The following is a 110516-nucleotide window of genomic DNA, read 5'->3' as shown; positions in this document are numbered from 1 at the left end:
AGACGGTGGCGGGCAGCGTGGCCACGGTCAGCGGAAGCGCGAGCAGACCCGCGCGAAGGAACGTCATCATTGGAAACCTCGGAACGGACAGGTCACGGCGCCGGATCGAGCCAGATGCGCCACGTTTCGGAGCCGCTGATTTGCAGAGAGTAAGTACCGGGCGTCTCGATGGTGTAGACGGCACTGCCGCCGCCACCGATGTGCAGGTTCTGAACGATGCCGCCCTGCGCATCCTTCAGGTACATCACGAAGATCGGGCCATCGCTTTCGTAGCGCAGCACGGTCGGGGCGGTGATGACGAAGGGCTCGGTCTGCATCGTCAACCGTCCCCGGAAGCGGGGCGGCACGAGGATCGCGGCGAGGCGATCGTAGCAGCGCAGGCGCTCCCCCTCGTCCGGCAAAGCACGGCACGCGGCGAAGGCCGTGCGGACATCCGCCGACGCCTCCGCCGCCGCCGCGCCGGACAAGCCGGGCAGCAGCAGGACGAGCCACGGCGCGGCCAGCCACTCCCATCTCACTGATCCGTCTCGGCGGCGGGCGGCGCGGAGGCCTCGGGATAGGTTTCCCACACCGGCTTGCCGTGCTGCCAATGGTCCGGGCAGCCCTTGCAGCCCTTCATCCAGGCATCCTGGAAAATCGCAAAGCGGATCTGGACGCCCTGCATCACCGCATCGGTGAAGTTGGCCTCGTAGAACTTGGTCTCCTGAAGATCCGTGTCGATGAACTTCGCACCGACGAACTGCGCGCGCTTGGCCTGCACCATCTCCAGATCGGCCACCGTGAAGTCGGCTCCGCTGAAATCGGCTCCCGAGGCGCGGGCATGATCGAGGTTGGCCCCGACGAAGGAGGCACCCCGGGCCTTCAGCCCCTGCATGAAGGAGATCTGCAGGCGCGCGCCGCTGAGGTTGGCTCGGTCGAGCTGGGCGCCGCGAAGGTTCGCACCGCGCAGGTCTGCACGGGCGAGCTGGGCGCCGGTGAGATCGGCCCCGCCGAGATCCGCGTTCTTCAGGTCCGCATGGCGCAGGTCCGCGCCGGGACATTTGGTCTTGGGTGCGATCGTGCAGCCGTTGACGATCCAAGGATCGGGCCGTTCCTCGCGGTTGACGATCTGGGTCTGAGCCGACACGGGACAGGCGAGCGCCGATGCGATCAGCCCGGACAGAAGTAGCGTGCGGCCGAGGGAAGCCTGCATCGGATGACACTCGGTGACGGGGTGGGCGGTAGCGAATGAGACGGGGGCCGGGCCGAGGCTTGCGCCCCGACCCAGTCTCCGGCGGCGACCGGCTACTGCGCGGAGGCCGTGTCGGTCGGCACCTCGAACACCCAGAACGAGCCGCCCTGGCTGACGAGCTTGGTCTGATCGGCCATGTCGCCGCCCCAGAGCGGCACAGCGCCGCCGTAGCCCGAGGCGATGCCGATATACTGTTTGCCGCCATCCTCCCAAGTCATCGGCACCGAGACGACGCCGGAGCCGGTCTGGAAGGCCCAGAGCTCCTTGCCGTTCTTGGCGTCGAAGGCCTTCACATAGCCGTCCGAGGTGCCCTGGAAGACGAGGCCGCCCTTGGTGGTCATGCTGCCGCCCCAGAGCGGCATATTCTCAAGATGCTCCCACACGATCTTGCCGGTCTTCGGATCGATCGCCCGTAGGGCACCGACATGGGTGTCGAACTTGCGGTGAATGCGGAAGCCCTGGCCGAGATAGGCGGAACCCGCCTTGTAGGTGACGTTCTCGGTCCAGTAATCCTCGCTCCAGTCGTTCGACGGAATGTAGAACAGGCCTGTCTGCTGCGAGTAGGACATCGGGCTCCAATTCTTGCCGCCGAGAAAGTTCGGCGTGACCTGGATCGACTTGCCCTTGCTCTGCCCGGCCTCGGGAGCCGGCGGGCGCTGACCCTCGTTCTCGATCGGACGACCGGTCTTGAGATCGTAGCCCTTGGCCCAGGTGATGTCCTTGACGAAGGGATAGGCCGCGATTAGTGCCTCCGGCTTGTTGATCTTGCCGTCGCGGGCCGTCAGCTTGTCGATATCGGTAAGGATGAAGAAGCCGTTGCGGTCAGCATGGGCGCCGGCGCGGATCTTCTTGCCGTCCTTGTCGAGGTCGAACAGGATGATCTCGTTGTTGCCGGAATAGTCCCAGGCATCGTTCGGCGTATGCTGGAAGAAGCCGACCGGCTCGCCGTTCGACGGGTCGATATAGACTTGGCCCGAGGTGAAGAGGCTGTCGCCGGGCGAGCGGTAATGGTGGTTCCAGGGGGCCGGGTTGCCGGTGCCGATGATGAAGGTGTTGGTCTTCTCGTCGTACACGCCCGTCTGCCAGGGCGCGCCGCCGCCGTGGTTCCAGGCCTCGACCTTCTTGCCATCCTTGTCTGGCCAGGACGGCGCCTTCGCGTCGCCAGTCGGCGTCGAATCCTTGCCGTTGAGGCGTCCCATATGGCCCTCGACCATGGGCCGCATCCAAATCTCTTCGCCCGTCTCCGGGTCGCGGGCATAGAGCTTGCCCAGCGCGCCGAACTCGTCACCGGAATTCCCATGGATCAGCAGCACCCTACCGGACTTCTGATCCTTGATGATGTTGGGAGCGCCGGTATAGGCGTAGCCCGATCCGTGATCGTCGAACTTCTTGTTCCAGACGACCTTCCCGGTCTTCGCGTCGAGCGCCACCATGGAAGCGTCGAGGGTGCCGAAGAAGATCTTGTTGCCGTAGATCGCGGCGCCACGACTCACGACATCGCAGCAGGGGCGGATGTCGTCGGGCAGTCGGGCGGCGTAGGACCAGAGCTTTTTGCCGGTCTTGGCGTCGAGGGCGAAGATGCGCGAGTAGGAGGCGGTGATGTAGATGATTCCATCGTGAACGAGGGCTTGTCCCTCCTGGCCACGCTGCTTCTCGTCGCCGAAGGAGAAGGACCACTTCGGCTTCATCCGGCCAACGTTCTCGGTGTTGATCTTGTCGAGGGATGAATAGCGCTGAGCTTTCACGCCCATGCCGTACATCAGCACATCGTTGTTGGTTTGCTGATCGTTGAGGATGTCTTCCCAGGCGACGGGCTTCATCTCGTCCTTCGCGGCTGCAGGCGCGGCCATCGCCCACGAGAGAACAAGCAGGGACGAAGCAGTCAGGAAGACATTCTGGCGCGGTGATCCCGTCGCAGTCTTATTAGCCATGTCTCTCTCCCTCACGATCCAGTCTTTGAGCAGGATCGCGCTCTATTGAAAGGCAGCAGCCGGAAGCGGGCAGCCTCTCTTTCGCGACTATAGACAGCAATCGGGGGCGTGCCGACATGGACCTTGGTATAATAACGCCACATTATTTTCTTATTAAGAGGGAAAATAGGCCACGATTTTTGCGTCTTGCTCTATATCAATCTCGACGAAAACCATAAGTACAATATTTGTACTTTTTTGATTGACGACATCCGGGCGGGCTGCCGATCATGATCACACCGTCGTGCCCTTCTCCGAGGCGGCTGTGCATCTCGTTCTCGTGGACGATCATACCCTGTTCCGGGATGCGCTCCGGCGCGTCCTGCAACTCGGCTTCCCCGAAGCGACGATACGGGAGACATCCTCAATCGAGGGGGCCATCGACGATCTCTCGCAGCATCCCGAGCCGGATCTCGTCATCCTCGACCTGACGATGCGGGGCGTGCGGGGGTTCGAGGGCTTTCTAACGGTCCGATCCCGCTTTCCACGGATCCCGATCCTGATTTGCTCGGGTGTCGATGAGCCGCGCATCATTCGCGAGGCGCTGGCTCTCGGAGCAGCCGGCTTCGTCGCCAAGACGGCTCGGCAGGCAACCTACCACGCTGCCGTCAAGCAGGCTCTCGAAGGGCAGGCCTTCGTGCCGGAGGGCGTCGTGCCGCTGCCCCCCGAGGCTGGGCAACGCTCCGCCTCCGCTCGAATCTCCACCCTGTCGCAGGGGCAACTCAACGTGCTGATCCTCATCAAGAAGGGCCTGACCAATCAGGAAATTGCGGCTCGCCTCGGGATCGGCATGTCCATGGTCAAGACCCACGCCACCGAGATCATGCGCAAGCTTGGCGTACGGACCCGAACTCAAGCGGTGATCTTCGTGTCCGAGCTCGATTTTGAGCATGCCGGACTACGTCGGTAAGGCCATGACATGCAACGCGCAGCGTCATCTAAGTCGAATCGTCCCTGCGATGATCATTTTGCTGACGATTTTTGTGAACTCCACGTTGAGCCAAACCGTAGAGGACGGATCTCAAGCGTCGATAGGGCCAGAAGATACAAAAATTGTCCTCGATCTCATCCGGCGTGAACTCGAAAGTCCTGATGCGAAGGTCACAAATTTGCGCCGAAGCGGGCCCGTCCACATTTGTGGTTCCGTGAACGTCAAGAACCGCGAGGGCCTCTATACGGGCGAGCGCGGATTCGTCGTCGATCTACAAAATGTCAAGTTCGGCCGCGTCCCGGATGGACCAGAACTTCTTAATCCTCGCGTGGCTGGATTCACTCTGAAGGAGGCGATCCGCCAAGACTATTTTCGCTTGTGCTTAGAGAGCTGATTGTAACGAATCCACCGCCTGCTACCAGGGATCCGTCGCCTTCACCGAAGCGGCTGTGAGAGGCGCATCACCGCCGTAGCAACGGCCTGGGGAGGTCTGCTTTCGGGAACATCACGGCCGCGCGTGAACGACTGCGCTGGGTCGCAACCGGACGGTCGAGCGGCCGGTTCTGCCCGTCAGAACGCGGCCTCGGGCGTCGGCACGAACGGGAAGCCGCGGAAGTTCGCCTCGTTGGCGAACTTGGACCGGCACGTCGCGAGGGTATGGTCACAGCCCTGGTAGGCTGTGAAGGTATCTTTGGCGGCTGGGAGCGCCGGGAGCGGGTAGGTCAGCGTTAGGCCGGTCGTCTCCGCCAGCTTGATCGTGGCCGAGATCCCGGTGTTGCCGCCAGAGGTGAACGTCACCGTCCCCTGCGTGAGCGCCTCGCTCGCGCCGGCCCAGGGGATGAACGTCGCGCTCGCCCCGTCGCCGACGGCCCCGGCCGAGGCGTAGGCCTGCCGCACGAGCCGGCAGCCGGTGTCGTAGAGCGTGTGGTTGCAGGTCGGCTGCCAGACGTTGCGTGGCAGGTCGATGTCGAGCAGCGTCAGCTCGCTCGCAACCGTCAGGGTCGCGGCGGTGCGCCCGACCTGATCGACGCTCGCCAGGCGCCCTGTGAACAGCGTCACGCCGCCGATCGGCGGCGCGTCCCAGGCGCTGAGGAAGGCCCGGTCGCGCCGGATCGTGCAGCCGTCGAACACGCCCTCGCGCAGGGCCACGAGGAACGGCACGCCGCCGACGGTGTCGGTCGGGCGGGCCGAGACCGTGATCCGCTGCTGATCGACGTCGAGGCCGGTGGTGCAGCGGTAGCGCAGCCCGTCCACCAGCACGGAATCGGCACGGTAGGTGGTTCCGTTCAGCGCGATCGGCACGTCGGCATCGGTGTAGGCCAGGATCAGGCCGGACAGCAGCGTGAAGGTGAAGCAGTCGGCCATCAGCAGCCGCTTGTCGGCCCGCGCACGCATCTCGGCGAGGTAGGCCAGGAGTGCGGGATCGGCGGGCCTCACGTGCGCACGCTCCGGAACTTGACGCCTTCCGCCTTCCACAGCCCGGCCATGACGTTCTCGAAGTCCTGCACGTCGTCGAGGAAGCGGCACAGGTAGGCGAAGCTGAACGCGGCGCCGATCACTGCGCCCGCGGCCGGCGCGGCCGGCAGCACGATCCGGTTCGGCGCGGCGAGGCTCCAGCCGTCGGCTGGCGCGCCGTCGACGGTGACGGCGCGCAGCGCGGTGACCCAGCCGACCGGCTCGGAGAAGCCGCCGAGCATCCGGTATGCCGGGAAGGCCAGCGACCGGCCGTCGCCGACGCCGATCGCGCCGGCCGTGACCGCGCTGTCGGTCGGATCCGTGTACAGGAACGTCCCGAAGCGGCCCTGGCAGCGCAGGAACAGGCCGAGCAGCGCCTGCAGTGAGTTCGCGCCGAGACCGGGGAAGGCCGAGCCCGAGGCGAGCCCGTCGAAGGTCACCTCGAACTCCCACAGCGGCGCCGCGTACAGGCTGGCGCGCACCTCCCGGCCCGAGACGTGCGGGGCGAGCCGCGTCGCGAAGGTCGGGCGCTTGTGCACGGACCAGCCCTGGCCCGGCAGCGCGGGGAAGGCGGGCGGGACCTCGCTCACCCGCGCACGCTCACGAGCCGGAAGGCTTGGGTGGCGAACAGCAGCGCCATGAACTGCTCCAGATCGAGGTCGTCGTCGGCGAAGCGGCAGAGCAGGGTGGATCCCGCCCCGAGCTCGGGCGGCACGGCGACGTGGAACGGCAGGGCGCGTCCAGAGACGGCGCCGTAGAAGCCCGCAAGGCGCTCGAAGTCACCGGCGAGCCCGCCCATCGCGAAGCCGCCAGTGGCCAGGACGTCGTAGGCCAGTTCGATCTCCCAGGACGGCGACCGTACGCGCGCCGCCCGCGCCTCCCGGCCGGAGACGTGCGCGGCCGCTCCGGTGCGGAAGGTCGGGGCGTAGCGCACCGACCATGCGCGTCCGGACAGCGCCGGGAAGCTCGGGTACGGCCCCGGTACCGGTGGGGGATCGGGCAGCGGCGGCGGCAGCGCCGGGCCCTTGCCGCTGACCCACAGGCCCGCCGGCCAGTTGAGGGTATCGCCCCAGACGTCGGAGCGCAGCGGGAAGGTCGGGAACGGCCGCGCGTCCCAGTTCCAGACCGCGAAGAAGGCGGTCTGCAGCATCGGCAGCCCGGCGGCCGAGACCTCGTTGTGGCCGTCGCGGTACCAGTACTCGTGGACCGCCCGCAGGGCCATCGCGCAGAGCGTGTCGTCCCGCCGGGGCGTGTAGGTCGCCCCGTCGGCGCTGTCCCACACGGACCAGAACGCGGTGAAGCTCTCCGTGCTCTTCGGGTCGTAGAACACGTTCGGCTGGTTGGTCGCGCGGTCGATCGAGCCGAAGCCGTACTCGACCGTGGTGATCGACTTCGATTGCGGCACCCAGCGGGTGGCGGGCCCGCGCGGGGCCCAGCCGCGGCCGTCGCCGTCGTCGTAGACGGCGCGGTGCGGGTTCTTCCACCACCAGCGCAGCTGCTTGTTCGCCAGGATCTCCTGGCCCGGATAGTACCGGCTGCGGGTCTGGGTCGCGCGGTCGCCGGTCGGCCGGGACACCTGCTGATCCGAGCCGAGCGGGTCGAAACCGATCCCGAGATTGTCCGAGTCGGCGTAGAACCAGTCGTACTTCTCGCCGCCCTCGATGTTCCGCTTCAGGTAGGCGATCGAATAGAGCGTCGGCTCGCCCGAGAGCCCGAGGCCGCTCATCGTGTCCGGCCCGGGCGGCCAGCGGCTCCGATCGGGCGCGGGCGCCGTCCAGTTCGCCGCGTCGAGCCCACCCTCGGTGGTCCAGTCCGACAGCGGCAGGTAGTTGTCGAAGGCCACGAGGTCGATGCTGTCCCGGCCGTAGAGCTGGTCGAGATGCGGCCACTGCCCGGCCTCGCCGGGGTGCTGCACGCCCATCCACACCGACCAGTCCGGCGAGTAGGTGATCAGGTTGTGCAGGCCCGCGGTGTCCCGCGTCAGCCCGGCCGCGTCGAAGATCCCGCGCACGTCGTCGGCGAGCCGCCCGAGCCCATCGACGAAGGGGTAGTCCCAGGTGACGGTGCCGTCGGCGCCGGTCGTGCCGGCCCGGGTCCAGCCGGGCCCGCGGATCGCCTCCAGGCCGCGCAGCTCGGAGCCGAGCAGGAACAGGTCGACGCCGCCGGCCAGCACGCACAGGTTGGCGCAGTGCAGGATCATCCGGCGCAACGTGTAATCTTCGGCCGGGCCGGCATAGTCGACGGTCAGCCGGTCGGGGTGGCGGGTGAAGTGCGACGGCTGCGCCGGCCCGAGGATCCGGGCCACCGTCGCGGCCGCGGCCGTATTCCCGTCCGCGTCGAGCCCGATGCGCCCGCGCCACGGGAAGCCGGGGCAGTCCATCAGCAGGAACGGGTAGAACACGACGCGGTAGCCGCGCGCCTTGAGGTCGCGCAGGCAGCGCACCACGCTCTGGTCGGACGGCGTGCCGCCGTAGACCGCGTGGCCGTCGACGGTGGTGATCGGGATCAGGATCGGGGCGCCATCCGGGCCCCGCGAGAGCTGGTTCAGGCCGGAGACCTGCCAATTCTCCTCGACGGGAGTGGGTCCATCCATGCGCTGGAACGAGCCGTCGATGTAGATCGTCGACGGGTAGATCCTGCAGACGCGCGCGTCGACCGAGGAGCCGAACCACGCCACGAGCAGGTTGACCGTGGTGCAGCCGGGCACCTGCTCGGCCAGGGCGTCGAGGGCGAGGCTGCAATCCGTGCGCCCCGAACCCGGCGCCGCGTAGGTGTTGATCGGCTTGAACGGGCGCTCGGTCGCCGAGGGCGGCCAGCGCGAGGCCCGGTAGGGCAGCGGGTCGTAGCCGAACTCCCCGGTCGCGGGCAGCAGGTTGAAGCCGGTGATGGTGTCGATCACGGCGCAGCCCGGCTCGATCAGCCCGGTCCCAGCCGCGACAGGCCGAGATGCGCGCCCTGCCGGACCGCTTGGTTGATCGCCCGCATCAGCGGGCGCGAGTGGTTCTGGAAGAAGTCCGCCACCGAGGCGCCATCCATGGCCGAGACGTTGATCTGGGTGGTGTGGTTGAGCGCGAGGCTCGGGGCCGGGCTGCCGCCCATGGCCGCTCGCAGGGCGCCGGCCGGCCCGGCCGGCACGATCATCTCGCCCTTGTGCACCTGCGCGACCATGTCGTTGGGCAGCGACCACGCCCCGACCGCGAAGGACGGGATCGCCGCGGCGGCCGCCGCCACGGTCGCCTCGCCGGCGGCCGCGGGGCCAACCGCGGCCGGGCCGAGCACCGGCGACAGGAAGCCGAAGATGCCCGCGAAGGTCTCGGAGGCCGAGGCCATGATCGACTTCACCATCGCGCCCGCCTGCGTGGCGAAGGCGGAGGTCGCGCCCGTCTCCTCGGCGCCGGTCCGGGCAGCGACGCCCGCGGTGGTGGCCGCGGTCTTGGTGACCTCGCCGGCCTGATGGGCCGAGACGCCGGCGAGCCAGTCGGCGATCAGCTTCACCCGTGCCTGGACGTAGCTCTGGACGATCGACAGCGCCGTGCTGCGCGCCGCCTGGGCGATCGTGGTCTGCCCCTGGACCACGCTGAAGACGTTGCCGGTGAGCGTCGAGCCGATCTGCTCGTAGGTGCGCTTGGTGTCCTGGTACTCGGCCTTCTGCATCTCGCGCTCGGCCTGCGCGCGGCGGCTCGCCGATTCGGACGCGAGCCGGTCGAGCTGCGCCATCGCCTGCCGGTACTGACTCGTGCCCTGGCCCCAGATCTCGGCGAGCTTGCGCTGGTGGTCGCGCTCCAGGTCCTCGATCTGCCCCAGCACCGCGCCGGTCTCGGCCTGGCGCTCCGCGAAGCCGAGGCCGCGCTCCTGCGCCTCCTGCCGGAGGTCGCGCATGCGATCCTCCAGGACGCGCTTGGCGTTCTGGTAGGCCGTGTCCTCGGCGGTGGCGCGCTCCTGCGCCTCGGCCTGCTCCACCGCCCGGGTGTTGGCGATCTTCTGGGCCTCGAGCTGGTTCCACGCCGCCGTGCCGCGGGCGTGCAGCCCCTGCTCGACGGTGAGCGCGTCGTTGAGGATGCGCAGCCGCTCGCGCGAGCCGGTCTCCATCTCGGCGGTCTGGAGGCTGGCCTCGGATCGGGTGAGCGCGACGCGCTTCTCGGCCAGCGCGGCCTCGCCCTGCGCGAGCCGGGTCTGGAGCGCCGTGCGCGCCGAGAGGTCGGTGGTCGCGTCGAGCTGCCGGCGCAGGGCGTCGTTCGCCCGCTCCTGCGCGGCGACCTCGTCGCGCCGCCCCGCCGCGTTGGCCTGGGCCGTGGCCAGCGCCTCGCGGTCGAGCGCGTTGCCCCCGGCCTGGCGGTCCGCGAGCTGCTGGCGCAGGTCGAGCTGCGCGCGCAGCGCCTCGGCGGTGGCGCCGCCCGTGATGTTGTCGGCCTCCTGATTGCGCCGCCCGGCATTGATCCCGCCGTTGTCGCCCGAACGCCCGCGGATCGTGGCGGCCAGCGCGCCCTCGTCGCCGCCGCGCGCCGCCGCCGCCACGTCCCGCGGCAGCGAGCCGTAATTGTAGGCCACGGAGGTGAGCGAGGCCTTCGCCCGGTCGGACAGGCCCTGCCAGGCCGCGCCCACCTGCGCGGCCGCCTCGGTCTGGAACGCCACGAGGCGGCGGGCGAGATCGCGCTCGGCATCCTCGCGCGTCGTGACGGTGTCGGCGGTGACCGCGCTGACGCGGCCGTCGGCGCCGGTGGTCGTGTCCGAGCCGAAGCCGACGCGGAAGCGGCCGTCGTTGTCGCGGTAGGCCGCGCTGCTGAACCCCTCGAATTTGCGGATCAGCGCCGCGGCGTCGCCGGTGGCGCCCTGGAGGCGCTGGCGCAGCAGGTCGATCCGGCCGCTCGCCTGATCGATCCCGGCCTGCGCGGTGTTGCCGAGGAGGTTGGCGGTGGCGTCGGTGAGCTGATTGGTGTCGAGCGGCGTCCGCGCCAGGGTGGCGTTGCGGCGCTCGATCGTCTCCAGCTGCTTCTCCAGCGCCTCGGTGACCCGGTTCGCCTCGTCAACCTGCCCGCGCAGGCGCGAGGCGAACAGGCCGGCGAGCGGGCCCAGGGCCGAATAGCTCTTGAGCTGCTCCTGCAGCGACCGGGTCATCTCGTTGCCGTAGGCGCGGGCGCGCTCGACCAGGGCCGATAGGATGGCGGCCTGCATCTGGTTGGCGTTGCCGTTCTGGCGGGCGAGGTCGAACTGCGCGCGCAGCTCGCGCGAGACGCCGCCGAGCGCGGCGAGATACGGCCCGCCGGCGGCGGCGGGGTCGCGCAGCGCCCCGGTCAGCGCGGAGGCCATCTGCTTCGCCTCGTCCTCGGAGGAGGCCATCATGGCGATCAGCGAGACGATCGAGGCGTTGGCCGAGCCGGTGTAGCTCGGAACCGAGGCGAGCATGGCCTCGATCGAGGCCGCGCCCTGGTCGGTCATGCCTGGAACCTTGGTCAACTCCAGCGTGAAGGCCTGGAGCATACGGGTGGCGTTCTCGAAGCCGCGCGCCTGCGCGGCGGCCTGGAGCCGGTCCATGTTGCCGGCGGCCGCGATGGTGCGGCCCTCGACCTCGAGCAGGCCGGAGCCGTAGATCTGCGAGCCGCGGCGCCACTCCTGAAAGGCACTGCGCTGCCGCTCGATCGCGCCGGTGAGCCCCTGCGTGGATAGAGCCGTGACGTCGAGGGCGCGCGAGGCCGAGAGCGCGTTGAAGGCGTATTCCACCAGCGCGGTGGCGCCGGACCGGGCCGCGGTCGCGGTGGCCGAAATGGCGGTGCCGACTGCCGCGTAGGTCCGCCCGGTCGCGCCGGACACGGCCTCGTCGGCCGCGCGAAGACCCTCGTAGGCGGCGACCAGCGCCGCCACGGCGCGGGCCTGCGTGGCGAGCGCGGACGTGTTCTCGGCGCTAACCTGGATCTGCCGCAGCGACGCGTTGGCCGCGTCGATGGCGGCCTTCAGCTCGTCGTAGCTCTGGCGCGCGGTGGCGTTCTGGCCGCGGGCCGCCGTGGCGAAGCCCTGGATCGTGCCCTTGGCCTGATCGGCGGCCGCGCGGATGCCGCCGGCGTCGCCGCCGAAGCGGATCTGGATGTCGTCGGCCATGGTCGGGCTCAAACGCGATCGGGTTGACCGAGCGGGCGGCTGCTAGGGGTGGCTTTGCGAGGTTCCACTTGGGGCGACCACGCGCGGAAGCGGACGCTGCTGATCAGACAGATGCGACCGCTGCCCGACCCGCGAAACCAGCATGATCTTTAAGCGCTGAGGCCGGCCCTGCTGGAGATCATCATGTTTGCCAAGGTCTTCGTTGCTGCCGTTATCGGCGCCGCCGGGTCGGGCCTTGCGCATGCAGAGACAGGCGCACCCAACGCGGCAGGCACGGCAACCACGACAACCCGCCAAATCCCTGACACCGGGGCTGGAGCCTCCGGCGAGAGCGTACCGGCCTCCTCCGTGGGTGGGGGTATCATCGGCAGCGAGGCCGTACACGGCACGGGCGCTCACGAGGCGAAAGGCCTGTCACCTGAGTCGTCACGCCCCCCGTCCGGGAAGAAGTGACGGACGCCTGCGCTCAGGCGGATGTCGGCACGCGCGTCCCGCGGGAGTTGAGCGTGCCGATGCTCTCGGCCAGCGTTTCGGCTGCGGCCCGGATTGCCTCGGCGGCATCAGGCTCACCCCTGCCCGCTAAGCTTCGCCGGCAGCGGCTCAGCTCCTCCTCGAGATCTCGTGTCAGCACGTGGTCTCCGAGGCTCGATAGCAGCCGCTGCACCGTGTCGGTCAACGCCGGCAGCTGTGCGGTCGGCACGTCATCGATTAACGTCGCGAGGGTCCGCCAGACTTCGGCGGCCAGCGTGTTCTGCATGCTCTCGGAAGCGACGACGCCGATCGCCGCGATAGCCAGGATCGCATCATCCACCCCCCGATCGGCATAGACGATCCGGGACGCGCTGTTTTCCGGGATCGCATCGGCGCTGCTCCAGCGCGCGATGATGTCCCGCAGGCAATGGCACACCAAGATCGCCGGTTGCGGGTTTTGCTTCGATGTCGAGGCGGTCGTCCAAGCAATCGAGTAAAGCTGCTCGATCCCGAAGCCGGCATCGCTGTCGATCGTCCGGCGTGGTTCAATCTTGATAGCGGCAGTGATCGACCGATCGAGTGCCAGCAGCGCGTCGCCCAGCAGGGATCGGGCAGCGTGAATGCAAAAAAGCGGGTCGCGGAAGGCGAGGTTGGTGCCGACGCGGGCGATGATCTCGATCTCGGCGTCATGCTCCGCTGCGGACCGCTCGATCGTCGCGAGGTCGATACCGCACACCACGCCGTAAGCGTCCGTTCGGACGGTCTGCGACCACGACAGACCGGCGCGGGGTGTACGCCGGGTGCCCGCGATCATGCCCCCGTCCACGGCGCGGGCCTTGATCGTATGATCGTGGATCGCGGTGATGACGGAATGCGGCCGCATTTGATCGATGGTGCTGTAGATCAGGATCACCACCATGCACAGCGCCGCGCCCGTCATCAGGAGCGACAGTAGTGCCCCGATGATCGGTTTGTGGTCGGGATTGGCGCTGCCAAGCGTCAACAGCACGAAGACGCTAAGACCTACGAAGAAGCCGAAACTCAGCTTGTTCGAGCGTCGCTGGATGAATTGGTCGTAGACGTGGGTGGAGAGGGTCGAGGCGGTTTGCTGTACGGCAATCAGCAGAAGGGAAAACGTGATCGACGTGACCGTGATCATACCCGACGCGACGGTACCGAGCAGGCTTGCGATTGCGCCCGTGTCCCCAAGCAGATGGGCGAGCCAGGGGAGCGGTGTAGGGCCAGGGCGACCCCACAGCGCGTCATCGAGCAGATAGCTCAGCGCGAACAGGCCCAGGAACGCCGCAACGACGATCAGTGGAAGGCCGATGAACTCCCGTAAAGACCGCCGAATAAGCGCCAGAATTTGGTCACGGGCCCGATTTACGATTTTCATTCGGCTTTATTGAGCATACTTCTAGATCGTTTCATTGTGTCGAATTCTGAAATCGGATTGATTTTAGATCAGCGGAAAACCATCATCCGCTGACCGTTGATTGCACAGCTCGTCTGATCGATCAGCGCTTCATGTTCTCGGGCAGATGCTCGATAGGATCGACTCTTCCGCTGCTTCCGCCCCCCTGGACCGGTCCCCCCTTCATCACATCAGTGGACGAGCTGATGGCGCTCGGCGCAGAGACGCGGCCGGTCGGCTGATTAGCCGGCGCGGTGGAGCTGTCCGCATTGTGTGTCCCGGAAGGCAGGGTTCCTGGAGTTGGCTGATCAATCCTGCTGCCAACCGACTGCGCTTGTGCCGCGAAACCGACACCCGCAAGCGTGAGACCCGCTGCCATACCCAGGAACCGAACTGCCATACCGCCATCCCCCAGGTTTGCAGAAACAACACAGAAACACTGCGCCAACACAAACTCACGAGCTTGGTTCCTCAGGGCGTTAGGCCGTTCGGGCCAATAGCTGTTTGGGTCAGCCTCGCTTCAGACGTTTCGAGATGCGATGATACAGGCGGGCACAGCCCGTCGGGTTGGCGACCGTCTGTCTTGGATTTGTATCTATCGCTCATGCAGCGCAGGTGACGGGCGTCTGCTTTCGAGAAGCGCCGCGGCACGCTCGAATGGCTCATATGGGTCCCCAGCGGAATGACCGCGTAGGGTGGATTTCCGCCAGTCCGCTATCGGGTGGCCATGCAATAAGAGCGGACATTACCACCGCGCCTGTTCAAGACCCATTGCCGAAGGGGGATGGACCGCTTCTGACAATCCTTCCTTACCATCCGGGAGTAATCCCGGTTTCTTCGGCGAGTCGGTGTAGGTCGGCGAGGGTGTCGTCGGGCAAGGCCAAGCCCTCGGCGCGGTTTCGCGTCGCGTTGCGGGCCTCGATCTCGCCTGGATAGAAGACCTCATCGAACCCCTGCGCCAGCGGCACGGACTTCAAGTCAGCGATCAGTTGGTCCATGCGCGTGTTGAACTCCGTCAGCGGCTGGATCTGGGCGATGTCGATCGCGATCATCAACTGCCCCGCCCCACTGCGGTGCTCGGTCTGATAGGGGCCGGTCACCCGCGGCCCGAAGGCGCTGCCGGTGAGCACGCCCGAGAGCATGTCCATCATCAGCGCGATGGCGTAGCCCTTGTGCTGGGCCATCGGCAGGATGATCCCGTCGATGGCCGCCGCCGGGTCGGTGGTCGGGGCGCCGGACGCGTCGAGGGCCCACCCTTCCGGGATCAGCTGTCCCTTCTGCTTGGCGAGGTAGACCTTGCCCCGGGCCACCCCGGTATTGGCGATGTCGAGCGCCATCGGCGCGTGCGAGCCGGCCGGGCAGGCCCAGGACCACGGGTTGGTGCCCACCGTCTTCTGGCGGCCGCCCCATGGCGCCATCGCCGGGCTGGCATTGGTCGACAGGAACGCCACGCAGCCTTCCCGCGCGGCCATCAGCGTGAAGTACAGGGCGGTGCCGAAATGGCCGGAATTGCGCAGGGCTACGGCGCTGACCCCGTGCGCCTTCGCCCGCCGGATCGCCTCTCGCATCGCGTGGGCGGTGAGCACTTGGCCCATGCCGTCGTGACCGTCGATCACGGCGAGGCCGCCGGCATCAACGACCGTTTCGGGCTGCGCGATCGGGGCGCAGACCCCCGCCTTCAATCGGGCGGTGTACCAAGACAGCCGCATGACCCCATGCGATTGGTGCCCCCATAGGTCGGCATGGACGAGTGTGTCGGCGGCGAGCCGCGCATCGGGCTCCGGCATGCCGGCCGCAGTATAGACCGCGCTGGCGAAGTCCAGCAGCTTGTCGGCGGGAATGCGTGTGGCGCTTGCCATAAGTCGCTCCTGAAATCTCGGCGAGAGAAGCGAGTGTAAATGTCGGCTTTGGGGCAGCGGCCCGATGACGGCTTACCAACCCGAGCCGAAGTTGCCGGAGGGCTGACGAACGGCCGCTTCTGGGAAGTTGCGATGGCGGGCCAGGCGGCTGGATTGGGTCGGATGCGGGAAGACCGCTTGGGGTGGTCTGGAGACGGTCCGCTTCTGCCGCACAACACGGCAGAAGCGCTCATCAGGCTACCCGTCGTTGAGTTCGAGCCATGATACTTTGTCAGACGGCGGCGATGTCTCTGCGCCGGAGTTGGGTCTGAGTTGCAACCTCGATGAAATAGCCACCCTTGGCCTTGAAGTAGAATGTCCAAGCGCCGTGGTAGTCACGCGGTTCAGGCACGTCCCAGCCATCGGCTTTCAGGCGAGCATTCAGCGCATCGACCTGCTCTCGGCTATCTTGGATGAAGCCAATATGATGAATATCGCTATCCTCAGGATAAGTGAAGGTACCTCGCTTTTTCGCGAAGTCATTGAGGACTAGCACCATACCATCATCGTCTTGTATGACGGCGATTGCCTTCCCGCGCATCACTAACGTGCGTAATCCAAAATAGGTCTCGAACATCGAGACATCCGCCGGAATATCGATGCTCGTGAGATTGATGTGATTGAGCTTCACTGGACGCACCTTTCCCATTCACCGGAAAGGACGCGCTGGTAGTCGGCTGCTGATGGCGGCCGCCATGCACGAGCGCTAGGCCACCCGGACTACCGACCGGGCTGTGGCTTCTACACGTCCGAGAATGGGCTTAGCAGCGTGCAGACGACCGTCAAGAACCGCGTTTGATCATGGGGTTCAAACGATCGTGCGCGTCCGCTTCGGGAATGCAGGTGGGTCGATCTGGGCAGCTGACTTGGGTCGCAAGCAGCCGGACCAAGAACGGGGCTGGTCGACCTTTAGCTCTAGCGCGCCTTCACCTGCCCGTCTGGGAAGCGCAGGATCATCGCGCCGATGCCGCTCGGGTCGTCAGCCTCGGCTACAGTCGCTGCAGCGGGGGGCGGCAGTTCGGCCTGAGCCTTTAGGCCCATGAACGCCGCCACCAGCTCGTGAACTGGGGGATGGGCCGACCAGTAGCGGTAGAGCCGCCGCACATCCCAGAGCGTCAGTTCGCCGACGACGTCAAAGGACCATCCGGTGACGGTGCAGATCCGTCCGTAGACGGCGTCGAGGTCGAGGCGGCGCCCTGCGCCGCCCGCGCTTCCCCCGGGTCGGCACCCGCGGAGGAACTGGGAAGGTAGCCCGCGAGGATCAGGACGGCGCGGGTCGCCTCCGCGAGATCGGCGCTCGTGGCCTCGAGGTCGCGCAAGCTCGCGATGTCCGGCTCGTGGTCGCGGGCAAGTGCCGCGCTCACCACCGCGAGGCCGTAGGCGAACGGGCTCTCGCCCGAGCCGCGCGCCACCAGCGGCTCCAGGGCCTCGACCTGACGCAGGGTGAGCGGCCGGACGGTCCAGGTCTTCGAGCCGAGCGTGATGATGGCCGGAAGCGGCCGCGGATCGGCACTCATCCAACATCCCCGAACGACCAGGTCGCGACGTTGCCGGCTGCGTCCGCGAACACGCTGAAATCGAACTCCGGCATGACGAAGTCCTCGAGCTTGGTGCCGAACCCGAGCTTCGAGGACGTGCAGTTGTTGAAGCGCACGTTGACCGCGTTGCCCTGGAAGGTCGTGTAGAACTGCGCCGCGAAGGTCGGCGTGGTGCCGAGCAGCTGGTTGGTCACGGAGAAGCGCTGGCCGGCGCCGGCGAGCGCGTAGGTGTAGTTGATCAGCAGCATCTTGCCCTGATCGGCGGCGGCGAAGGTGTAGACGCCGCCGGCCACGCTGTACTGGCCGGCGGCCGGCGCGCTGGCCACCTTCGTGAAGGGCAGCCCGGTGAGCGCGTTCAGCACGCCGAGATCGTCGGCCGCGATCGCGGCGTTGGCGACCGTCACCGTGTAGGGCGACCCGGCCGGGATCGTGCCGGACTCGCCGAACGCGGTCATGAGCTGCCCGGGCACGGGCGTGACGCCGTAGAACAGCGAGGCCATCGCCAGACCGGAGATCCGGGCGACCTTGGCCTTGCCGGTGGTCTTGATCGTGCCGCGGGCGATGGCCAGCGGGTGCTGCTGCTGGCCGTAGAGTTCCTTGATCGTGGCGGTCTCGTCCATGGTGACCTCCTGGACGAGGCCGAAGTTCACCGGGGTCGCGTTGGCGATGTCGGTGCGGGTGCCGATCAGGACCCCGGAGCCGAAGGAATACATGCGGGTCTCCTCTCAGGAGGGGCGGGGCGGCGTGGTCAGGGCGCGGCGTGCTCGAGCTCGGCGACCAGTGCCTTCACGCGCTCCTTGAAGGCGTGGACGAGGTTCCACAGCGCGGTGTGGTTGCCGAGCGCGGTGCCGCCGAGCATGTCGGCGTGCAGGTTGTCGATGCGCGCCGCCAGCGTGTCGCCGCGGGTCGGCGGGCCGTACCCGCGCACGGGCGTGGGCTCGGGCGCCTCGGCGGCACCCGGATCGAGCTCGGATTCCATAGGGATCTCCTTTGTCAGGGAAGCTCGATCGCGACGGGCACGACGAGGAGGCCGTCGCCGTCGAGGTCGCCCGGCACCTTCACCGGCCGGCCGGTGATGCGGGCCATGTACGGGGTGCCGGCGAGCGTCGTGCGGCCCAGCGCCAGGTCGGCGCCGGCGGGCGCCAGAGCCTGGTCCAGGGCGTCCATGATGTCGTTGAGCTGCGCCGCGCCGATCACGCGCGGGTCGCGGGCGTCGATATAGACGAAGATCTTCACCTCGATCGTCCGCCGCGGCACCGCGCCCGACGACCACGCGTAGCTCTCGTCGCCGCCCTCGTGCAGGAACACGGCCGGGCGCTGCGCGGCCGGCACGTCGGCGAACAGCTTCAGGCGCCGGGTCGGGCCGGATTTCCAGCGGTAGGCACCGGCCACGACGGTCTGGAGCGCGACGACCGCCGCGTTGCGCGGCCCGAGCGGGGCGGTCACCTCGCGATCCCCCGGGCCACGGCACCCTTCAGCGCCGCCACGATCGCCTCGGCCCGGTCGGCGAGCGAGGAGCGCATGAACGACCGCTCCGGCGTGTTGGCGGTGCGGGTGAAGCTGCGCACGTCGACCGCGCGCGGGGCGATGGCCTGCCCGAAGGCCTGCGTGATCGTGCGGACATGGGCCGCGACGGTCTCCTCGCCGGTGAAGCCGAACTCGTGGCGGGCGCCGTACTTCACGTCGCCGGACTGGCTCACTGAGCCGGTCACGGCATCGCCGCTCTGCTCGACATCCGAGACAATCGAGCGGCGCAGGCGGCCGGTGACCACGTTCAGCACCTCGCCGGAGAGCTTGCGCTTGATCAGCGCCTCCAACACCAGCCGCTCGACCTGGACCGCCTTCACCATCTCGGCGCGGACGGCGTCGGGCATCCGGTCGAACCGGGCGACCACCCGAGTCTCCGCAACCTGGATCTCGGTCAGCACGGCGGCACCACCGCGCGGTAGGGCTGCAGCGCCGCCGAGACGAAGTCGGGCACGGCCGCGATCCGGTACGAAACGGTCTCCTGGCCGCCGAGCGACTTCGACTGCATGCCGACCCGCTCGGCGTAGGCTAGGCGGTCGCGGATCCAGTCCAGGGCGGCGTTGGCGAGATCGGCCGGGACGTAGCCGTAGGTGATCGCCACTGCCTCGCCCACGTCCTCGGCCGAGAACAGGTAGCCGCCGTCATCGCCCACGGCGTACTGCCCTTGCGCGGGGTTCCGATCGACCTGGGTGAGCGCCGCGCCGGTGCCGAAGGCCACGCCGAGATCGCAGGCCCAGGGACCGTAGGGCTGGTCCGGATACACCGTGCACGGCGCGCCGCCCGGGAGCGGCACGGGCCCCTCCGCGATCTGGTAGCCGGCCGTGTACGTCACCGAGACGGCCGCACAGCCGGGACGCCCCGGAAGGGTGAGCACCTGCGGCCGGCCGGGCGGGGCGTCATCGGCGGGCTGGAGAGTGTACCCGCCTCGCGATCCGGCATCCTCGGCCGCCGCGATCGCGGTCGAACCGACGGTGACCGCCTCGATCTCCGTGACCGGCCAGTTGGCGAGGAGGATGCGACCCGCACCCCCGGTCCGGACCTCGGTGTAGCGCCGCGGCAGGATCGCGGGGCGGTTCAGCGCGGTCAGGATCATGCGGCTCACCGCCGTGATCAGGCGCTGCACCGAGCCGTCGGGATCCTCGCTCACGCCGAGGTCGGCGAGCCGCACGAGGTCGTGGGAACTCGGCCAGATCATGGTTCAGGCGGCGGGCGCCAGGGCGTCCCGGGCCCTGGCGCGCAGCGTGTCGTTGTCGACCGGCGGCACGACGCGGATGCCGCGCTTCCTCAGGAACGCGAACAGCTCGTGGCGCTTCATCACGTCGATGTCCGCGGCCGTGACCTTGGCCGGATCGATCCGCTCGGCGTCCTCCTGCTCCAGGCGCCGGCGCTGATCCGCCTCGGCGATCATGCGCGCCACGTCCTCGTCGGGCGTCGCCGCGACCGTCTCGGTGAACAGTGCCACCAGCCGGCCGCGATCCCCGTCCAGGGCCCCGAGCGTGGCCGACACCGGGGCCGCTACGGCATCGTCCCACGGCGTGAAGCCGTGGGCCTCCAAATCGAGCCGATGGCGCGGGTCGACATGCACCGCGCCGTCCTCGTCCGGCTCTAACGAATGGCCCTGGTGCGAGAAGCCGGTCAGCCCGGCGGGGGCGCGCATCTTGATCATGTCGGGGTTCCTGAAGCGAAGGGCGGGCGTCAGGCCGGGGCGCCGGTCCAGACGTTGCGCCAGACCTTGGCCAGCGCATCCCAGACGACGGGCAGCGACAGCGTGGTGTCGAAGTAGAGCTGGTCGGTGAGGGGCGCGCTCGGCCGCCCCGCGGTCGGGCCGGATAGCGCGTGCGCGCCGGCGCGGATCCAGCCGTTGGCCTCCAGCACCTGCGCGTCGAAGACCGGCACGTCGAGGACGGTGCCGGCCGTGCCCCGGTAGGGGCGGCCGTTGGCGACCGTGGTGTGCGGGCGCCCGTCCCCGGGCGGGAACATGCGGGCGAGCGGCGCGGTCATGTCCGCTCAGCCGTTGGCGATGTTGGTGATCACCGCCAGGGACGGCGGGAAGTAGTGCTGCAGCACCTCGTCGGCGTAGACGCCGTACTCGTACTTTCGCGAGCGCAGCGGCCACTCGATCTGGTAGTAGTCCTGCCGCGTCCGCACCTGCATGACGTTGCCAACGTTGTTGATCGGGTACGGCAGGGTGCCGGTGGTGAACAGGATCGTGCCCGCCGGCAGGTTCGGGTGGACCTTGATGTTGAGGGTCGAGCCGCCCGCCATCGAGAAGCGGTTCAGGTAGGTGCGGGCCATGAAGCCGCCGCCGAGCTGGTCGCGGGTCACCGCGATCTCGTACTTGTAGGCCGAGCTCGCGTTGCCGGTGAGGATCTTCCGGGAGATGCTCAGCGCCTCCTGGCTGTTCACCCACATCGTGTCGGGCGAGAGCCGGTAGACGTCCCACATGGACTTCAGCACCGCGTCGACCTCGACGATGCCGCCCGCGCCGTCGGCGGTGAGCGGCGTGCCGATCCCGGCGCTGCCCGGCGGCAGGGTGAGGATGGTGGCGCCGGAGCCGGGCCGGAATGCCTGCGTCAGGAGCCCGTCGAAGGACAGGGTCGAGGTCGAGCGGTCGACGGTCCCGAGCGAGGCGGCTGTCTGGCTGCCCGCGGCCGCGGTGGTGATCAGGACCGAGTTGATCGTGGTGATCGCGCCCAGCACCTCGGCGCCGGCCGCGCCCCAGAACCACGCGTAGCCGAGCGCACCGGGCACCGGGTCGACCGAGGCCGCGATCGAGCCGGTGGCGCCGGTGGTCGCCACGGTGGCGGCGGCCGAGCGGGCCGCCGCGCCGCCGCCGAACACGTCGGTCGAGCCGTCCGCGTTGGTGCGGGTGATGGTCGACTGGATGCCGCCGGCGACGGTGCCGTTGATGACGCCGTCGAGCGCCAGCGCCACGGCGATCACCGACCAGTTCTGGGCGGCGAGCGCGCCGCCGGTGGCAGAACCGGAGAGGGTCGGCGTCGGCGTGGTCCCGAGCGCCAGGGACGTGTTGCCGCCGAGCAGCATGGCCTCCTCGCCGAGCATCAGGCTCTGGAGCCCGGTGCGGGCGGCGATGGCGCGCACGTCGTCGAAGCCCTGGGCGGCGTACTGGGCCTCGAACTCGACGTTCGACTCGATGCCGATGCCCTTGTAGCTGGCGGTGTAGTCGGCGGTTGCGACGACCTGCACGCCGCCGCGGTTGCCGCCGGAGACGCCGATGCGCATCCCGGAGACGTTGATGCCGGTGATCGCCCGCCACGCGGCCTGGATGCCGCCCTTGCCGGAGACGCGCGGGATCGCGTTCCGCAGTGGCGTGAGCACCGGGTAGAGCGACTTCGCCCCGAGCTCGAGGTCGTAGAAGGTCAGGCCGGAGGTGGGCGAGCTGCCCTGTGCGAAGGTTGACTTCTGCAGGTCGATACCGAGCTGCGCCAGGATCGGATCGGTGAGCGGCTTGGACTGCGCCTCCTTGAGGAGCGCGAGGACGTCGACGTGCTGGGTCATGGGGCGTGATCCGGTTCGGATGCACGGCCGCGCCGGCGCTGACCCGTCCCCGGGGCGCGCGACATCGGACGTAAGGGGGGGTGGTGGGCCTTGCGGCCCGTCGGGGGACGCGCGCGATCCGTCCCCGGACCCGCGGTGCGTCGTGAATGGTCAGTCCAAAGCCGGACGGTCTACGTCAGGCTGTCGGTCTCCAGATCGACAATCTGCCTCGGGTGGATCGCTGCCGGTCCGCTTCCGAGCAGCGGATGGATCGAACTGAACACAGCCCTAGGAGCCACTCTGACCTCGATGCGTGCCGATAGGCACCGACTGGAACTCCAAGCCTCTGTCAAATCTGCTCGCAAGCACAACCCGTTATCGAGTCTTCGCAGTGACTGCCACTTAAGGTCTATCCACAAGAGGGCAGTCGAAAGCGCAGCCATCTCACCGCTTGGAGTTCAAAATTTAAGGACATTGAGGGCATCGGATCTGAAGAAGGAATGTCGAAGAGACGCGATCGAACTTGACCGATCAGACCAGTCGAAAATGCTCGTCGTTGGTCAGGCTCACGGGGTTACGAAAAAACATTCTGAAGCAAGGCGGCAGAAAGGTTACGAGGTTGTGATGGGCGGCTTTTTTCGAGTCGAGTTCCAGGCGCGCACTGACCAAGCGTCCGGCTCTCTAGCGCTCGCCAACGGAAAGGTGGCAGGCCTCGACGTAGGCGGCGGCATCTATCGCGGCAGCTATGTCGAGGAAGGCGGCCGCGCACGGGGAACTGCAATCCTGTCATTTCCTGACGGTGGCGAACTCGTCACGGGGATGCGTGTGCCTCCCGGAGCCGAGATCACAATACCATTTGATATCCCTGTCGGCACATCTACCAATATTCACGGCACATCGGTCAATGTTTCCGGCCGTAGAGTTGACGTCATCTGGCGTCGTATTGCAGATTTGTAGATTTTTGACGAATCATATAGCGTATTTAATTAAGAACTGACACAATTCCTTTGTTGTTATTAAAATTCAAGACGGCAATACATATCATATATAGACTGTAGGCCGACAATTTATGATAGCGCGGCAGAATAACACTCTCTCAGCACGAAATATGGAGCTAAATATATCATGAAGTTTGGCATAAAATCGATCACTGCCGCCGGATTTGTGATTTTCTCCATCGCCAATGCCAATGCGTTGCCGCTTACCCGAGCGCAGATCAATCAGTGCCAACCGCATGGTGGCGAGCGAAATGCGGAAGCAGACCTCGCGGCCTGCAATGCTGTCATCGACTCCGGCCTCTGGCGAGGCGCCATCTTGAAGATCTTTATCTTCAATCGAGGCACGCTCCTGGCCGGGAAAGGAAATTTCGATCTGGCATTGAAGGATTTCGACAAAGCCATTCGACTCGATCGAAATTTTTCGATGGCTTACGTAGGGCGCGGCGAAATCCAAAGAGCAAAGGGCAACCTCGACGCGGCAGTCAAAGAATTCGATCAAGCAATCGAGTCCGATCCCAACAATGCGCTCGGTTATCAGCACCGCGCCGCCGCCATGGAATTGAAGGGTAATTTTGATCAGGCGCTGAAAGACTATGGCAGCACGATCAAGCTGAATCCTGGTAATGCCGAGATATATAATTCCCGGTGCTGGCTCCGCGCGACCACGGGCACAAATCTCAAGGGTGCGCTGGAAGATTGCAATAATTCTTTGAGATTGAAATCAGATGAAGCGAGCACGCTTGATAGCCGAGGATTGGTGAATACTAGATTGGGTTTATATGAGAAGGCAGTTGCCGATTATAGCGCCGCTCTGAAGCTGAAAGAGACGGCGGGGGCGTTGTATGGCCGTGGACTGGCCAAAATACTGGGCGGGGACAAAGAAGGTGGCGATATCGATATCGCCAAAGCCCTTAAAATTGATGCGAATGTTGAAAAAGAATATTCGACATACGGACTTTGATTATCAAGTAGTCTAAACTTAATCGAGTCGCGGAATAGCTCGAAGTCTATATATGGCGGAGGCTGGTATTGTTAGGCGTCGTGTCGCTTGCTGGCAATGCCGGGTGCGTTGAATAGATGGCTACTAATCTGGACGCCGGTGCACCCCGTCATAACGCGCCGGGACACGAGCAAGGGTCGCGGACATGAGTGCTCGATCCTGGTGCCGGTACTGTTCCGCATACGCGAAAGAGGAGAGCCAGACTTTGTCTGAGCCGCGACCGCCAAACTTAACCATTCGTTAACCACGTTGCGCGATTTTGCAACTGTTAGTTGAGGAGATCTGGCGATGGTCGGCGTGGCGCTGTTTTGTGGTGCGAGCCTGATCGTCGTCGCGGTTCTAGCGATTGTGCTTCAAGCAGAAATCAGTGTTCCAGCGCTCGAATGGGATGACGCGGAGAAGGCACCGAATATCTGATCCGTAGAAGCGTTACGGATTTGGTCAAGGACACTCGTGTCACTCGATAAGTGTAGGATCCGCTCCTGACAGCAACCGAGCCATCGCGCCTCGCATTCCCGTACAGCGTGATGCCTGTGTCGGCCGATGTGTCTGATCGATGCCTTGCACCGAACTTGCCAGACCGAATACATTTGACTGCCTTGGAGCTGCGCCGACGGCGATCCCGGTGCCCGAGTCGGGTTGCACGCCGTCGCGCGTCACCGGACGCAGGTAGCGGATCTGAACGCCTCAGCGCGCGAGCGGGAGGTGCTGCGGGTTCTGGTGCGAGACCTTGATCAGCAGATCCGCGCGCGCCTCTGGGCTCATCTTGGCCAGGTGGTCGCGGATCGCGTCCGCGGACGGGATGTCAGATGAACCGGTATCACCCTCGCTGCCCTTCGTGACGGCGCGGCCCACGAGGTGGCGCGGCACGGGCTGGTCCCCCACCATCTTCGCCAGCGCCGCGATCTGCGGCAGCACCTCGTCGGTCAGCGTCTTCTGCAGCGCATCGCGCTGGCCGGTCATCTTGGCGAGTTCGGCGCGCACCGCCTCGATCGCCGCGCCGCCCTTGTCGAGGCTGCCGCCGGCCGCCTTCTCCGCCGCGCCGCAGGTCGCACCGAGGCCACAAGCATCGTCGTGCATGCGCTGGATCCGCTCTTGGTCAGCCCGGCTGTTGCGCGCGCCGACCTTGGCCAGCGCCCGACCGGCCGGGCTGTCGGCCGCGACCGCCTTCACCAGCGCGTCGTAGGCGGTGTCCGTTAGCGTGTCGGCGGCCAACGCCATCGCGGCGTCGGTCGGCGCGTCGTCCATCAGGTCCGACATCTCGGCCGCGACCATGGCCTGCAGGAGCGCCACCCCCTGCGTGGCCCAAGCCTTCATCTGCCGGGGCAGCGCCGCGTCACCGTCGGCGTAGACCACGTCGAACACCGCCGAGCCGACCATGCTCTTGATCTCGCTCAGCAGCACCGCGAATCGCGACACGCCGTAGAGGTCCTTGGCGAGGTCCGGACCGTCAGCCGCTTTGCCGGCTTCGGCGTGGTCGCGCCTGCGCGCTCGCTCCGGAGGCTGTTCCGCGCTGCCGGAGGCGGCCGCTTCGCCGTCCGCGGCCTCGAGTCGCTTGCCCAGGTCGGACAGCGCGTCGAGCACCGGGCCGGCCGCGACCCGGGCCGAGGCTTCCGCGTCCGCGCGGGCATTGTGCGCCAGCGCGTCCAACTTCTTGGCGAAGGTGCTGCCGTCCTTCGCCTTCCAGACCTGTTCGACCTCGCCCTCGCTCGCGGGTGCGGATCCAGGCGGTGGCTCGGGGGCGGGTCGCGCCTCAGCCAGCGCCGCCGCCTCAGCCACCTTCACCAGCGCCTCGCGCGCCGGCTCCACGAAGTCGCCGACCTCGCCCGGCCGACCGGCCGCCGCGGCCAGCTCGCCCGCCTTGGCGAAGACGTCCGCGTTGGTAGGCTCGGGCGGTGCGGCGATCCGCACGGATTCCGCGAACGCTCGCGTCTCAGCCGCGCCGTCGGCCTTGAGCACCTGGAACGTCGCCGAGGGCAGGCAGGGCAGGTCCACGAGGCTGACCTCGCTCGGGTCGGCCGTGTAGCGCATCAGGCCGTCCTCCCCCCGCCAGCGCTTGGCGTAGGCGCCGCCCTGCGAAAAGCCGGTGTAGACGCCCTCCTCGACCTTCTTCCATTCCGCGTCGTCGACCCCTTCGCGCAGATCTCGATCTGCCGGGCGTCGTCGTTGAAGGCGATCTGCGTGACCTTGCCGGCTGCGACCTTGCCGTGCATCGCCCGCAGGTTGCCCAGCGAGCGGCCGTCCGTCGCCTTGGCGATCCCGCCCGACCATTTCTCGTAGAGCGGCTTCGTCGAGGCGTAGTCGCAGACCTCGCCGGCCCGGTCCGGGGCCTCGGCGGTGGCCAAGCCGTAGACGAGCCGGTTGGCCGCATCGACCTTGGTCAGCGGCAGGAACAGGGACAGCTCGGGCATGAGGGGCTCCGGCGGGTACGTGGTGCCGCCGCGGCTCAAGACCTGGCCGAGGCGTGCGGCGGCCGTGGAAGCGGTGTCGACTTTGGGTTGGGAAGGCTTGCCCCGCGGAAGCTTCGGCGGACTGCGCCCCTAGCCAACGGCCGCGTCTTCCGCGACGACCGGCACCACGACGCAGCGGCAGGACGGATGCGCGGGTGTCGCGTCGTCCCCGCTCGGAAACGCCTCGTCGAGTGCGAGCGCGCCGGCATCCGCGTTGGCCTGGCAGACCGCGCAGCAGCCCTCCTCAGCCCACCAAGCCTTGCGGACCGCGATGCCGTCCGCGACCGCCCCCCGGTAGCTCTCCAGCGACGCCGCACCGTTGGCGCTGGCCACCTCGTACTCGGCGATACGCGCCGCCCGTTCTTCCGAGAAAGCGTAGTCGGTCTCGATCGCCTCCGCGATGGCGTCGAGGCCGAGGTTGCGTTCCAGGCCTGACGCGATGGTCTCGCGCAGCCGGTCGCGAGTCGCCTCTGTGATCACCATCCGCGCGTCGGCCGACGGCACGAGTCGCCCGTCGGCGTCGAAGCGCATCCCAACCATCTCGGCCGCCCGGGCCCTGGCTGCGGCGACCGCCCGGGCGTTCACGCGGTCGACCAGCTCTTCACGGCTGGCGGCGCCAATCTGCGCCAGAGCGCTGCGGCCCGCATCGGCGGCGACGGCCTCCAGCTCGTCGGCCACCTCTGGCGCGACAGCGCGCAGATCCGCGAAGTCGAGCGCGTCGAGAAAGTCGTCCAGCGCGCGGCGCAGTGCGTCGGCGTCGTCGGGCTCCGATCCGACCTTGGCGAGCTTGCCGAACCCGCGCAGCCCGGCGACCACGTCAGAGCGGGCAGCAGCCAGGGCTCTGTCCAGTCGCTCCGCAATCGCACGCATGGCCCGGCGCGTGGCCGGCCGGTCGAAAGGGACGGGATCGGCCGGCCTCCACACCCGCCGCTTGGTGAGTGCCGCACCGACGGCCTTGTGGGCCGGCGCTGGCAGATGCGCGATCCGCGTCGTGAGGCGGCCGCGCAGATCCTCCAGGGCAGCCACGATGGGGCTGCGGCGGTCGGCGTCGAGGCCCGCGTCGCGGACGGTAGCGATCATCGCGTCGAGCGCGGCGTCCACCACCTGGGCGAGTTGGTCTCGGATCCGCTCGCCCGCGGCGGCGTTCCCGGCCGCCTTTCCGACCCCGACCGCGCCGGCGAGCTGGTCGAGCATGTGCGCGACCTCGTCGTCGTCGTAGCCGAGATGCGCGCCGATGTGGCGACCAGCCGTGACCAGCGCGTCGCCGAGCAGGTAGTTCTCGGCGATCCAGACTGCCGCCTCGACCGCGGCCGGCACGGTGCCGCCGGACGCGGCCGTGACGATCGCGCCTCCTGCGATCACCGCCCCGCCGATCGCGGTGCGCAGGACGGTGCGCTTGAACGCGGCGCGCTCGGCGGCCTCATCCGCTTCGCCGCCTGCGCTGCCATCGGTCCAGCGGCCGCGCGCGTCCCGCGGCTGAGCCTCGTCGAACTTACCGAGCAACTTGGCGACCGGGTCCGACGGTCCGTCGTCCTGTTCCTCGGCCGCCTGCCCGGAGCTACCGAATCCGTTCGCCCCGGGCGGCGGCCCGAACGCGTCGAGCGCCGCCTTCTTGCCCGCCAGCGTGTTCGCGTCGATCGGCACGAGGCCGGCGCCGGTCATCACCATCAGGACGTCGGCGGCCGGGCTCGGATCGGGATCGAGGCCCAGGATCTTGCGGCCCTCGTTGAGCCGCATCAGACCGCCCGCGCTCAGCCCGCGCAGGCGCTCGGCCTGCGCGGCCTCGTCGATCTGCTCGTCCTCCTGCCACGCGAACTCAAGCTCGGGCGCGGCGAGGTCGTCGGCGATCACCTCGTCGAGGACGCCCTTGATCCAGTCGAGCAGTGGCGCGAGGCCCTCCTCCTCGGCGAGTTCCTTCTGCGTGTCGGCCGAGGCGCGGTTCATCTGCTTGATCAGCGCCTGGGGCGAGATCGAGAAGGCGAAGCACACCACCCGCGACAGCCACTCGTCGAACTCGCCCTTGAGCTGGGGCTCGCTGGTCTGGTGGAGCGCCACCTTGCCAGGCACGAAGCGGGCGCGCCGGCGCGCCGCCAGGTTGTCGGTGAAGAGCGAGTCCCAGTAGGTCTGGTAGGTCGCGATCTGGTCCGGGCCCCAGGTCTCGGGAACGCCGATCAGCGCGTCCGGCACGGTGCCGCTGGTGAAGTACTCCAGGGTCATCACCTGTCGGCGCAGGGCGATGTTGACGGTGGTCATCACCTGCTCGACCGGCGAGGAGCCGTAGACGCGGTCGGTGCGCAGGTTGCGCGGGCGGTAGAGTAACTCGCGGGCGGTGTAGTTCACCGCCGGCAGGCCCTTTAGGATCTGCTGGTACGCCTCGGGCCAGACTGTCTGGCCACCCTGCACCCACGGCATCGGCACGCGGCCGTCCTCGCCTAGGATCGGCTTGATGGTGGCACCGTCGATCGGCTCCAGGGCGAGGAGGTCGCCCGCGCGGGAGCGCTGTTTGAAGGCTGTCCAGGCGTCGAGGACCAACACGTCCTCTAGGCCCATACGCAACCAGTCGGTCCAGGGGTGGATACCGTCGGGCTTGGCGAGAAAGGCCGTGACTGCCGCGGTCTTCGCGGCGGCCAGCTTTCCGCTGTCGCGCGGCTTGATCGCCCATTTCATCCGGGCGGCCTGGTCCTTACGGGTCTCGATCACGAGCCGCAGCAGGTCGTAGCCGTCGGCGAGCCGGCGCAGCTGCGCGAACGAGACCGGTTCGTAGGCGCGCGCGGTGGTGTTGAGGTTGTAACCGGTCGGGTAGTCGAAGCGGCGGCCGGCGACCTCCGCGGGCGCGGTCGGGCGCATCGGCACCGACGGACCGAACCAGCCCGAGCCATGGCCGGTCATCGAGCCAGCGCCCGCGCTTCCATAGGTGAGGGTGTAGGCCAGCGGAGCGAGCGAGGTGCCCGCCACGCCGCCGCGCGACGGTGAGGCCAAATGCAATTGCCCTTTGGCGGAGCGCGAAGATCGATCTGGAGAGCAGTGCGGGTGCGATCGAAGGCTGTGGATCAGAGTTGTCCGCTGACGACCTATTTTTTATCCACTAGAATAATAGCCGATGTTCCATAGAAACAGTCTTCCAGATCGGTAGTCGTCGATGAGACGCTATATCTTCGAGCACAACCGAACCGCCTGACCCAATTTATGGACCATCCCGCCGCTGACGGTCCTAACTCCGCTAGCCATTTTTATAAATAATCTGTCAGTGCTTACCCAATATCTACGCCAAGTCGCTCAAATATCCCATACCATTAGACGTCTTGTTATTGCAAAACGCAATAGACCGGGATTACGCCTGCCGAGTCAGTGCGGCATGGCGGTAGTCGCGCGGACTGAGACCGAAATGAGCTCGAAATCGGCGAGAGAAATGAGCTTGGTCCAAGAAGCCGCATTCAAAGGCGAGCTCGCCCAACGAAAGGTGTGAACATCCAGGGTCTGAAAGCCGCCGAGACGCCATTTCCAATCGTCGCTGCCAGATCCAAGCGGCGATATTATCCCCATTCTCGCGAAACAGCATCTGTAACTGGCGCAAAGACACACCTGCCGCGGATGCGACTTCGGCTGGGCCTATGCGCGGATCGGAAAAATTTGCGGAGATGTAGGATTTCGCTCGCTGCACGATCAATGAGCCGCGCAGAGACTTGGGCGATTCCATTGCCATGCGCTCGGCTATGCTGGCGGCGATGAGATCAACGCCGACGGCCGCCATGCGCTCAGCAGAATGGGGCTCCAACTGGTCCGCCGTACGCGCCAGATCACAAAGGAATGAGCGAGCCAAAGCCGCAACCGGAAGATGACGCCCTACGATCAGTCCGGCGAAGTGTCGCGCAGGTCCTATAATACTTTCGATTTTGTCCCTAGGTATTTCAATGGCAAGAACTTCGCTATATCCGCTATGTTCGATCGTCCAAGGCGCATTCGTGTCTCTGATCGAAAAATCACCAGTGGTAGAGACCGCCGATTTATCGTTCTGAAGTGCTTTGACGGAGCCGGCCAGGACCAGGCTCATAAACAGCCTGTCTGTCTTATTGTCAGGATGCCGCACCATCTGCGGAGTGGTGGCGGCATGCAAATTTTGTAACGAGAACTTTGTGAAACCAAGGCCGCCGACTTGACAACCCTCAATGACAGCCTGAAAGGCGCCGCCTTCCAAGCGTTGCTGCGCCATTGGGACCAGGCGGTCTTCGCAGATGTCGCGCCACAGGCGGAAACGGTCCCTCTGCGGCACTCCATCGGTTGAAAATAGCGTCTGCATTGCTTCGGACGCTTATTATATTCTCAGGCTGCCGGCATCCCCTAACAGTTACAAGAATGCGTGATCTGACATTCGCGGATCATGCTACTGAACTGTTATTCAAAATTACATCCGATTTTTGTTTCCGATCATCCTGAGAATACTACGATATTGGAAATCACACAGACAGACTCGATAGTACAGTACGGCTTGCCAATTGCTCAAGCAATCGCGCGTGCCGCCTCTCGGACTTGCCGAGTCGCTTGATCGACTTGCGCACTCGCTGCGGCGATGGTGTCCATTCCGGACGCAATAGTGGAAACGCCATGCGAAGCTGTCTGCATACTGCCTGACATCTCGCGGGTCACCGCCGACTGTTCTTCAACGGCAACCGCGATAGCTGACGAAACATCATTCAGGGTGCGGATCGTGGCTTGGATGTTCCCGATCGCCCCGACGGCTTCATGAGTTGCAGCTTGCGTGGAGGCGATCTGTCCGCGGATCTGGTCGGTCGCCCGCGCTGTCTGCTCAGCCAGCGCCTTCACCTCTGTCGCGACGACGGCGAAGCCACGGCCGGCTTGTCCTGCTCGAGCAGCCTCAATGGTGGCATTGAGCGCCAGCAGATTTGTCTGCGCCGCGATGCCAGAGATCAGGCCAACAACGGCACCGATCTGCGCCGCCTGCTCGCTCAAGCCAGATACGATGTCGCCCGTATGCCGGGCCTGATCCACGGCATCGCCGGCGATCCGCGCGGCGTGGCTCACCTGCTGGCTGATCTCACCGACCGAGGCAGACAATTCCTCTGCGCCGGTGGCTACGGCTTGGATGTCGGAGGACACCCGGCCGACTGTTCCGGCAGCCTCGCCTGTCTGACGCGTGACGTCCTCCACAGCCTTGCCGATCGCGTCAAGATCGTTGCCGATGGCACGTTGCGCCTCAGCGAGTTGCTGCCTTTGGCGGACCTGCGGCGTGACATCGACGGCGAATTAAACGACCTGCATAACCCGCCCGTCTGCATCGGTGATCGGGTTGTAGGTGCCCTGAATAAAGACGTCCGTTCCATCTTTCGCGAGGCGGCGGTACTCGCCCGTCTGAAAATCTCCGCGCTTGAGATTGGCCCAGAACGCGCGGTAACTGCCCTCAGCCCGTTCGCATTCTGGGACGAAGATCGAGTGGTGCTTTCCGCGGATCTCGTCCAGGCGGTAGCTCATAGCAGAGAGAAAATTGCTGTTGGCGTCCAGGATCGTACCATCTGGGGTGAACGCGATGACGGCCTGAGAGCGATCGAGCGCCGACAGGCGGCCATCCGCCTCCAAGCCTCGCGTCTTCGATACGGTGATATCGGTCGCGAATTTGATCACCTTCGTGACGCGGCCGGCTCGGTCGAGAACCGGGTTGTAGCTTCCCTGAATCCAGATTTCACGGCCACCTTTGGCTATCCGTCGAAAAGCATCGTTCCGGAACTCGCCTTGTCTCAGAGCAGTCCAGAACGAATTATAGGAAGAGCTTGCAGCGAATTCAGGATCAACAAAAATCGCGTGATTCCTCCCCTGTATTTCCGTCAGTTCGTAGCCAATCAATTGCAAAAAATTGCGATTGGCGCTGATGATCGTGCCATCCGGCTTAAATTCGATGACTGCCTGCGAACGATCCAAAGCCTCGAGTTTAGCGCGATCATCGCCCCAAAGATCGAACATTTAACAGCTCTCATCTTTCTGCGACATCATCCGATGCCGCTATACGGTAGATCTGCCCAGAACTTTGCCTTAAAAACTGAATTTAACAGTTAATGTTTGATCAAGATATTTGGACAGCAGCGCATTATTTTTGCCTGATAGCGAATGCCGCGCTGGTTGAATTTTGAAATCTAATTCTACTTTGGGTTTGATCTGGTGTATCGCGAGCTGATCGTGTTAGTCGGGATGATGCGATTTAGGCGTGCGCTATGCGGCCTTATCCGCAGTTATAGCTGATCGTGAGCAGAGGGGATTGCATTCAAAAGATGCTTTTTTGAGCCTTCGGAAAGCGAACAGACCGCTCAACACCCAAGAAAGACCTTCAGACCGCCTCGGCTGCATAGCTGAAACCTGAGGCCAGCAGCGGCCCGGCGTCCGTGGTCACGACTGCGATACGCCCATGGGTGTCAGGCGTATAGCGTGCCCCCGACAAGCCGATCACGGATCCTGTGCCAGCCGGTGCCACCAGCTCGATTGTCGAGCCCTCGGCCGCGCCGCTCGGCATCGACCACCCGTGGCGAAGGCTCTCTGAAGCTGAGCTTGCCGCGGTCTGCCGACGGTAGAACTCGATCAGCCCCTCGCCCGGCAGCACGCCGGCCAACTCGTTGAACGCGTCGGCGGCCGCGTCCACTTGATCGTCGTGGCTGCCCGCCGGGAACATGCCCAGTTCCTCCAGAAACGCCTCGTTCCAGTGCCCGCGCAGCAACAGCACGTTGCCGACCTCGACCTGGCTGGAGAGCGGCTTGGCGCGCACCTCTTTCGACCCGGTCGGCGCCACGGCGCTGACGATGAAGCCCGCGAGTGCCGTGACGTAGTCCTCAGCCTGCGCGATGCCGGCCTGCCCCGCATCCTTCGGGATCCGGATGCCGACCGCGGCCCCGTCCTGGCCGGCGGTGTTGATCAGCCGCTGGCGGACCTTGCAGGGTGTCTCGCGCACCCGAACCACGTCGGCGATGTAGAACCGCTTGTCCGCCCCGCGGCCCATCTTCACACCGACGGTCCAGTCCGGATCGGCGCCCGGCCGCTTCCTCGTGCCGGCGAAGTCCCAGGCGCGCACCCACTTCTCGATCGGCGGCAGCGCGTCGACGATCCCGAACCCCGCCCGGTCGAACAGCCCGCCCTCGCGCGGCGCCGGCCGCTGCTGGAACTGCCCTGCCACCGCGTAGGCGCCGAGAGGGACCTTGTCGCGCTCCACCACTGCCCGCGGGAAGCGCTCGGGGAACAGCAGCTCGCCGTCCAGCGTGCGCGGGTCGGCGAAGATTGGCGTCCGGCAGGCGCGGTCCGGCTCGAACTCCATCGGCAGCATCAGGTGAACGTAGCCCAGGCCGAGCCGCAGGATCTCGCCCGAGACGTCGCGCTCGTGCAGGCGCTGCATGATCACCACGATCGCCGAGCGCGCCGGGTCGTTGAGGCGCGTCGTCACCGATTCCCGGAAGATGCGCAGCGTCCGCTCGCGCTCGGTCTCGCTCTCGGCGGTCTCGGTCGAGTGCGGATCGTCGATGATGACCCGATCGCCGCGGCCCGCGGTCAGCGAGGCGAACGGCATGCCCTCGCGCGAGCCGGTCGCCGTGTTGGCGAACGAGATCTCGCCGGAGCGGGACAGCGCGACGTGGGGCCAGAGCGCCCGGTACCACGCGCTCGACACGAGGTCGCGCATGCGCCGCGCGTCGCGCTTGACGAAGTCCTCCTTGTACGAGGTGGTCAGGTAGCGCAGGCCTGGGAGCCCGCACGGCCCCCATTCCCAGGCGGGCCAGAACACCGAGACGATGAGCGACTTCATCGTGCCCGGCGGGACGTTGATCAGCAGCCGGTTCTCCAGCCCAAGGGCCAGGAAGCGCCCGTGGGTGATCGCCTCCAAGTGCGCGCAGAGCGCCTCGATGTGCCAGCCATGGACGTAGGGCTGGTTCGGCTCCAGGACGTGCCACGCCTCCTGGACGAAGCCGGCGAGCGACGCGCTGCGGGTCCGGATCCGCTCGCGCTCGGCCCTCTCGCTACGCCGCGCCTGCTCCGCCCGGATCGCCGCCAGCAGCTGCGCCGGCGGCGGCAAGCGGACCGAAGAGAGCGCCGAGCGCGGCCAGTTGCTCATCGGTTGCGCCCGTCAGGTCGACCGCGATCGGACCGCCGCCGAGGCCGCCGTGCTCGTGGGCCTGGGTCGGCTTGCCGTAGCCGCGGTCGAGGATCTCCCGTATCGCCGCGACAGCCGCATTCTCCGGCGTCTTCGCGTTGCTGGCGATGGCCACGAGGCGCGCGACCATGTTCGGGCCCTGCTCCTGGCAGAGCGTCTTGATCTCGGCCGTGGCCTTGTTGCGAGCGCCCTTCGGCCGTCCACGGGGCATCAAGTTTCCAGGGTTATTTTATTCGGGATCGCGGCGGCGAGATTCTGATCACGGTAGCTCAGCCGAGCAGCGGTATCCGATCGCGCGCAGAATCCAGGCTGTGCATGTCGCGCGTGGGCAGAGGGTCCCGACGCTGACACGTGATCCGGTAGTTCCGGCAGGCGCACCCTCCACCGAGCGCAGCTCACGATCCGGCCGTCCACGGGCGGAATAGACTCAGATCCGAACTCCCAAGTCAAGCCGCGACCGGATCGCCAAGTTGGTCGGGTGTGAATTCGACCGGCGTCGCACGGCCGAAGAGGCTGACCTCCGCGCGCACGAGCCCGTTGCTGAGAACATCCTGGACCTCGGCGAAGAACGACATGAACGGCCCGTTCAAGATCCGGCGCAGCTCGCCGACCTGGAGCAACGCGGCCTCCCGTCGCCGCTTCGCCCGGTCCGTCTCGTCGACGCCCGCGATCCGATCGGACAGGGCCTGCAGGACCGAGCCCGGGATCTCCAGCGGCGCGCGCCGGCCGAGCACGTCGATGACGTGGCGGCTGTCGAACAGCGGCTCGGTCCACCGTCCGGCGTGACGGTCTCTATCGAGCCCGACGAACAGGTACGAGGCGAAGAAGATCGCCTGCGTGTCGATCTTGCGCCCGCGCCGGACCACGGTGACGCGGTAGCGGGGTAGCCACCAATCCATGGCCAGACCCCCGAACTCCTCGGCGGCGGAGGCTTCGTGCAGCGGCAGTGTGTGGACCACGAACCACGTCAGGCTCTGGTCGATCACCGCGTGCTCGGCCCTGATCCGGGATCCGTTCGTTCCGCGCTTCCGAGCCATGTCACACTCCTCGATCGCACGAAAACACCTCGGCCGCTGGGCGCGGGCCGGCTCCGCGCGGCGCCCTCACGCGGCCTCGCCGATCAGCAGCCGTGGCGGGATCCGGCATCCGGGCTGGCCCGGGGGCGGGCCGAACAGCGATTCCGACCACGTCGCCGGGTTCTCGCGGAAGCGGGCGATCCAAGTCCGCAGGTCGGCCTCTGGCCAGCGCAGGCCGCCGGGCAGGTCGATCATCTCGTCGGGCGGTACCGGCGCCGGCGGCACGGCGGGCAGGCCCTGCGCGGCGCGGCTCCGGCGCTGGGCGGCGACGCACTCGGCGACCGCGTTGGCCAGCAGCGCCCAGGTCCGGATCGGCACGCGGCGACTGACCGCGAGGTCGAGGATCGCCGGGACGATCTCCCGCTCGAGGTCGAGGCCGTCCGCCTCCAGCCGCGCCATCGGACCGACGACGGGGTCCAGGCACCAGCCCGGTGGCAGGGCGGTCCGGCACCGGTGCTCGACCCGGTCGAAGTTCGCCCGGTTGTTCCAGGGCGGCGCGCCGTCCGCGCGGGGTACAGGATCACAGGCGGCCGCCGGTATATCTTTCTTCTTCCCTTCTTCTTCCCCTTCCCTTGGTGAACGTAACGGTCCGCGCGTGGCGACCGTGACGGTATCGTCACGTCGATCGTCGCGTGGGTCGTGACGTTGATCGTGACGTTGATCGTGACGACCATCGTTACGGTCGGGCGTTTCGTTGAGAAGATAGGGTTTTTCGCCGCCGGGCGGGGTCGTCTCGGGATCACCCTTGCGCTGACGGGCCCGCGTGGCCGCGGCGGTCCGCTCGCGCCGCGCGTCCTTCGCCTCCGCGGCGCGCAGCACGTCCTCGCACAGGACCCGGTGATAGTAGCGGCCGTCCGCGCACAGGACGAAGCCGCGCAGGGCCATCGTCCGCACCTTCTTCCAGCGCGGGCCCGCCCCCGAGAAGGCGGCGAGCAGCCGGTCGTCGTCGGGCAGCGAGCCCGCCGGGCGCTGGCGCCAGGCGTGGCACCACAGGGCGACCGCCGCCTTGAACTCGTCGCCCGTCGAGAGCGCCCACAGCTCCGAATGGAACAGCCGGTCCGTGTGCAGCAGGAAACCGTGGATCCCGTCCACGTCGATGTCGGCCGGCACCAGCGGTTCGGGCAAAGGCGTGGACGCGGCGGAATGCTGGCTCATAGCGGGCCTCGTGCGGTCTGGGCGATGGCGGAGGCGGCCACGTCGCACCACAGGTCGAGCGTGGGGCACGGGCCGGCGCGGTTCTTGGCGAGGATGAGCTCGAGAGCGTTCTGCCGCTCGATCAGGCGCGCGCCGATCTCGGGGTCGCCCCCGGAGGCCTTGAGCTTGCGCTCCAGGTAGTAGGCCTCGCGGTAGAGCATCAGCACCGCGTCGGCGTCCTGCTCGATCTCGCCGGAATCGCGCAGGTCCGCGAGGTTCGGGCGGCGGTCGGCCCGGTCCTTGGCCTCGACGGCGCGGTTGAGCTGCGTCAGCAGCACCACGCAGATGTCCTCGGCCTTGGCGAGCTGCTTCAGCCCGCCGGTGATCTCGCCGATCTCCAGCACCCGGTTGCCCTGGTACCGGTCCGAGACCTTGATGAACTTCAGATAGTCGATGAACACGACGCCGAGGGCGATGCCCTGCCGGGCGAGGCGCCGCTTCTCGACCTTCACGGCCGCGGCGATCTGCGCGAGGCCGACGCTGGGCTCGCAGGTCAGGGTGAGGTGCAGGCGCTCGAACCACTGCATCGCCTCGTCGAGGCGCGCCAGCTCTTCCTCGTCGAGGTCGACGGCCGCCATGATCCGGCCGAAGGGCAGCGGCCGGTTGTGCCGATAGGACAGGTCGGCGAGGTAGCGGGCCATCTGCTGGTCCCGGGTCACCTCACACTGGAAGGCGAGCACGCCGGCCGCACGGGCGGCGAGGCGGCTCAGCGTCGTCATCGCGACCGTCTTGCCCATGCCGGGACGCCCGGCGAGGATCCAGAGCTGGCCGCGCTGGAATCCGCCGTTGGTGGCGCGGTCGAGGTCGGGCAGCCCCGTCGGGATCGCGCTCGAGCGGATGAGCCCCGAGCGCAGGCCATCGATCCGCTCGCGCATCCAGGCGGCGGACTGGGCCGCGCTCTGCGCCGTGGAGCCCAGGCCCGGCTCCGCGTCGATCAGGTCGAGCAGGCGAGACTCGGTGGCCGCGATCAGGTCGCGAGGCGCCTGCTCCACCGAGGCCTCGTAGGCGCCGTTCACCAGCTCCTCGCCGATGGTGATCAGGCGACGGCGCACGGCGAGGTCGTGGATCGTGCGGGCGTAGGCGCCGGCGTTGACCACCGTGGTGGCATCGGAGGCCAGCCGCGCGAGGTACTGGATCACCGTCTGGCCGCCGAAATCGGCATCGCCCAGAAAGGTCTTCAGGGTGATCGGGGTCGCGACCGTGCCGCCCCGGATCAGTGCGCCGGCCAACGTGAAGATCTGGCGGTGCGCCTCCTTCATGAAGTGCTCGGGCAGCAGGAAGTCCGCCACGCGGTGATAGGCGTCGTTGTTGACCAGGATCGCGCCGAGCAGCGCCTGCTCCGCGTCGACGTTGTGCGGGGGTGCCCGGTATTCCGGCCGGATCGCCTCAAGGCGCGCGGTGATGGCGTGCGGGAGGTTCATGCCGCGCGCCTCCGGCCTCGCGCCGGCAGCATGGCCTCCGGCAGGATCAGGGCGCCCTGGACGAGCCGCGGCGGCAGTTCCGTGCCGTCGGGATGGTAGCCCCGGCCGGGCTCGGGCGAACGCCCCGAGGTCGCGTGCCAGACGAGACCGTGGTGCTCGGCGAGCGTCAGCACGGTCTCGCGGCTGCCCCGGCCGAGAACCGCGCCGGCGCGGATGAGGATCCAGCGCATCGGGCTATTCCGCGACCGCGGGCGCGGCCAGGGACGCGAGCGGACGCGCGTCGCCCCATGGCCGGGGGCTGTCCGAGTTCTCGGCCATCGCGGGCCTCCAGAATGCGCGGGGCACGCCCCGCAGGGGCGGAATTCCTCAGCCCGGGGCGCGGGGCAATTCGGCCAGCGTCCCCGGCATCACGCGCGCAGGCGCGACCGCAGGTCCCGGATCGCGGCCAGACCGAAGCGGCCCAGCGACCGCAGCAGCTTCACGAACCGCACGTCGCGCCTCCTCTCGGGCCGCTGTCGCGGCCTCCAGCCGCGCGCTCGCCGCATCGAGCCTCGCGCAGAGCGTGTTGATGTTGAGCCAGTCGTGGAGACCGACCGAGACGTCGGCCGCGCGCCCGATAACCTTGCGCACCCACGACGGTGAGCGGCCGAGGCATCCCCCGACATCGTCGTAGGCTGCCATCAGCGAGCCCGTGCGATCCTTCCGATCCAGCACGAGCCGCAGGAGCGGATCCCGGGCGACCTCGTTGGCCTGCTCCACCGTCACCATGCGACGCCACCGCGATTTTGACCGCATTCGATCAGCCCTCCATGCGAGATCCTCGGCGGGGCCGAAGCACGGCGTGCGGACGGGAGGCGACGGAAGCGGCGGAGGAGAACGGCGACACCCCGGCTGCGATGCGGCCAGCGAGGCAGCCGGGGCGTGAGGACGAAGCCAGCTTGAGGTCCGGCGAGCGCCAAGCTCCGGGCAGGGCCGGCGCGGTGTCTGCGGGTGCGGCGCGCGCCCGGCGCGCGCAGGGATTCGCGGGTGCCGGCGGCCGTGCCGCGGGGGAGGGAAGCGGGATGGAGACTGGACCGGAGATCCACGCGCTGAACGGCTTCCTGGTGGCGCCGTTGCCTGGGCCGGGCGGCCCCTACGTGCTGATGACCACCGGCGGCCGCGCGCAGGGTCCGCGCGCTCGTGCGGTGCCCGTGCTGCACACGGTCGGGATGCGCCTCGAGCAGGCCCGCGACCTCGCGGCCGCTCTGCTCGAGGCCTTCGCCGCGGCCGAGGCGTCGGGCGGCCGGTAGCCGGTTACGCGGGCGTGGACTGGGCGGCATCAGACGGCCTCCTCACGCGCGATATCGACCGGATCGTCCGCGTCGCGGCGCGGGATGAAATCGGCGGCCGTCACCGGGCGCGGCAGGTCGCGGGAGGCGGCGATGATCTGGGGCGCCCGGCGAATCGGAATGAGGCCGCGCTCCATCCAGCCCTGGATGGTCGAGGGCGGCGTGTCGCGGAGCTTCGACGCCATGGGTCGAATGCCACCGAATCGCCGGATGATGCGCTCTGCGGGCGTCATGCATCGATACGTACGCAATGAACGTACGTACGTCAACGTGGAAAGCGTACGACCCTGTGCGTCATAGCTGCGCCATGGTCACGACCAGCGCCCGGCCCGTCGCGGAACGTCTCGCCCACCTGCGCGAGCGTGCCGGCATGTCCCTCGAGCAGGTGGCTCGGGAGGCCGGTTACCGGGGCCGATCCAGCATCCAGCGCTACTTCGAGGATCAGACGATCGAGTCGCTTCAGCCGAAGGTGGCGGCCAAGCTCGCCCGCGCTCTTGTCGGTAAGGGGACGCCGCCGATTCAGCCGGCCGAACTGATCGTGCTCGTGCATGGCGACGCGGATCACGGCGCGTGGATGGCGCAGCTCGAGACCATGCCTCTTGCGGCGTCCACAATTTTGAAGCTGCCGCCCCATGAACCCCGGGACGCAGCATCTAGCGTCCTCCTGATTCGTTCCGGCATGTTGCCCGTCATGGGACCAGCACATGCGAGCAACTGGATGGAGAGAAGCCCGTCTTTAGACGAGCCGGAGGACTGGATCTCTGTCCCGAACGAGCATTACGTCAATAAAGCCGGGCAGTACGTCCTTCGAATTGTTGGACTATCGCTGAATAAAGTGGCGCCGGATGGGCATTATGCTATCTGTCAGCGCTACGGAGAGGGCCGGCACGCACCGCCGAACGGGAAATACGTCCATGTCGAGCGGTCGCGCGGCGACTTCATCGAGTGGACCATCAAGAAGGTCCGGTCCGACGGAGACCAGGTCCTCCTGTACCCGGATAGCACGCATCCAGATCACCAGCAGGCGCTCGATTTCGGCGCCGGCGAGGACCATGTCCGCATCCTCGGGATCGTCACGGGCTGGTATCGACCGGCATAGATCCGACGCCACGATCCGGAGAGGACGTGCGCGGCGGCCTATTCGATACCCTCTTCGTTGTCGGCTACCCCGCGACGCTCGCCGCCACCGCCTGCGCGCCGCTCGGCAGTGCAGTGGCTTCAGAGCGTGGCCGAATTCCATGGACCGGCAATCATTCTGACGGGCGGTCAGGCCGTTCCTGCCGATCGCAGGCTTATGCGCAGGCCTCAACAAGGGATTGACGTACCCGCAGGCCAAACGGCCTGATCGTTCGTACGTTTTGTCCGATCGTACGCTTTATGCGTTGACGATACGTACGCTTCATGCGTACAAAGCTGCATCGCCCGCCGCGATGGAGCTTCTCGTGTCCGAAGCCGCCCAATCTCACATCAGCCTCACCTTCGGGGCCTCAGCTTCGGGCGGAAGCGTCCACCTCCCATCCGTGTCTGAGGACCGCTGGATCGTCGTTCTGGATCGCGCCTACGCGGTCCGCAGCGCCTGCGGCCTCGAAGCCGAGGGCTTCGACTGCATCGCGGCCGCACGCCACTGGATTGAGGAGCGCGAAGCCGAGGAGGCCGAAGAGCTGGCGGCAATCGCGGATTGTGAAGCCGACCAGATCCGCGAGGCCGCCTGACCATGGCCGGCCATGCCTTCGATCATATGACCCTCGAGGAACGGCTTGATCGACTGGACGCGCAGGCGGCCGTCATCGCCAACCAGCAGGCGGCCCGCCGCTTCGCCCTCCAGATCGCGCCGGCCGATCGGGCGGCCGCCAAACGCCTGCCACGCGAGGAGCGCCTGCGCTCCACTGCGGGCCTGCGCGGGAGCCCCATCATGCCCCTGTCCGCTTGGCGCGGCCGGTCCGGCCGCCGCTACGTCGTACGGGTCCTGCCCGTCCCGGCCGTCGATGCCGAGGAGCTGTGCGACGCCGTCGTGATGCTGGTGGGCCGGGACGACTCCGGCCTCGCCGAGATCCGCGGCGTCTCGATCGTCCGCGGCCTCGCTTCCGCGCAGGCCCTGATCGATGGCCTGCCGCCAGCCGTGACCGAACTGCACGCGCACCGGCTGGCCCAGACCGACGCCGACCGCGCCGCCATCCTGGCCGATCTCGGCACCATCACGACCGGGCGGCGCCGGTGACCGCCAGCAGCAAGAGAGAGGGGAGAGGAGCCGGTGAGCCAGCCGCAGATGCAGATCGTCGCCACCGAGGCGGCGTCCCAGGCCGTGACAGCGGCCTCGCCGAGCGAGGGTGCCACGGTCCTCTCGAAAATCGAGCGGATGGCGCGCGATCCGAACGTCGATCCCGACCGGGTCGTACGGTTCCTGGTCATGGCCCGGGAAGATCGGGCCGAGCGCGCCCGGGTGGCCTTCATCGCCGCCATGGCGGCCTGTCAGGCCGAGCTGCCGCGCGTCCTGCGCGATGCCCGGAACACGCATTCCGGCGCTCCCTACGCGCGCCTGGAGACGATCGCGCGGGCCACGCAGCCGGTCATCGCCCGGCACGGCTTCTCGCTCTCGTTCGACACCGAGGCGTCGCCGATCCAGGGGCATCTGCGGGTGATATGCACCTGCGCCCACGAGGCCGGCCACGAGCGCGCCTACCACCTGGATCTGCCGCCCGACACGGCGGGCGCACAGGGGAAGGCCAACAAGACGCCCATCCAGGGCATCGGGTCGGCGATCACCTACGCCCGCCGCTACCTCGTCCTGCAGGTCTTCAACATCGCCCTGACCAACGATCCGGACGACACCGACGGGGCCTCCCGAGCGGACGCGTCTGCGGACGTGATCTCGGACGCACAGGCGGAGACGCTGCGCAACCTTCTCACCGAGCACGGCATCGCCCCGGCGAAGTTCCTGCGCGTCTTCGCCGTCGAGAGCGTGCCCGACCTTCCAGCCAGCCTCTACGGCGAGGCCCTGGACGCCATCGAGCGCGCCGTCGCCCGGCGTGCCCGGCCGGAGGGTCGCTGACATGGCGGAGATGATCCAGGGCAGCCCCGCGTGGCTGGACGCCCGCTGCGGCAAGGTCACAGCCTCGCGCGTGTCCGACGTGCTGGCGGTCAAGCGCGACGGCAAGCCAACCGCGGAGCGCGAGCGCTACCTGATGGAGCTCGTGGGCGAGCGCCTGACCGGCCTCGCGACGCAGCACCATCTCACGGCCGCGATGATCGAGGGCTCGGAACGGGAGCCCCAGGCCTGCGACGCCTACGAGTTCCTGTACGGCGTCGACACCGTGAAAGTCGGGTTCGTCGACCACCCGACGATCGAAATGGCCGGGGCCAGCCCGGACCGGCTCGTCGGTACGGACGGCCTCGTCGAGTTCAAATGCCCGACGCTGCGCACCCATCTGGAGACGCTGCTCGCGGGGGAGATCCCGGAGGCGCACCGGCCGCAGATGCGCTGGCAGATGGCCTGCACGGGCCGGGCATGGTGCGACTTCGCCTCGTGGCACCCGAACGTGCCGCCGGCGCTGCGGTTGTGGGTCAAGCGGCTGCGCCGCGACGACGCGCAGATCGCCAGCGACGAGGCCGCGGTTCACGCCTTCCTTGGCGAAGTTGCGGAGCGGACGTCGGCCCTCTTGGCGATCGGAACGGCCGAGGCCGCCTGATGTCCGCCCGCCGCTACATCGACAGCCGCGCTGGCTCCTCGAGCACCACCCCCAGATTGCCCGCCGAGCGCCAGACCACGCGCGCGTTGATGCGCTCCTCGGTCTGCGGGATCTCTAGCATGAACGTCTCAGGGAGACCGAAGACGCTGTTCACGCGGAGCTGCGCGCCGCCGGGCGATCGGTCCAAGACCTTGCAGCCCACGGCTCGACCGAAATTCGGCACGATACGGCCAGTCAGGTCCGTCTCGGTTCTCGGGCGGACGCGTCTCTCGTGGGGCATTTATAGGCGCTCAACTTTCTATTTCGCGCCTAGATTATCGCTCTCATCTCCGTTGGAAGTCTTAAATCGCACACTGGTCGACGACTCATATTTTGCGCCTGTGGCCAGCCCGAAGCGCTGCACCGACCTCGACGCCCGAATTGGCGGGCGGATCCGCATCGCCCGGGAGCAGGCGCGGATGAGCCAGACCGGTCTCGGTGGCGCGCATAACCAGGGAGGCGACCCGGGCGACCATGCCCGCGCTCTTCCCCGCCCGGAAGCGGTCAGCCCGACCCGCTCCGGCTTCTCTCCTTACAGCCGCGGAGTAGCCCTATGGTCGAATCGGTCTCAGACGGTGATGTCGACCACACGCTTCTGCGCCGGGGGAAGGTTCAGACCGCCCTTCCTCCCCTGAATACTCTCATCGTCGGGCCCTTGCACAGCCGCCGTGACGGTATGCAGTCCCTCTCTGTGTTCGAGCGCGGCCTCAGCTCGTGCCGATTGGATCATCTCCGTCGCCCGCACCGGCCCGACGGCCTTGATCGAGGTGGTGATCGTCATGGCTCGGACCTCCTCGAACAGGATCTGAGCACAAGGCTATTGAGTGATCAGTTTCGTATATCCGGTCAATTTTTTTAGATCCGTGAAACCGCATCGAAAGGACAGTTTTTCGGCCCTCATCTCTCTGATCGCGGAGTAGGAGCATGGCCGAGGCCAGCACCATCCCGCGCGAGCCGAAGTTCCCGGCGCCTACGGGACTTGCGAACTCTCTACGTCTGGCGTGGCCGGATGCAGAGCATCCAAACAACCCATGCGAAGGCGGCCCCGCTTATAGCGGACGACACCAGGAAGGCAGGTTCGATCCTTGGCGCGGACCAGAAAACGAAAAGCCCGATCAAGAAGCCCGGCACGATACCGATCGCCACCGTCGGCAGGGCGGCTGTATCGAGCTTCCGGGCAGCCCACCTCGTGATGGGCAGAGTGAAGAGAAGCGATGGACTGATCACGACAGCCCCCCAAAATCCGAGCAGGCCAGTCACCACAGGAGCTGTCAAGACGATCTCCGCTGCACGACCCCAGCTCGCTCCCGCGAATACGGACAAGCCTTGTTCGTGGAAGTCGTCTACGAACCCGGAGAGCATCGTCACCGCGCAGAAGGTATAGGCAGCAGCGTAGTGGCCGAGCAGGGCGGCCAGCAGAACACGGCGATCCGACGCGCGCCAGTCCGACCGAAACAGAAATCGCTCACGCATAGTGGGCTTGCCGTAGCAACGCGGAGTGGCCCGCCGTCAGGCGATCATTCTAGCGGCCGACAGGTTTTTCGGCTGTGCATTGCGAAGGGTCGCGCCCACGCGACGGGAGGCGCCCGTGGCTGAGCCCTTCACCACCGCCGACCTCGCCGCTTGCGCCGAGCGTGAGCTTGCACAGCGCCGACGCGCCTATCCGCGATGGGTCGAGGCCAAGCGAATGACGCAGGCCCTGGCCGACCGTCAGACCGCGCTCATGGAAGCGATCGCGCGCAAGCTCCGCGCGGAGGCCGAAACCGAAGGCGCAAAGGGAGATCTGTTCGGCGGGGAGGTGCGGTTGTGATGTTGAAGAAAGCAGGCACCACCCGCCTCGTCCTGATCATCGGCGGCTACGCGCTGAAGATCGCGCGGCACCACAGAGGCCGTCGATGCAACCGCTTCGAGGCACGGATCTGGGCTGAGGCGACGCCGGAGCGCAAGCGCATACTCTGTCCGGTTCTCGCATGCCGTGCAGATGGACAATTTCTGCTGATGCCCGCCGCTGAGCCGCTCAGCGAGAAAGAGAAGAGCCGTCGGATCGAGGAAGATACGTTCCCAGACTGGGACTACATTCCAGGCGGGGAAGATTGCCCCTTCGAATACAAAGCGTCCGACTGGGGCTGGCTGAACAGCAGCTTGGTTGCCGTCGATTACTCGGCCCCAGCCGTCTTGGTTCGCGGAGAAGACTATTAGATGGTCGCCTATAGCTTGGAGAAGCAATTCGGGCCGCCGATCCTGACCGGCGCGAAGTCGCAGACGAACCGCGGCGTCACCCACGCCGAGAGGACAATCCGCGGGGCGCCGCTGCCCCGCGCCTATCATGGAACCGCGCGCGACGCGGTTCTGGCTGCCCTCACCGGCAGCGATGAGACGAAGGAGAGGAGGCCATGACCGACACTGCGCGACACGTCGTGCCGTTCCAGGCGGCCGCCCGCGAGCTAGGCCTTAGCGCGGCGACGCTTCGCCGGATGTGCAAGGACGGCAACGGGCCGACCCTTCTCCGGCTGAGCGAGCGCCGTCTGGGGGTCCGTCGCGGCGACCTCGACGCGTGGCTCAAGACCCGTGAGGTAGGCGCCGAGCAGGTCTAGGGCCTCGCGCTTCTCCGTGGCGTAGAGCGCCCGGTTGTAGATGCCGGCCACGCCCGCCTTGTGGCCGGAGATGTGGTTGAGCACCGCCTCGACGACGTGCGGCAGCACCTTGAGGCGGTCGGCCATGACAGTCGCGGCCGTGCGGCGCAGGTCGTGCAGCCGCCAGCCCGTCACGCCGGACCGCTTGTCGAGCGAGGCCTTCGCCCGCGAGAACCCCTGGAATCCGCCTTCGCCCTGGCCGAACACGAGCGAGCGCCCCTCGATCCGGTCTGTCGCCGCGAGGATCTTCAGGGCAGGGGCCGACAAGGGCACATCGTGGCCCTGGCCGTTCTTCACCCGCGCGTCCGGCAGGGACCACACCGCGCCGGCGAGATTCAGCTCGGCCCAGGCCATGTCGGCGACCTCGTCGCGGCGCTGGCCAGTCATCAGCAGCAGCCGGACGATTCGGCCGAAGTCGTCGTTTCGGCAGGCCTTCATTACCCGGGCGAACTCGTCCTCGGTCAGCACCCGCGCGCGGCGCACCTCCGGCGCCGGCTTCGGCACGCCCATGACCGGGTTCAGCTCGGCCGCCCCGGTGCCGACCAGCCATGCGAAATGCGCCGAGAGAGCCGAGCGGGCGCGATTCGCCGCGTGTGGGCCGGTCTCGCGCCGGATCTTGCCTAGGTGCTCAGTGATCTCCCGCCGGCTGACCGTGTGGAGCGGCAGCTTGTGAAGCGGCTTCCAGACCGTGCGCAGGTAGCGCCCGGCCTCGGCGAGGTAGGCAGGCCGGAGATGCGGCGAGACCGCGTCGAGGTACGGGTCAACCATGGCGCCGTAGGTCACTGCGACTCGGGCCTTGGCCTTCGCCTTCTCGGCGTGCGGATCCTCCCCGAGCTTCGCCCGGGCCAGCCGTTCGCTCGCCGCGCGCCGAGCATCAGTCGCCGAGAGCAGCCCGACCTTGCCCAGCGATTCCCGCTTCGATTGGCCGAGGGCGTTCCGGTACTGGACCACCCACATCCGCGAGCCGCCCTTGCTCACGCTCAGCCCGAAGCCGGGCAGGTCATCGTCGAAGACCACGATGCGGTCGCGCCCGGCCGGGAGCTGCACAGCTGCGGCGGTTTGGTTCGTCAGGCGCATCGCCGTTCCGGTAAGCACATAGTAAGCAGACGGACGGAGGTTCGTCGCGATCCTGTCCTTACGATGAGAGGGTATGCGTGCACAAACCCTTCATCAATCAACGCTTCTGACGACCGGTAAGCAATTCTGTCAACTAATCTGCTGAGTAACCCGTGTTTCGTAATGAGGGGGTCGGGGGTTCGAATCCCTCTTGCGGCACCACTTCCCCCAGGCCTTTCCCGAAAGCATACACGAGCGAGCCGCTGGCCGATGGCCTGTGCCGGCTTGAGCCCGTCGGCTGAGGCGCGCGGCGACGGGCGCGCTCAGGCGATGGCCAGCACGGCCGCGATCGCCGCCACGCCCACGGCGAGCCAGGCGGCGTAATCGCCGATCAAGCCGCTATGGAGCATTTCCAGCGCGCGGGTCGGCGCGGATTGCGTCGCGCTGACCGGCCGGACCACGAACGCGGGCAGGTGTCTGCGGAACAGCCCGTATCCCGCGCCGGCCAGGGCGGCGGCGACCGAGGCCCAGGGGAGCCAGCCTGGCCCCTCCGCCAGCGCGTGCACGGTCGGCCGGTGCATGAAGGCCGACGCCGCCCGCGGGAGAGCGTGCTCGATCAGGCCCGCCGGCAGACCGATATCGAGCGCGAGGAGAAGGCAGCACGGCGCCAGCATCAGCCAGAGCGGCCGGTTGGCCTTCTCGCGCTCGTCCGCGCTCGGGGCCCCGGCCTCGTCGCCGGGATCTGGCCCGAGCCCGAGGAAGATCCGGCCCGCGGCCCGCAGCACCGCGGCCCCGGTAAGCGCCGCGCCGATGGCGCCGGCCGCCAGCGCGACCCCGTGCCCCTGCTGCCAGAGCGTGCCCTGGACGAGGCGCGTGCCCTGGTCGAGCACACCGAGGGGCAGGCCGCAGAGCAGCAGCCCGGCCAGAGCCATGGCGACGCCGGCGGGCCAGATCCCCCGCCCGAGGCCGCGCAGCGCGATCTCGTCGATGCTGGCCTGGGTGGCGAGCAGGATGCCGGCGATCATGAACAGGGCGCCCTTCACCAGCCCGTGCCCGACCACGTAGACGAGCATCCCGCCGGTCCCGTCAACCGAGAGGGCGCCGAGGCCGGTGAGCATGATGCCGGCGTGCGAGATGGTCGAGAAGGCGAGCAGCCGCTTGAGGTGCCGCTGCAGCAGCGCCATCCAGCCGCCCAGGAGGGCGGTGAAGCTGCCCAGGCCGATGAGGAGCCCCGGCAGGGCGTGCTGGACCTGATCGGAGCCGCCGAACACGACGGCGCTCACCTTCGCGAGGCCGAACAGGCCGAGCGAGACCATCGATCCGGAGAAGATCACCGAGACCGGGCTCGGCGCGACCGCGTGCGCGTCGGCGAGCCAGAACTGGAACGGCACGATCGCGCCCTTGATCATCAGGGCGGCCGCGACGAGGCAGAACGCCCCGGCCACCACCGGATCCCGGCCGCCCCGCGCCACCGCGGCCGCGATGCCCTCGAAGTCGAGCGTGCCGGTCTGGGCGTAGATCAGGCCGATGCCGCCGAGCATCAGGAAGCCCGCGAGGCTGTTCACCACCGTGAAGTTGATGGCGCCTGCCAGCGCCGATTCGGCCAGATGGTAGGCCGTGAGCGCGAAAGCCGCGACGCTCATCACCTCGAACCACACGAACAGGTTGAACATGTCACGGGTGAAGCAGAACCCGACCATGGCGGCCAGGAACAGCAGCATCAGGATGTGGAAGTGGCCGTGGGTGCGGTCGAAGAAGCCCCAGGCGAACACGAATGTCAGGGCGTAGAGCAGCCCGATGAAGGCCGCGACCCAGCCGCTGGCCTCGTCCACCGAGAAGCCGATACCGAGATGGACCCCGTCGCGCGGCTCCCAGCCGCCGAACCAGTACACCAGCGGCCCGTCGGCGGCGCGGGTGGCGATGAAGCCGCAGAGCACCGCGACGGTGAGCGCCGCCAGCGTCGCCAGGATGTCGGGCAGGCGGCCGGGCAGGACGTGCGCGGTCGCCAGCATCGCGGCGCAGACCACGAGCGGGATCGCGACGGGCAGGGGCAGGAGGGCGGCCGGGAAGGCGGTCACGGGACTTTCCGCTCCGCGTCGCGCACGCGGCTGGACCCTGCGTCGCGCCCGGACTTGCCGCCCGCGCGCATCGGTCGGAGCTTCTCCGGGTCCAGGCTGCCGCCGCGCTTGTAGGCCTGAATGGTCAGGACGAGGAGGAGGGCGGTGAGCGTCGCGCCGACCACGATGTCGGTGAGCACCAGCGCCTGCATCACCGGGTCCACGGCGGGCGTCCCCGGCGGGTGGTCGTATAAGATCGGCGCGATGCTGCCCCAGCGATAGCCGAGGCCGAGCAGGAGCACGTAGGTCGCCGATTGGCACACGCCGAGGCAGCCCACGAGGTGGATGAAGTTGCGGCTCGTGGCGATGCCGTAGAGGCCGATCCCGAACAGCCACGCGGCGACCGCGTAGGGCAGGACACTGGTGACCGCGCTCACGCGGATTCCTCCCCCGGCTCCTCGGGCGCGTCGGCCTCGCGGGTCTCCTCCATGAATTCCAGGAAGAGCTGCGTGAAACCGCCCGTCACCGCGAGGGCAACGCCGAGATTCTCGACCAGCATCAGGCCGCCCGAGAACAGGTCGCGGAAGGTGCCGAGCGGCAGGATGTTCTGCATGAAGGCGGCGCCGGTGAGCATCGGCACCAGCCCGCACAGCGCGAAGAGCAGCGCGCCGCCCCCCTCCAGCGCGTCGAGCCAGTGGCTGCGGATGGCGTCGCGCCAGCCGGCATAGCCCTCGCCGAGGTAGATCAGCAGGGTTCCGGAGGCGAGGATGACGCCACCCTGGAAGCCGCCGCCGGGCGTGACGGTCGCGTGCAGCACGACGTAGAGGCCGAACAGCGCGGTGAGCGGGCCGGCGACGCGGCAGGCCAGCACCACCGCCTCGGAGCGCGGGATCACGGCCCGGCCGGGCCGGCGCATGGCGCGCTCGGAGCTGCCCTCGCCGCGCCGCCCGCGCAGCAGCACCACTGTCCCGGTGATGGCGGCGAGCAGCATGAATTCCTCGCCGAGGGTGTCGAGGCCGCGCAGGTCGAAGTTGATGGCACTCACCATGTTGGCGACGTGCCGGGCCTCCGGAACGATCGCGTTGATGCGCGCGCCGTACTGGGCGATCGTCGACCCGAAGGGCGGCAGGCCGGCGATCACTGCGGCCGCGCCCGGGAGAAGCACGAGGCCCGCGAGGGCCAGGAGCACGACGCGGGCGCGCGGGCTCACGATTCCTCCTCGGGCGGCTGCGTCCGCACGGCCATCAGGGCCACGAGGAAGAGGAGCGGCACCGCCGCCGAACCGACCGCCAGCTCCGAGAGCGCGACGTCGGGGGCCTGGAGGGCGTCGAACAGGATCGCCAGGACGAGCCCGTTGACCGCGATGGCGAAGACCTGCCGCGCGGGGTCGCGCACGAGGACCACGGCGGTGCCGGAGACCGCGGTGAGCAGGAAGAGTAGCGGCAGGATGACCGTCATGCCGAGCGGCCCTCGCGCATCAGCACGGCCCGGCCGGAGACGTGCGACAGCACCGCCGCCCAGGCGAGGAACACCACCATCATCACCAGGATCTTGAGCGAGCGCCCGGAGACGCCGTCCGCGAGGAAGGCCGTCACCGTCACGAGGATCGCGGCTGCCACGTTCAGGAACGCGACGGCGTGCATCCGGTCGAGCGCCCGGGGCAGGCGCCAGAGGGCGAGGGCTGCGAGCCACGCGGCCGCCACGGCAAGGGCCAGGACCGAGCCGATCGCGACGCTCATATCCAGCGCTCCAAGAAGACCGCGAGCAGCATCGTGCCGGGCAGGTTGAGCAGGACCAGGGTGAGGGCGAGATCGGTGATCGACGCCTGGTCGGTGGCGAAGGCCATCAGCGTCAGGATCAGGACCGTGACGCTGCCGGCGAGCTGGTAGGCGGCGAAACGCTGGCCGGGTCTGCCCCGCCACGCGAGCGCCGCGGCCACCGCGAGCGGCGGCAGCAGCGCCAGGATGGCGACCGTCCAGACGCTCATCGCGCCTCCTCCAGGCCGTGCGTCACCACGGTTCCGTGCGCGCGGTCGAGGGTGAGCACGTAGCTGTCGGGGGCGAGCGACGCGGCCAGAAGCCCGACCGCCCGAGCGGCCGGCGCCGCCTCGCCCTCCGGCGTGGCCCAGGCGATCTCGGCGGCGCTCCGCTCCCGGGTCGCGCCGCCGCCGGCGCGACCGAGGACCGCGCGCAGGAGGCGCAGCCCGACGCGGGCGCTCTGGCGCGGCATGTCGCGGATGGCGGGGCCGAGCGGGCGGAGCGCCTCACGGTCGAAGCGGAAGCGCAGCCCGCCGCGCCGTCCGACGCCCCACCACCAGAGCGTGCCGAGACTGGCGCAGCCGACGGCGGCCATCCCCTCGTTCAGGCTCACCGAGCCGGCGAAGACCATGTAGGTGAGGGCGAGGACGACCCAGATCGCTGCGCCGTCGCGCCGCGAACGCTTCCCGAGCCCGCCGATCGGTCCTGCCTGCGTCGATCCTGCCTGCGTCGATCCTGTCCGCATCGATCCTGACCGGCGCGCCCCGCGGAAGCGTGACCATGCGCGTGTCCGACCAAACGTGGCCGCGGGCGCCGGCGTTCCCGGAACCCGAGGACACGGTTCCGTGTAAGGCGATGAGGGGGGCGTGCCCATGAAAGCTGAGATCCTCACTGTCCGCTTCGTCCACGAGGGCTGGAGCCGCTTCGGGATCGCGCGGGTGCGCCTCGCCGACGGCGCCGTCGTCGAGCGCGAGATCGAGGACCACGGCGACTCGGTCGGGATCCTGCCCTACGACCCGGAGCGGAAGGTCGCGACGCTGGTGCGCGAGCTGCGGGTGCCGCCGCTTTTCGCGGCCGGCGAGCAGGTCCAGCTGGAGGCACCGGCGGGCCTGATCGACGCCGGCAGCCCGGAGGAGAACGCCCGCCGGGAGGCGCTGGAGGAGGTGGGCCTGCGCCTGCGGGCGCTCGAGTTCGTCGGCGCCACCTATTCCTGCGCCAGCCTGACCACCGAGAAGATCCACCTCTACCTCGCGCCCTACGACCGGGCGGATCGCGCGGAGGCGGGTGGCGGGGCCGAGGGCGAGCACGAGAACATCCGGGTGGTCGAGATGCCGCTGGCCGAGCTCGCCGCACGCGCCGACCGCGCCGAGATCACCGACCTCAAGACGCTGGCCCTGATCCTGGCGCTCCGCGCACGCCATCCGGAGCTGTTCGCCCCGTGAGAGGTCGCCGCGCGCTCGGCCGCGCGCTGCTGACCGCGCTGGTGCTGGTCGGCGTCGCGTGGGTCGCCTTCCACCTGCGCTGAGCGGGCCCGAGCGGCCCTCCTCCGGACGGGTCCGGCGCGTCGAAGAACCCGCGCCCTGTCTTGATCGCCGGCCGCGGCGGGCCCATCGTCCTGTCCACACACGGGAGGTCACCGGATGACGCGCGCCTGCATCGTGGGCTGGGCCCACACCCCCTTCGGCAAGCTCGAGGAGCCCGATGTCGAGGGGCTGATCGCCCGGGTCTCGGGGGAGGCGCTGGCCCATGCCGGCGTCGAGGAGGCGCAGGTCGACGGCATCTACGTGGGCTCGATGAACACCGGCTTCTCGAAGCAGGGCTTCGAGGGCTCGCTGGTGGCGGTGAACCGGCCGGGCCTCGCCCACGCGCCTGCGACCCACCTGGAGAACGCCTGCGCCACCGGGTCGGCGGCGCTCTACGCGGCCCTCGACTTCGTCGACAGCGGCCGCGGCCGCGTGGCCCTGGTGATCGGCGCCGAGAAGATGACCGCCAAGACCGTCGCCGAGACCGGCGACATCCTGCTGGGCGCCTCCTACCGGAAGGAGGAGGCCGACATCGAGGGCGGCTTCGCGGGCGTGTTCGGGCGGATCGCGGCGGGCTACTTCCAGCGCTACGGCGACCGCAGCGAGGAGCTGGCCCGCATCGCCGCCAAGAACCACCGCAACGGCGTCGGCAACCCCTACGCGCAGTTGCGCAAGGACCTCGGCTTCGACTTCTGCAACCGGGTCTCGGACAAGAACCCCTACGTGGCCGCCCCCCTGCGGCGCACGGACTGCTCGCTGATCTCGGACGGGGCGGCGGCGCTTGTGGTGGCCGATGCCGAGACCGCCGAGGGCCTGGAGCGGGCGATCGGCTTCCGCGCGCGCGCGCACGTCAATGACATCCTGCCCCTGTCCCGCCGCGACCCGGCGGAGTTCAAGGGCGCGCGAATGGCCTGGGAGAAGGCGCGGGCCCAGGCCGGGATCGCCAACGAGGACCTCTCCTTCGTGGAGACCCACGACTGCTTCACCATTGCCGAGCTGATCGAGTACGAGGCGATGGGTCTCGCCGCCCCGGGCGAGGGGTTTCGCGTCGTGCGCGAGGGGCTCGCCGAGAAGGGGGGCCGGCTGCCGATCAACCCGTCCGGCGGGTTGAAGGCCAAGGGTCACCCCGTGGGGGCGACCGGCGTGTCGATGCACGTCATGGCCTGCCTTCAGCTCATGGGCGAGGCCGGCGAGATGCAGGTGCCCGGGGCGGAGCTCGCCGGGATCTTCAACATGGGCGGTGCGGCGGTCGCCAACTACGTGTCGATCCTGGAGCGGCGGCGCTGAGGCCATCCCGGTTGCGGCCACTCCCTGCCCGCCGTGGCCGTCCTCGCGGGCGGCGCGAAGCAATCCAGCGGCGCCACGATCGTCGAGATCGCGCGGCTCTGGGTCGCTTCGCTGCGCTCGCGATGACGACTACAGGCGATCCAGCGCCTGCTGGAGATCGGCGATCAGGTCGGCCTCGTTCTCCAGCCCGACCGACAGCCGCACGGTCTCGGGCCCGACCTGCGCGGCGGCCTTCTCGTGCTCCGGCAGCTGCCGGTGCGTGGTCGAGGACGGGTGGATCGCCAGCGACTTGATCTCGCCGATGTTCACCAAGTGGGAGATCAGCTCCAGCCCGGCGATGAACTGCAGCGCCGCAGGCTCGCCGCCCTTCAGCGCGAAGGTGAAGATCGAGCCCGGCCCGTCCGGGGTGTAGCGGCGGGCGAGGTCCTCGCCGGTCTGGCCCGGCAACATCGGGTAGCTCACCCAGGCCACGGCCGGGTGATCCTTCAGGAAGGCCGCCACCGCCCGCGCATTGGCGCAGTGCCGCTCCATGCGCAGCGGCAGGGTCTCGATCCCCATGAGCGTCAGGAACGCGTTCATCGGCGACAGGCCGGGCCCGAGGTCCCGCAGGCCGAAGAACCGGCACGCCGCCGCGAAGGGGGTCGCCGGGAAGGCCTCGGTGAGCACCAGCCCGTCATAGTCCGGCCAGGGCTCGGTGATCAGGTTGTAGCCGCCGGCCTTCGCCCAGTCGAAGCGGCCGGCGTCGCAGATCACGCCGCCGATGGTCTGGCCGGAGCCGCTCAGGAACTTCGAGGTGGAGTGCCAGACGATGTCGGCGCCGTGCTCGATCGGCCGGATCAGGGCCGGCGAGGCGAGGGTGTTGTCGACGACGAGCGGCAGGTTGTGGCGGCGGGCCACCGCGGCGATGCCGTCGAGGTCCACCACCGACGCGCAGGGGTTCACGATCGATTCGCAGAAGATGGCCCGGCAGTCCGGGGTGATCGCCGCCTCGAAATCCTCCGGGGCGATACCGCGCGCGAAGCGCGGCTTCAGGTCGTAGCGCCCGTCGAGCCGGCGCATCAGGCCGAGCGACCCGCCGAACAGGCGCGGCGACGCGACGTAGGCGTCGCCGCTCTTCAACAGCGTCATCAGAATGAGCTGCATGGCCGATTGTCCGGAGGACACCGCCACGCCCGCCTTCGCGCCCTCAAGATCGGCGATCCGACGCTCCAGCGCGGCGACCGTCGGGTTGGATCCGCGCGAGTAGGAGAAGCCGGTCCGGCGGCCCGCGAAGATGTCGGCGGCCTGCTCGGTCGAGTCGAAGACGAAGCCGTTGGTGAAGTAGATCGGCTGGACCCGGGCGCCCGTGGCGGGATCGGGCGCCGCGCCGGCGTGTATGGCCCGGGTCGCGAAGCGGTGCGGTCTGTTCTTGTCCGTCATGGCTCTCGGTCGGGTGTTCAGGGCCCGGACCGGGTGTCAGCCCGAGCGGATCCGTGCGTCAAGCCGCGCGGCGGATGAAGGCCTGCAGGGTCCGGACCAGGGTGGTCGGCTCGTAGGGCTTCGGGATGAACCGGGCGCCCTCCGGCATGTCGTTGGGACCGGGCGTGCCCATGCCCGATACCACCAGCACGGGTATCGAGGGCCAGCGATGCGCGACGAGGCGGGCCAGGGCGAAGCCGTCCATCGATCCCTGCGGCATGTCGACGTCGGTCATCAGGACGCCGACGTCGTCGCGGTTCTCCAGGACCTTCAGCGCCTTGTCGGCATGCGTCGCCTCGACGACGGTGAAGCCCGCATCCGCGAGGGTGTCCGAGGCCTCCATCAGAAGGAGGCCGTCATCTTCCACGAGGAGAACGACGGGGTGGTCGGACGAGCTATCTGACATCAGACCTGCGAAGGTGCGTCTCAATTCCGAAACCCGCGCCCTATTCCTCCGGGGCTCCCCCCGTCAAGGCGCGGGGCCGGATCCGTCAGGCCGCCTCCTCGCGCTTGCCGAGGCGCTTGTCGAGGTAGGTGTCGACCGTCTGTGTCAGTTCCTCGACCCTGCCGTCGAAGAAATGGTTGGCGCCCTCGACCATCTGGTGCTCGATGATGACGCCCTTCTGGGTCTTCACCTTCTCGATCACCGGCATGACCTCGCGGGCGGGCGCGACCCGGTCCTCGGAGCCGTGCACGAACAGGCCGGAGGAGGGGCAGGGGGCCAGGAAGGTGAAGTCGTAGCGGTTCGCCATGGCGGCGATGGAGATGAATCCCTCGATCTCGGGGCGGCGCATCAGGAGCTGCATCCCGATCCACGAGCCGAAGGACACGCCGGCGATCCAGCAGGACTTCGCCTCCGGGTTGACCGATTGCACCCAGTCGAGGGCGGCCGCGGCGTCCGACAGCTCGCCCGAGCCGTGGTCGAACGACCCCTGGCTGCGTCCCACCCCGCGGAAATTGAAGCGCAGGGCCGCGAAACCGCGATTGGCGAACGTGTAAAACAGGTTGTACACGATCTGATTGTTCATCGTGCCCCCGAACTGGGGGTGCGGGTGCAGGATGATGGCGATCGGCGCGCCGCGCTTCTTGGGGGCTTGGTAACGGCCTTCCAGGCGGCCGGCCGGGCCGGTGAAGATCACTTCGGGCATCGCTCGTCTCTCGCTCCGGAGATCGCCCGCCGGGCTATCGGCCCGGCGGCGCAGCAGCCTTGACTCGTCGCGCGCGCACCATAAAAGCAGTCTTAGAACAGTTCTAGGCGATTAGAACTGCTCTAAACAACCCGTCCGAAGCACCGCGTTGGCTGCCACGCCGACCGTGCCGGGTCGGCGGGATCTCATTGTCTCGGCGCGCCTTAGCACGGCGAGCCGGCGCGCGGGCAAGGAATTGTGACGCGCCGCAGCAGAGGGCTTAACGGAACGCGGATGAGCCGGGCACGCGCCTATCTCGACTACAACGCCACCGCGCCGGTCCGCCCGGACGTCGCGGAGGCGGTCGCGCGCGCGCTCACGCTCCTCGGAAACCCGTCCTCGATCCATGCGGAGGGACGGGCGGCCAGGGCCGCCCTCGAAGCGGCCCGCACCCAGGTGGCGGCACTCGTGAACGCCCGGCCCGAGCAGGTCGTCTTCACCAGCGGCGGGACCGAGGCGGCGAACGCGGTCCTGTCGGGCGCTCTCCGTCGCGGCGGCGCGGCGGCCCCGAGGCGGCTGCTCCACTCCGCCACGGAGCATCCCTGCGTTGCGGCCGGTCACCGGTTCCCGGACGCGGCCGTTGAGGAAGTCCCGGTCACCGCCGACGGCGTGGTCGATCTCGCCGCCCTGGAGGCGCGCCTGGGTGCTCTCGCCGACGAGACCCTGGTCCTCTCGGTCCATGCCGCCAACAACGAGACCGGCGCGGTGCAGCCGCTGGCCGAGATCGTCGGCCTGGCGCGGGCGCACGGCCGGACCCTGGTCCACAGCGACGCCGTGCAGGCCGTCGGCAAGATCCCCCTCGACATGGCGGCGCTCGGCCTCGACGCGCTGACCCTCTCGGGCCACAAGTTCGCGGCGCCCAAGGGGGTCGGCGCGCTGGTCCTGGCCGAGGGCGTCAGCCTGGAGAGCGCCTTCCTGCGCGGGGGCGGCCAGGAGCGGCGGCTGCGCTGCGGCACCGAGTGCCTGCCGGCCATCGTCGGCATGGGCGAGGCTGCCCGGATCGCCCGCGCGGCGCTCGACGCGGAGGCGGCGCGCCTCTCCGCGCTCCGGGACCGGATCGAGGCCGGCGTGCGCACCATGGCGCCGGACGCGGTGGTGTTCGCCGCCGGGGCGCCGCGCCTGCCCAACACCCTGAGTTTCTCGGTCCCGGGGCTCGACGCGCCCTCGGCCCTGATCGCCCTCGACCTCGCCGGCGTGGCGGTGTCGTCGGGCTCGGCCTGCTCGTCGGGCAAGGTCGCGCGCTCGGCGACGCTCGCCGCGATGGGCGTCGGTTCCGACCTCGCCGGGGGGGCGCTGCGCGTCAGCCTCGGCTGGAACACGGTGGACGAGGAGGTGGCATGCTTCCTCGACGCCTTCGAACGGGTCGTGGAGACCCTATATAGACGGCGAGGTCAGGCGGCCTGAGCGCCGCCCCCCCGCTTTCCGACAGTCGCTTCCCGGCCCTTGACGCCGGAGATGCCTAGGAGACGCTGATGCCTGCTGTGCAGGAAACCATCGACCGGGTCCGCTCGATCGACCTCGACCAGTACAAGTACGGGTTCGAGACGACGATCGAGATGGAGAAGTCCGAGAAGGGCATCTCCGAGGACGTCGTCCGCTTCATCTCGGCCAAGAAGAACGAGCCCGCGTGGCTGCTGGAGTGGCGCCTCGACGCCTACCGGCGCTGGCTGACCATGAAGGAGCCGGAGTGGGCCCGCGTCTCCTACGACAAGGTCGACTACAACGACATCTACTACTACGCCGCCCCGAAGCGGCAGGGACCGGAATCGCTCGACGAGATCGATCCCGAGATCCTGAAGACCTACGAGAAGCTCGGCATCCCGCTGCGCGAGGTCGAGGTGCTGGAGGGCATCGCCCCCGAGCGCCGGGTCGCGGTCGACGCCGTGTTCGATTCGGTCTCGGTGGCCACCACCTTCAAGAAGGAGCTGGAGAAGGCCGGCGTGATCTTCATGCCGATCTCCGAGGCGGTGCGCGAGCATCCCGAGCTCGTGCAGAAGTACCTCGGCTCGGTCGTGCCTGTGACCGACAACTTCTTCGCGACGCTGAATTCGGCCGTCTTCTCCGACGGGTCGTTCGTCTACATCCCGCCGGGCGTGCGCTGCCCGATGGAGCTGTCGACCTACTTCCGCATCAACGAGCGCGACACCGGCCAGTTCGAGCGCACGCTGATCATCGCCGACAAGGGCTCCTACGTTTCGTATCTCGAGGGTTGCACCGCCCCGAAGCGCGACGACAACCAGCTCCACGCCGCGGTGGTCGAGCTGGTCGCCCTGGACGATGCTGAGATCAAGTACTCGACCGTTCAGAACTGGTACCCGGGCGACAACGAGGGCAAGGGCGGCATCTACAACTTCGTGACGAAGCGCGGCGATTGCCGCGGCGCCCGCTCGAAGATCTCGTGGACGCAGGTCGAGACCGGCTCGGCGATCACCTGGAAGTACCCGTCCTGCATCCTGCGCGGCGACGATTCCCGCGGCGAGTTCTACTCGATCGCGGTGTCGAACGGCATGCAGCAGGTCGATTCCGGCACCAAGATGATCCATCTCGGCAAGAACACGACGAGCCGGATCATCTCGAAGGGCATCTCGGCCGGCCGGTCGCAGAACACCTACCGGGGCCTCGTCTCTGCGCACCGGAAGGCCAAGGGCGCGCGCAACTTCACGAACTGCGACTCCCTGCTGATCGGCGACCAATGCGGCGCGCACACCGTGCCCTACATCGAGTCGAAGAACGCCTCGGCCGTCTTCGAGCATGAGGCGACGACCTCGAAGATTTCCGAGGAGCAGAAGTTCTACTGCCAGCAGCGCGGCCTCTCCGAGGAGGAGGCGACCGCGCTCATCGTCAACGGCTTCGTGCGGGACGTGCTGCAGCAGTTGCCCATGGAGTTCGCCGTCGAGGCCCAGAAGCTGATCTCGATCAGCCTGGAAGGCTCGGTGGGCTGACCGCCTGGGCGGTTACGACGACGACGTGCTGCGGGCGGCCCATCGGCACAGCGCGCGGCACGCCGACGAGGTCAGGAGCAGCGTCCTGTGCGGATGCTTCTTCTGCCTCGAGGTTTTCGCGCCGGACGAGATCGCGGGCTGGATCGCCGATGAGGGCACCGCCCTCTGTCCCCGGTGCGGCATCGACGCGGTGATCGGCGACCTCTCCGGCTACCCGGCCGGGAGCGCCGCGTTCCTGCGGGCGATGCGGGACGAATGGTTTTGAAGGACTTGGACTGACATGCTGGAAATCAAGAACCTCGTCGTGCAGATCGAGGACAACCGCATCCTGAACGGCCTCAACCTGACCGTGAACGACGGCGAGGTCGCGGCGATCATGGGCCCGAACGGCTCGGGCAAGTCGACCCTCTCCTACGTCATCGCCGGCAAGGAGGATTACGAGGTTCTCGACGGCGAGATCCTGCTCGACGGGCAGAACGTTCTGGAGATGGCCGCCGACGAGCGCGCCGCGGCCGGCATCTTCCTGGCCTTCCAGTACCCGCTGGAGATCCCCGGCGTCGGCACCATGACCTTCCTCAAGGCCTGCCTGAACGCGCAGCGCAAGGCGCGTGGCGAGGCCGAGCTGTCGACCCCGGACTTCATCCGCGCGGTGAACGGCGCGGCCGACAAGCTCGAGATCAACAAGGAGATGCTCAAGCGCGCCCTCAACGTCGGCTTCTCCGGCGGCGAGAAGAAGCGCATGGAGATCCTCCAGATGGCGCTGCTGCAGCCGAAGTTCTGCGTGCTCGACGAGACCGATTCCGGCCTCGACATCGACGCCCTGCGCATCGTCTCCGAGGGCGTGAACGCGCTCCGCGACCAGGGCCGCTCGTTCCTGGTGATCACCCACTACCAGCGGCTGCTCAACCACATCGTGCCCGACACCGTGCACGTCATGTCGAAGGGCCAGATCGTGAAGACCGGCGGCAAAGAGCTCGCCCTCGAGCTCGAGGCCTCGGGCTACGCCGAGTACCGCGCCGGGGAGGCGGCCTGAGCCATGGCCGACGTCACCAACCTCCGCTCCCCCGCCGAGGCCGGCTTGTCGAAGCTGTTCGAGTCGGCCCGCCAGAGCTTCGCCAGCGAGAAGGCGATCGCCCGCGAGGAGGCCTTCCGCTTCTTCGAGGCGACCGGCCTGCCGAGCCGGCGGGTCGAGGCATTCAAGTACACGGACCTGCGCGCCGCCATCACCGAGGCCGCGCCCCCGGCCGAGGCGCCGAGCCTCGACGCCGCCCGGGCGGCCGTCGCCGGGGCGAAGGGCTTCGCCGGCATCGAGGCCGCGCGCCTGACCTTCGTGAACGGCCATCTCGTCCGCGAGCTGTCGGATCTCGACCGGATCCCCGAGGGGGTCACGGTCGTCCCGATGTCCGAGGCGCTGACGAAGGCGCATGTCGACCTGAAGCAGCTCGCGCCGGTGGCGCAGGCCCGGGAGAACCCGGTCTACCAGCTCAACACCGCCTTCCTGGCGGACGGCGCGCTGATCACGGTGGCGCCCGGCGCGAAGCCGGCGCGGCCGCTGCACCTGCGCTTCGTGGGCGCCGGGAACACGCCGTTCTCGACGGCGACCCGCGTGCTCGTCCAGATCGGCGAGGGCGCGGAGTTCGGTCTCCTGGAGAGCCACGAGGGTCCGGACGGGCTCACCTGCCAGCCGAACGACGCCCTCGACGTGGTGGTCGGCCCCAAGGCCGCCTTCCGGCACACCCGCCTGAACAAGCAGGGCGACGCCGCCATCGCGCTCTCGACCCTGTCGCTCAAGGTCGAGGCCGAGGGTCAGGTCGAGACCGTGAACCTCGTGACCGGAGCGGTCCTGTCGCGCCACCAGATCTTCGTCCACGTCGCGGGCGACGACACCAACGTCGTGGTCAACGGCGCCGCGATGCTGCGCAAGGGTCAGCTCGCCGACTCGACGCTGCTCGCCGATCACGCCGCCGTCGGCGGCGTCGGCCGCGAGCAGTTCAAGTGGATCATCGACGGCGACGCCACCGGCGTGTTCCAGGGCAAGATCATCGTCCGTCAGGCCGCCCAGCAGACCGACGGCAAGATGAAGTCCGACTGCCTCCTCCTCACCGACGAGGGGCAGATGATGAACAAGCCGGAGCTGGAGATCTTCGCCGACGACGTCGCCTGCGGCCACGGCGCCACCTGCGGTGCGCCGGACGAGGACCTGCTGTTCTACCTGATGGCCCGCGGCCTGCCGCGCGCGACCGCCGAGAGCCTGCTCGTCCAGGCCTTCGTCGGCGAGGCCGTCGAGGCGGTCACGCACGAGGGCGCCCGCGCGGCGCTCATCGGCGAGATCGAGGCCTGGCTCCAGGCGCGCGGCTGATCGGACCCGGCCGGTCCGCTCCGCGGACCGGCCCTTCTCGATGCCTGATCCCGGCCTGAGGCCACCGCGGCAGCGCGCCTCGGGGCGGGGTCCAGGAATCGCAACGCCAGCCGGAGGCCTCCGAGGCCTCCGCTTCGCTCCGGCACCTCAGGATGAGGGCTGTTCCCGGGATCGGCGAAGTCTTCGGAAGGTCGCGACCATGAACGCACCCGTCCTCACCCCCACCTACGACGTCGCGGCGATCCGGAAGGATTTCCCGATCCTGGGCCAGCAGGTCTACGGCAAGCCGCTCGTCTACCTCGACAACGCCGCCTCGGCGCAGAAGCCCCGGCAGGTGATCGACGCGATGGTCTCCTGCATGGAGACCGGCTACGCCAACGTCCATCGCGGCCTGCACTACATGGCCAACGCCGCCACCGAGGGTTTCGAGGGCGCGCGTGAGACCACGCGCCAGTTCCTCAACGCCGCCTCGACGGACGAGATCATCTTCACCCGCAACGCCACCGAGGCCTACAACCTCGTGGCCTCGTCGATGGGCTGGGCCGGCCTGATCGGAGAGGGGGACGAGATCATCCTCTCGATCATGGAGCACCACTCCAACATCGTGCCCTGGCACTTCCTGCGCGAGCGCCGCGGCGCGGTGATCAAGTGGGCGCCGGTCGACGACCAGGGCAATTTCCTGGTCGAGGAGTACGAGAAGCTGTTCTCGCCCCGCACCAAGATGGTGGCGATCACCCACATGTCGAACGTGCTCGGCACGGTGACGCCCGCCGCCGAGATCGTGCGCATCGCCCACGCCCACGGCGTGCCGGTCCTGCTCGACGGGGCCCAGAGCGCGGTGCACCAGCCCGTCGACGTGCGGGCGCTCGATTGCGACTTCTTCGTCTTCACCGGCCACAAGGTCTACGGCCCGACCGGGATCGGCGTGCTCTACGGCAAGAAGGAATGGCTGGAGCGCCTGCCGCCCTACCAGGGCGGCGGCGAGATGATCCGGACGGTCAGCGAGGACGCGATCACCTACAACGATCCGCCCCACCGGTTCGAGGCCGGCACCCCGGCCATCATCGAGGCGGTCGGTCTCGGCGCCGCGCTCGAGTACATGATGAATCTCGGGCGCGACGCGATCGCCGCCCACGAGGCGAAGCTCACGGCCTACGCGCAGGAGCGCCTCGGCGCGATGAATTCCCTGCGCCTCATCGGCACCGCGCCGGGCAAGGGCGGCGTGATCGCCTTCGAGATGAAGGGCGCGCACGCCCACGACATCGCCACGGTGATCGACCGGCAGGGCGTGGCGGTGCGGGCCGGGACCCACTGCGCGATGCCGCTGCTCAACCGCTTCGGCGTCACCTCGACCTGCCGCGCCTCGTTCGGGCTTTACAACACGACCGCCGAGATCGATGCCCTTGCCGAGGCGCTCGGCAGAGCAGAAATGCTGTTCACCTGATACTGGGATGAGGCTGGTCCCGCCCGCGCGGGCCCGGGGAGAGTGAAGCGATGAGCACCGACGCCACCATCACGGGCGGCAAGAACGCCCCCGACGTCGCCGGCGACTCGACGATCCCGCAGGCGGAACTGGACCGCCTGACCGACGACATCGTCGCGGCGCTGAAGACGGTCTACGATCCCGAGATTCCGGCCGACATCTACGAGCTCGGGCTGATCTACAAGGTCGATATCGGCGACGATCGCGTCGTCGCGATCGACATGACCCTCACGGCGCCCGGCTGCCCGGTCGCGGGCGAGATGCCCGGCTGGGTCGAGAACGCCGTGTCCGCCGTGCCCGGGGTCCAGTCCTGCGCGGTGACCATGGTCTTCGACCCGCCGTGGGACCAGAGCCGCATGTCGGACGAGGCCCGCGTCGCCCTCGACATGTGGTAGCGCTCCGGCGGAGCCTCACGGCTTCCCGAAGGGACTCCCGGGCGCGACGCGCGGACCCTGCGCGGCGCCCGATCGTCGTTGCGCGAGAAAGGCTCGCACCGCGCCCCGGACGCGGGTGGCGAGTGTCGACGCCGGCGCGATCTGCGGACTTCTACGCAGCCGTTAAGGCCCCGCTAACCATGACCCCGCAGATCGGTGGCGGCCGCCGCGAGGGCGGCCTCTCCTCGATACAGTTGGTGGAAGCGGATGGCTGCGGGCTACGTGGTCGCGGCGTTCTTGGAGGCGGCCGGGCTGGCCGGCCTCGTGATCGCCGTGCTCAAGATGCGGACGGAGCGGCGGGCGCGGGCCGCGGACTTGCGGAGCTTCCTTCGCTCCGGACAGATCCCGATTGTCGAGATCGGGGGGATGCGCCGTCCCGCGGATGCTGCCGCGCGGCTGATCGCCGTCCCGTACACGACCGGCCGGGGCGGCGCTCCGGAGGCTCGGCCGTCGGCCGCCCGCGCGGCGCTCGGACGCGCCTTCACGTCCGGCGGCGCGGTACCGCGCGCCGGGTTGGCCGGCGCGATCAGCGCAGGATGACGTCGAGGCCGCTGCCGAGCAGGACCACGGCGCTGAGCGTCAGCATGAACTTCAGGTCTTCGAGACGGGCGCTCATGATCGATCCTCGATGTTCGGCTGGTTGGCTGCCGTTCCGATGACCGATGATCACCAGATTAACGAATTTTTCGCGAGTCCTTTCAGGATCCGTTAGGGATTTACCGACGGTTTCCGTTCGCTAACGTTACCGATGTGTTAAGACCTCTTCCGGAGCCGTCGGCTCATTCTGGTCCGGCGGGGCGGCACGATCTGCGCCGGCCGGAACTCACGAAGGTTCGAGCCATGTCCCCACGTCCGCGCACAACCTTCGGGCGGGCCGTCGACTGGATGTTTCGCGACAGGACCACCGGCGCGATCACCGTGGCGCAGTGGCCGAACCTGCCGCTCTGGCTCTTCGCGGGCCTGAGCCTCGCGGCTTGGCTGGCCCGGGACAGGGGCGAGCTGGCCCCCTGGCTGCCGGCCTCCTCCCTGTCCTTCGGGGCCGACATCGCGCTGACATGGTGGGCGCTCGACGAGCTCCTGCGCGGCGTGAATCCCTGGCGCAGGATCCTCGGTGCGGCGACGCTTGTCGGTCTGGCCGCGCTGATCACGCTTCGGCGAGCGGCCTAGCGCCGGAACCATGCTACCGGCAATTGTATTTCTGGTTGTCTATAAGGAACGGAGGCCGAACCGACTTCGCCGATTTCAGATGAGCGGCACAAGATCTCGGTCCGGGGTGGCTGTCCGCGCGTTCTGGACAGTGCGGCCCTGCCAAGCTGATACCATAACGGTAGGTTGCACCCGCCGAGAAAGTGTGGATGGTCGTGCCGCGCGCCGCGTGAGCAGCGTCTGTGGGCATCCCGTGCATCCGAGCTCGGCCGAAGGACTGGTTTCGAAGAGATCATGACGGACGCGGGCGGATTCGATCTCGACGGCACGGCGAAATCCGCTCACGAGCGGGAAGTGCTGCTTCGCCAGATCGCCCACGCGCTGAACGTCCCGGTCTCGATCTTCCGCGGGCCGCCGGGGTCCCCGGCAGCCGGCGGCCCGAGCGCCGCGGAATGCGCCGCCCTGCTGACCGCCTTCTCGCGCATCGAGGATCCGGAACTCCGCAAGGAGTGCCTCGCGCTGGCGGAGCGCCTCGGCCGCCGGTGAGCGGTGGGCGCCCTCGCGGTGCGGTGGCGCACACGGGCTCGGTCAGCGCCGGTCATTCACCATGCTATAGGGGCGCCCGCCGCCGGAGGCGTCCCGCTCGGCCGGCCCCTCGCGTGTCCGGTGCCTGAGCATGGCTGCCGGACCCGTGCACGCTCCCGCTCGCACCAGGCTCTGATGCCGATCATCTCCATCTCGAAGCTGTCGAAGACTTACACGTCTGGCTTCACAGCCCTGCGCGACATCGACCTCGCCATCGAGCGCGGCGAGATCTTCGCGCTGCTCGGTCCGAACGGAGCGGGCAAATCCACGCTCATCAACATCGTCTGCGGGATCGTCACCGCGAGTGCGGGGACCGTCCTGGTCGACGGCCACGACATCGCGGCGGATTACCGCGCCGCGCGCCGGGCCATCGGGCTCGTCCCGCAGGAACTGACCACCGACGCCTTCGAGACGGTGCTGAACACCGTGAGCTTCTCCCGCGGCCTGTTCGGGCTGCGGCCGGATCCCGGGCATATCGAGCGGATCCTCCGGGCGCTGTCCCTCTGGGACAAGCGCGACAGCCGGCTGATGACCCTGTCGGGCGGCATGAAGCGGCGGGTGCTCATCGCCAAGGCGCTGTCGCACGAGCCCCGGGTGCTGTTCCTCGACGAGCCCACGGCGGGCGTCGACGTGGAGCTGCGCCAGGACATGTGGCGCCTCGTGCGCGACCTGCGCCAGCAGGGCGTCACCGTCATCCTCACCACCCACTACATCGAGGAGGCCGAGGAGATGGCCGACCGCATCGGCGTGATCCGCCGGGGCGAGATCATCCTGGTGGAGGAGAAGGCCGCGCTGATGCGCAAGCTCGGGCGCAAGCAGCTGACGCTCCACCTCCAGCAGCCGATTGCCGCGGTACCGCCGGAACTCGCCGATTACGGCCTGGCGCTCGGCGGGGAGGGGACCGAGCTTGTCTACACCTACGACACCCGCGCCGAGCGCACCGGCATCACGGGGCTCCTGACCGGCCTCGCGGCGGCGGGCATCCGCTTCAACGACCTCCACACCGAGCAGAGCTCGCTGGAGGACATCTTCGTCGGCCTCGTGCGCGAGGAGAGGGCACAGCCATGAGCGCGGCGTTCAGCATGAACTGGCCGGCGGTCCGGGCCATCTACCTGTTCGAGATGGGCCGCTTCTGGCGCACCGCCGGGCAGAGCATCCTGGCCCCGGTCATCTCGACGACCCTGTACTTCGTGGTGTTCGGCGCGGCGATCGGCTCCCGGGTCTCGGCGGTCGACGACGTGCCCTACGGGCTGTTCATCGTGCCCGGCCTGATCATGCTCTCGCTGCTGACGCAGAGCATCTCCAACGCCTCGTTCGGCATCTACTTCCCGCGCTTCGCCGGCACGATCTACGAGATCCTGTCGGCGCCGATCTCGCCGCTGGAGGTGGTGCTGGGCTTCGTCGGCGCCGCGGCCTCGAAGTCGATCCTGATCGGGCTGATCATCCTGGCCACCTCGGCCCTGTTCGTGCCGCTGCGGATCGACCACCCGCTCTGGATGATCGGGTTCCTGCTGCTCACCGCTGTGACGTTCAGCCTGTTCGGCTTCGTCATCGGCCTGTGGGCGGACGGGTTCGAGAAGCTGCAGCTGGTCCCGCTCCTCGTGGTGACCCCGCTCACCTTCCTGGGCGGCAGCTTCTACGCGATCAGCATGCTGCCGCCGTTCTGGCACGCGGTGAGCCTGCTGAACCCGGTCGTGTACCTGATCAGCGGGTTCCGCTGGGCGTTCTTCGGCAAGGCGGACGTGAACATCGCGGTCAGCCTCGGCATGACCGCGCTGTTCCTGGTGATCTGCCTCGGCCTCGTGACCTACATCTTCCGCACGGGCTACCGGCTGAAGAGCTGAGGCCTCAGGGCTGCGCGGCCAGGAAGGCCAGCACCCCGTCCCGGTGCGGCTTGGCGCCGACCGCCGTGGAGTGGTCCTTGCCCTCGATCTCGAGGGCCCGGGCGTCCGGGATCAGGGCGGCGAGCCCCGGGCCCGAGCCCGCGACCGTGTCGAGGGTCCCGACCGAGACCAGGACCGGCACCTCGATCTGCGCGAGTTCCCCCCGGCTGAGCGTCTGGCGCGAGCCGCGCATGCAGGCGGCGAGCGCCCGCAGGTCGCTCCGGGTCTGCTCGGCGAACATCCGGAAGGCGGCCGCCGTGGGGTTGGGCGCGGGCGTCCCGGCGGGCGCCTCCAGGGCCTCGGCGATGCCGGAGGGCAGGCCCTTGCCCTCGATCAGGTGCATCCCGAGGCCGCCGATCAGGGCCGAGCGCACCCGGTCCGCGTGGTCGAGCGCGAGATGCGCGGTGATCCGCCCGCCCATCGAGTAGCCCATGACGTGGGCGCGCCCGATCCCGAGGTGGTCGAGGAGCCGGACCGCGTCGCCGGCCATGGCCTCGGAGCTGTAGGCGGCCGGATCGTAGAGCTTCTCGCTCTCGCCGTGGCCGCGGTTGTCCAGCGCGATCGCGCGGTAGCCGGCCTGGGTCAGGGCCTTCACCCACTGGGTGTTGACCCAGTTGACCGCGTGGTTCGACGCGAATCCGTGGATCAGCAGGATCGGCTTGCCCGGACCGTCCGCCGGCGGGACGTCGATATAGGCGATCCGCACGCCGTCGGAATTGAAGGTCTCCATGCCACGCAACCTGTGTTCATCAAGCTCGGCCACGGCTTAGACCACCCGGACGCGCGGGAGCAACGCGGATCGATCCGCTTGCGGGTCGGAGCGCCGGCTGGCAAACCGCCCCGGTCATGACGGACACGCAGCCCTACGGCACCTACGAACCGTCCGGCCTCGTGGCGGCGATCACCCGCCGCACGAACCGGATCCCGGCCGAGTCCTGGTACGGCCGGCGCCTCGCGCTGTTCCTGCGCCGGATCGCGATCGCGCGCCTCGGGGGCAAGCCCCTCGACGTGACCCGCTACGGCGCGCGGATGCGGCTGCACCCGTACAACAACAACTGCGAGAAGAAGGTGCTCTTCACCCCGCAGTTCTTCGACCCGGAGGAGCGGGCGCTGCTGCAGGAGCGCCTGCCGCGGGACTGCGTGTTCCTCGACATCGGCGCCAATGTCGGCGCCTACGCCCTCTGCGTGGCCGCGTTCTCGGGGCCGGGGGCGCGGATCGTCGCCGTCGAGCCGCAGCCGGACGTGTTCGACCGCCTGACCTACAACATCGCCCAGAACCCGTTCCACACCGTCAAGGCGGTCGCCTGCGCGGTGGCCGACAAGGCCGGCGAGCTGACCCTGTTCATCGATCCGCGCAACCGCGGCGAGTCGAGCCTGCGCATCGTCGGCACCAACGAGGGCGCGCGGATCACCGTGCCGGCGGTGACGCTCCTCGACCTGCTGCGCAGCGAGGGCCTCGACCGCGTCGACGCCATCAAGCTCGACGTCGAGGGCGCCGAGGACCTGATCCTCGAGCCGTTCCTCCGCGAGGCGCCGGACGCGCTCCTGCCGCGGATCCTGTTGGTCGAGAACGGCACTGGCCAGTGGCAGCTCGACCTGCTGCGGCATCTGGGGCGCTACGGCTACCGCGAGATCGCGCGCTCGCGTCTCAACCTGATGTTCGAGCGCGGCGCCGTCAGGCCGGCGTGATCACCGGGATCTCCTCGGCGATGGCGACGCCCTCCGGCGCGACGGCGCAGCGATAGGCGCGGACCGCCACGCCCGCCGCGCGCGCCTCGCGGAACGCCCGGTCGAAGGCGGGATCGATGTCCCGGGCGACGTCGAAGGCCTCGGCCCGCATCTGCACGACGATGACCACCAGCGCGCGACCGCCCTCGGCCACGACCTGCGCCAGGTCGCGCATGTGCCGGGCGCTGCGGGCCGCCTTGCAGTCCGGGAACTCGGCCAGGCCCGCCCGCCGCATCAGGTGGCAGTTCTTGACCTCGACGTGGCATGGCCCCGTAGCCGCGCCGCTCGCGAGGAAGTCGACCCGGCTGGCCGCCGCGTAGCGCACCTCGGGCCTCAGCGCGTTGTGGCCGTCGAGCGCCGCGATCGCGCCGGCCCGGAAGGCCTCGGCCACGAGCGCGTTCGGCCGCATCGTGTTGATGCCGACCCACTGCGCCCCGCCGGGGAGGTCGGCCTCCACCAGCTCCCAGGTGAGCGGCAGCTTGCGCGCGGGGTTGCTCGAGCGCGACAGCAGCACGCGCGCACCCGGCGTGTTGAGCCCGAGCATGGCTCCGGGATTGGGGCAGTGAACGGTGACGCGGCCGTCATCGGTGTCGATATCGGCGAGGAAGCGCTTGTAGCGCTGCACGAGCCGTCCCGGCACCAGCGGCGCGGCGAACTGCATGGGGTCTCCGGGGTTCACGTAGTCGCGGGCCGCGGTCGCGCTATCTGCCTGCAGGACCCGCCCGACGCCAGAGTTCCATGAGCCAGCCTTCCGAATCCGTCACCGCCGCGATCCTCGTCATCGGCGACGAGATCCTCTCGGGTCGCACCAAGGACAAGAATATCGGCACCATCGCCGACTTCCTCACCGCCGCCGGGATCGACCTGCGCGAGGTGCGGATCGTGTCCGACGAGGCGGCCATGATCGTCGAGGCGGTCAACGCCCTGCGCGCCCGCTACACCTACCTGTTCACCACCGGCGGGATCGGCCCGACCCACGACGACATCACCGCCGACTGCGTGGCCGAGGCCTTCGGGGTCGGCATCGACGTCGACGAGCGCGCCCGGGCGATGCTGCTGGAGCGGCACAAACCCGAGGATCTCAACGAGGCCCGCCTGCGCATGGCGCGGATCCCGTTCGGGGCCGACCTGATCGCCAATCCCGTCTCGAAGGCGCCGGGCTTCCGCATCGGCAACGTCCACGTGATGGCCGGCGTGCCCAGCATCATGCAGGCCATGCTGGACTCGATCGCCCCGACGCTGACGGGCGGCGCCGCGATGCTGTCCGAGACGATCGAGGCGGCCGGCCTCCCGGAGGGCAGCTACGCGGGCGGCCTCGGCGAGATCGCGAGGGCGCGGCAAGCCGTCTCCATCGGCTCGTACCCGGCGATCACGCCGGAGGGCTTCCGCAACCGGATCGTCGTGCGTAGCCGGGACCCGGAGGCCCTCGCCGAGGCGCGCGGCGCCGTCGAGGCCCTGCTGGCGCGGCTCTCGGCCTGACCTGTCCCGTCCGATCGATCGTGTTGCGTAGCGGAGCTGTCGGATGGTGCGGGACAAGGACAAGCGGGCCGACCCCGAGACGCGCCGGGACGAACTGCTGAAGGAAGTCTCCGAGATCGGCCGGCCCGACGCCTACGTCCTGCACGAGGTCATCCGGCTCGAGGGCGACGAGGAGCTGCGGCGCCACGGCCTCGCGCTGTTCCTCTCGGCCTTCGCGGCCGGGCTCAGCATCGCCCTGTCGCTGATCGTGCCGGGCGTCCTGCGAAGCCATCTCCCGGAGACGGACTGGGCCAAGATCGTCGGCTCGATGGGCTACGCGGTCGGGTTCCTGGTCGTCGTCCTGGGGCGCCAGCAGCTCTTCACCGAGAACACCATCACGCCGATCCTGCCGCTCCTGCACGACCGCTCCGTGAAGACGGCGCTCCGCGTCGTCAGGCTCTGGATGATCGTGCTGTCGGGCAACATCCTGGGTACGCTCGCGATCGCGACGGTGCTGGCCTATTCGGGCGCCTTCGAGCCGCCGGTCCTCAGGGCCTTCGCGGAGATCAGCCACGACGCCATCGCGCACGAGTTCTGGGCGACCTTCGTCAAGGCCGTCTTCGCCGGATGGATGATCGCCCTGATGGTCTGGTTCCTGCCGGCCACCGCCAGCGCGGCGCCGTTCGTGATCCTCCTGATGACGTGGCTGGTCGCGCTCTGCAGCCTCGCCCACATCGTGGCCGGCTCCGTCGAGGCCTTCTACCTCGTGGTCACGGGCGCCGCGTCGCTGCACGATTACGCGGTGAAGTTCTTCCTGCCAACGCTGCTCGGCAACACGTTCGGCGGCGTGGCGCTGGTGGCGGTGCTGAACTACGGGCAGGTCGCCCCCGAGGTCGAGGAGACCAAGGCGGTCGAGGGCGAGCGTCCGGACTGAGACCGAGAACTTGGGCCGAGGACCGGGCAGCCGGGCGGCACCGCGCGTCGCCCGCGACGCCGGATCCGCGCCGGCCCTCTCAGTCGAGCCGCACCGGCGGGCTGATCAGGTGGTCGAGATCGTCGAGGACCCACGTCATCGTCCCGCGCAGCGGCCCGTAGAGCCCGATCTGGTGCTGCCGGTAGAGGAGGTCGTGCGTCAGCCGCGCCGAGAGCCCGTTCAGGCGCCCGCCGCCGAACGTGTAGCGGCCGAGCGTGCCCCAGCCGTTGAAATCCGCGAGCGAGACGATCGCGCCCTTCTCGGCATAGTGGAACGGAGGCAGGTCCGCGTCGGGCGCATCCCCGCGGGCCAGCGCGCGGCCGAGATGGCGCGCGAGATGCTGCGCCTGCTGGCGTGCGGCCTGCGCCGTTGCCGGAACGGGGTGGCCGGTCCGGGAGTCGGTGAGGCTGGCGCAGTCGCCGAGGGCGATGATGGCCGGATCCCGGGTCGTGCGCAGGTCCGGGCGGACGACAAGTTGCCCGGCCCGCGAGCGCTCCAGGCCGTCGAGGCCGGCGAGCACGTCCGGCGCCTTGACGCCGGCGGCCCAGACCTTCAGCCCGGCCGGGATGCGGCGGCCGTCCTTCAGGATGAACCCGTCCGCGTCCGCGGCCGTCACCGTCGCGCCGGTCCGGACCTCCACGTCGAGATCCGACAGGGTGCGGGCGGCGGCGCGCGACACCTTCTCGGGGAAGGCCGGCAACAGGCGCGGCCCGCTCTCGATCAGCGTCAGGCGCAGGCGCCCCGGCAGGTCGGGCGAGCCGTAGGCCGCGAAGAGGTTGATGGCGTGCTTGAGCTCGGCGGCCAGCTCGACGCCGGTCGCACCGCCGCCCACGATGGCGATCTCCAGCAGGCCGCCGCCGTCGAGCCGGGCCAGGAGATGGCACCGCAGCTGTTCGTGGAAGTGCTCGGCCTCGGTCAGGTCGTCGATGGTCAGGCAATGCTCGGCCACGCCCGGCGTGCCGAAATCGTTGGCGCGGCTCCCGATGGCGAGCACCAGCAGGTCGTAGGCGCGCTCCACTTCCGGAACCCCCTCCGCGGCCTCGACCGCGAGCCGGACGCGCCTGGCCGCCCGGTCGATGCCCACGAGGGCGCCGGGCTGGAAGCGGAAGCCGTTGCGGCGCGCCTGGGCGAAGAGATCCACCTTCTGCCGGTCGGCCCGAGCCGTACCCGCCGCGAAGGTGTGCAGCATCGGCTTCCAGACGTGCGAGAGGCTGCGATCGGCGAGGGTGACGTCGGCCCGGCCGCCGCGTCCGAGGCTGGTCGCCACCTCGATCCCGGCGACGCCGCCGCCGACGATCACGATCCGTGGTCTCTCCGCCATGACGTCTCCGCATCCTCACGGGTCGGGAACGCCGGTCACGGCCTCGATGTTCGCCGCGGCGCGCGCCGATTCCGCGCGGCGTCGGAAGCGCGTCCTGCGCGGCCCGTCCCCCGATCCCGCGCCGGGCGGGATCGGGGGACGGGCCGGCAGGGGCCGTCGACCATGAAAAAAGCCGCCCGGAGGCGGCTTTCGTGACCGTCGCGCTGCTTGCTGCGTCCGGATCAGGAGCGCATGCGGGTCCGCACCTCGCCGAGGCTCGCGCGGATCAGGTTCTGGGCAGCGTCGCCCTGCATCCGCTCGCGCAGGATCGTCTCCGAGACCTTCACGGCAGCCTCCGCGGCGGCGGCGCGGACCTGAGCCTCGGCCTGGGCTTCCGCCTGGGCGATCTTCGTCTCGGCGGCCTTGGTGCGGCGGGCCAGGAAATCGTCAAGCTTGCGGTGGCCTTCCTCGGCGGCGCGCTGGGCCTCCTCGCGGGCACCGGCGACGATCGACTCGGCCTCCTTCTCGGCCTCGGCGCGGCGGCGCTTGTAATCGGCCAGCACGGCGGCGGCCTCCTCGCGCAGGCGCTTGGCCTCGTCGAGCTCGTGGCGGACGCGGTTGGCGCGCCCGTCCAGGCCCTTGAGCATCGTCGAGAAGGCGCCGGCCTTCCAGGCGATGCCCATGAAGATGACGAACGCGACGGCGACCCAGAATTCGGCTTCGAGCAGCATCGTGGGATCCCGTCAGTGTGCGGTGGCGTCGAGGGCGCGGTCGAGGCTCGTCCGGTCCGGGGCCTGCCCGGTCAGACGCTCGACGATGGCCGACGCGGCCTCACCAGCGATCGAGCGGACGTTGCCCATGGCGGCCTCGGTCCGCGTGCGGATCGTCGCCTCGGAGGCGGAGAGCTTGGCGTTCAGCTCGTCCTCCAGCGCCTTGCGCTTGGTCTCGGCCTCCGCGGCCAGTTCGTTCCGGGTGGTCTGCGCGATGTCGCGCGCCTTGCCCTGGGCGTCCCGGAGGGCAGTCTCGAAGGCCACGCCGGCGGCATCCGCCTCGGCCTTCATCGCCTGCGCCTGGTCCAGGTCGGCACGCAGGCGCTCGGCGCGGGCGTGCAGGATCGACTGGATCCGCGGCAGCGCGATCTTGTCCATCAGGTAGTAGAGGAGGCCGAAGGCCAGGGCGAGCCAGATCAGCTGCGCCAGGAAGCCCGAGGTCTCGAAGGGCGGGAAGGCGCCGGAATGCGCTTCCGTATGCTCGACATGGCCCGGCACGACCTGCGTGTCGGCGCCCGGGGGCGGCGTGGTGAGGGGATTGGGCTGCGCCATGAGACCGCTACACTGACACCGTTCGCTGAGGCCACCGCCGGCGCGGTGACGGACGAAGGCGGACGCCCCGTCGCGGGAGCGTCCACCCGTTCATCGGGCCGGGGCCCGGGAGGAGACCGCGGGGACCGCGGCCTCCGGCGCCGATCAGACGGCGAAAAGCAGCAGCAGCGCGATCAGCAGCGAGAAGATGCCGAGCGCCTCGGTTAGGGCGAAGCCCAGGAGCAGGGTGGCGCGCTGGCCGTCGGCCGCGGACGGGTTGCGAAGGGCGCCGGCGAGGAACTGACCGAACAGGTTGCCGAGGCCGATGCCCGCACCCGCCATGCCGAGGCAGGCGAGGCCGGCGCCGATGTACTTCGCAGCGACGGGATCCATGGTAACTCCTGAGGTCTCTTCAGATCGAAACGTGCGGTGACGTTTGCGGCGGGTGGAGCCGGCCGATCAGTGGCCGGGGTGAAGGGCGTCGTTGAGGTAGATCGCCGTCAGCGTCGCGAAGACGTAGGCCTGAAGCGCCGCAACGAGGAACTCGAGAGCGGTCAGCGCGATCGTCAGGAACAGCGGGAGCGGCGATAGCACGCTCCAGGCGCCCGCGAGAAGGAGCTGGACCACGAAGAACGCGAAGATCTTCATCGCGATGTGGCCGGCCAGCATGTTGGCGAACAGACGGACCGACAGGCTGATCGGGCGCGAGATGAACGAGATCACCTCGATCGGGACCAGGATCGCGAGGAGCGGCTTCGGCACGCCCGACGGCACGAACAGGCCGAAGAAGTGGGTGCCGTGCTTCATCACGCCGAAGATCACCACGGTGGAGATCACCAGCGCGGCGAGGCCGAAGGTGATGATCAGGTGGCTGGTCACCGCGAAGGCGTAGGGGATCATCCCGAACAGGTTCAGGACGAGCACGAACATGAACAGCGAGAACACGAGCGGCATGAACCGCTTGCCGCCGTCGCCCGTCGCCTGGTGCACGGTGTCGGCGATGAATTCGTAGAAGATCTCGGCCAGCGACTGCATGCGGCCCGGAACGACCGAGCGGGACGCGGTCGCCACGATGGTGATGAGCGCGATCACGCCGACGGCGGCGAACATGTAGAGGGCCGACTGCGTGAACGCGAGCTGCTGGTGGCCGATATGGCCCAGCGACACGAGCGGCTTCAGCTCGAACTGATGGATCGGGTCGATCGTGACCGCCATTCCCGCTTCCGCCCTTCTTGTCCGGCGCGCCGACGGGTGTCGGCCGCCCCACATTCCCCACTGACCGGCGCGCCTTATGGCTCCTGCCGATCGCGCCGTCCCGGACGCGCGCCGGCGAAACCCGACGCCCGCATCACGTTGTAGACCCCCGCGACGAACCCCAGCATCAGGAGGACGATCAGGCCCCAGGGCTTCGTCCCGAAGACATGATCGACGATCCAGCCGAGTATGCCCCCCGCGATCACGCCCGCGACGAACTCCGTGGAGAGCGTCATGGCCTGGCCCAGCGAGGATGGCCCGCCGTCCCGAGGGCGCGTGGAATGACCGGGAGCAGCCTGCGGCCGCTTCCGTTCGATCTGCGTCTCGAGACGTCTGAGCCTCGCGGAGAGTTCGCTGTCCGTCGGCGTCTGCTCGGTCCCTCTCCCGTCCCTCGGATCGTCGCCGTTCACGGCTCAAAACTCATCGGGCGGGAGGCTGTGGAACCGGCTGGACACCCCCAGCAAGCGGGGCGCACCATAGTTTCGCCTATCTTGAGTGTCAAGGCGAACCCCATACACCGTAAGTAATTGATTTTAGTTTGGTATTCCAACTTTGTGCGATGCGCCGGAGCCGCGTCGCGCGCGAGGCCCCGGCGGGTCGATCAGGCGCCGATGATCGGCTTGATCACCTTCTCCATACCCTCGACGGTCATCTCGCCGGTGTAGCGCTCGCCGTTGATGAAGAAGGTCGGGGTCGAATCCACCTTGAAGACGTCGAGGCCGCGCTGCTTCACGGCGTTGACCGCGCTGTAGATCTTCTGGTCCTTCAGGCAGGCCTCGAAGGTCTGCTTGTTGTAGCCCGCCTGCCGGAGCATCTGCTCCAGCGCGTCCACGGGCTTCGGCGTGAAGGCCCAGGCCGCCTGCTGATCGAACAGCAGGTCGGTGATCGGATAATACTTGGCATCGCCCTGGCAGCGCGCGAGCATGAAGGCCGCCGTGGCCAGCGGGTCGAGGGGGAATTCGCGGAGCGTGAACCGCACCTTGCCGGTGTCGATGTAGCGCTCCTTCAGGGTCGGCCACGTGGTCCTGTGGAAGGCCGCGCAGTGCGAGCAGGTCATCGAGGCGTACTCGATGATCGTGCACTTGGCGTCCGCCGGGCCGAGCCAGACGTCGCCGAGGGGGCCCGGCTGCAGCAGGGCCGCCATCTCGGAATTCTGCGCCCGGGCGGGCCGCCCGAGATACGGCAGGGCGAGGCCGGCGCCGAGGGCGAGGCCGGAGAACTTGAGAGCGTCGCGTCGCGTCGTCATCGGGCAGGCTCCGCCGGATTGATCAGTCGTGGCGTCCGGATGCCGGTACTCGGGCGCGACCGTCCTGGCAAGGTGACCGAATCGACCGTTCACCGCTCCGGGCGCGTCGCCACGGCGGCGGTGCCGAGGCGGTCGAGGGCCGCGCGCAGGCCGTCATCGGCGATTCCCGCCACGGCGCGCTGGACCTCGACGGCGGCGGCCGGATCGACCCGCGCGCGGGCGGGCGCCCGGCCGGCGCGCCCGACCCGGTCCTGCTGCAGCACGATCCGGGAGACGCAGGCCCAGCCGTAATGGGCGTTGATCCGCTGGATCACCACCGGCGCGAGATGCTGCAACTCGAGCGCGAAGACGCCCTCGACGCGCACGACCAGCGTGCCGGATTCGGGCGCGGCGGACTCGCTCCGGCGGCGCTTCGGCCATTCCAGCTTGGACGGGCGGCAGTAGCGGGCCAGCCGCTCGCCGACGATCTCCGGCCACGCGGCCAGGATGTCGGTCGAGGCGAAACCCTGCGCCGCGAAGGCCGGCCCGATGCAACTCTCGATCAGTTCGGCCAGCGGTTTGACGCGCGCCATGGTGGTTCCGGCCCCGTGGATCCGAGAAGGTTAGCGCAGGATGGTTGACGAAGGGAGCACGCGCCGGCGCTTTCGCCGCCCTATGATCGCCGCGGCGCTCCGGCTATGCAGCGCGACCCCTGTCGACCCGCCCATGCCGCCTCGCACAGCCACGGATCCTGAAGCCGGTCCCGGACCGCGCGCCGACGACCTGCTCGCCTGGTACGACCGGCATCGGCGGGTGCTGCCCTGGCGGGCGCTCGCCGGCGCGGTCCCCGATCCCTACCGGGTCTGGCTGTCCGAGGTGATGCTGCAGCAGACCACCATCGCGGCGGTGCGGCCGTATTTCGAGCGCTTCCTGACGCGCTTCCCCGACATCTTCGCCCTGGCCGAGGCCCCCGAGGAGGCGGTGATGTCGGCCTGGGCCGGCCTCGGCTATTACTCCCGCGCGCGCAATCTCCACGCCTGCGCGAAGGCGGTCGCGGCGGCCGGGGGGCGCTTCCCCGACACCGCCGAGGGCCTGCGCAAGCTCCCGGGAATCGGCGCCTACACGGCCGGCGCGATCGCCGCGATCGCGTTCGACCGGCCGGAGGCCGCCGTCGACGGCAATGTCGAGCGGGTCCTGAGCCGGGCCTACGCGGTGGAGGCGCCGCTCCCGGGCAGCCGGCCGGAGATCCGCCGCCTGACGCAGGCGCTCGTCCCGCAGGAGCGGCCGGGCGACTTCGCCCAGGCGCTCATGGACCTCGGCGCGACGATCTGCACGCCCAAGCGCCCCGCCTGCGCGCTCTGCCCGTGGATGCGGCCCTGCCGGGCGCGGTCGCTGGGCACGCAGGAGACCTTCCCGCGCAAGATCAGGGTGGCCAAGGGGGCGCTCCGCCGCGGCGCCGCCTTCGTGGCGATCCGCAGCGGCGACGAGGCGGTGCTGCTGCGGACCCGCGCCCCCGAGGGGCTGCTCGGCAACATGGCCGAGCCGCCGGGGAGCGCCTGGGAGCCGGATTACGACGTGGCCGCCGCCCTGCTGGACGCGCCCCTCGACGCGCGTTGGAAGCGGCTCCCGGGCCTCGTCCGCCACGGCTTCACGCATTTTCCCCTGGAGCTGACGGTGTTCGTGGCCCGCGTCGCGCTGGCGACGCCGGCTCCGGCCGGCATGCGCTTCACGCCGCGCGGCGCCCTCGCGGACGAACCGCTGCCCGGCCTCATGCGCAAGGTCCTGGCGCACGCCTTCGACCCGAAGCCGGAGCCCGAGAAGAAGCCGCGCGGGCGTCCGAGGAAGGAACCGCCGCCGATGCCGCTGCTGGCGGCGATGGAGCCACCGGTCTCGATGCCGGATCCGGACCCGCGCCCGCGCGTGCGCGCCGTCCCGAAGCCCCAGCCGAAGGCGGCGCCGGTGCCGCCGCAGGAGACGGACGAACTGTTCGACGGGGAGGTCGAGCCATCGCCCGCACCGGCGCGGGCCCGGTCATCGCCGCGGCGGCCGGGGCCGGCCCGGAAGCGGTAGCCGACCGTCATCGCGAGCGCAGCGAAGCGACCCAGGGCAGCGCGACATCTGTCTGCGAGGCGCTGCTGGATTGCTTCGCTCCGCTCGCAGAGACGGTGTGCTGGCTCAGCCGTTGGCCATCGCCTGCCGGAGACCGGCCCGGTAGCTGTCGATCACCACCGGCTTGCCGCCGCGCTCCACGTGCCAGAACGTCCAGCCGTTGCAGGCCGGCAGGCCCTGCACGAGCGCGCCGATCTTGTGGATCGAGCCGATGACGAGGCCGTTGTCGAGCTGGCCGTCCGGGCGCACCGTGGCGCGGAACCGGCGGCGCTCGTCGGTCACGGTCTCGCCCGGCCGGATGTGGCCCGCCTCGATCACCGACAGGAACGGCACCCGCGGCTCGGCGCGCTTGGTCGGTGCCACCATGAGGGCGGCCCTCGACAGGGTCTCCACGGCGGCGATCCGCTCCCGGGCCGCCTCGGCGTAGGTCGCCTCGCGCTCGATGCCGATGAAGCGGCGGCCGAGGCGCTTGGCGACGGCGCCGGTCGTGCCGGTGCCGAAGAACGGGTCGAGCACCACGTCGCCGGGATTGGTCGCCGCGAGCAGCGTCCGGGCGAGCAGGGCCTCGGGCTTCTGGGTCGGGTGGACCTTGCGGCCCTCCGCATCCTTCAGCCGCTCCTCGCCGGTGCAGAGGGGGATGAACCAGTCCGAGCGCATCTGGAGGTCCTCGTTGCCCCCTTTCAGCGCCTCGTAATGGAAGGTGTAGCCCTTCGAGTCGGCCGAGCGCGAGGCCCAGATCAGGGTCTCGTGGGCGTTGGTGAAGCGCTTGCCGCGGAAGTTCGGCATCGGGTTGGCCTTGCGCCAGACGATGTCGTTGAGGATCCAGTAACCGAGATCCTGCAACGCGCTCCCGACCCGGAAGATGTTGTGGTACGACCCGATCACCCAGAGGGTCGCGTTCGGCTTCATCACGCGGCGGCAGGCGGCGAGCCAGTCCCGGGTGAAGGTGTCGTAGGCCTCGAAGGTCGCGAACTTGTCCCAGTCGTCGTCGACCGCGTCGACGCGGCTCTGGTCCGGGCGCAGGAGGCCGGCGTCGCCGAGCTGAAGGTTGTAGGGCGGATCGGCGAACACGCAGTCGACGCTCGACGCCGGCAAGGCGTTCATGGCCGCGATGCAGTCCCCGACGAGTACCTGGTCGAGGGGCAGAGAACGCTGGGTGGGTACGAGACCCATCCGTGGCGCCGACGCGGGCCGCCCGGCACGCGAGACCTGTTTCCGGGCGACGGCGTCGGCAGCCACGGTACGCGGGGAAGCCATGGCAAACACCGGTTACGCGACTGACCGGCAGACCATGCGCCGGGTACGGTAAAGGTCACGTTGTCGATTTCGCGTCCGGCGCGTCCCGTTCTGGGGCTGCAGATTTTGCCGACCGGGCGCCCGGACAATCCTCCGACAGATTAAGCAACCGTTACCCGGCCGCGCGGCGCCGCCGGGATCGGGCGACAACACTCTATCCCTGCGGGTCGCGCGCGGCCGCGGCAGCCTGTGCTTCGGAAACAGCCGCGCACGACAATCATCGTCGTGCCAGGGGCGCCGGGCGGGTCGCGCTTCCACCTCAGCGGGACGCAGGGTCACGCTCCGCGCAAGGCTTAAGAATGATGTCCTATTTTGCATCCTCCCTGACGGAGGCGAGCAGTTCTTGCTGAATACGCAGAACCACACGCCAATGCATCACCCGCAACAAGAGCGGAAATAAACTGAAATAAGCCGCCATGTAATGGGGATGACCAGCGCGAAATCGGCCAAAATGTGACCCCGACAGCCCGAAAAAGCCTGCCATATTCCGGCCCGTTTCGGGCACGACTGGCGCCGCCCCGACAAAAACAATGGGAATGCGTCGAGAATGTCGTTCGGTTTCGGTAAGCTCGTTGTCTCGCTTGGAATGCTGTCCACCGTCGTCGGAACCAGCCTCCCGGCCGCCGCCCAGAGCGGAGCGGCCTCCTGGTACGGGAGCGGCCATCGCACCGCCAACGGCGAGCGTTTCAACCCCAACGGACTGACCGCCGCCCATCGCAGCCTGCCGTTCGGCACCCGGGTCCGCGTCGAGAACAAGCGGACCGGCCGCTCGATCGTCGTGCGCATCAACGACCGCGGTCCGTTCGTGCGCGGCCGCATCATCGACCTGTCGCGCGGCTCCGCCCGCGCCCTCGGCATGGGCGGCGTCAGCTACGTGTCGCTGCAGGTCGTGCACTGACCCTTCACGGGCATCGAGCGCCCCGGCGCGCCTCCGCCCCGCGCGGGCGGGGCGGCCTCCGGGGCGTTGTCTGCCGGACCCGGACGCACCATCTGCTGCCGGGTTCAGCTCGGATCACCCGCCCATGCCCAAGCCCCTCATCGTCGACATCCCGCACGACCTCGGCCGCGACGAGGCCAAGCGGCGCCTGGAGCACGGCACGGATCAGGCGCGGGCCCTCCTCGCCAAGAGCGGAATCACGGTGGACCAGCTCGCCTGGACGGGCGACCGGCTCGATTTCGGCGTGTCCGCGGTGGCGCAGAAGATCGCCGGCACGATCGACGTGGGCGCGGAGAGCGTGCGCCTCGAGGTGAAGCTGCCGTTCCTCCTCGCCCTGTTCGCCGAGAAGATCCAGAAGGTGGCGAGCAAGGAGGGCAACCTCCTGCTGACGAAGAAGTAGCCCTCCGGAACCGGATCCGCCGCACTCTGTTTCCGCGGGACCGGTGCCGCTGTGGACCACCGGTCTCGCGGAGGATGACGGTGCCCGATTTCACGCTCGCCGACCCGGGGCAGGTCCCCGAGGTGCCGCCGCAGCCGACGCCGGTGCCGGACCGCCCCTACGATCCGCCGCAGGCGCCGACCCAGCCGCCCGGGCCGGAGATCCCCGGGAACACCCCGGCGGAGGCGCCGGGCATCCAGCCGCCCGAGATCCCCGTCAACGATCCGGGCGTGCCCGAGATCAGCCCGCCGACGGGACCGGCCAACCCGATCGCCTGACCGGGCGCCGACCGACGGGGGCGGCTCTGTTTGAACAGGCCGCCCCGCGCTGCCATAAGCCGGCCCATGGCCGCTCCCCCGCTCCTCACCCTCCAGGACGTCGCGCTCACCTTCGGCGGTACGCCGCTGATCACGGGCGCGAGCCTCGCCATCGCGCCGGGCGAGCGCACCTGCCTCGTCGGCCGGAACGGGTCGGGGAAGTCGACGCTCATGAAGATCGCCGCGGGCCTCACGGAGCCCGACCGGGGCCGGCGCTTCGTCCAGCCCGGCACGACGATCCGCTACCTCGCGCAGGAGCCGGATTTCACGGGCTTCGCCACCACCCTGGATTTCGTCGAGGCCGGCCTGCCGCCGGGCGAATCGACCCACCGCGCCCGCTACCTGCTGGAGAGCCTCGGCCTGACCGGCGCGGAGGATCCGAGCAAGCTCTCCGGCGGCGAGGGGCGCCGCACCGCGCTGGCGCAGGCGCTCGCCCCCGAGCCCGACGTGCTGCTCCTCGACGAGCCCACCAACCATCTCGACCTGCCGGCGATCGAGTGGCTCGAGACGGAGTTGAAGGGCACCCGCGCGGCCCTCGTGCTGATCAGCCACGATCGGCGCTTCCTCTCGGCCCTGTCGCGGGCCACGATCTGGCTCGACCGCGGCGAGACCCGCCGGATCGACCAGGGCTTCTCCAGCTTCGAGGCGTGGCGCGACGCCTTCTTCGAGGAAGAGGAGCGGGACCAGCACAAGCTCGACCGCAAGATCGCCGCCGAGGAGCACTGGCTGCGCTACGGCGTCACCGCGCGGCGCAAGCGCAACGTCCGTCGCCTCGGCAACCTGCACGAACTCCGGCAGAACCGACGCGAGGTGCGCCGCCCCGTGGGCAGCGTCAGCATGCAGGCCTCGGACGCCGAATCTTCCGGGAGCCTCGTCGTCGAGGCCCGGGACATCGCGAAGAGCTACGGCGAGCGCAGGATCGTCGACGGGCTGTCCCTGCGGGTGATGCGGGGCGACCGGCTCGGCATCGTCGGGGCGAACGGCGCGGGCAAGAGCACCCTGATCAACCTGCTGATGGGCCGGCTCGCGCCGGATGGCGGGCAGGTGGTGCTCGGCACCAACCTGCTGCCGGTGGTGCTCGATCAGGCCCGCGCCGTGCTGGAGCCCGGCATGACCGTCACCGACGTGCTGACCGGCGGCCGCGGCGACAGCGTCACGGTGAACGGCCAGAGCCGCCACGTGATCGGCTATCTCAAGGACTTCCTGTTCACGCCCGAGCAGGCGCGCACGCCGGTCTCGGTTCTCTCCGGCGGCGAGCGCAACCGGCTGCTGATCGCCCGGGCCCTGGCCCAGCCGGCCAACCTCCTCGTCCTCGACGAGCCCACCAACGACCTCGACCTCGAGACCCTCGACCTGCTCCAGGAGATGCTGGGCGACTACCAGGGCACGCTGATCCTGGTGAGCCACGACCGCGACTTCCTGGACCGCGTGGCCGGCAGCGTGCTGGTCTCGGAGGGCGCCGGTCGCTGGGTCGAGTATGCCGGCGGTTACAGCGACATGCTGGTCCAGCGCGGCCAGGGCGTCGAGGCGCGGACCGTCGCGCCGAAGGCGAAAGAGTCGCGCGAGCGCGCCGCCGCGCCGGCCGCCCAGCCGTCGGGCAAGCCCAAGCTCGGCTTCAAGGACCAGCACGAATTGAAGACCCTGCCGGCCCGCATCGAGAAGCTGGAGGCGGCGATCGCCCAGCTCCGCACGATCCTCGCCGACCCCGAGCTCTACGCCCGCGACCCGGCCCGGTTCGACAAGGCCTCGACCATGCTGGCCCAGGCCGAGACCGAGCTGTCGCAGGCGGAGGACCGCTGGCTGGAACTGGAGATGCTTCAGGCGGGGTGAGAGCCGCACCGTCGCGCCGCGAGACGTACCCGACCGGAGACCGCATGACCGCCTATCAGACCCTCGAACAGCGCTTCGCCCGGCTCGCCGCCCTGGAGGGCGCGGCCGGGATCCTCGGATGGGACGCGCAGACCCTGATGCCGGACGGCGCCGCCGAGGCCCGCGGCGACCAGCTCGCGATCCTCCGCGGGCTCGCCCACGGGATGCTCACGGCCCCCGAGGCCGCCGAGGAGCTGGCGGCGGCCGAGCAGGGCGGCGACCTCGAGCCCTGGCCCGCCGCCAACCTGCGGGAGATGCGCCGCGCGCAAGGACACGCCACGGCGGTCCCCCGCGACCTCGTCGAGGCCAGCTCCCGCGCCGTGTCCCGCTCGGAGATGGTCTGGCGCGAGGCGCGGCGCGACGCCGATTTCGCCCGCCTCGAACCCCACCTCGCCGAGGTGCTTCGGCTCCAGCGGGAGATCGGCCAGGCGAAGAGCGCGGCCCTCGGCCTCGATCCCTACGACGCGCTGCTCGACAGCTACGATCCCGGCATGCGCCGGGCGACGATAGACCCGCTCTTCGCGGACCTGACCGACTGGCTGCCGGCCCTGATCGCCCGCGCCCGGGAGATCCAGGCGTCCCGGCCGGCACCGCTCCCGCTCGCCGGCCCGTTCGACGTGGCGGTGCAGCGCGATCTCGGCCTGAAGCTGATGGCGGCGGTCGGCTTCGACTTCACCCGCGGCCGGCTCGACATCAGCCTGCACCCGTTCTGCGGCGGCGCCACCGACGACGTGCGGATCACGACGCGCTACGACGCGGCCGATTTCGGCCGGGCGCTGATGGGCGTTCTCCACGAGACCGGGCACGCCCTCTACGAGCAGGGCCGGCCGGCGGCGTGGCGCAACCAGCCGGTCGGCGCGGCGCGCGGCATGAGCCTGCACGAGAGCCAGTCGCTCATCGTCGAGATGCAGGCCTGCCGGAGCCGGGAGTTCTTCACCTTCCTGGCGCCGCTCCTGCAGGCGGCGTTCGGGCGATCCGGGCCCGAATGGTCGCCGGAGAACCTGCACGCGCTCAACACCCGGGTCGCGCCCGGCTTCATCCGGGTGGATGCCGACGAGGCGACCTACCCGGCCCATATCCTGCTGCGCTACCGGCTGGAGACCGCGATGATCGCGGGCGACCTCGCGGTGCGCGACCTGCCGGGGGCGTTCAACGACGGCCTGCGCGACCTCCTCGGGCTCACGGTGCCCGACGACCGGGTCGGCTGCCTGCAGGACATCCACTGGCCGAGCGGCGCCTTCGGCTATTTCCCGACCTACACGCTCGGCGCCCTGGCGGCCGCGCAGCTGTTCCGGGCGGCCCGCGCGGCCGAGCCGGCGCTGCCGGGCTGCCTCGCGCAGGGCGATTTCGGCCCCCTGCGGGACTGGCTCCGCACGCATGTCCACGCGGTGGGGAGCCTGCTCGACACCGACGACCTCCTCACCCGCGCCACCGGGACGAGGCTCGGCACGGCGGCGTTCCGGGCCCATCTGGAGGCGCGCTACCTCGGGGGCGCGGGCGCCTGAGACGCGGTGGCCGGGGAGGGAACGAACGACCCCTCCGCCGGCGACGCCTAAAGCGTCACCACGTCGACGGCGTCGCCGAGCCGGTCGCGAGCGATGTCCGCGACGTGGCGGTGGTGCGTGAACAGGATCGGCTGGACCCGGGCGCCGATCGCCGCGAGCGCATCGAGGCCGTAGCCGGTCCGGGTCTCGTCGAAGGTCGAGAACAGGTCGTCGCCGATGAAGGGGGCCGGCTCGGCGCGGCCGGCGTAATCCTCCAGATAGGCCAGCCGCAGGGCGAGGTAGAGCTGGTCGCGGGTGCCCTCGCTCATGCCCTCGATCGCGACCGTGCCGCCGCCGGCGCGCTGCCCGGCGAGCTTCGGCGTGTCGGCCTCGTCGTAGATCTGCGCCAGACCGGAGAACGCGCCGCCGGTGAGAGCCTGGAACAGCGCGCCCGCCCTTGTGACGAGCGGGTCCTGCTGTCCCGCGCGGTGGCGGGCGACCGCCTGTCCGAGCATCAGCCCGGCGAGCCGCAAGACGGCCCAGGAGCGGGAAGCCGCCTGGAGATCCGCCTCCGCGGCCTTGCGCTCCGCGAGGGCCAGCTCGGCGCCGGTGCCGCCCTCGAGCTCCGCCCGCCGCCGCTCCGCCCGGTCGCGGTCCGCGAAGATGACCTGCCCGCGCTCGGCCTGCTCGTCGGCCTCGAGCGACAGCCGCGCCAGCTCCGCCTCGATCGCCTCCGGCGACACGGTCTCCAGGCCGGCGCGCAACTCGGCCTCCGGAAGCCCGTCCGCCGCGCCCGCGAGCGTGCCGCGGAGCCGCAGGCGCTCGGCGCGCAGCGCCTCGCGCGCGCTGAGGCGGCCGAACAGCCGGTCGATCTCCGGCGTCGGTGCCGCGGCGAGGTCCGGCATCACCTCGGCCACCTGCCGGGCGAGCGTCGCCCGCGCCGCGTCGCGCGAGTCGCAGGCGCCGCGATGGGCGGCCTCGGCCTCGTCGCGGCGGCGGTCGAGCTCGGCGCGGCGCGCCTCGCGGGCCTGCGCGGCGACGAGGCGGCCGTGGAGCGATCGGACCGCGCCGGCGGGCGACACCTCCGCGAGGTCGGGCGCCAGGGCCTCGACCAGGGCGGCGGCGGTGGCTCGGAACGCCTCCATGTCCCGGCGGATCCCCGCCGAGCGGCGCTGCAGGGCGGCCCGCTCCGCCAGCCGGTCGGGCACGCTGCGCCACGCCTCCAGCGCGCCCTCGGCCTCCTCCGGACCGGCCGTGCCGTCGAGGCCGAGGGGCAGCAGCGCAGCCTCCCAGTCGGCCCGCCAGGCGGCGCGGCGGGCGGCGGTCTCCGCGAGGCTCGCCTCCAGCCGATCGACGGACAGTCCAGCCGCGCGCAGCAGGCCGGCGGTCTGCAGGTTGGCCTCCCAGCGGCTCGCCAGGGCGGCGATCCGCGCTTCGAGACCGTCCAGCGCGGCGGCGATCTCGAGGTCCGGCGCGGCGTCGAGGCCGGCGCGGCTGCGCAGGTCGGCCAGGGGCCCCCGCGCGGCCTCGATCCGTGCCAGGAGCCGGTCGGCCTCGATCCGCTGCGCGGCGAGGCGCTGCTCGGCCTCGATCAGGCTCTCCACCTCGGCGAGCCAGGCCGCCATCTCGGCCGGAGGACCGGGCACGAGCCCGGCGGGCCGCCACGCCTCGCGCCACGCCGCCTCGCCCGCCGCGATCTCCGCGGCGAGACCGGCGAGGACGTCGTCGGCCCGCGCGGCCTCCGCCTCCTCGGCGGCGAGCCGTTCCAGGTCGGCCGCGTGGGCGGCGACCCGGGCGGCGTCGGAGGCGCGCTCGTCCGCGACGCGGTCGGCCTCGAGGAGCGCGCGCTCGAAGGCCGCGACCTCGGCGACGGCGGCCGCCCGGCCGGCCGCGAGGGCGTCGCGCAGCGGCGCGAACGCCGCGTCGCGGGTTGACCGCAGGGCGTCGAGCCGCTCCAGGGTGGCGACGGGCCGGCCGGCCTCGCGCTCGCGCAGCCGCGCCCGGGTGACCGCGACCTGCCGGCGGGCGGCGTCGCACCGGTCGGCGGCCCGCTCGTGCTCGCGGGTCTTGGCCTCGAGGCCCTGACGGTAGCGCGCGACCGTGTCGGGGGCGGGCAGGGGCGTCCGCACGAGGGCGGCGAGGTCGGGCACCGGCGGCGACAGCCGCTCGGCCTGGTTGCGCAGCAGCGCCGCCTCCCGGCGGATCGCGCCGTCGAGGGTGTCGCGGGCGGCGATCCACTCGTGCAGCCGGGCGAGGGGCTTCAGCGCCTCCCGGAGCGGGGTCGGATCCCGGGCCGCGTCGGCCGCCTCCACCTCGCGGGCGAGGCGTTCCCGCTCGGCGCGGGCGGCGGCGAGGTCGCGGGCGATCTGCTCCTCGGCGGCCGCCAGGGTCCGGCCGTCGCGGATCAGCCGCTCGGTCCGCGCCCGCGCGGCGTCCGGGGGCTGGCGGGCCTCCAGCGCGGCGAGGTCGGGCACGCCGATCCGGGCGCGCAGCCGCTCCAGATCCAGCCCGACCTTGTGGGCGTCGCCCTCGATGCGGGGCAGGTCGGTGCCGCCCTTCTCGAACTCCCGGGTGCCGCTGAACGCCGCCAGGATCTCGTCCGCCCGATGGGTCAGCCCCGGCTCGACCGGCACCGATTCGGCCTCGCCGCGGGCCCGGTCGCGCGCGGTCTCGGCCCGCTCCGCCTCGGCGTCCGCGGCGCGGCACGCGTCCAGGGCGGCCCCGAGGCGGGCGATCCAGGCGGGATCCGCGTCGACGAGGTCGGTCTCGGCGGCGATGCGCCGCTCGAGCGCGTCGATCTCGGCGATGATCGGGCGGACGCGCTTGAATCGTTCCAGCCGGGCGCGCGCGACCGCGCCGGCCTTCTGCTCGGACCGGAGCGCCTCGAGCTGCGCGGCCGCCGCGGCGATCTCGTCATTCAGGGCGCGCCAGTCGCCGGCGCGCAGGCCCCGCTCGCGGATCGCCCGCCGGGCCGTCTCGTGGCGCTCCAGCGCCTGGTAGAAGGTCCGGTGCTTGGCCTGGCGCGGGGCGAAGATGGCGTCGGCCTCCGCGTCGAGCGTCGTCTGCAGCTCCGTGAGGCCGCGCAGGCCCGAGCCCGCCGCGAACAGGCTCGCACCGACCTCGCCCTCCACGTCGACCATCTCGCGGCCCCCGGCCCGGAGGCTCGCCGCGTCGAGTCCGAAGGCCCGGCAGAACACCGTCCGGGACAGGCCGCCGAGGAACGGGGCCAGCGCGTCGTCGGCGAGCGGCGCGTCGGCGGCGTCGATGAGGGTGCGGCTGTTGCCCTTCCGGCGGCGGAAGGACAGCCGGCGTCCGTCGGCGGCGGCGATCTCCGCGCCGAGGCGCAGCTTCGGCATGTCGTGCAGGAAGGCGTAGGGCGTCGTCTTCCCGAAGCCGAACAGCAGGTCGGTGACCGCCGCCAGCGCGGTGCTCTTACCGGCCTCGTTGGCGCCCAGCACGACGTGCAGGCGCGCGTCGGGCCGGAACGCGACGGTGCGGTCCGTGAAGGCGCCGTAGCGCTCCAGGGCGAGGCGGATCAGGCGCATCGGGGGTCCATGGGCGCGCGCCTCAGCAGTGCCGGCCGCCGAGGCGTCCGAGGACGAGGGCCTCGGCCTCGGCGCAGAGCGCGTCGAACTCCGCGTCGAGGTCGGCCTCGGCGGCGGCCGTCCCCGGCATCCGGCCGCCGATCTCGGCCAGCACCGCCTTCGCCCGGGCGCGGAACTCGGGGTCGCGGTCGAGGTCGGCAAGCAGGGCCGCGGGGTCGATGGCGGCGCCGGTCGGCTCCGCCGCGGCGCGCGGGCGGCGGGTCTCGATCTTCAGGCGCTCCAGCCAGATGTCCTCGTGCAGCCGGTGCGCGGCCGCCTGGATCTCGGCCGTCAGGGACTCGCGATCGGCCGCGAGGGCGTCGTGGGCCCGGGTCGTCCCCGCGAGGTGGACGCGGACCAGGAGCAGCCGGCGCGCCGCGATCCCGGCCAGGGGCCTCAGCGCCGCCTCGACGGCCTCGACGGCGCCGCGCGCGTCGGCCACCGCCGCGAGGTCGACCGTGATCTGCTCGAACCGCGCCCGGTCGAGGGGCAGGCGGCTGACGCCGGTCACCCGCCCGTCGGCGACGTCGACCACGACGGCGCCCTTCTCGCCGCACTCGCGCACGCTCCGGCCCTGGAGATTGCCGGGGAACACGATCCAGGGATCCCGGGACAGCTCCGCGTACTCGTGGATGTGGCCCAGCGCCCAGTACTCGTAGCCCCGGGCCGCAAGGTCGGCGACCGAGCAGGGGGCGTAGGTCTCGTGGGCGGCGTGGCCGGTGCAGGAGGTGTGCAGGACCCCGAGGTTGAACCAGCCCGGCACGGCGGCCGGGTAGGTGAGCGAGAGGTTCTCCTCCACCGCCCGGCCCTGGAAGCTGCGGCCGTGGACCGCGACGCGGAGCGCGTCGAGGCGCAGGGTGCCGGCGCGGGCGGTCGGGAAGACGTGGACGGAGGCCGGCAGCGTGATCGAGCGCGTGATGACGCTCTCGGCGTCGTGGTTGCCGCGCACGAGGATCGTCGGGATGCCGGCGCGGTCGAGGCGCGCGACCTGCCGGGCGAAGAACAGGCCGATCGTGGTGTCGGCCCAGTCGCCGTCGTAGACGTCGCCCGCGACAACCACGAAGGCGACCGACCGCTCGATCGCCTGGGTCACCAGATCCTCGAAGGCCTGCCGGCTCGCCGCGGCGAGGCGCCGGGCCAGATCCGCGTCGCGCGCGGCGAGGCCCGACAGCGGGCTGCCGAGATGCAGGTCGGCGGCATGGATGAAGCTGAACGCCGTCATGGCCTCCGGACGGGATCGGTGGGATGGCGGTGCGCGGCAATCCGCGGAGTGGCCGGCGTCGCCCTGCCGGCTCTTAGGCCGCCGACCGGGTCGGCCTCAAGCGTCGCCCGGCGATGGGCTGTGGGGCGCGCAGGTCGGACCGCGCCGGCGCCGACCGCGGCGCGCCCGGGCCCGGCGCGAAAGCGGTCGAACGTCCCGGCTCCGGGCGCGTTAGAGCGTGGCGGTGGCGGGAGCGCCGCGCGTTGAGGTACGAGACCGGCCCGATGAATCCTGCTGCACGCCCGGCCCGCTCCAACACCGCACCGTCACCCGTCACGCCGATCCGCCCCGCCGAGCGGCCGCACCAGCCATTCAAGATCGTGAGCTGGAACCTGCTGCGGCGCACCGGCGCGGCGGTGGACGACGTCGCCGCCCTCGTGGCGCAGGAGAAGCCCGACCTGCTGCTGATGCAGGAGGCGACCCGCGCCATCGGCTTCCTGCTGGACCGGATCGGCGGCCACTACGCCTGGGCGCCCCTGCCGGGCCGGATCCACGGGCTCGCCATGTGGAGCCCGAAGCCCTGGGCGGCGCCGCCCCGGGTCATCGCGCTCCCCTCCGGCGCCCTCGTGCACCGGGTCTGCCAGATCCTCGATCTCGGCGAGTTCGGCGTGGCCAACGTCCACCTGTCGCACGGACAGATGCTGAACCGGCGCCAGCTGCGGCGCATCGTCAGCGAGCTGCCGCCGCGGGCGGCCGTGCTGGGCGACTACAATATCGTCGGCCCGGCGCTGATCCCGGGCTTCCGCGACGTCGGACCGCGGCAATCGACCCACGCGATGGTCGAGGTGCTGCCGCTGCGGCTCGACCGCTGCCTCGCCCGCGGGCTCGTCTGCCACGCGCACGCGGTGCTGCCGCGGGGACGCTCCGATCACCGGCCGATCGTCGTCCATCTCGGCCCGGCGCCGGAGGCGCACGCCCCCGCCCGGTTCAAAGGTATGGCAGCAGCAGTCGCACGCCTGCGTCGCGCAGACGGATCGGCAGGCCGCGCGCGGCGAGATCCTCCCGGCTGAGCCGCGCCTCCATCTTGCCGCGCATGAACCGGTCGAGGTCGGCGGCGAGGTTGGCGTCGATGATCTCGACGTTCAGCTCGAAATTGAGCCGGAAGCTGCGCATGTCCCAGTTGGCGCTGCCGACGAAGCACCAGATGTCGTCGACCACCATCGCCTTGGAATGGTCGAAGGGCGGCTCGTCGAGCCAGACGTTCACGCCAGCCCGCAGCAGCGGGTCGAGATGCGCCCGGGTCGCCCAGTCGATGTAGGGATGGTCGCTGACCCGCGGGATGATCACGTCGACGGTGATGCCCCGGGTCGCGGCCTGGGCCAGCGCGCCGGTCACCAGCTCGTCGGGAAGGAAGTAGGGCGTCACGAAGCGCACCGACCGGCGCGCGCAGGCGAGCGCCTGGAGGATGACCTGCTCGATCTTCTCGACGTCCGCGTCCGGGCCGGAGGTCACCGCCCGGGCGACGCTCGGTCCGCAGGGCTCGAGGTCGACGAACCACGGGGGGCCGTCGAGGATCTCGCCGTCCACGAAGGCCCAGTCGGCCGCGAACGCGGCGGCGAGCTGCTCGACCACGGGGCCGGTCAGGCGGAAATGCGTGTCCCGGATCGGGTGCTCGGGCTTCAGGGCGACGCGATTCGGGTGCGAGATGTTGAGGCCGCCCGTGAAGGCGATCCGGCCGTCGACGATCAGCAGCTTCTTGTGCGAGCGCAGATTGAGGAACGGCATCCGCCAGGGGAGGGCGGAGTGCATGAACAGGGCGGCCGGCACCCCGGCGGCCGTCAGGCGGTGGTAAACCGGCGCCCGGAAATAGCCGCCGCCGATCCCGTCGATGATGACGCGGACCTGCACGCCCCGGGCCTTCGCCTCCACGAGGGCGTCGCAGAATTCGCGGCCGGTGGCGTCGTCCCGGAAGATGTAGCTCGACAGGCCGATGCTGGACCGCGCCGCGCGGATCGCCGCCAGCATCTGCGGATAGCCGGCGTCGCCGTTGCGGAACATCTGCACGGTGTTGCCCGCGAAGGCCGGCAGGCTCGTGATCCGCCGGATCGCCCTGTCGAGGGGCCAGAGCGCCTCCGGCACCACGGCGTCGTCGGTGTCGGGCAGCTGCGTCGCGTCGGACGGCTTGGTCCGCAGCCGCCGCGCGCGGCGCGAGACCCGGTTGATGCCGAAGGTCAGGTACAGGGCGGTGCCGAAGATCGGCGACAGCCACGCGAGCCCGATCCAGCCCACCGCCACGCTGACCCGGCGCTTGCGCAGCAGGGCGTGCAGGGTGACGCCGATCGCCAGCGCGAAGCCGATCAGGGCCTCGACATCCGACCGCATCAGGGCGGTCGACTGGACCCAGCGGGTGATCGCGTTTTCCAAGGTGAGGCTATCCGGGTTCGCGTCGGGAGGCGCCGGATCGACCTGAAGCGCATGCGGCGGGCGGATTAATCCGCCGGCTTGGCCGGATGCGCAATGGGCGCGGCGGCCGCGGCGGCCGCGGGCCGCTCGCAGCGATAGGGTCCGCTGCCGTCGAGGGCCCCGTACAGGACCCGGCCGCCGGAAGCGATACAGCGCGCCTTGGCCTCGGCATAGGGCCGGTGAAAGCTCCAGATGGTGATCATCGGCCCGATCGTCGCGAGGCAGACGCCGCCGAAGATCACGGCGGCGGCCCAGGTCGCGCCGTTGCGGTTCGGCCGCGGGGGCCGCGGCGGCGGCATCGTGCCGTAGAAGGACAGCGTCAGACCGAGCAGGTCGAGGGTGCTCATCAGCCGTTCCGCGTGGCGGCGCCGAGCCCGGCAGGGTCGGACAGGCCCCTCATCCTAGGGCAGGGCGGCGCCATCACCTATGCGCGTCGCGCCGAAGGGCCTGCGTCGTATCGCGCCAGTGCGCGGACCGGGACGCCGGCTCACGGCTCCCAGCGGGGCGGCCGCTTGCCCAGGAAGGCGTCGATCCCCTCCTGCGCGTCGGCCATCATCATGTTCCGGGTCATGACCTCGGCGGTGTAGCCGTAGGCGTCCTCCAGACCCATCTCGATCTGCCGGCCGAACGCCTCCTTGCCGATCGCCAGGACGCGCCGGGCCTTCCCGGCGATCCGGGCCGCCAGGGCGCCCACCGCCGCGTCGAGATCCGCCTCCGGCACGGCGCGGTTGACCAGCCCGATCCGCAGGGCCTCCGCGGCGTCGATCGGCTCACCGACCAGCAGCATCTCCAGGGCGGCCTTGCGCGATACGGCGCGCGACAGGGCGACCATCGGGGTCGAGCAGAACAGGCCGATCTGCACCCCCGGGGTCGCGAAGCGGGCGGTCTCGGCGCAGATGGCGAGATCGCAGGTGGCGACGAGCTGGCAGCCGGCGGCGGTGGCGATCCCGTGCACCCGGGCGATCACCGGCTGCGGCAGGCGCGTGAGGCTCAGCATCAGCCGGGCGCAGGTGCGGAACACCGCCTCAGTCGCCTCGCGGGACGGATCGGCGCGCATCTCCTTGAGATCGTGCCCGGCGCAGAAGGCGGGGCCGGCCCCCTGCAGGATCACCACCCGCACGGACGGATCCGCGCGGATCGCGTCGAGCTGCTCCTGGAGCGCGCCCATCAGGGCCATCGACAGGGCGTTGCGGGCCTGCGGCCGGTTCAGCGTCAGCGTCGCGACCCCGTCGGCATCGCTGCGCAACAGCACCGGCGCCTCCGGGCTGGCGGCGTGGGCCGTGGCGAGGGCTGCGGTCATGGCGGCGTCTCCCGGCGCCGGCCTCCCTGGCACGGGGCCGGTCGCGTCGCCGGACGGTAGCACGCAAGGTTCAGGTCCGCGACGGTGCCGCGGCCCGCGATCCGCGATGCGGCGGTTGTCAGGCGTGCTCGGCGAGGGCGAGGTCGAGGCTCGCGTAGTCGGCGCCCGGACCGTTCCACCACACCGCCGGATAGGCGGTGAGCCGGCCCATCACGCCGGCATAGGCGTCGGCGAGCGCGGTATCGACGACGACCAGCACGGCGCCCGACTGCGCGAGGCTTTCCGCCAGCGCCGCGTCGCGGCCGGCGCAGTCGAGGCAGACGACGCGCAGGCCGAGGCGGGTGAGGCCGAGGCGCATAGCCTCGACCTGCCCGAGATCCTGCACCAAGAGCGCCACGGCCTGCCCGGCCCGCAGGCCCTCGCCCCAGGCCCAGCGCGAGACGCGGTGCGGACAGACCGCCGCGACCGGCACCGCCGGCGCGCCGCGCCGCTCCGCGCTGGCGGCTCCTTGCGCACCCGGCCGGGCGCGCCGGTCGGCGTCGCGAGCCGGGAGTGGGGTGGAGGCCGCCGGGTGATGGACGCCGTACATGCGATGCGGACCGCCTGAATCTGGACACACTGCAGGTCCTGGCGTGACGCGAGCAGGTTAACACTCTCTCTCACCCGGGCGTTCCGTCGAAAAACGACCGTCTTTTCGTCGACGCGCGGGCCGGCGACTGGACCTATGGCGAACGGGCCGTGAACCGGGACGGTTGAATTGCCGACATCTCGGGTCGCATCTTCGGTCGCATTGGCGCGCGCGCGGGTCCGGCCTATGTCCCGCCCGCCAGAGGCGGCCCGCGAGAGGCCGCCCCCGATCGAGGAACCGCCGCGCATGCGCCCCACTACGACCCGGATCACACTCCTCGCCGCCGTCACGCTCGCGGCCCTGCCGGCGCAGGCGCAGATCCGGAACGCCCCGTCGCCGCGGGCCCTGGAATTCGCCGCCTACATCTTCGCGGCCTCGAACGTCTGCGGCTACCGGATCGGCAGCGACCAGTTCGAGGCCCTGCTGGCGAAGCAGAACGTGCAGATCGGCGACGTCCAGCCGCGCGGACCGTTCGGCAACCGAGTGCAGACCATGTTCACGCTGATGTCGAACCAGATGGCGCAGAACCGCGACCAGGCCTGCCTCGCGGTGGCCGGCGAGTACGGGCCCGAGGGCACGGTGGCCAAGAACGTGCTCCTGCCCGCCGGCCAGGACCCCGCCGCGCCGGCGAAACCCGCCGAGCCCGCCAAGCCGCAATAGCCCATTCGCGGGATTGCCGCCGGCCTCAGCCGAGGCGCCAGTCGATCGGCGGGCGCCCGTGCGCGGCGAGCCACCGGTTGGCCCGGCCGAACGGGTCGGAGCCGGGGAAATCCCGCGCCCGGTTGAGCGGCGAGGGGTGTCCGCTCTCGAACACGCCGTGGCGGGTCGCGTCGATGAGCGCGGCCCTCGCCCGCGCCTGGGCGCCCCAGAGCAGGAACACGGCGGGCTCCGCGCGGGCCGAGACGGCGCTCACGGCCTGATCGGTCAGCGCGGCCCAGCCGTAGCGCAGGTGCGCCCCGGCCTTGCCGGCCTCGACGGTGAGCGCGCTGTTGAGCAGGAGCACGCCCTGCCGCGCCCAGGGCGTCAGGTCGCCGCCGGCGGCGCGGTCGGATCCCGCCTCCGCCAGGATCACCTTCAGCGAGGCGGGCAGGCGACCGGAGCCGACGAACGAGAAGGCGAGGCCGTTGGCGTCGCCCGGCGTCGGGTACGGATCCTGCCCGAGGATCACGGCCCGCACGTCCTGCAGCGGGGTCTCGGCCAAGGCGCGGAAGATCCGGTCCGGTGCCGGCAGCACCCGGGCGCCCGCGGCGATTCGGGCATCGACCGGCGCCGCCACGGCGTCGGCCTCCCCGCCGGCGAAGAACGGCAGGCTCAGCCAGGGCGAACCGGAGGCGCGGAAGGCCGTGAGGGCGTCGGCGACGGGTGTGGCGGCCATGGTCTCTCGCGATCGGTTTCCACGCCGAGATAGGAGGTGGACGCGCACCGTCATCGGCGCGGCGGTTGCGGCCGGGAGCCGCCCGTGTTTAGGGACGGGGGTCGAGCGCGCGGCCTGTCGCGGTGCGGCATGTCGCGTCCGCCCTTCGCCGGGCGGCTTCGCACCCTACATGGAAGCGCACCCGACGGGGTTTAAGCGCCGGCCAAGCCGAGGCGTACGCGCCGGCCGCCGGATATCGGAAGCCAGAGGAAGGATCTCGGCGCGCGGCGCCGGAACGCTGCCATGAACGAACGCGTCGAACCCGCCGCGCTGGCGAATGGCCGGCCCCTCGCACCGCTGCAGCCCGCGGCGAGCACCCTTCCGGCCGACCACCCGAAAGTGGCCTGGGGCCGCGTCGGCGTGCTCCTGATGAATCTCGGGACGCCCGAGGGCACGTCCTACTGGCCGATGCGCCGGTATCTCAAGGAGTTCCTGTCGGACCGCCGGGTAATCGAGGTACCGCGGCTGATCTGGTGGCCGCTCCTCAACCTGATCATCCTGACGAAGCGCCCCGGGCCGAAGGGCCGCGACTACGCCAGCGTCTGGAACAACGCGCTCAACGAGGGGCCGCTGAAGACGATCACGCGCGGCCAGAGCGAGCGCCTCCAGGCGGCCATGGGCGAGTCCGTGGTGGTCGACTGGGCGATGCGCTACGGCAAGCCCGAGGTCGCCGGCCGGATCCAGGCGCTGCTCGACCAGGGCTGCGACCGGATCCTGCTGGTGCCGCTCTACCCGCAATACGCCGCCGCGACCTCGGCCACGGCCTGCGATCAGGCCTTCCGGGCGCTGATGGACATGCGCTGGCAGCCCACGGTGCGGGTCTCGCCGCCCTATCACGACGACCCGGTCTACATCGCCGCCATGGCCGATTCGATCCGCGAGGGCCTGGCCAAGCTCGACTTCGAGCCGGAGGTGATCCTCACCTCGTTCCACGGCGTGCCGCGGAGCTACCTGCTCAAGGGCGACCCGTACCATTGTCAGTGCCACAAGACCGGGCGCCTGATCCGCGAGGCGCTCGGCCTGTCTCCGGAGAAGATGCGGGTCACCTTCCAGTCGCGCTTCGGCAACGAGGAGTGGCTGAAGCCCTACACCGACGAGACGGTGATGGAGCTCGCGAAGTCGGGCGTGAAGCGGATGGCGATCGTCGCCCCGGGCTTCACGGCGGACTGCCTGGAAACCCTCGAGGAGCTCGACGGTGAGAACCGGCACTATTTCGAGGAGAACGGCGGCGAGCGCTTCGCCTACATCCCCTGCCTGAACGACAGCGACCTCGGCATGCGGGTGATCGAGCACGTCGTGCGCCGCGAGCTCCAGGGCTGGATCTGAGATCCCGGCGGGGATGCCGCTTGCGGCGCGGCCCGGCCCGCCTATTATTTTCCTAAGCCGAACGGGCCCATCGGTTCGGCGCGGGAGGATCACATGGCGTTCTTCATCGGCATCGCGTGTCCGTGGCTGCTGATCGCGGTGCTCGACAGGATCGCCGAGGGGCGCCGCGGCGCCGAACTCTCGGCTCTCGGCATCACGCCCCAGCCGGCCCCGGCGCGATCCAGCTACCTCGTCCCGGATCGGCCGTACTGACGACACGGCGCGGCCCCGCGGGGCCGCGCCGGTCAGCCCCGGACCGTCACTTCTTCGGCTCGGGCGCGGCCTGAGCCGCCGGCGGCGCGTCGGCGCGGTCGATCTTGGCCTCCGAGCGGAGCTTCAGGATCATGTCCTGCTGCGCCTTGCGGATCAGGTGCTGGTCGATCTGCTCCTTGAGCTCGTCGAAGGTCGGCTGCGGCTTCGTCCGCTTCTCCTCGACCTTGATCACGTGCCAGCCGAACTGGGTCTTGATCGGGTCGGAGACCTGGCCGGGCTTCATCGCGAAGGCGGCGTTGGCGAAGTCGGGCACCATCCGCTCCTTGGTGAACCAGCCGAGATCGCCGCCCTCGGCCTTCGAGCCCGGGTCCTTGGACGCCTCGGCGGCGACCTTGGCGAAGTCCTCGCCGCCCTTGATGCGCGCGGCGATCTTCTTCGCCTCGGCCTCGTTGTCGACCAGGATGTGGCGCGCGTGCACCTCCTCCTCGGGCTTCATCAGCTTGACGGTCTGATCGTAGATCGCGTGCTCCGCCTCGGGCGTGACCGCGCGCTTGGCCTCCTGCTCCAGGTAGTCGTCGAGCAGGAGCTTGTCGCGGAAGTAGGCGAGCTTGCGCTTGAATTCCGGCGTGTCGCCGACCTTGGCGGCCTCGGCGGCCTGCGCGCCGACGCGGAGGTCGACCATGTAGTCGACGAGCAGGCTCTTCTTCTGAGCCTCGTCGACGCCGGGCAGCGACAGGGCCGGATCATCGGCCGCGATGGCGAGGTCGCCCTGCGTGATCGGCTTGCCGTTCACGCTCGCCACGACCGCGTCGGCGCTCGGCACGGCGGGGGCGGCGCTCTGGGCGGCGGGGGAAGCGGCAGCCGGCGTGTTGGCGGCCGGCGTGGGGGCCTTCTGGGGTGCCTGGGCCAGCGCCAGTCCCGGCATCGCGACCATGACGGCGAGCGCGCTGACGCGCCGGAGAAGGGCGGTGTTCGGCATACGGGCGAAGTCCTCGGCTCACGTCTCGGCGCCGCGCCGGATCGGCCGGGCGTCGCGCCGCGGCACAGGTGGCCCGCGTCGGGCGAGAAGGCAAGCGCGGCCATTTCACCGGTGCCGGAACCGTGACCGTACCGGCATGCGTTGAGGGCTGCCCCTTCCAGGTGCGCCGGGCGATGTTTACCTCTATAAGCCCGGCCAACTCCGTCCAGGCCGGCCCGCCACGCTCACTCGTGGGCGGGCTCGCGCGTCCGCAGGTCTATGATGCTCGGCTCCATCGCCAAGAAGATTTTCGGCTCCTCGAACGACCGCCGCGTCAAGGGCTACCGCCCGCGCGTCGCGCAGATCAATGCGCTGGAACCGGAGATCCAGGCCCTCTCGGACGAGGCCCTGCGCGCCCGCACCGACATGCTGAAGGCCGAACTCGCCAACGGCAAGAGTCTCGACGACATCCTCGTGCCGGCCTTCGCCACGGTGCGCGAGGCGGCCAAGCGCGTCTTCGGCCAGCGCCACTTCGACGTGCAGCTCATCGGCGGCATGGTGCTTCACGAGGGCGGCATCGCCGAGATGAAGACCGGCGAGGGCAAGACCCTGGTGGCGACGCTGCCGGTCTACCTCAATGCCCTGGAGGGCAAGGGCGTCCACGTCGTCACCGTGAACGACTACCTCGCCTCGCGCGACGCCGAGTGGATGGGTCAGGTCTACCGGTTCCTGGGCCTCTCCGTCGGCACGATCGTGCACGGGCTCGACGATGCGCAGCGCAAGGAGGCCTACGCCTGCGACATCACCTACGGCACCAACAACGAGTACGGCTTCGACTACCTGCGCGACAACATGAAGTACGAGCTGTCCCAGCTGGCACAGCGCGGGCACAACTTCGCGATCGTCGACGAGGTCGATTCGATCCTGATCGACGAGGCGCGCACGCCGCTGATCATCTCAGGGCCGGTGGATGACCGGTCGGAACTCTACGTGGCGGTCGACGCGCTGATGCCGCGCCTGCGCAAGGAGTTCTACGACCTCGACGAGAAGCAGCGCACGGTCTCGCTGACCGAGGAGGGCAACGAGTTCATCGAGGAGGCGATGCGCGAGGCGGGGCTCCTGAAAGAGGGCGACCTCTACGACGCCCACAACGTCACGCTGGTCCACCACGTGAACCAGGCCCTGCGCGCCCACACGCTGTTCACCCGCGACAAGGACTACATCGTCAAGAACGACGAAGTGGTGATCATCGACGAGTTCACCGGCCGCATGATGCAGGGCCGGCGCTACTCGGAAGGCCTGCACCAGGCGCTGGAGGCCAAGGAGCGGGTCACGATCCAGCCCGAGAACCAGACGCTGGCCTCGATCACCTTCCAGAACTACTTCCGCCTCTACAAGAAGCTCGCCGGCATGACCGGAACCGCCTCGACCGAGGCCGACGAGTTCGCCGAGATCTACAAGCTCGACGTGGTCGACATCCCGACCAACAAGGAGGTCGAGCGCGTCGACGAGGACGACGAGGTCTACCGGACCGTCGGCGAGAAGTACGAGGGCATCATCGCCGAGATCGACAAGGCGCATGCGCGCCACCAGCCGATCCTGGTCGGCACCGGCTCGATCGAGAAGTCGGAGCACCTCGCCGAGATGCTCAAGAAGGCCGGCTACAGCCTGCTCGACTACTCCGACCCGAACGCGCTGACCGACGTCTACGCCGCCGCCCGCGAGGGCCGGGTGACCAAGCGCTTCGCCGTGCTCAACGCCCGCTTCCACGAGCAGGAGGCCTACATCGTGGCCGAGGCCGGCGTCCCCGGCGCGATCACCATCGCCACCAACATGGCCGGCCGCGGCACCGACATCAAACTCGGCGGCAACCTCGAGATGCGGATCGAGAAGGAGCTGGGCCACCTCGCCGACGGTCCGGAGCGCGACGCCGCCATCGCGGCGATCAAGGCGGAGATCGCCGAGAACCGCACCAAGGTGCTGGCCTCGGGCGAGCCGGCCGATCCGGAGGCGGGCCGCAAGAAGGCGCTGCCCGGCGGCCTCTACATCATCGGCACCGAGCGTCACGAATCGCGGCGCATCGACAACCAGCTCCGCGGCCGCTCCGGACGCCAGGGCGATCCCGGCCGCTCGAAGTTCTACCTGTCGCTTCAGGACGACCTGATGCGCATCTTCGGCTCCGACCGCATGGACGGGATGCTGCAGAAGCTCGGTCTGGAGCAGGGCGAGGCGATCATCCACCCCTGGATCAACAAGGCCATCGAGAAGGCGCAGCAGAAGGTCGAGGCGCGCAACTTCGACATGCGCAAGAACGTGCTCAAGTACGACAACGTCATGAACGACCAGCGCAAGGTCGTGTTCGAGCAGCGCCGCGACTTCATGGGCCAGGACAGCGTCCGCGAGACCGTGGACGAGATGCGCGAGGGCGTGATCGACGACCTCGTCGCCCGCCACATCCCGGAGAACGCCTACGCCGAGCAGTGGGACGTCGCCGGCCTGCGCGAGCAGGTGAAGGAGATCCTCAACCTCGACGTGCCGGTCGAGGACTGGGCCAAGGAGGAGGGCATCGCCGACGAGGAGATGCGCGAGCGCCTGCTCAAGGCGGCCGAGACCGCCTATGCCGAGCGGACCGAGAAGAACGGCGCCGAGGTCACGGCCTATATCGAGAAGCAGGTCCTCCTGCAGACCCTCGACCATCTCTGGCGCGAGCACCTCGTGACGCTGGACCACCTCCGGCAGGTGATCGGCTGGCGCGGCTTCGCCCAGCGGGACCCGCTGAACGAGTACAAGTCCGAGGCCTTCGACCTGTTCAACGGTCTCGTGACCGCCCTGCGCGAGCAGGTGACCGCGCAGCTCTCGCGGGTCGAGATCATGATGCAGGAGCCGCAGGAGGAGTACCCGCCCGGCGGTCCGGCGCTGCCGCCGATGTTCGCCCAGCATCTCGACCCGGTCACCGGCGAGAACGAGATGGACTACGCCGGTCTCGGCTCGGGCAGCGACGGCGGCGGGGGGCCGGCCTACGGCTTCGCCGCCCAGGGCCTCGCGGCGGACGGCGCCGTGCTGGAGCGCGACCCGACCGACGCCGCCACCTGGGGCCGCGTCGGCCGCAACGAGCCGTGCCCGTGCGGCTCGGGCAAGAAGTACAAGCACTGCCACGGCAGCCTCCAGGCCTGAGGCGGGGATGCCCGCGCGGGCGCTGTTCATCGCCGGGGCCGGGACCGAGATCGGCAAGACCTACGTCACCGCCGCCCTGACGCGCCGTCTGCGGGCTCAGGGCCGGACGGTGCGGACGGTGAAGCCGCTCGCGAGCGGTGTCCCGCCGCTGAGCGATCCCGGCTTCGTCGAGAGCGACACCGCCCGGCTGCTGGACGCGCAGGGGCTCGCCCTGGACGAGGAGGCCGTGGAGGCCTGCTCGCCCTGGCGATTCGCGGCACCGCTCTCGCCGGATCAGGCCGCCGTGCTGGAGGGGCGCTCCCTGGACCTCGCCGACCTTGTCGGCTGGTGCCGGGCTGAGATCGCCTGCACCCAGGACACGCTGCTGATTGAGGGTGTCGGCGGGCTCATGAGCCCGGTCACGGAGGCCGCCACTGGCCTGGACTGGCTCCGCGCGCTCGGCGTGCCGGCGCTCCTCGTCTCGGGGAGCTATCTCGGGGCGATCAGCCACGCGCTCACGGCCTGCGAGACCCTGCGGCTCCACGATGTGCCGCTGCGCGCGGTGGTGGTCAGCGAGAGCCTGGGCACGCCGGCGCCCGCCGCGACCGTGGCCGCGGCCATCGCCCGTCATGCCGGCGCGCCCGTATTCTGTCTGCGCCGTGGTGACGCCTGCCCGGAGGAGCTGACCGGCTCGATCTGAGCGCCGCGACAGCGTCGCTGGACGGCGCGGCCGTGGCCCCTAGCTTTACCGCCACGGCGTCGCGCCCGGCGCCCGGATGGTCGAGGCCGGGTGGCGCCGTGGGGGAATCCTGCGGTGAGCCAGACCCTTGCCCCGGCGGCGAGTCCCCGATCCGAGACCGGCCCGGTCGACGCGGGAGCGGCGCGCGACAGGCTCCGGCCGGCCCTCGTCTTCGGCGCGCTGGGCGTCGTGTACGGCGATATCGGCACGAGCCCGCTCTACGCGTTCAAGGAGGCCGTGAAGGCAGCGACCGCCGGCGGCGCCTCGGTGCCGGCGGCGGCCACCGGCGCCGTGTCGCTGATCCTGTGGTCGCTGATCCTGATCGTGTCGCTGAAATACGCGGTGCTGATCCTGCGCGCCGACAACCGCGGTGAGGGCGGCATCGTCGCCATGCTGGCGCTGCTCGGCGCCCGTCAGGCCAGGCCGGGCACGTGGAAGGCGCTGCTCCTGGTGGTCGGGCTGGTCGGCGCGGCGCTGCTCTACGGCGACGGCGCGATCACGCCGGCGATCTCGGTGCTCTCGGCGATCGAGGGCCTGAAGGTCGACGCGCCGTCACTCGGGCCGTACGTCGTGCCGATCACGCTGGTGATCCTGGTCGGTCTGTTCCTGGTCCAGCACAAGGGCGTGGCCGCCATCGGCCGGGTGTTCGGACCGGTCATGCTCGTCTGGTTCGTCGTCCTCGGGCTCCTCGGGATCGCCGGGATCGTCGCCAAGCCCGAGATCCTGGCGGCGGCCAACCCGTTCCGGGCCGTCGATTTCATGCTCCATGCCGGCTGGCACGTCAGCTTCGCGATGCTCGGCGCGGCCTTCCTGGCAGTGACCGGCGGCGAGGCGATGTACGCCGATCTCGGCCATTTCGGCGCCCTGCCGATCCGCATCGCGTGGTTCGCGCTGGTCCTGCCGGCGCTGGTGCTCAACTATTTCGGCCAGGGCGCCCTGCTGATCGCCGCGCCCGACGCCCTGGAGAACCCGTTCTTCCGCCTCAGCCCCGACTGGGGCCATCTGCCCCTGGTCGCGCTCGCCACGATGGCGACCATCATCGCCTCGCAGGCGATCATCTCGGGCGTGTTCTCCCTGACCCAGCAATCGGTCCAGCTCGGCTTCCTGCCGGCCATGCGCATCGTCCAGACGGCGCACGAGGAGCGCGGCCAGATCTACGTGCCGGCGGTGAACTGGCTGCTCGCCGTGGCGACCCTGACGGCCGTGGTGGTGTTCGGCTCCTCCGACGCCCTGGCCGGCGCCTACGGCATCGCGGTCTCGATGCTGATGGGCATCACCACGCTGCTCGCCGCGCTGATCGCGCTCCGCTGGGGCTACAACCCGATCCTGGTCTTCGCGGTCAACGGCTTCTTCCTCGCCATCGACCTCGTGTTCTTCGCCGCCAACAGCGTGAAGATCCTCGAGGGCGGCTGGTTTCCCTTGGTGCTCGCCGGGCTCGTCGCCGCGATGATGCTGACCTGGAAGAAGGGAAACGAGCTGGTCGAGGAGGCGAGGGCCGCCCTGCGCCTGCCGGAGGACGTCTTCCTCGGCGGTCTCCAGCACCGTGACCTGCTGCGGCTGCCGGGCACGGCCGCGTTCCTCTCGGCGGCCGAGCACGGCATCCCGCTGCATCTCTCGCGCTTCGTCGAGCGCAACCACGCCCTGATGGAGCGCATCCTGATCATCACGGCGCTCTACGAGGAGACGCCCACCGTCCCGCGGGACCGGCGCGCCCACGTGACGATCCTGGCGCCGGATTTCTACCGGGTGATCCTCCGCTACGGCTTCATGGAGGAGGCCTCGATCCCCGAGGGGCTGGCCTGCGCGGTGGAATCGCGCCACCTGCCGCCGCACGTCCTCGACGACATGACCGTCTTCGTCGGGCACGAGACGATCATCCCGCGACGGGACAAGCGGGGCATGGCGCCCTGGCGGGAGAACCTGTTCGCCTTCATGCAGCGCAACGCCGAGCGCACCGGCGCCTTCTTCGGCGTGCCGACCCGGCAGGTCGTCGAGGTCGGCACCGAGATCGAGATCTAGGCCTCGGCCCGAGACATTCCCGCCGCCCGGCAAGTCACCGCGGCGGCGCGGTCCAGAACAGGCCGAGTCGTGCGCAGAGATCGGAGCACCCGCCCGGCCGCGATGTGCCTCGATCAGATCCCGGCGATTGACGCCGCGCCCCTCCTGGACGCTGCGCCGGTCCGGACCTGTTTCCAGCGCCGGCTCGCCGATGCACGGAAACTTGAGGACGTTCCGCCGCTCCTCAGGGAACCGTAGCCTTCCGCCGTCGTTCCGCCCCGACGCAGGCGTCGCGCCCCCGGGGTGCGCGCCGGAATGGAGAGACAGCATGAACAGGGATCACCTCGAGGGCGGCGTTCGCCATCTGCGCGGCCGGATCAAGACGGCGGCGGGCGCGGTGCGCGGCCGGGCCGTCGACCAGCTCGACGGCGCCTACGATCAGGCCGCCGGCGCTGCCCAGTACGCCTACGGCGAGGCCCGGGATACGGTCCGCGACCTGCGCGACGGCGGCGAGCACCTCGTCGAGGAGGGGCGCGCCCGGTTCCGCGACGCCAGCGAGCGCGGGCACGCCCTGGCAGACGAGGCGCTCCAGCGCGGCCAGCACTACCGCGACCGCGCCGTGCGCCACGGGCGCACCCTCGCGGCGCGCGCGGACGAGAACCGCGGCACGACCCTCGCCCTGGTGGCCGCCGTCGCGTTCGGCCTCGGGTGGCTGGCGCGGCCGACCCGCTGAGCGGCGGACGGGACCTGATCCGGGGCGGGGCGGGCGTTCGCGCGGCCGCCCCGCCGATCAGAACGCATAAAGACATCTTTATGTCTTGATTGCTTCGTAGGCCGCGCGGTGGTAGGGGGTTGCCCCGACCCGCAACGCGAACACGGAGCCATCGACTCATGGCCAAGGATTACATCGTCAAGGATATCGGGCTGGCCGATTACGGCCGGAAGGAGATCTCGATCGCCGAGACGGAGATGCCGGGCCTGATGGCGGTCCGCGAGGAGTACGGCGCCGCGCAGCCCCTGAAGGGCGCCAAGATCGCCGGCTCGCTCCACATGACGATCCAAACCGCCGTGCTGATCGAGACCCTGAAGGCGCTCGGCGCCGACATCCGCTGGGTCTCCTGCAACATCTACTCGACCCAGGACCACGCCGCCGCCGCCATCGCGGCCGCCGGCATCCCGGTCTTCGCCGTGAAGGGCGAGACCCTGGAGGAGTACTGGGACTACACCTCGCGCCTGTTCGACTGGCACGACGGCGGCATGCCGAACATGATCCTCGACGACGGCGGCGACGCGACCATGTTCGTCCATCTCGGCCTGCGTGCCGAGAACGGCGACACCGCGTTCCTCGACAAGCCGGAGAGCGAGGAGGAGGAGGTCTTCTTCGCGCTCCTCAAGCGCAAGCTCGCCGAGAAGCCGAAGGGCTGGTTCGCCGGTCTCGCCGACAGCATCAAGGGCGTCTCCGAGGAGACCACCACGGGCGTCCACCGCCTCTACGTGCTGGCCAAGGAGGGCAAGCTGCTCTTCCCGGCGATCAACGTGAACGACTCGGTCACCAAGTCGAAGTTCGACAACCTGTACGGCTGCAAGGAGTCGCTGGTCGACGGCATCCGCCGCGGCACCGACGTGATGATGGCCGGCAAGGTCGCGATGGTCGCGGGCTTCGGCGACGTGGGCAAGGGTTCGGCCGCGTCCCTGCGCAACGCCGGCTGCCGCGTGCTCGTGTCGGAGATCGACCCGATCTGCGCGCTCCAGGCCGCGATGGAGGGCTACGAGGTCGTGACCATGGAGGATGCGGCCCCGCGCGCCGACATCTTCGTCACCGCCACCGGCAACAAGGACATCATCACCATCGACCACATGCGAGCGATGAAGGACCGGGCGATCGTCTGCAACATCGGCCACTTCGACAACGAGATTCAGGTCGCCGGCCTGAAGAACCTCAAGTGGTCGAACATCAAGCCGCAGGTGGACGAGATCACCTTCGCGGACGGCCACCGCATCATCCTCCTGTCGGAGGGTCGCTTGGTGAACCTCGGCAACGCCACCGGTCACCCGTCCTTCGTGATGTCGGCCTCGTTCACCAACCAGACGCTGGCCCAGATCGAGCTCTGGTCCAACCCGGGCAAGTACCAGAAGCAGGTCTACACCCTGCCGAAGACCCTCGACGAGAAGGTCGCCGCCCTGCATCTGGAGAAGATCGGCGTGAAGCTCTCGAAGCTCCGCCCCGATCAGGCCGCCTATATCGGCGTCTCCGAGAGCGGCCCGTTCAAGCCCGAGCACTACCGCTACTGAGCCCGCATCGCCGGTGGCGCGGACGGCCTCGTTTCCGGGGCCGGCACCGCGCCGCCGCGATCCGGCGGCGCGGCCCGGTGGAGAGATTTGGAGGCCCGGCGCGCTGCGCCGGGCCTTCTCGTTTGTCAAGCGCAGACGGCCGAATCGAACTGTGTCTTCTGTGTGTCGTTAACGGCTGATTATGCCGACTTTGCCCAAAGCCACGCTTCGTTCCCCTTCCGGGGCGATTCCGCCGCACCTAGAGTGCGGGCGAATCTTAGATCGATGGGGCTGCGGCGGTTCGGGAGAATCGCCGCGGGAACGGTGCCTTCTGCGCCGCGCGGCGACGCGCGCCGGTCGGACAGCCATCGGGTACGGGGGCGGGGCAAACCATGGGTGTCGGTCGTGCGACACACGTTCGGATCGGCGTGGGCGCGCTCGCGCTGACGACGGCGAGCGCGGCCTTCGCCGAGCTGCCGGAGGCCGCCGCCGCGCATCCCGCGCGGGAGATCCACAGCGTGGCCGCCCTGGCGATCTTCGGCGGCCTCGTCGCCTTCGCGGTGATCCTGTCGCTCCTCCACCTCTACGAGCGCGGCCGGTGGACCCGCCGCGAGCGCGAGCTCGCCGCGACCCTCGACGTCCTGCGCGGCGCCCATGACCGGGCCGAGATGCTCCTCAACGCCGAGCGGCAGATCATCGTCACCTGGGATCATCGCAGCGAGCCGGTGGTCGAGGGCGACATCAGCCTCGCGATCCACGGCGAGCGGCCAACCTCCGGCTACGCCCGCCGCGTCCTGGCCTTCGGCACGTGGCTCGTCGCCGCGGACGCGGCCGCCGTCGAGACCGCCGTCGAGACCCTGCGGGCGCGCGGCACCAGCTTCGCGCTGAGCCTGCGGACCCAGACCGGCCGCAACATCGAGGCCCACGGGCAGGCCGTGGCGGGGCGGGCGCTCCTGCGCCTGCGCGAGACCAGCCAGGAGCGCTGCGAGATCGCCGACCTGCGCGCGACCCTGGACGAGACCCGCCGGGGACTCTCGGCCCTGTCGGGGCTCCTCGACGCGATCCCCCAGCCGGTCTGGCGGCGCAACCGCGACGGTGGCCTGAGCTGGATCAACGCCGCCTACGTGGCGGCGGTCGAGGCGGAGAGCCGCGAGGCCGCCCTCGATGCCGGCCTGGAGCTGTTCGACCGGCCGGCCCGCGAGACGATCGCCCGCGAGGAGGCGGCCCGGTTCGCCGGCCTGACCCGGAGCGTCCCGCGCCTCTCGGCCATCGTGGCCGGGAACCGGCGGATGCTCGACGTATTCGAGACCGGGCTGGAGACCGGCCGCGTCGGCATCGCCATCGACGTGTCGGAACTCGAGAGCGTGCGCGCCGACCTGCAGCGGCAGATGAACGCCAACGTGCGGACCCTGGACCAGCTGCCGACCGCGGTCGCGATGTTCGACGTCTCGCAGCGGCTGATCTTCCACAACGCCGCCTACCGGCAGCTCTGGGACCTCGATCAGGCCTTCCTCGACGGCCGGCCCTCCGACGGCGAGATCCTCGACCACCTGCGGGCGGAGCGGAAGCTCGAGGAGCACGCGGATTTCCGCGGCTGGAAGCAGGGCGTGCTGTCCGCCTACCGGGCCGCGGAGGCGAACCAGACCTGGTGGTACCTGCCCGACGGCCGGACCCTGCGCGTGGTCGCGGACCCGAACCCGCAGGGCGGCCTGACCTACCTGTTCGACGACGTCTCCGACCGCCTGAACGCCGAGTCCCGCTACAACGCCCTGCGCCGCCTGCAGGCCGAGACCCTGGACACGCTGGCCGAGCCGGTGGCCGTGTTCGGCGCGGACGGGCGCCTGTCCCTCGCCAACCGCGCCTTCTTCACCGTGTGGCGGCTCGACCCGGAGATGATCGAGGAGCGCCCGCACGTGGACGCGGTGATCGCCGCCTGCCGGGCGCTCGCCCCCGTCGAGGAGCCGTGGCTCGACATCCGCGACGCGGTGGTCGGCCTCGAATCGCGCACGGCCCGGACGTGCCGCCTCGAGGTGGTCGACGGCACCGTCCTCGACTGCGCCGCGCAGCCGCTCCCGGAGGGCGCGACGCTCCTGACCCTGATCGACGTCACGGCGAGTGTGAACGTCGAGCGGGCGCTCACCGAGAAGAACGATGCCCTGGAGAAGGCCGCGCAGCTGCGCGACACCTTCGTGCACCACGTCTCCTACGAGCTGCGCTCCCCGCTCACCAACATCATCGGCTTCACCCAGCTTCTCGGCGACGAGACCGTCGGCGCGCTCAACGAGCGCCAGCGCGAGTATTCCGACCACATCATGCGCTCCTCGGCGGCGCTGCTCGTCATCATCAACGACATCCTCGACCTCGCCTCGATCGACGCCGGCTCGCTGGAGCTGCAGCGGGAGGAGGTCGACGTCCAGGCCACCGTCGAGGCCGCCGTCCGCGGCATCGAGGACCGGCTCGCCGAATCGCACATCACCCTCGCCCTCGACGTGCCGGAGGATATCGGCAGCGTCCACGCCGACGGGAAGCGGGTGCGCCAGATCCTGTTCAACCTGCTCTCGAACGCCGTCGGCTTCTCGGATGCCGGCCAGCGCGTGGAGGTCCATGCCCGCCGGACCGCGCAGGAGCTTCTCCTCAGCGTGCGCGACCACGGCCGGGGCATGCCCCCCGAGATCGCCGATTCGGTGTTCAACCGCTTCGAGAGCCACACCCTCGGAACCCGCCACCGGGGCGTCGGCCTCGGCCTGTCGATCGTGCGCTCCTTCGTCGAGCTGCACGGGGGACGGGTGCAGCTGGAGACCGCGCCGGGCAGCGGCACCCGCGTCACCTGCACGTTTCCCACCGACCTCGCGGGCGAGGGCCGGCGCGCGCCGCCGCTCGAACCCGAGCCGCCCGTCCTGTCGCCTCCTCCTCCTCCGCCGCCGCCGCCGCCGCCGCCGCGCAAGCCGACCCTGACGCTGCAGTCGAGCGGGCCGGAGCCGCCGACATCCGACCGGCGAACGTCACCGTAGCGCTTGATTCCGCGGCCGGTCCCGCGCAGCAGGAGGCATGTCCGCGCATGATCGTTCCGGCTGGGCCGTCTTCGGCATCGGCGACTTCCGCCTGTTCGGCTCGGCCCGGTTCCTCACGGGCCTCGCCTACCAGATGCAGGCGGTGGCGATCGGCTGGTACGTCTACGACCTGACCCATTCCGCCCTGGCGCTGGGCCTCGTGGGCCTCGCGGGCTTCCTGCCGGCGGTGCTGTGCGCGCTGATCACCGGCCACGTCGCCGACGCCTACGACCGGCGCCTCGTCGGCGCCGCCGCCTTCGCGCTCCAGAGCGCGGCGAGCCTCGGCCTCCTCGCCTGCGCCCTCGCGGGCGTGCACTCCGTCTGGCCGATCTACGCCCTGGTCATCGTCGTCGGCACGGCCCGGGCCTTCGCCAACCCGGCCCTGCAGGCGCTGCTCCCGACCCTGGTGCCCGGGCCGCTCTTCGGCTCGGCGATCGCGTGGAACGCGTCCCTCTGGCAGAGCGCGTCGGTGATGGGGCCGGCGCTCGGCGGCTTCCTCTACGCCCTCGGACCCGCCGTCGTGTTCGGCGGGGCAGGGGGCAGCTTCGCCCTGGCCAGCGCCCTGACCCTGCTGATCCGCTACCGGCCGGCGGCGGTGAGCGAGCGGCCGCCGATCACCTGGGCGGCGCTCTCGGCCGGGATCGACTACATCCGCTCCCAGCCGGTGGTGCTCGGGGCGATCAGCCTCGACCTGTTCACGGTGCTGCTCGGCGGCGCCACGGCGCTGCTGCCGATCTACGCCGCGGAGGTCTTGCACGTCGGCCCGCTCGGCCTCGGCGCGCTCCGGAGCATGCCGGCCTTCGGAGCTGTCGCCATGGCGGTGCTGCTGGCGAACTACCCCCTGCGGCGCCACGCGGGCGTGCGCATGCTCCGCGCCGCCGCGGTGTTCGGGGCCGCCACGGTCGCGTTCGGGCTGTCGACGTCGCTGCCGCTGTCGATGGCCTGCCTGTTCGTCACGGGCGCCGCCGACATGATCTCGGTCTACGTGCGCCAGACCTTCGTGCAGGGCGAGACGCCGGACGCGATGCGCGGCCGCGTCTCGGCGGTGAACACGGTGTTCATCGGCGCCTCGAACGAGCTCGGCGAGTTCGAATCGGGGCTGCTCGCCGCCGCGATCGGCGCGGTCCCGGCGGTGGTGGTCGGCGGCGCCGCGACGGTCGGGGTCGCGCTGCTCTGGGGCAGGCTCTTCCCGGCGCTGAGGGCCCGCGACCGGCTGATGGTGCAGGGCTAGCGCGCCGTCGCGCGGCTCGGGACGCGACGCGTCCCGGATGACGGCCGTGGCGATCGTGGCGCCGCGAGCCGGCGCCGCACGAAACGCGGGTCCCCTCTCCCGTGTGGGGGAGG

Annotated in this window: 113 protein-coding genes and 2 pseudogenes (1 of these 115 running past the window's edge); 49 read left to right on the top strand and 66 right to left on the bottom strand. The window is 69.7% G+C overall.

Features of this window, described 5'->3' with window-relative positions:
• The 4 genes from pedF to ACLBYB_RS01130 form a co-directional block, all read right to left on the bottom strand.
• On the bottom strand, positions 1 to 67 hold the start of the coding sequence (gene pedF / locus ACLBYB_RS01145; RefSeq protein WP_447698124.1) for a cytochrome c-550 PedF. It extends 356 nt beyond the left edge of the window; the window shows 67 of its 423 coding nt (coding positions 1-67); the start codon lies at positions 65 to 67; its stop codon lies beyond the left edge, outside the window.
• A gap of 25 nt (positions 68 to 92) precedes the next feature.
• A complete protein-coding gene (locus ACLBYB_RS01140; RefSeq protein WP_447697596.1) occupies positions 93 to 518 on the bottom strand; it encodes a hypothetical protein in 426 nt (141 codons plus the stop codon).
• Positions 515 to 1192: a pentapeptide repeat-containing protein gene (locus tag ACLBYB_RS01135; protein WP_447697595.1), complete on the bottom strand. Its 678-nt coding sequence runs from the start codon at positions 1190 to 1192 to the stop codon at positions 515 to 517. Before ACLBYB_RS01135 ends, ACLBYB_RS01140 begins: the two co-directional genes overlap by 4 nt.
• A 92-nt stretch (positions 1193 to 1284) precedes the next feature.
• Entirely contained in the window at positions 1285 to 3081 is a 1797-nt protein-coding gene (locus ACLBYB_RS01130) for a methanol/ethanol family PQQ-dependent dehydrogenase (RefSeq protein ID WP_447697594.1), read from the bottom strand.
• 364 nt (positions 3082 to 3445) lie between these two features.
• Here ACLBYB_RS01130 and ACLBYB_RS01125 point away from each other — a divergent pair, with 364 nt between their 5' ends.
• Both ACLBYB_RS01125 and ACLBYB_RS01120 read left to right on the top strand, forming a co-directional pair.
• Positions 3446 to 4111: a response regulator transcription factor gene (locus ACLBYB_RS01125; RefSeq protein ID WP_447697593.1), complete on the top strand. Its 666-nt coding sequence runs from the start codon at positions 3446 to 3448 to the stop codon at positions 4109 to 4111.
• The gene (locus ACLBYB_RS01120; RefSeq protein WP_447697592.1) at positions 4092 to 4526 is read left to right on the top strand and encodes a hypothetical protein; all 435 of its coding nucleotides are present in this window, start codon (positions 4092 to 4094) and stop codon (positions 4524 to 4526) included. The genes ACLBYB_RS01125 and ACLBYB_RS01120 overlap by 20 nt, the downstream gene beginning before the upstream one ends.
• Before the next feature lie 176 nt (positions 4527 to 4702).
• Here ACLBYB_RS01120 and ACLBYB_RS01115 read toward each other — a convergent pair whose 3' ends face one another.
• From ACLBYB_RS01115 to ACLBYB_RS01040, 16 genes are all read right to left on the bottom strand, one after another.
• Positions 4703 to 5569, bottom strand: a complete 867-nt coding sequence (locus ACLBYB_RS01115) for a DUF2163 domain-containing protein (protein ID WP_447697591.1) — start codon at positions 5567 to 5569, stop codon at positions 4703 to 4705.
• Entirely contained in the window at positions 5566 to 6177 is a 612-nt protein-coding gene (locus ACLBYB_RS01110; protein ID WP_447697590.1) for a DUF2460 domain-containing protein, read from the bottom strand. Before ACLBYB_RS01110 ends, ACLBYB_RS01115 begins: the two co-directional genes overlap by 4 nt.
• Positions 6174 to 8486, bottom strand: a complete 2313-nt coding sequence (locus tag ACLBYB_RS01105; RefSeq protein ID WP_447697589.1) for a baseplate megatron protein TIM-barrel domain-containing protein — start codon at positions 8484 to 8486, stop codon at positions 6174 to 6176. The genes ACLBYB_RS01110 and ACLBYB_RS01105 overlap by 4 nt, the downstream gene beginning before the upstream one ends.
• A 17-nt stretch (positions 8487 to 8503) precedes the next feature.
• Positions 8504 to 11680, bottom strand: a complete 3177-nt coding sequence (locus tag ACLBYB_RS01100) for a glycoside hydrolase family protein (RefSeq protein WP_447697588.1) — start codon at positions 11678 to 11680, stop codon at positions 8504 to 8506.
• 466 nt (positions 11681 to 12146) lie between these two features.
• Positions 12147 to 13547 carry a DUF2254 family protein gene (locus tag ACLBYB_RS01095; RefSeq protein WP_447697587.1) on the bottom strand — a complete coding sequence of 467 codons (1401 nt, stop codon included), beginning with the start codon at positions 13545 to 13547 and terminating at the stop codon, positions 12147 to 12149.
• Positions 13548 to 14374: 827 nt separating this feature from the next.
• Positions 14375 to 15424 (bottom strand): Ldh family oxidoreductase, encoded by a 1050-nt coding sequence (locus tag ACLBYB_RS01090; protein ID WP_447697586.1) that lies wholly within the window; start codon positions 15422 to 15424, stop codon positions 14375 to 14377.
• Between the two features lie 271 nt (positions 15425 to 15695).
• The gene (locus ACLBYB_RS01085; RefSeq protein WP_447697585.1) at positions 15696 to 16094 is read right to left on the bottom strand and encodes a VOC family protein; all 399 of its coding nucleotides are present in this window, start codon (positions 16092 to 16094) and stop codon (positions 15696 to 15698) included.
• A gap of 484 nt (positions 16095 to 16578) precedes the next feature.
• Complete coding sequence (locus tag ACLBYB_RS01080) at positions 16579 to 16980, bottom strand: hypothetical protein (RefSeq protein WP_447697584.1); 402 nt, start codon at positions 16978 to 16980, stop codon at positions 16579 to 16581.
• Entirely contained in the window at positions 16977 to 17714 is a 738-nt protein-coding gene (locus ACLBYB_RS01075; protein WP_447697583.1) for a hypothetical protein, read from the bottom strand. The genes ACLBYB_RS01080 and ACLBYB_RS01075 overlap by 4 nt, the downstream gene beginning before the upstream one ends.
• A gap of 35 nt (positions 17715 to 17749) precedes the next feature.
• Positions 17750 to 17980, bottom strand: a complete 231-nt coding sequence (locus ACLBYB_RS01070) for a hypothetical protein (RefSeq protein WP_447697582.1) — start codon at positions 17978 to 17980, stop codon at positions 17750 to 17752.
• Between the two features lie 14 nt (positions 17981 to 17994).
• Complete coding sequence (locus ACLBYB_RS01065; protein WP_447697581.1) at positions 17995 to 18447, bottom strand: hypothetical protein; 453 nt, start codon at positions 18445 to 18447, stop codon at positions 17995 to 17997.
• Entirely contained in the window at positions 18444 to 18929 is a 486-nt protein-coding gene (locus tag ACLBYB_RS01060) for a hypothetical protein (protein ID WP_447697580.1), read from the bottom strand. Before ACLBYB_RS01060 ends, ACLBYB_RS01065 begins: the two co-directional genes overlap by 4 nt.
• Positions 18923 to 19723 (bottom strand): phage head-tail connector protein, encoded by an 801-nt coding sequence (locus ACLBYB_RS01055; RefSeq protein ID WP_447697579.1) that lies wholly within the window; start codon positions 19721 to 19723, stop codon positions 18923 to 18925. The genes ACLBYB_RS01060 and ACLBYB_RS01055 overlap by 7 nt, the downstream gene beginning before the upstream one ends.
• Positions 19724 to 19726: 3 nt before the next feature.
• Positions 19727 to 20194: a hypothetical protein gene (locus ACLBYB_RS01050; protein WP_447697578.1), complete on the bottom strand. Its 468-nt coding sequence runs from the start codon at positions 20192 to 20194 to the stop codon at positions 19727 to 19729.
• Positions 20195 to 20223: 29 nt separating this feature from the next.
• On the bottom strand, positions 20224 to 20529 hold the full coding sequence (locus tag ACLBYB_RS01045; RefSeq protein ID WP_447697577.1) for a hypothetical protein: 306 nt from the start codon (positions 20527 to 20529) through the stop codon (positions 20224 to 20226).
• A gap of 6 nt (positions 20530 to 20535) precedes the next feature.
• Complete coding sequence (locus tag ACLBYB_RS01040) at positions 20536 to 22047, bottom strand: hypothetical protein (RefSeq protein ID WP_447697576.1); 1512 nt, start codon at positions 22045 to 22047, stop codon at positions 20536 to 20538.
• A gap of 525 nt (positions 22048 to 22572) precedes the next feature.
• Here ACLBYB_RS01040 and ACLBYB_RS01035 point away from each other — a divergent pair.
• From ACLBYB_RS01035 to ACLBYB_RS01025, 3 genes are all read left to right on the top strand, one after another.
• Positions 22573 to 22983, top strand: a complete 411-nt coding sequence (locus ACLBYB_RS01035) for a hypothetical protein (protein WP_447697575.1) — start codon at positions 22573 to 22575, stop codon at positions 22981 to 22983.
• A gap of 168 nt (positions 22984 to 23151) precedes the next feature.
• A complete protein-coding gene (locus ACLBYB_RS01030) occupies positions 23152 to 23985 on the top strand; it encodes a tetratricopeptide repeat protein (RefSeq protein WP_447697574.1) in 834 nt (277 codons plus the stop codon).
• A gap of 327 nt (positions 23986 to 24312) precedes the next feature.
• Complete coding sequence (locus ACLBYB_RS01025; RefSeq protein WP_447697573.1) at positions 24313 to 24441, top strand: hypothetical protein; 129 nt, start codon at positions 24313 to 24315, stop codon at positions 24439 to 24441.
• A 270-nt stretch (positions 24442 to 24711) separates the two neighbouring features.
• Here ACLBYB_RS01025 and ACLBYB_RS01020 read toward each other — a convergent pair whose 3' ends face one another.
• From ACLBYB_RS01020 to ACLBYB_RS00965, 12 genes and pseudogenes are all read right to left on the bottom strand, one after another.
• Complete coding sequence (locus ACLBYB_RS01020; protein ID WP_447697572.1) at positions 24712 to 26055, bottom strand: hypothetical protein; 1344 nt, start codon at positions 26053 to 26055, stop codon at positions 24712 to 24714.
• Entirely contained in the window at positions 26055 to 26435 is a 381-nt protein-coding gene (locus tag ACLBYB_RS01015) for a hypothetical protein (RefSeq protein WP_447697571.1), read from the bottom strand. Before ACLBYB_RS01015 ends, ACLBYB_RS01020 begins: the two co-directional genes overlap by 1 nt.
• A gap of 129 nt (positions 26436 to 26564) precedes the next feature.
• Complete coding sequence (locus ACLBYB_RS01010) at positions 26565 to 29429, bottom strand: phage portal protein (protein WP_447697570.1); 2865 nt, start codon at positions 29427 to 29429, stop codon at positions 26565 to 26567.
• 376 nt (positions 29430 to 29805) lie between these two features.
• Positions 29806 to 30771 (bottom strand): helix-turn-helix domain-containing protein, encoded by a 966-nt coding sequence (locus tag ACLBYB_RS01005; RefSeq protein WP_447697569.1) that lies wholly within the window; start codon positions 30769 to 30771, stop codon positions 29806 to 29808.
• A gap of 200 nt (positions 30772 to 30971) precedes the next feature.
• Positions 30972 to 32447, bottom strand: a pseudogene (locus ACLBYB_RS01000) (methyl-accepting chemotaxis protein).
• A gap of 361 nt (positions 32448 to 32808) precedes the next feature.
• Positions 32809 to 34572, bottom strand: coding sequence for a phage terminase large subunit (gene terL, locus ACLBYB_RS00995; protein ID WP_447697568.1), 1764 nt, complete (start codon positions 34570 to 34572; stop codon positions 32809 to 32811).
• Positions 34478 to 34822, bottom strand: a complete 345-nt coding sequence (locus ACLBYB_RS00990) for a hypothetical protein (protein WP_447697567.1) — start codon at positions 34820 to 34822, stop codon at positions 34478 to 34480. The genes terL and ACLBYB_RS00990 overlap by 95 nt, the downstream gene beginning before the upstream one ends.
• Positions 34823 to 35057: 235 nt before the next feature.
• The gene (gene nusG / locus ACLBYB_RS00985) at positions 35058 to 35648 is read right to left on the bottom strand and encodes a transcription termination/antitermination protein NusG (RefSeq protein ID WP_447697566.1); all 591 of its coding nucleotides are present in this window, start codon (positions 35646 to 35648) and stop codon (positions 35058 to 35060) included.
• 66 nt (positions 35649 to 35714) lie between these two features.
• Positions 35715 to 36842, bottom strand: a complete 1128-nt coding sequence (locus ACLBYB_RS00980; protein ID WP_447697565.1) for a DUF1376 domain-containing protein — start codon at positions 36840 to 36842, stop codon at positions 35715 to 35717.
• On the bottom strand, positions 36839 to 38302 hold the full coding sequence (locus ACLBYB_RS00975) for a DnaB-like helicase C-terminal domain-containing protein (RefSeq protein ID WP_447697564.1): 1464 nt from the start codon (positions 38300 to 38302) through the stop codon (positions 36839 to 36841). The genes ACLBYB_RS00980 and ACLBYB_RS00975 overlap by 4 nt, the downstream gene beginning before the upstream one ends.
• Positions 38299 to 38532, bottom strand: a complete 234-nt coding sequence (locus tag ACLBYB_RS00970) for a hypothetical protein (RefSeq protein WP_447697563.1) — start codon at positions 38530 to 38532, stop codon at positions 38299 to 38301. Before ACLBYB_RS00970 ends, ACLBYB_RS00975 begins: the two co-directional genes overlap by 4 nt.
• Before the next feature lie 136 nt (positions 38533 to 38668).
• Positions 38669 to 39070: a hypothetical protein gene (locus ACLBYB_RS00965; RefSeq protein ID WP_447697562.1), complete on the bottom strand. Its 402-nt coding sequence runs from the start codon at positions 39068 to 39070 to the stop codon at positions 38669 to 38671.
• 293 nt (positions 39071 to 39363) lie between these two features.
• Between ACLBYB_RS00965 and ACLBYB_RS00960 the strand changes: the two genes are divergently transcribed.
• On the top strand, positions 39364 to 39591 hold the full coding sequence (locus ACLBYB_RS00960) for a hypothetical protein (RefSeq protein WP_447697561.1): 228 nt from the start codon (positions 39364 to 39366) through the stop codon (positions 39589 to 39591).
• A 29-nt stretch (positions 39592 to 39620) separates the two neighbouring features.
• On the opposite strand, the gene ACLBYB_RS00955 is transcribed toward ACLBYB_RS00960, so the two are convergent.
• Entirely contained in the window at positions 39621 to 39863 is a 243-nt protein-coding gene (locus tag ACLBYB_RS00955) for a carph-isopro domain-containing protein (protein WP_447697560.1), read from the bottom strand.
• 74 nt (positions 39864 to 39937) lie between these two features.
• On the opposite strand from ACLBYB_RS00955, the gene ACLBYB_RS00950 reads away from it, so the two are divergent.
• From ACLBYB_RS00950 to ACLBYB_RS00930, 5 genes are all read left to right on the top strand, one after another.
• Positions 39938 to 40729 (top strand): helix-turn-helix domain-containing protein, encoded by a 792-nt coding sequence (locus tag ACLBYB_RS00950; protein ID WP_447697559.1) that lies wholly within the window; start codon positions 39938 to 39940, stop codon positions 40727 to 40729.
• Between the two features lie 343 nt (positions 40730 to 41072).
• The gene (locus ACLBYB_RS00945) at positions 41073 to 41342 is read left to right on the top strand and encodes a hypothetical protein (RefSeq protein ID WP_447697558.1); all 270 of its coding nucleotides are present in this window, start codon (positions 41073 to 41075) and stop codon (positions 41340 to 41342) included.
• Between the two features lie 2 nt (positions 41343 to 41344).
• Complete coding sequence (locus ACLBYB_RS00940) at positions 41345 to 41848, top strand: hypothetical protein (RefSeq protein ID WP_447697557.1); 504 nt, start codon at positions 41345 to 41347, stop codon at positions 41846 to 41848.
• Between the two features lie 33 nt (positions 41849 to 41881).
• Positions 41882 to 42679: an ERF family protein gene (locus tag ACLBYB_RS00935; RefSeq protein ID WP_447697556.1), complete on the top strand. Its 798-nt coding sequence runs from the start codon at positions 41882 to 41884 to the stop codon at positions 42677 to 42679.
• Between the two features lies 1 nt (position 42680).
• Positions 42681 to 43316, top strand: coding sequence for a lambda exonuclease family protein (locus ACLBYB_RS00930; RefSeq protein ID WP_447697555.1), 636 nt, complete (start codon positions 42681 to 42683; stop codon positions 43314 to 43316).
• A 13-nt stretch (positions 43317 to 43329) separates the two neighbouring features.
• On the opposite strand, the gene ACLBYB_RS00925 is transcribed toward ACLBYB_RS00930, so the two are convergent.
• The 3 genes from ACLBYB_RS00925 to ACLBYB_RS00915 all read right to left on the bottom strand — a co-directional run bounded on the left by ACLBYB_RS00925 (position 43330) and on the right by ACLBYB_RS00915 (position 44828).
• A complete protein-coding gene (locus ACLBYB_RS00925; protein WP_447697554.1) occupies positions 43330 to 43596 on the bottom strand; it encodes a PilZ domain-containing protein in 267 nt (88 codons plus the stop codon).
• A 327-nt stretch (positions 43597 to 43923) separates the two neighbouring features.
• Positions 43924 to 44136 carry a hypothetical protein gene (locus tag ACLBYB_RS00920; RefSeq protein ID WP_447697553.1) on the bottom strand — a complete coding sequence of 71 codons (213 nt, stop codon included), beginning with the start codon at positions 44134 to 44136 and terminating at the stop codon, positions 43924 to 43926.
• A 209-nt stretch (positions 44137 to 44345) separates the two neighbouring features.
• Positions 44346 to 44828, bottom strand: coding sequence for a hypothetical protein (locus ACLBYB_RS00915; protein ID WP_447697552.1), 483 nt, complete (start codon positions 44826 to 44828; stop codon positions 44346 to 44348).
• A 115-nt stretch (positions 44829 to 44943) separates the two neighbouring features.
• Between ACLBYB_RS00915 and ACLBYB_RS00910 the strand changes: the two genes are divergently transcribed.
• The 4 genes from ACLBYB_RS00910 to ACLBYB_RS00895 are packed head-to-tail and all read left to right on the top strand — an operon-like array spanning position 44944 to position 45949.
• Positions 44944 to 45165, top strand: coding sequence for a hypothetical protein (locus ACLBYB_RS00910; RefSeq protein WP_447697551.1), 222 nt, complete (start codon positions 44944 to 44946; stop codon positions 45163 to 45165).
• Positions 45165 to 45554, top strand: a complete 390-nt coding sequence (locus ACLBYB_RS00905) for a hypothetical protein (protein WP_447697550.1) — start codon at positions 45165 to 45167, stop codon at positions 45552 to 45554. The genes ACLBYB_RS00910 and ACLBYB_RS00905 overlap by 1 nt, the downstream gene beginning before the upstream one ends.
• Complete coding sequence (locus tag ACLBYB_RS00900; RefSeq protein ID WP_447697549.1) at positions 45555 to 45752, top strand: hypothetical protein; 198 nt, start codon at positions 45555 to 45557, stop codon at positions 45750 to 45752.
• Positions 45749 to 45949: a helix-turn-helix transcriptional regulator gene (locus ACLBYB_RS00895; RefSeq protein ID WP_447697548.1), complete on the top strand. Its 201-nt coding sequence runs from the start codon at positions 45749 to 45751 to the stop codon at positions 45947 to 45949. The genes ACLBYB_RS00900 and ACLBYB_RS00895 overlap by 4 nt, the downstream gene beginning before the upstream one ends.
• 75 nt (positions 45950 to 46024) lie before the next feature.
• Here the strand turns inward: ACLBYB_RS00895 and ACLBYB_RS00890 are convergent.
• The 8 genes and pseudogenes from ACLBYB_RS00890 to ACLBYB_RS00855 all read right to left on the bottom strand — a co-directional run.
• Positions 46025 to 47065, bottom strand: a pseudogene (locus ACLBYB_RS00890) (tyrosine-type recombinase/integrase); the annotation flags it as partial.
• A gap of 302 nt (positions 47066 to 47367) precedes the next feature.
• Positions 47368 to 49122, bottom strand: coding sequence for a complex I subunit 5 family protein (locus ACLBYB_RS00885; RefSeq protein WP_447697547.1), 1755 nt, complete (start codon positions 49120 to 49122; stop codon positions 47368 to 47370).
• Complete coding sequence (locus ACLBYB_RS00880; protein WP_447697546.1) at positions 49119 to 49538, bottom strand: sodium:proton antiporter; 420 nt, start codon at positions 49536 to 49538, stop codon at positions 49119 to 49121. The genes ACLBYB_RS00885 and ACLBYB_RS00880 overlap by 4 nt, the downstream gene beginning before the upstream one ends.
• Positions 49535 to 50311, bottom strand: coding sequence for an MnhB domain-containing protein (locus ACLBYB_RS00875; RefSeq protein ID WP_447697545.1), 777 nt, complete (start codon positions 50309 to 50311; stop codon positions 49535 to 49537). Before ACLBYB_RS00875 ends, ACLBYB_RS00880 begins: the two co-directional genes overlap by 4 nt.
• Positions 50308 to 50559, bottom strand: a complete 252-nt coding sequence (locus tag ACLBYB_RS00870) for a Na(+)/H(+) antiporter subunit B (RefSeq protein ID WP_020093423.1) — start codon at positions 50557 to 50559, stop codon at positions 50308 to 50310. Before ACLBYB_RS00870 ends, ACLBYB_RS00875 begins: the two co-directional genes overlap by 4 nt.
• Positions 50556 to 50840: a monovalent cation/H(+) antiporter subunit G gene (locus ACLBYB_RS00865; RefSeq protein WP_447697544.1), complete on the bottom strand. Its 285-nt coding sequence runs from the start codon at positions 50838 to 50840 to the stop codon at positions 50556 to 50558. The genes ACLBYB_RS00870 and ACLBYB_RS00865 overlap by 4 nt, the downstream gene beginning before the upstream one ends.
• Positions 50837 to 51088, bottom strand: coding sequence for a monovalent cation/H+ antiporter complex subunit F (locus tag ACLBYB_RS00860; RefSeq protein WP_012317693.1), 252 nt, complete (start codon positions 51086 to 51088; stop codon positions 50837 to 50839). The genes ACLBYB_RS00865 and ACLBYB_RS00860 overlap by 4 nt, the downstream gene beginning before the upstream one ends.
• Complete coding sequence (locus ACLBYB_RS00855) at positions 51085 to 51603, bottom strand: hypothetical protein (RefSeq protein ID WP_447697543.1); 519 nt, start codon at positions 51601 to 51603, stop codon at positions 51085 to 51087. The genes ACLBYB_RS00860 and ACLBYB_RS00855 overlap by 4 nt, the downstream gene beginning before the upstream one ends.
• A gap of 127 nt (positions 51604 to 51730) precedes the next feature.
• On the opposite strand from ACLBYB_RS00855, the gene ACLBYB_RS00850 reads away from it, so the two are divergent.
• Positions 51731 to 52300, top strand: a complete 570-nt coding sequence (locus ACLBYB_RS00850) for an NUDIX domain-containing protein (protein ID WP_447698123.1) — start codon at positions 51731 to 51733, stop codon at positions 52298 to 52300.
• A 198-nt stretch (positions 52301 to 52498) separates the two neighbouring features.
• Positions 52499 to 53668, top strand: coding sequence for an acetyl-CoA acetyltransferase (locus ACLBYB_RS00845; RefSeq protein ID WP_447697542.1), 1170 nt, complete (start codon positions 52499 to 52501; stop codon positions 53666 to 53668).
• Between the two features lie 129 nt (positions 53669 to 53797).
• On the opposite strand, the gene ACLBYB_RS00840 is transcribed toward ACLBYB_RS00845, so the two are convergent.
• The 3 genes from ACLBYB_RS00840 to ACLBYB_RS00830 form a co-directional block, all read right to left on the bottom strand.
• Positions 53798 to 55087, bottom strand: coding sequence for an O-acetylhomoserine aminocarboxypropyltransferase/cysteine synthase family protein (locus tag ACLBYB_RS00840; protein WP_447697541.1), 1290 nt, complete (start codon positions 55085 to 55087; stop codon positions 53798 to 53800).
• 58 nt (positions 55088 to 55145) lie between these two features.
• The gene (locus ACLBYB_RS00835) at positions 55146 to 55532 is read right to left on the bottom strand and encodes a response regulator (RefSeq protein WP_447697540.1); all 387 of its coding nucleotides are present in this window, start codon (positions 55530 to 55532) and stop codon (positions 55146 to 55148) included.
• Between the two features lie 85 nt (positions 55533 to 55617).
• Entirely contained in the window at positions 55618 to 56274 is a 657-nt protein-coding gene (locus ACLBYB_RS00830) for an alpha/beta hydrolase (RefSeq protein WP_447697539.1), read from the bottom strand.
• A gap of 273 nt (positions 56275 to 56547) precedes the next feature.
• Here ACLBYB_RS00830 and ACLBYB_RS00825 point away from each other — a divergent pair, with 273 nt between their 5' ends.
• The 12 genes from ACLBYB_RS00825 to ACLBYB_RS00770 all read left to right on the top strand — a co-directional run bounded on the left by ACLBYB_RS00825 (position 56548) and on the right by ACLBYB_RS00770 (position 67106).
• Complete coding sequence (locus ACLBYB_RS00825; RefSeq protein WP_447697538.1) at positions 56548 to 57717, top strand: cysteine desulfurase family protein; 1170 nt, start codon at positions 56548 to 56550, stop codon at positions 57715 to 57717.
• A gap of 68 nt (positions 57718 to 57785) precedes the next feature.
• Positions 57786 to 59255, top strand: coding sequence for a Fe-S cluster assembly protein SufB (gene sufB / locus ACLBYB_RS00820; protein ID WP_026604969.1), 1470 nt, complete (start codon positions 57786 to 57788; stop codon positions 59253 to 59255).
• 25 nt (positions 59256 to 59280) lie between these two features.
• Positions 59281 to 59520 (top strand): hypothetical protein, encoded by a 240-nt coding sequence (locus tag ACLBYB_RS00815; RefSeq protein WP_020093413.1) that lies wholly within the window; start codon positions 59281 to 59283, stop codon positions 59518 to 59520.
• A gap of 15 nt (positions 59521 to 59535) precedes the next feature.
• Positions 59536 to 60288 (top strand): Fe-S cluster assembly ATPase SufC, encoded by a 753-nt coding sequence (sufC, locus tag ACLBYB_RS00810; protein ID WP_447695100.1) that lies wholly within the window; start codon positions 59536 to 59538, stop codon positions 60286 to 60288.
• Between the two features lie 3 nt (positions 60289 to 60291).
• Positions 60292 to 61614, top strand: a complete 1323-nt coding sequence (locus ACLBYB_RS00805; protein ID WP_447697537.1) for a SufB/SufD family protein — start codon at positions 60292 to 60294, stop codon at positions 61612 to 61614.
• 199 nt (positions 61615 to 61813) lie between these two features.
• Positions 61814 to 63058, top strand: a complete 1245-nt coding sequence (locus ACLBYB_RS00800) for a cysteine desulfurase (RefSeq protein ID WP_056525234.1) — start codon at positions 61814 to 61816, stop codon at positions 63056 to 63058.
• A gap of 50 nt (positions 63059 to 63108) precedes the next feature.
• The gene (locus ACLBYB_RS00795) at positions 63109 to 63492 is read left to right on the top strand and encodes an SUF system Fe-S cluster assembly protein (protein WP_020093409.1); all 384 of its coding nucleotides are present in this window, start codon (positions 63109 to 63111) and stop codon (positions 63490 to 63492) included.
• 195 nt (positions 63493 to 63687) lie between these two features.
• Positions 63688 to 64071 carry a hypothetical protein gene (locus ACLBYB_RS00790; protein WP_447697536.1) on the top strand — a complete coding sequence of 128 codons (384 nt, stop codon included), beginning with the start codon at positions 63688 to 63690 and terminating at the stop codon, positions 64069 to 64071.
• Between the two features lie 300 nt (positions 64072 to 64371).
• Positions 64372 to 64698, top strand: coding sequence for a hypothetical protein (locus ACLBYB_RS00785; protein WP_447697535.1), 327 nt, complete (start codon positions 64372 to 64374; stop codon positions 64696 to 64698).
• Between the two features lie 273 nt (positions 64699 to 64971).
• Complete coding sequence (locus ACLBYB_RS00780; protein ID WP_447680648.1) at positions 64972 to 65223, top strand: hypothetical protein; 252 nt, start codon at positions 64972 to 64974, stop codon at positions 65221 to 65223.
• A 171-nt stretch (positions 65224 to 65394) separates the two neighbouring features.
• Positions 65395 to 66330, top strand: coding sequence for an ABC transporter ATP-binding protein (locus tag ACLBYB_RS00775; protein WP_042673784.1), 936 nt, complete (start codon positions 65395 to 65397; stop codon positions 66328 to 66330).
• A gap of 14 nt (positions 66331 to 66344) precedes the next feature.
• A complete protein-coding gene (locus tag ACLBYB_RS00770; RefSeq protein WP_091977140.1) occupies positions 66345 to 67106 on the top strand; it encodes an ABC transporter permease in 762 nt (253 codons plus the stop codon).
• A 4-nt stretch (positions 67107 to 67110) separates the two neighbouring features.
• Here ACLBYB_RS00770 and ACLBYB_RS00765 read toward each other — a convergent pair whose 3' ends face one another.
• Positions 67111 to 67875 (bottom strand): alpha/beta fold hydrolase, encoded by a 765-nt coding sequence (locus ACLBYB_RS00765; protein WP_447697534.1) that lies wholly within the window; start codon positions 67873 to 67875, stop codon positions 67111 to 67113.
• 116 nt (positions 67876 to 67991) lie between these two features.
• On the opposite strand from ACLBYB_RS00765, the gene ACLBYB_RS00760 reads away from it, so the two are divergent.
• Positions 67992 to 68834 (top strand): FkbM family methyltransferase, encoded by an 843-nt coding sequence (locus ACLBYB_RS00760; RefSeq protein ID WP_020093401.1) that lies wholly within the window; start codon positions 67992 to 67994, stop codon positions 68832 to 68834.
• Here the strand turns inward: ACLBYB_RS00760 and sfsA are convergent.
• On the bottom strand, positions 68821 to 69534 hold the full coding sequence (gene sfsA / locus ACLBYB_RS00755) for a DNA/RNA nuclease SfsA (RefSeq protein WP_020093400.1): 714 nt from the start codon (positions 69532 to 69534) through the stop codon (positions 68821 to 68823). The genes ACLBYB_RS00760 and sfsA overlap by 14 nt on opposite strands.
• Positions 69535 to 69611: 77 nt before the next feature.
• Between sfsA and ACLBYB_RS00750 the strand changes: the two genes are divergently transcribed.
• Entirely contained in the window at positions 69612 to 70352 is a 741-nt protein-coding gene (locus ACLBYB_RS00750) for a competence/damage-inducible protein A (protein WP_447697533.1), read from the top strand.
• Between the two features lie 43 nt (positions 70353 to 70395).
• Complete coding sequence (locus tag ACLBYB_RS00745; RefSeq protein WP_447697532.1) at positions 70396 to 71265, top strand: formate/nitrite transporter family protein; 870 nt, start codon at positions 70396 to 70398, stop codon at positions 71263 to 71265.
• Between the two features lie 79 nt (positions 71266 to 71344).
• Here ACLBYB_RS00745 and ACLBYB_RS00740 read toward each other — a convergent pair whose 3' ends face one another.
• From ACLBYB_RS00740 to ACLBYB_RS00705, 8 genes are all read right to left on the bottom strand, one after another.
• Complete coding sequence (locus ACLBYB_RS00740) at positions 71345 to 72625, bottom strand: NAD(P)/FAD-dependent oxidoreductase (protein WP_091976979.1); 1281 nt, start codon at positions 72623 to 72625, stop codon at positions 71345 to 71347.
• Between the two features lie 221 nt (positions 72626 to 72846).
• Positions 72847 to 73332, bottom strand: coding sequence for a F0F1 ATP synthase subunit B family protein (locus tag ACLBYB_RS00735; RefSeq protein ID WP_170855147.1), 486 nt, complete (start codon positions 73330 to 73332; stop codon positions 72847 to 72849).
• Positions 73333 to 73347: 15 nt separating this feature from the next.
• Entirely contained in the window at positions 73348 to 73926 is a 579-nt protein-coding gene (locus tag ACLBYB_RS00730; RefSeq protein WP_020093395.1) for a F0F1 ATP synthase subunit B family protein, read from the bottom strand.
• 144 nt (positions 73927 to 74070) lie between these two features.
• On the bottom strand, positions 74071 to 74298 hold the full coding sequence (locus ACLBYB_RS00725) for a F0F1 ATP synthase subunit C (protein ID WP_007566773.1): 228 nt from the start codon (positions 74296 to 74298) through the stop codon (positions 74071 to 74073).
• 66 nt (positions 74299 to 74364) lie between these two features.
• Positions 74365 to 75120, bottom strand: coding sequence for a F0F1 ATP synthase subunit A (locus tag ACLBYB_RS00720; RefSeq protein ID WP_020093394.1), 756 nt, complete (start codon positions 75118 to 75120; stop codon positions 74365 to 74367).
• Between the two features lie 74 nt (positions 75121 to 75194).
• Positions 75195 to 75569 (bottom strand): AtpZ/AtpI family protein, encoded by a 375-nt coding sequence (locus ACLBYB_RS00715; protein ID WP_056525259.1) that lies wholly within the window; start codon positions 75567 to 75569, stop codon positions 75195 to 75197.
• Between the two features lie 191 nt (positions 75570 to 75760).
• Positions 75761 to 76405: a DsbA family protein gene (locus ACLBYB_RS00710; protein ID WP_020093392.1), complete on the bottom strand. Its 645-nt coding sequence runs from the start codon at positions 76403 to 76405 to the stop codon at positions 75761 to 75763.
• Positions 76406 to 76494: 89 nt separating this feature from the next.
• Positions 76495 to 76977, bottom strand: coding sequence for a DUF721 domain-containing protein (locus ACLBYB_RS00705; protein WP_020093391.1), 483 nt, complete (start codon positions 76975 to 76977; stop codon positions 76495 to 76497).
• A gap of 133 nt (positions 76978 to 77110) precedes the next feature.
• Between ACLBYB_RS00705 and mutY the strand changes: the two genes are divergently transcribed.
• Positions 77111 to 78454 (top strand): A/G-specific adenine glycosylase, encoded by a 1344-nt coding sequence (gene mutY, locus ACLBYB_RS00700; RefSeq protein ID WP_447697531.1) that lies wholly within the window; start codon positions 77111 to 77113, stop codon positions 78452 to 78454.
• Between the two features lie 105 nt (positions 78455 to 78559).
• Here mutY and ACLBYB_RS00695 read toward each other — a convergent pair whose 3' ends face one another.
• Entirely contained in the window at positions 78560 to 79750 is a 1191-nt protein-coding gene (locus ACLBYB_RS00695; protein WP_280142531.1) for a site-specific DNA-methyltransferase, read from the bottom strand.
• 586 nt (positions 79751 to 80336) lie between these two features.
• On the opposite strand from ACLBYB_RS00695, the gene ACLBYB_RS00690 reads away from it, so the two are divergent.
• The 5 genes from ACLBYB_RS00690 to ACLBYB_RS00670 all read left to right on the top strand — a co-directional run bounded on the left by ACLBYB_RS00690 (position 80337) and on the right by ACLBYB_RS00670 (position 84856).
• Complete coding sequence (locus ACLBYB_RS00690; RefSeq protein WP_020093388.1) at positions 80337 to 80687, top strand: septal ring lytic transglycosylase RlpA family protein; 351 nt, start codon at positions 80337 to 80339, stop codon at positions 80685 to 80687.
• A gap of 124 nt (positions 80688 to 80811) precedes the next feature.
• Positions 80812 to 81126, top strand: a complete 315-nt coding sequence (locus ACLBYB_RS00685; RefSeq protein ID WP_020093387.1) for a polyhydroxyalkanoic acid system family protein — start codon at positions 80812 to 80814, stop codon at positions 81124 to 81126.
• Positions 81127 to 81200: 74 nt separating this feature from the next.
• On the top strand, positions 81201 to 81443 hold the full coding sequence (locus ACLBYB_RS00680) for a hypothetical protein (protein WP_020093386.1): 243 nt from the start codon (positions 81201 to 81203) through the stop codon (positions 81441 to 81443).
• A gap of 66 nt (positions 81444 to 81509) precedes the next feature.
• The gene (locus ACLBYB_RS00675; RefSeq protein ID WP_447697530.1) at positions 81510 to 83312 is read left to right on the top strand and encodes an ATP-binding cassette domain-containing protein; all 1803 of its coding nucleotides are present in this window, start codon (positions 81510 to 81512) and stop codon (positions 83310 to 83312) included.
• 44 nt (positions 83313 to 83356) lie between these two features.
• Positions 83357 to 84856 (top strand): carboxypeptidase M32, encoded by a 1500-nt coding sequence (locus ACLBYB_RS00670; RefSeq protein WP_447697529.1) that lies wholly within the window; start codon positions 83357 to 83359, stop codon positions 84854 to 84856.
• A 47-nt stretch (positions 84857 to 84903) separates the two neighbouring features.
• Here ACLBYB_RS00670 and ACLBYB_RS00665 read toward each other — a convergent pair whose 3' ends face one another.
• Together ACLBYB_RS00665 and ACLBYB_RS00660 are read right to left on the bottom strand one after the other, a co-directional pair.
• On the bottom strand, positions 84904 to 88380 hold the full coding sequence (locus ACLBYB_RS00665; protein ID WP_447697528.1) for an AAA family ATPase: 3477 nt from the start codon (positions 88378 to 88380) through the stop codon (positions 84904 to 84906).
• Between the two features lie 22 nt (positions 88381 to 88402).
• Entirely contained in the window at positions 88403 to 89641 is a 1239-nt protein-coding gene (locus tag ACLBYB_RS00660; RefSeq protein ID WP_447697527.1) for a metallophosphoesterase family protein, read from the bottom strand.
• A 263-nt stretch (positions 89642 to 89904) separates the two neighbouring features.
• Between ACLBYB_RS00660 and ACLBYB_RS00655 the strand changes: the two genes are divergently transcribed.
• The gene (locus ACLBYB_RS00655; protein ID WP_175556264.1) at positions 89905 to 90690 is read left to right on the top strand and encodes an endonuclease/exonuclease/phosphatase family protein; all 786 of its coding nucleotides are present in this window, start codon (positions 89905 to 89907) and stop codon (positions 90688 to 90690) included.
• On the opposite strand, the gene ACLBYB_RS00650 is transcribed toward ACLBYB_RS00655, so the two are convergent.
• The 4 genes from ACLBYB_RS00650 to ACLBYB_RS00635 form a co-directional block, all read right to left on the bottom strand.
• Positions 90608 to 92044 carry a phospholipase D-like domain-containing protein gene (locus ACLBYB_RS00650; RefSeq protein ID WP_447697526.1) on the bottom strand — a complete coding sequence of 479 codons (1437 nt, stop codon included), beginning with the start codon at positions 92042 to 92044 and terminating at the stop codon, positions 90608 to 90610. The two genes, ACLBYB_RS00655 and ACLBYB_RS00650, sit on opposite strands and share 83 nt — an antisense overlap.
• A 65-nt stretch (positions 92045 to 92109) precedes the next feature.
• Positions 92110 to 92430, bottom strand: coding sequence for a hypothetical protein (locus ACLBYB_RS00645; RefSeq protein WP_020093379.1), 321 nt, complete (start codon positions 92428 to 92430; stop codon positions 92110 to 92112).
• A 140-nt stretch (positions 92431 to 92570) separates the two neighbouring features.
• Positions 92571 to 93383, bottom strand: a complete 813-nt coding sequence (locus ACLBYB_RS00640; RefSeq protein ID WP_447697525.1) for an enoyl-CoA hydratase — start codon at positions 93381 to 93383, stop codon at positions 92571 to 92573.
• A gap of 118 nt (positions 93384 to 93501) precedes the next feature.
• The gene (locus tag ACLBYB_RS00635) at positions 93502 to 93972 is read right to left on the bottom strand and encodes an AMP-dependent synthetase (protein ID WP_447697524.1); all 471 of its coding nucleotides are present in this window, start codon (positions 93970 to 93972) and stop codon (positions 93502 to 93504) included.
• Positions 93973 to 94257: 285 nt separating this feature from the next.
• Here ACLBYB_RS00635 and ACLBYB_RS00630 point away from each other — a divergent pair, with 285 nt between their 5' ends.
• Entirely contained in the window at positions 94258 to 94671 is a 414-nt protein-coding gene (locus ACLBYB_RS00630) for a hypothetical protein (RefSeq protein WP_020093376.1), read from the top strand.
• A gap of 25 nt (positions 94672 to 94696) precedes the next feature.
• Here ACLBYB_RS00630 and ACLBYB_RS00625 read toward each other — a convergent pair whose 3' ends face one another.
• Positions 94697 to 95386 (bottom strand): uracil-DNA glycosylase, encoded by a 690-nt coding sequence (locus ACLBYB_RS00625; protein ID WP_447697523.1) that lies wholly within the window; start codon positions 95384 to 95386, stop codon positions 94697 to 94699.
• Positions 95387 to 95668: 282 nt separating this feature from the next.
• Here ACLBYB_RS00625 and hemH point away from each other — a divergent pair, with 282 nt between their 5' ends.
• Together hemH and ACLBYB_RS00615 are read left to right on the top strand one after the other, a co-directional pair.
• Entirely contained in the window at positions 95669 to 96751 is a 1083-nt protein-coding gene (gene hemH / locus ACLBYB_RS00620; protein ID WP_042673806.1) for a ferrochelatase, read from the top strand.
• A 93-nt stretch (positions 96752 to 96844) separates the two neighbouring features.
• Positions 96845 to 97003: a hypothetical protein gene (locus ACLBYB_RS00615; RefSeq protein ID WP_020093373.1), complete on the top strand. Its 159-nt coding sequence runs from the start codon at positions 96845 to 96847 to the stop codon at positions 97001 to 97003.
• 46 nt (positions 97004 to 97049) lie between these two features.
• Here the strand turns inward: ACLBYB_RS00615 and ACLBYB_RS00610 are convergent, their stop codons facing one another.
• Positions 97050 to 97982, bottom strand: a complete 933-nt coding sequence (locus ACLBYB_RS00610) for a peptidylprolyl isomerase (protein WP_447697522.1) — start codon at positions 97980 to 97982, stop codon at positions 97050 to 97052.
• Between the two features lie 261 nt (positions 97983 to 98243).
• Here ACLBYB_RS00610 and secA point away from each other — a divergent pair, with 261 nt between their 5' ends.
• The 7 genes from secA (at position 98244) to ACLBYB_RS00575 (ending at position 110403) form a co-directional block, all read left to right on the top strand.
• Positions 98244 to 101135, top strand: a complete 2892-nt coding sequence (gene secA / locus ACLBYB_RS00605; RefSeq protein ID WP_026604963.1) for a preprotein translocase subunit SecA — start codon at positions 98244 to 98246, stop codon at positions 101133 to 101135.
• A gap of 7 nt (positions 101136 to 101142) precedes the next feature.
• Positions 101143 to 101814 (top strand): dethiobiotin synthase, encoded by a 672-nt coding sequence (bioD, locus tag ACLBYB_RS00600; protein ID WP_447697521.1) that lies wholly within the window; start codon positions 101143 to 101145, stop codon positions 101812 to 101814.
• A 114-nt stretch (positions 101815 to 101928) separates the two neighbouring features.
• The gene (locus tag ACLBYB_RS00595) at positions 101929 to 103872 is read left to right on the top strand and encodes a potassium transporter Kup (RefSeq protein WP_447697520.1); all 1944 of its coding nucleotides are present in this window, start codon (positions 101929 to 101931) and stop codon (positions 103870 to 103872) included.
• A gap of 307 nt (positions 103873 to 104179) precedes the next feature.
• Positions 104180 to 104584: a CsbD family protein gene (locus tag ACLBYB_RS00590; protein WP_447697519.1), complete on the top strand. Its 405-nt coding sequence runs from the start codon at positions 104180 to 104182 to the stop codon at positions 104582 to 104584.
• 158 nt (positions 104585 to 104742) lie between these two features.
• Positions 104743 to 106143, top strand: coding sequence for an adenosylhomocysteinase (gene ahcY, locus ACLBYB_RS00585; protein ID WP_091679894.1), 1401 nt, complete (start codon positions 104743 to 104745; stop codon positions 106141 to 106143).
• Between the two features lie 371 nt (positions 106144 to 106514).
• Positions 106515 to 109133, top strand: a complete 2619-nt coding sequence (locus tag ACLBYB_RS00580) for an ATP-binding protein (RefSeq protein WP_447697518.1) — start codon at positions 106515 to 106517, stop codon at positions 109131 to 109133.
• Positions 109134 to 109170: 37 nt separating this feature from the next.
• Entirely contained in the window at positions 109171 to 110403 is a 1233-nt protein-coding gene (locus ACLBYB_RS00575) for an MFS transporter (protein WP_020093366.1), read from the top strand.
• The last annotated feature ends 113 nt before the right edge of the window (positions 110404 to 110516 follow it).

Source organism: Methylobacterium sp. D54C, assembly GCF_053345595.1.
This window is presented reverse-complemented; position numbering and strand designations above follow the sequence as displayed.

Coding starts and splice junctions, on each gene's coding strand:
- ACLBYB_RS01135 (WP_447697595.1), bottom strand. CDS start 1,192: ATGCAGGCTTCCCTCGGCCGCACGCTACTTCTGTCCGGGCTGATCGCA.
- ACLBYB_RS01130 (WP_447697594.1), bottom strand. CDS start 3,081: ATGGCCGCGCCTGCAGCCGCGAAGGACGAGATGAAGCCCGTCGCCTGG.
- ACLBYB_RS01120 (WP_447697592.1), top strand. CDS start 4,092: ATGCCGGACTACGTCGGTAAGGCCATGACATGCAACGCGCAGCGTCAT.
- ACLBYB_RS01100 (WP_447697588.1), bottom strand. CDS start 11,680: ATGGCCGACGACATCCAGATCCGCTTCGGCGGCGACGCCGGCGGCATC.
- ACLBYB_RS01095 (WP_447697587.1), bottom strand. CDS start 13,547: ATGAAAATCGTAAATCGGGCCCGTGACCAAATTCTGGCGCTTATTCGG.
- ACLBYB_RS01090 (WP_447697586.1), bottom strand. CDS start 15,424: ATGGCAAGCGCCACACGCATTCCCGCCGACAAGCTGCTGGACTTCGCC.
- ACLBYB_RS01080 (WP_447697584.1), bottom strand. CDS start 16,980: ATGAGTGCCGATCCGCGGCCGCTTCCGGCCATCATCACGCTCGGCTCG.
- ACLBYB_RS01075 (WP_447697583.1), bottom strand. CDS start 17,714: ATGTATTCCTTCGGCTCCGGGGTCCTGATCGGCACCCGCACCGACATC.
- ACLBYB_RS01070 (WP_447697582.1), bottom strand. CDS start 17,980: ATGGAATCCGAGCTCGATCCGGGTGCCGCCGAGGCGCCCGAGCCCACG.
- ACLBYB_RS01055 (WP_447697579.1), bottom strand. CDS start 19,723: ATGATCTGGCCGAGTTCCCACGACCTCGTGCGGCTCGCCGACCTCGGC.
- ACLBYB_RS01050 (WP_447697578.1), bottom strand. CDS start 20,194: ATGATCAAGATGCGCGCCCCCGCCGGGCTGACCGGCTTCTCGCACCAG.
- ACLBYB_RS01045 (WP_447697577.1), bottom strand. CDS start 20,529: ATGACCGCGCCGCTCGCCCGCATGTTCCCGCCCGGGGACGGGCGCCCG.
- ACLBYB_RS01040 (WP_447697576.1), bottom strand. CDS start 22,047: ATGACCCAGCACGTCGACGTCCTCGCGCTCCTCAAGGAGGCGCAGTCC.
- ACLBYB_RS01035 (WP_447697575.1), top strand. CDS start 22,573: ATGCTCGTCGTTGGTCAGGCTCACGGGGTTACGAAAAAACATTCTGAA.
- ACLBYB_RS01030 (WP_447697574.1), top strand. CDS start 23,152: ATGAAGTTTGGCATAAAATCGATCACTGCCGCCGGATTTGTGATTTTC.
- ACLBYB_RS01025 (WP_447697573.1), top strand. CDS start 24,313: ATGGTCGGCGTGGCGCTGTTTTGTGGTGCGAGCCTGATCGTCGTCGCG.
- ACLBYB_RS01020 (WP_447697572.1), bottom strand. CDS start 26,055: ATGCGCTACACGGCCGACCCGAGCGAGGTCAGCCTCGTGGACCTGCCC.
- ACLBYB_RS01015 (WP_447697571.1), bottom strand. CDS start 26,435: ATGCCCGAGCTGTCCCTGTTCCTGCCGCTGACCAAGGTCGATGCGGCC.
- ACLBYB_RS01005 (WP_447697569.1), bottom strand. CDS start 30,771: ATGCAGACGCTATTTTCAACCGATGGAGTGCCGCAGAGGGACCGTTTC.
- terL (WP_447697568.1), bottom strand. CDS start 34,572: ATGAGCAACTGGCCGCGCTCGGCGCTCTCTTCGGTCCGCTTGCCGCCG.
- ACLBYB_RS00990 (WP_447697567.1), bottom strand. CDS start 34,822: ATGCCCCGTGGACGGCCGAAGGGCGCTCGCAACAAGGCCACGGCCGAG.
- nusG (WP_447697566.1), bottom strand. CDS start 35,648: ATGGCTCGGAAGCGCGGAACGAACGGATCCCGGATCAGGGCCGAGCAC.
- ACLBYB_RS00980 (WP_447697565.1), bottom strand. CDS start 36,842: ATGAGCCAGCATTCCGCCGCGTCCACGCCTTTGCCCGAACCGCTGGTG.
- ACLBYB_RS00975 (WP_447697564.1), bottom strand. CDS start 38,302: ATGAACCTCCCGCACGCCATCACCGCGCGCCTTGAGGCGATCCGGCCG.
- ACLBYB_RS00970 (WP_447697563.1), bottom strand. CDS start 38,532: ATGCGCTGGATCCTCATCCGCGCCGGCGCGGTTCTCGGCCGGGGCAGC.
- ACLBYB_RS00965 (WP_447697562.1), bottom strand. CDS start 39,070: ATGGTGACGGTGGAGCAGGCCAACGAGGTCGCCCGGGATCCGCTCCTG.
- ACLBYB_RS00960 (WP_447697561.1), top strand. CDS start 39,364: ATGGAGACTGGACCGGAGATCCACGCGCTGAACGGCTTCCTGGTGGCG.
- ACLBYB_RS00955 (WP_447697560.1), bottom strand. CDS start 39,863: ATGACGCCCGCAGAGCGCATCATCCGGCGATTCGGTGGCATTCGACCC.
- ACLBYB_RS00950 (WP_447697559.1), top strand. CDS start 39,938: ATGGTCACGACCAGCGCCCGGCCCGTCGCGGAACGTCTCGCCCACCTG.
- ACLBYB_RS00940 (WP_447697557.1), top strand. CDS start 41,345: ATGGCCGGCCATGCCTTCGATCATATGACCCTCGAGGAACGGCTTGAT.
- ACLBYB_RS00930 (WP_447697555.1), top strand. CDS start 42,681: ATGGCGGAGATGATCCAGGGCAGCCCCGCGTGGCTGGACGCCCGCTGC.
- ACLBYB_RS00925 (WP_447697554.1), bottom strand. CDS start 43,596: ATGCCCCACGAGAGACGCGTCCGCCCGAGAACCGAGACGGACCTGACT.
- ACLBYB_RS00920 (WP_447697553.1), bottom strand. CDS start 44,136: ATGACGATCACCACCTCGATCAAGGCCGTCGGGCCGGTGCGGGCGACG.
- ACLBYB_RS00915 (WP_447697552.1), bottom strand. CDS start 44,828: ATGCGTGAGCGATTTCTGTTTCGGTCGGACTGGCGCGCGTCGGATCGC.
- ACLBYB_RS00905 (WP_447697550.1), top strand. CDS start 45,165: ATGTTGAAGAAAGCAGGCACCACCCGCCTCGTCCTGATCATCGGCGGC.
- ACLBYB_RS00900 (WP_447697549.1), top strand. CDS start 45,555: ATGGTCGCCTATAGCTTGGAGAAGCAATTCGGGCCGCCGATCCTGACC.
- ACLBYB_RS00895 (WP_447697548.1), top strand. CDS start 45,749: ATGACCGACACTGCGCGACACGTCGTGCCGTTCCAGGCGGCCGCCCGC.
- ACLBYB_RS00870 (WP_020093423.1), bottom strand. CDS start 50,559: ATGACGGTCATCCTGCCGCTACTCTTCCTGCTCACCGCGGTCTCCGGC.
- ACLBYB_RS00865 (WP_447697544.1), bottom strand. CDS start 50,840: ATGAGCGTCGCGATCGGCTCGGTCCTGGCCCTTGCCGTGGCGGCCGCG.
- ACLBYB_RS00860 (WP_012317693.1), bottom strand. CDS start 51,088: ATGAGCGTCTGGACGGTCGCCATCCTGGCGCTGCTGCCGCCGCTCGCG.
- ACLBYB_RS00855 (WP_447697543.1), bottom strand. CDS start 51,603: ATGCGGACAGGATCGACGCAGGCAGGATCGACGCAGGCAGGACCGATC.
- ACLBYB_RS00850 (WP_447698123.1), top strand. CDS start 51,731: ATGAAAGCTGAGATCCTCACTGTCCGCTTCGTCCACGAGGGCTGGAGC.
- ACLBYB_RS00845 (WP_447697542.1), top strand. CDS start 52,499: ATGACGCGCGCCTGCATCGTGGGCTGGGCCCACACCCCCTTCGGCAAG.
- ACLBYB_RS00840 (WP_447697541.1), bottom strand. CDS start 55,087: ATGACGGACAAGAACAGACCGCACCGCTTCGCGACCCGGGCCATACAC.
- ACLBYB_RS00835 (WP_447697540.1), bottom strand. CDS start 55,532: ATGTCAGATAGCTCGTCCGACCACCCCGTCGTTCTCCTCGTGGAAGAT.
- ACLBYB_RS00830 (WP_447697539.1), bottom strand. CDS start 56,274: ATGCCCGAAGTGATCTTCACCGGCCCGGCCGGCCGCCTGGAAGGCCGT.
- ACLBYB_RS00825 (WP_447697538.1), top strand. CDS start 56,548: ATGAGCCGGGCACGCGCCTATCTCGACTACAACGCCACCGCGCCGGTC.
- sufB (WP_026604969.1), top strand. CDS start 57,786: ATGCCTGCTGTGCAGGAAACCATCGACCGGGTCCGCTCGATCGACCTC.
- sufC (WP_447695100.1), top strand. CDS start 59,536: ATGCTGGAAATCAAGAACCTCGTCGTGCAGATCGAGGACAACCGCATC.
- ACLBYB_RS00805 (WP_447697537.1), top strand. CDS start 60,292: ATGGCCGACGTCACCAACCTCCGCTCCCCCGCCGAGGCCGGCTTGTCG.
- ACLBYB_RS00800 (WP_056525234.1), top strand. CDS start 61,814: ATGAACGCACCCGTCCTCACCCCCACCTACGACGTCGCGGCGATCCGG.
- ACLBYB_RS00795 (WP_020093409.1), top strand. CDS start 63,109: ATGAGCACCGACGCCACCATCACGGGCGGCAAGAACGCCCCCGACGTC.
- ACLBYB_RS00785 (WP_447697535.1), top strand. CDS start 64,372: ATGTCCCCACGTCCGCGCACAACCTTCGGGCGGGCCGTCGACTGGATG.
- ACLBYB_RS00780 (WP_447680648.1), top strand. CDS start 64,972: ATGACGGACGCGGGCGGATTCGATCTCGACGGCACGGCGAAATCCGCT.
- ACLBYB_RS00770 (WP_091977140.1), top strand. CDS start 66,345: ATGAACTGGCCGGCGGTCCGGGCCATCTACCTGTTCGAGATGGGCCGC.
- ACLBYB_RS00765 (WP_447697534.1), bottom strand. CDS start 67,875: ATGGAGACCTTCAATTCCGACGGCGTGCGGATCGCCTATATCGACGTC.
- ACLBYB_RS00760 (WP_020093401.1), top strand. CDS start 67,992: ATGACGGACACGCAGCCCTACGGCACCTACGAACCGTCCGGCCTCGTG.
- sfsA (WP_020093400.1), bottom strand. CDS start 69,534: ATGCAGTTCGCCGCGCCGCTGGTGCCGGGACGGCTCGTGCAGCGCTAC.
- ACLBYB_RS00750 (WP_447697533.1), top strand. CDS start 69,612: ATGAGCCAGCCTTCCGAATCCGTCACCGCCGCGATCCTCGTCATCGGC.
- ACLBYB_RS00745 (WP_447697532.1), top strand. CDS start 70,396: ATGGTGCGGGACAAGGACAAGCGGGCCGACCCCGAGACGCGCCGGGAC.
- ACLBYB_RS00740 (WP_091976979.1), bottom strand. CDS start 72,625: ATGGCGGAGAGACCACGGATCGTGATCGTCGGCGGCGGCGTCGCCGGG.
- ACLBYB_RS00730 (WP_020093395.1), bottom strand. CDS start 73,926: ATGGCGCAGCCCAATCCCCTCACCACGCCGCCCCCGGGCGCCGACACG.
- ACLBYB_RS00725 (WP_007566773.1), bottom strand. CDS start 74,298: ATGGATCCCGTCGCTGCGAAGTACATCGGCGCCGGCCTCGCCTGCCTC.
- ACLBYB_RS00720 (WP_020093394.1), bottom strand. CDS start 75,120: ATGGCGGTCACGATCGACCCGATCCATCAGTTCGAGCTGAAGCCGCTC.
- ACLBYB_RS00710 (WP_020093392.1), bottom strand. CDS start 76,405: ATGACGACGCGACGCGACGCTCTCAAGTTCTCCGGCCTCGCCCTCGGC.
- ACLBYB_RS00705 (WP_020093391.1), bottom strand. CDS start 76,977: ATGGCGCGCGTCAAACCGCTGGCCGAACTGATCGAGAGTTGCATCGGG.
- mutY (WP_447697531.1), top strand. CDS start 77,111: ATGCCGCCTCGCACAGCCACGGATCCTGAAGCCGGTCCCGGACCGCGC.
- ACLBYB_RS00695 (WP_280142531.1), bottom strand. CDS start 79,750: ATGGCTTCCCCGCGTACCGTGGCTGCCGACGCCGTCGCCCGGAAACAG.
- ACLBYB_RS00690 (WP_020093388.1), top strand. CDS start 80,337: ATGTCGTTCGGTTTCGGTAAGCTCGTTGTCTCGCTTGGAATGCTGTCC.
- ACLBYB_RS00685 (WP_020093387.1), top strand. CDS start 80,812: ATGCCCAAGCCCCTCATCGTCGACATCCCGCACGACCTCGGCCGCGAC.
- ACLBYB_RS00680 (WP_020093386.1), top strand. CDS start 81,201: ATGACGGTGCCCGATTTCACGCTCGCCGACCCGGGGCAGGTCCCCGAG.
- ACLBYB_RS00675 (WP_447697530.1), top strand. CDS start 81,510: ATGGCCGCTCCCCCGCTCCTCACCCTCCAGGACGTCGCGCTCACCTTC.
- ACLBYB_RS00670 (WP_447697529.1), top strand. CDS start 83,357: ATGACCGCCTATCAGACCCTCGAACAGCGCTTCGCCCGGCTCGCCGCC.
- ACLBYB_RS00665 (WP_447697528.1), bottom strand. CDS start 88,380: ATGCGCCTGATCCGCCTCGCCCTGGAGCGCTACGGCGCCTTCACGGAC.
- ACLBYB_RS00660 (WP_447697527.1), bottom strand. CDS start 89,641: ATGACGGCGTTCAGCTTCATCCATGCCGCCGACCTGCATCTCGGCAGC.
- ACLBYB_RS00655 (WP_175556264.1), top strand. CDS start 89,905: ATGAATCCTGCTGCACGCCCGGCCCGCTCCAACACCGCACCGTCACCC.
- ACLBYB_RS00645 (WP_020093379.1), bottom strand. CDS start 92,430: ATGAGCACCCTCGACCTGCTCGGTCTGACGCTGTCCTTCTACGGCACG.
- ACLBYB_RS00640 (WP_447697525.1), bottom strand. CDS start 93,383: ATGACCGCAGCCCTCGCCACGGCCCACGCCGCCAGCCCGGAGGCGCCG.
- ACLBYB_RS00635 (WP_447697524.1), bottom strand. CDS start 93,972: ATGTACGGCGTCCATCACCCGGCGGCCTCCACCCCACTCCCGGCTCGC.
- ACLBYB_RS00630 (WP_020093376.1), top strand. CDS start 94,258: ATGCGCCCCACTACGACCCGGATCACACTCCTCGCCGCCGTCACGCTC.
- ACLBYB_RS00625 (WP_447697523.1), bottom strand. CDS start 95,386: ATGGCCGCCACACCCGTCGCCGACGCCCTCACGGCCTTCCGCGCCTCC.
- hemH (WP_042673806.1), top strand. CDS start 95,669: ATGAACGAACGCGTCGAACCCGCCGCGCTGGCGAATGGCCGGCCCCTC.
- ACLBYB_RS00615 (WP_020093373.1), top strand. CDS start 96,845: ATGGCGTTCTTCATCGGCATCGCGTGTCCGTGGCTGCTGATCGCGGTG.
- ACLBYB_RS00610 (WP_447697522.1), bottom strand. CDS start 97,982: ATGCCGAACACCGCCCTTCTCCGGCGCGTCAGCGCGCTCGCCGTCATG.
- secA (WP_026604963.1), top strand. CDS start 98,244: ATGCTCGGCTCCATCGCCAAGAAGATTTTCGGCTCCTCGAACGACCGC.
- bioD (WP_447697521.1), top strand. CDS start 101,143: ATGCCCGCGCGGGCGCTGTTCATCGCCGGGGCCGGGACCGAGATCGGC.
- ACLBYB_RS00590 (WP_447697519.1), top strand. CDS start 104,180: ATGAACAGGGATCACCTCGAGGGCGGCGTTCGCCATCTGCGCGGCCGG.
- ahcY (WP_091679894.1), top strand. CDS start 104,743: ATGGCCAAGGATTACATCGTCAAGGATATCGGGCTGGCCGATTACGGC.
- ACLBYB_RS00580 (WP_447697518.1), top strand. CDS start 106,515: ATGGGTGTCGGTCGTGCGACACACGTTCGGATCGGCGTGGGCGCGCTC.
- ACLBYB_RS00575 (WP_020093366.1), top strand. CDS start 109,171: ATGTCCGCGCATGATCGTTCCGGCTGGGCCGTCTTCGGCATCGGCGAC.